Origin of the sequence: Cellulomonas sp. HD19AZ1 (genome assembly GCF_004535805.1) — a bacterium.
Classification (GTDB): domain Bacteria; phylum Actinomycetota; class Actinomycetes; order Actinomycetales; family Cellulomonadaceae; genus Cellulomonas; species Cellulomonas iranensis.
Window position 1 is genome coordinate 1 of sequence record NZ_SPHX01000004.1, and the last position, 115343, is coordinate 115343.

At 75.7% G+C, this 115343-nt stretch carries 100 protein-coding genes and 1 riboswitch; of the genes, 40 read left to right on the plus strand and 60 right to left on the minus strand.

Annotated features, from left to right (window positions below; genetic code table 11):
• Positions 1-636: 636 nt before the first annotated feature.
• Positions 637-1050: a hypothetical protein gene (locus tag E4A51_RS08715; protein WP_134851506.1), complete on the plus strand. Its 414-nt coding sequence runs from the start codon at positions 637-639 to the stop codon at positions 1048-1050.
• 293 nt (positions 1051-1343) lie between these two features.
• Positions 1344-1952, plus strand: a complete 609-nt coding sequence (locus E4A51_RS08720; RefSeq protein WP_167748875.1) for a thermonuclease family protein — start codon at positions 1344-1346, stop codon at positions 1950-1952.
• Here E4A51_RS08720 and E4A51_RS08725 read toward each other — a convergent pair.
• Both E4A51_RS08725 and E4A51_RS18320 read right to left on the minus strand, forming a co-directional pair.
• A complete protein-coding gene (locus E4A51_RS08725) occupies positions 1920-2771 on the minus strand; it encodes an EI24 domain-containing protein (RefSeq protein WP_082739665.1) in 852 nt (283 codons plus the stop codon). The two genes, E4A51_RS08720 and E4A51_RS08725, sit on opposite strands and share 33 nt — an antisense overlap.
• 335 nt (positions 2772-3106) lie before the next feature.
• The gene (locus tag E4A51_RS18320) at positions 3107-3283 is read right to left on the minus strand and encodes a hypothetical protein (RefSeq protein ID WP_163276522.1); all 177 of its coding nucleotides are present in this window, start codon (positions 3281-3283) and stop codon (positions 3107-3109) included.
• A gap of 295 nt (positions 3284-3578) precedes the next feature.
• On the opposite strand from E4A51_RS18320, the gene E4A51_RS08730 reads away from it, so the two are divergent.
• Positions 3579-6551, plus strand: coding sequence for a DUF4157 domain-containing protein (locus tag E4A51_RS08730; protein ID WP_255430552.1), 2973 nt, complete (start codon positions 3579-3581; stop codon positions 6549-6551).
• 45 nt (positions 6552-6596) lie between these two features.
• Here the strand turns inward: E4A51_RS08730 and E4A51_RS08735 are convergent, their stop codons facing one another.
• The 8 genes from E4A51_RS08735 to E4A51_RS08770 all read right to left on the minus strand — a co-directional run bounded on the left by E4A51_RS08735 (position 6597) and on the right by E4A51_RS08770 (position 15763).
• On the minus strand, positions 6597-8081 hold the full coding sequence (locus E4A51_RS08735; RefSeq protein WP_134851508.1) for an amino acid permease: 1485 nt from the start codon (positions 8079-8081) through the stop codon (positions 6597-6599).
• Between the two features lie 70 nt (positions 8082-8151).
• Entirely contained in the window at positions 8152-8811 is a 660-nt protein-coding gene (locus E4A51_RS08740) for a hypothetical protein (RefSeq protein ID WP_134851509.1), read from the minus strand.
• 289 nt (positions 8812-9100) lie between these two features.
• Positions 9101-9745, minus strand: coding sequence for a transaldolase family protein (locus E4A51_RS08745; protein WP_070318715.1), 645 nt, complete (start codon positions 9743-9745; stop codon positions 9101-9103).
• 1 nt (position 9746) lies between these two features.
• Complete coding sequence (xylB, locus tag E4A51_RS08750) at positions 9747-11237, minus strand: xylulokinase (RefSeq protein ID WP_134851511.1); 1491 nt, start codon at positions 11235-11237, stop codon at positions 9747-9749.
• Complete coding sequence (locus E4A51_RS08755; protein ID WP_062103239.1) at positions 11237-11872, minus strand: SIS domain-containing protein; 636 nt, start codon at positions 11870-11872, stop codon at positions 11237-11239. The genes xylB and E4A51_RS08755 overlap by 1 nt, the downstream gene beginning before the upstream one ends.
• Positions 11873-11964: 92 nt before the next feature.
• Entirely contained in the window at positions 11965-13569 is a 1605-nt protein-coding gene (locus E4A51_RS08760) for a sugar ABC transporter ATP-binding protein (protein WP_134851512.1), read from the minus strand.
• Position 13570: 1 nt separating this feature from the next.
• Complete coding sequence (locus E4A51_RS08765) at positions 13571-14596, minus strand: substrate-binding domain-containing protein (RefSeq protein WP_070318717.1); 1026 nt, start codon at positions 14594-14596, stop codon at positions 13571-13573.
• A 111-nt stretch (positions 14597-14707) separates the two neighbouring features.
• Positions 14708-15763: an ABC transporter permease gene (locus tag E4A51_RS08770; RefSeq protein WP_082739671.1), complete on the minus strand. Its 1056-nt coding sequence runs from the start codon at positions 15761-15763 to the stop codon at positions 14708-14710.
• A gap of 139 nt (positions 15764-15902) precedes the next feature.
• On the opposite strand from E4A51_RS08770, the gene E4A51_RS08775 reads away from it, so the two are divergent.
• The 9 genes from E4A51_RS08775 (at position 15903) to E4A51_RS08815 (ending at position 24549) form a co-directional block, all read left to right on the plus strand.
• On the plus strand, positions 15903-16883 hold the full coding sequence (locus E4A51_RS08775) for a sugar-binding transcriptional regulator (RefSeq protein ID WP_046529508.1): 981 nt from the start codon (positions 15903-15905) through the stop codon (positions 16881-16883).
• Positions 16880-17527, plus strand: a complete 648-nt coding sequence (locus tag E4A51_RS08780) for a ribulose-phosphate 3-epimerase (RefSeq protein ID WP_167748876.1) — start codon at positions 16880-16882, stop codon at positions 17525-17527. Before E4A51_RS08775 ends, E4A51_RS08780 begins: the two co-directional genes overlap by 4 nt.
• A gap of 138 nt (positions 17528-17665) precedes the next feature.
• Entirely contained in the window at positions 17666-17899 is a 234-nt protein-coding gene (locus tag E4A51_RS08785; protein WP_046529510.1) for a hypothetical protein, read from the plus strand.
• Positions 17896-18294 carry a type II toxin-antitoxin system VapC family toxin gene (locus E4A51_RS08790; protein WP_134851515.1) on the plus strand — a complete coding sequence of 133 codons (399 nt, stop codon included), beginning with the start codon at positions 17896-17898 and terminating at the stop codon, positions 18292-18294. Before E4A51_RS08785 ends, E4A51_RS08790 begins: the two co-directional genes overlap by 4 nt.
• A gap of 253 nt (positions 18295-18547) precedes the next feature.
• Positions 18548-20779 carry a glycoside hydrolase domain-containing protein gene (locus E4A51_RS08795; protein WP_134851516.1) on the plus strand — a complete coding sequence of 744 codons (2232 nt, stop codon included), beginning with the start codon at positions 18548-18550 and terminating at the stop codon, positions 20777-20779.
• Between the two features lie 203 nt (positions 20780-20982).
• Entirely contained in the window at positions 20983-22287 is a 1305-nt protein-coding gene (locus tag E4A51_RS08800) for a glycosyltransferase (RefSeq protein WP_134851517.1), read from the plus strand.
• Between the two features lie 119 nt (positions 22288-22406).
• On the plus strand, positions 22407-22937 hold the full coding sequence (locus E4A51_RS08805; RefSeq protein ID WP_070318722.1) for a DUF805 domain-containing protein: 531 nt from the start codon (positions 22407-22409) through the stop codon (positions 22935-22937).
• 300 nt (positions 22938-23237) lie between these two features.
• A complete protein-coding gene (locus tag E4A51_RS08810; RefSeq protein ID WP_134851518.1) occupies positions 23238-23705 on the plus strand; it encodes a hypothetical protein in 468 nt (155 codons plus the stop codon).
• 181 nt (positions 23706-23886) lie between these two features.
• Positions 23887-24549, plus strand: coding sequence for a hypothetical protein (locus tag E4A51_RS08815; protein WP_134851519.1), 663 nt, complete (start codon positions 23887-23889; stop codon positions 24547-24549).
• Between the two features lie 380 nt (positions 24550-24929).
• Here the strand turns inward: E4A51_RS08815 and E4A51_RS08820 are convergent, their stop codons facing one another.
• From E4A51_RS08820 to E4A51_RS08850, 7 genes are all read right to left on the minus strand, one after another.
• On the minus strand, positions 24930-25628 hold the full coding sequence (locus tag E4A51_RS08820) for a polysaccharide deacetylase family protein (RefSeq protein WP_240696432.1): 699 nt from the start codon (positions 25626-25628) through the stop codon (positions 24930-24932).
• A complete protein-coding gene (locus E4A51_RS08825; RefSeq protein ID WP_134851520.1) occupies positions 25625-26584 on the minus strand; it encodes an LLM class flavin-dependent oxidoreductase in 960 nt (319 codons plus the stop codon). The genes E4A51_RS08820 and E4A51_RS08825 overlap by 4 nt, the downstream gene beginning before the upstream one ends.
• Positions 26585-26925: 341 nt before the next feature.
• Positions 26926-28401: a sucrose phosphorylase gene (gtfA, locus tag E4A51_RS08830; RefSeq protein WP_070318742.1), complete on the minus strand. Its 1476-nt coding sequence runs from the start codon at positions 28399-28401 to the stop codon at positions 26926-26928.
• 86 nt (positions 28402-28487) lie between these two features.
• Positions 28488-29468 carry an alpha/beta hydrolase gene (locus E4A51_RS08835; protein WP_070318725.1) on the minus strand — a complete coding sequence of 327 codons (981 nt, stop codon included), beginning with the start codon at positions 29466-29468 and terminating at the stop codon, positions 28488-28490.
• Entirely contained in the window at positions 29465-30289 is an 825-nt protein-coding gene (locus E4A51_RS08840) for a carbohydrate ABC transporter permease (protein WP_046529516.1), read from the minus strand. The genes E4A51_RS08835 and E4A51_RS08840 overlap by 4 nt, the downstream gene beginning before the upstream one ends.
• Before the next feature lie 3 nt (positions 30290-30292).
• Positions 30293-31255 carry a carbohydrate ABC transporter permease gene (locus E4A51_RS08845; RefSeq protein ID WP_134851521.1) on the minus strand — a complete coding sequence of 321 codons (963 nt, stop codon included), beginning with the start codon at positions 31253-31255 and terminating at the stop codon, positions 30293-30295.
• Positions 31255-32625 carry an ABC transporter substrate-binding protein gene (locus E4A51_RS08850; protein WP_046529518.1) on the minus strand — a complete coding sequence of 457 codons (1371 nt, stop codon included), beginning with the start codon at positions 32623-32625 and terminating at the stop codon, positions 31255-31257. Before E4A51_RS08850 ends, E4A51_RS08845 begins: the two co-directional genes overlap by 1 nt.
• 248 nt (positions 32626-32873) lie before the next feature.
• On the opposite strand from E4A51_RS08850, the gene E4A51_RS08855 reads away from it, so the two are divergent.
• Positions 32874-33938, plus strand: a complete 1065-nt coding sequence (locus tag E4A51_RS08855; protein ID WP_233421038.1) for a LacI family DNA-binding transcriptional regulator — start codon at positions 32874-32876, stop codon at positions 33936-33938.
• A gap of 31 nt (positions 33939-33969) precedes the next feature.
• Here E4A51_RS08855 and E4A51_RS08860 read toward each other — a convergent pair whose 3' ends face one another.
• From E4A51_RS08860 to E4A51_RS08875, 4 genes are all read right to left on the minus strand, one after another.
• Positions 33970-36741, minus strand: a complete 2772-nt coding sequence (locus tag E4A51_RS08860; RefSeq protein ID WP_134851522.1) for a PHB depolymerase family esterase — start codon at positions 36739-36741, stop codon at positions 33970-33972.
• Positions 36742-36888: 147 nt separating this feature from the next.
• Positions 36889-37587, minus strand: coding sequence for a hypothetical protein (locus tag E4A51_RS08865; RefSeq protein ID WP_134851523.1), 699 nt, complete (start codon positions 37585-37587; stop codon positions 36889-36891).
• Positions 37588-37651: 64 nt separating this feature from the next.
• Complete coding sequence (locus tag E4A51_RS08870) at positions 37652-39817, minus strand: UvrD-helicase domain-containing protein (RefSeq protein ID WP_134851524.1); 2166 nt, start codon at positions 39815-39817, stop codon at positions 37652-37654.
• A gap of 83 nt (positions 39818-39900) precedes the next feature.
• Positions 39901-41199 carry an MFS transporter gene (locus E4A51_RS08875; protein ID WP_070318731.1) on the minus strand — a complete coding sequence of 433 codons (1299 nt, stop codon included), beginning with the start codon at positions 41197-41199 and terminating at the stop codon, positions 39901-39903.
• A gap of 190 nt (positions 41200-41389) precedes the next feature.
• Here E4A51_RS08875 and E4A51_RS08880 point away from each other — a divergent pair, with 190 nt between their 5' ends.
• Positions 41390-42232 carry an NERD domain-containing protein gene (locus E4A51_RS08880; RefSeq protein ID WP_167748877.1) on the plus strand — a complete coding sequence of 281 codons (843 nt, stop codon included), beginning with the start codon at positions 41390-41392 and terminating at the stop codon, positions 42230-42232.
• Positions 42233-42444: 212 nt separating this feature from the next.
• Here E4A51_RS08880 and E4A51_RS08885 read toward each other — a convergent pair whose 3' ends face one another.
• From E4A51_RS08885 to E4A51_RS08925, 9 genes are all read right to left on the minus strand, one after another.
• Entirely contained in the window at positions 42445-43938 is a 1494-nt protein-coding gene (locus E4A51_RS08885) for an MATE family efflux transporter (protein ID WP_134851527.1), read from the minus strand.
• 399 nt (positions 43939-44337) lie between these two features.
• Positions 44338-44619: an isoamylase early set domain-containing protein gene (locus E4A51_RS08890; protein WP_046530925.1), complete on the minus strand. Its 282-nt coding sequence runs from the start codon at positions 44617-44619 to the stop codon at positions 44338-44340.
• A 245-nt stretch (positions 44620-44864) separates the two neighbouring features.
• On the minus strand, positions 44865-46916 hold the full coding sequence (locus tag E4A51_RS08895) for a cytochrome c oxidase assembly protein (RefSeq protein WP_070318743.1): 2052 nt from the start codon (positions 46914-46916) through the stop codon (positions 44865-44867).
• A gap of 56 nt (positions 46917-46972) precedes the next feature.
• Positions 46973-47743 (minus strand): copper resistance CopC family protein, encoded by a 771-nt coding sequence (locus tag E4A51_RS08900; protein WP_082131518.1) that lies wholly within the window; start codon positions 47741-47743, stop codon positions 46973-46975.
• Positions 47740-48672: a hypothetical protein gene (locus E4A51_RS08905; protein WP_134851528.1), complete on the minus strand. Its 933-nt coding sequence runs from the start codon at positions 48670-48672 to the stop codon at positions 47740-47742. The genes E4A51_RS08900 and E4A51_RS08905 overlap by 4 nt, the downstream gene beginning before the upstream one ends.
• Positions 48673-48766: 94 nt before the next feature.
• On the minus strand, positions 48767-50308 hold the full coding sequence (locus E4A51_RS08910; protein WP_134851529.1) for a dihydrolipoamide acetyltransferase family protein: 1542 nt from the start codon (positions 50306-50308) through the stop codon (positions 48767-48769).
• A 17-nt stretch (positions 50309-50325) separates the two neighbouring features.
• Positions 50326-51390: an alpha-ketoacid dehydrogenase subunit beta gene (locus E4A51_RS08915; RefSeq protein ID WP_370297491.1), complete on the minus strand. Its 1065-nt coding sequence runs from the start codon at positions 51388-51390 to the stop codon at positions 50326-50328.
• The gene (pdhA, locus tag E4A51_RS08920) at positions 51387-52547 is read right to left on the minus strand and encodes a pyruvate dehydrogenase (acetyl-transferring) E1 component subunit alpha (RefSeq protein WP_046529527.1); all 1161 of its coding nucleotides are present in this window, start codon (positions 52545-52547) and stop codon (positions 51387-51389) included. Before pdhA ends, E4A51_RS08915 begins: the two co-directional genes overlap by 4 nt.
• A gap of 144 nt (positions 52548-52691) precedes the next feature.
• Positions 52692-52991: a hypothetical protein gene (locus E4A51_RS08925; RefSeq protein ID WP_206120013.1), complete on the minus strand. Its 300-nt coding sequence runs from the start codon at positions 52989-52991 to the stop codon at positions 52692-52694.
• 134 nt (positions 52992-53125) lie between these two features.
• Here E4A51_RS08925 and E4A51_RS08930 point away from each other — a divergent pair, with 134 nt between their 5' ends.
• Entirely contained in the window at positions 53126-53305 is a 180-nt protein-coding gene (locus E4A51_RS08930; protein ID WP_046529528.1) for a hypothetical protein, read from the plus strand.
• Positions 53306-53333: 28 nt separating this feature from the next.
• Here E4A51_RS08930 and hisC read toward each other — a convergent pair whose 3' ends face one another.
• A complete protein-coding gene (gene hisC / locus E4A51_RS08935; RefSeq protein WP_070319518.1) occupies positions 53334-54401 on the minus strand; it encodes a histidinol-phosphate transaminase in 1068 nt (355 codons plus the stop codon).
• A 105-nt stretch (positions 54402-54506) separates the two neighbouring features.
• Between hisC and E4A51_RS08940 the strand changes: the two genes are divergently transcribed.
• Positions 54507-54884 (plus strand): phage holin family protein, encoded by a 378-nt coding sequence (locus tag E4A51_RS08940; RefSeq protein WP_046529540.1) that lies wholly within the window; start codon positions 54507-54509, stop codon positions 54882-54884.
• Here E4A51_RS08940 and E4A51_RS18325 read toward each other — a convergent pair.
• From E4A51_RS18325 to E4A51_RS08975, 7 genes are all read right to left on the minus strand, one after another.
• Positions 54865-56511, minus strand: coding sequence for a hypothetical protein (locus E4A51_RS18325; RefSeq protein ID WP_167748878.1), 1647 nt, complete (start codon positions 56509-56511; stop codon positions 54865-54867). The genes E4A51_RS08940 and E4A51_RS18325 overlap by 20 nt on opposite strands.
• Positions 56508-56780, minus strand: coding sequence for a hypothetical protein (locus E4A51_RS08950; RefSeq protein ID WP_134851530.1), 273 nt, complete (start codon positions 56778-56780; stop codon positions 56508-56510). Before E4A51_RS08950 ends, E4A51_RS18325 begins: the two co-directional genes overlap by 4 nt.
• Before the next feature lie 194 nt (positions 56781-56974).
• A complete protein-coding gene (locus E4A51_RS08955; RefSeq protein ID WP_134851531.1) occupies positions 56975-57601 on the minus strand; it encodes a hypothetical protein in 627 nt (208 codons plus the stop codon).
• Entirely contained in the window at positions 57598-58971 is a 1374-nt protein-coding gene (locus E4A51_RS08960) for a DUF58 domain-containing protein (protein ID WP_134851532.1), read from the minus strand. The genes E4A51_RS08955 and E4A51_RS08960 overlap by 4 nt, the downstream gene beginning before the upstream one ends.
• On the minus strand, positions 58968-59960 hold the full coding sequence (locus tag E4A51_RS08965) for a MoxR family ATPase (RefSeq protein ID WP_134851533.1): 993 nt from the start codon (positions 59958-59960) through the stop codon (positions 58968-58970). Before E4A51_RS08965 ends, E4A51_RS08960 begins: the two co-directional genes overlap by 4 nt.
• Positions 59957-60535 carry a hypothetical protein gene (locus E4A51_RS08970; protein WP_134851534.1) on the minus strand — a complete coding sequence of 193 codons (579 nt, stop codon included), beginning with the start codon at positions 60533-60535 and terminating at the stop codon, positions 59957-59959. Before E4A51_RS08970 ends, E4A51_RS08965 begins: the two co-directional genes overlap by 4 nt.
• A complete protein-coding gene (locus E4A51_RS08975; RefSeq protein WP_167748879.1) occupies positions 60532-61344 on the minus strand; it encodes a DUF4129 domain-containing protein in 813 nt (270 codons plus the stop codon). The genes E4A51_RS08970 and E4A51_RS08975 overlap by 4 nt, the downstream gene beginning before the upstream one ends.
• A gap of 120 nt (positions 61345-61464) precedes the next feature.
• Between E4A51_RS08975 and E4A51_RS08980 the strand changes: the two genes are divergently transcribed.
• A complete protein-coding gene (locus tag E4A51_RS08980) occupies positions 61465-62592 on the plus strand; it encodes a class I SAM-dependent methyltransferase (RefSeq protein WP_134851536.1) in 1128 nt (375 codons plus the stop codon).
• A 143-nt stretch (positions 62593-62735) separates the two neighbouring features.
• On the opposite strand, the gene E4A51_RS08985 is transcribed toward E4A51_RS08980, so the two are convergent.
• Positions 62736-63236, minus strand: coding sequence for a hypothetical protein (locus E4A51_RS08985; protein ID WP_134851537.1), 501 nt, complete (start codon positions 63234-63236; stop codon positions 62736-62738).
• The gene (locus E4A51_RS08990) at positions 63233-70933 is read right to left on the minus strand and encodes a DNRLRE domain-containing protein (protein ID WP_134851538.1); all 7701 of its coding nucleotides are present in this window, start codon (positions 70931-70933) and stop codon (positions 63233-63235) included. Before E4A51_RS08990 ends, E4A51_RS08985 begins: the two co-directional genes overlap by 4 nt.
• 228 nt (positions 70934-71161) lie before the next feature.
• Here E4A51_RS08990 and purB point away from each other — a divergent pair, with 228 nt between their 5' ends.
• Both purB and E4A51_RS09000 read left to right on the plus strand, forming a co-directional pair.
• A complete protein-coding gene (gene purB / locus E4A51_RS08995) occupies positions 71162-72610 on the plus strand; it encodes an adenylosuccinate lyase (RefSeq protein ID WP_134851539.1) in 1449 nt (482 codons plus the stop codon).
• A 207-nt stretch (positions 72611-72817) separates the two neighbouring features.
• Positions 72818-73672, plus strand: a complete 855-nt coding sequence (locus E4A51_RS09000) for a hypothetical protein (protein ID WP_233421109.1) — start codon at positions 72818-72820, stop codon at positions 73670-73672.
• A 315-nt stretch (positions 73673-73987) separates the two neighbouring features.
• Here E4A51_RS09000 and E4A51_RS09005 read toward each other — a convergent pair whose 3' ends face one another.
• Entirely contained in the window at positions 73988-75331 is a 1344-nt protein-coding gene (locus tag E4A51_RS09005; protein WP_070319533.1) for a glutamyl-tRNA reductase, read from the minus strand.
• A gap of 47 nt (positions 75332-75378) precedes the next feature.
• Here E4A51_RS09005 and hemE point away from each other — a divergent pair, with 47 nt between their 5' ends.
• The 6 genes from hemE (at position 75379) to hemL (ending at position 82822) form a co-directional block, all read left to right on the plus strand.
• Positions 75379-76443: a uroporphyrinogen decarboxylase gene (gene hemE / locus E4A51_RS09010; RefSeq protein WP_134851540.1), complete on the plus strand. Its 1065-nt coding sequence runs from the start codon at positions 75379-75381 to the stop codon at positions 76441-76443.
• A complete protein-coding gene (locus tag E4A51_RS09015) occupies positions 76440-77960 on the plus strand; it encodes an NAD(P)/FAD-dependent oxidoreductase (protein WP_240696433.1) in 1521 nt (506 codons plus the stop codon). The genes hemE and E4A51_RS09015 overlap by 4 nt, the downstream gene beginning before the upstream one ends.
• A 203-nt stretch (positions 77961-78163) precedes the next feature.
• Positions 78164-79186 carry a hydroxymethylbilane synthase gene (gene hemC, locus E4A51_RS09020; protein ID WP_070319535.1) on the plus strand — a complete coding sequence of 341 codons (1023 nt, stop codon included), beginning with the start codon at positions 78164-78166 and terminating at the stop codon, positions 79184-79186.
• The gene (locus tag E4A51_RS09025) at positions 79183-80457 is read left to right on the plus strand and encodes a uroporphyrinogen-III synthase (protein WP_134851541.1); all 1275 of its coding nucleotides are present in this window, start codon (positions 79183-79185) and stop codon (positions 80455-80457) included. The genes hemC and E4A51_RS09025 overlap by 4 nt, the downstream gene beginning before the upstream one ends.
• Entirely contained in the window at positions 80454-81446 is a 993-nt protein-coding gene (hemB, locus tag E4A51_RS09030) for a porphobilinogen synthase (RefSeq protein ID WP_062103829.1), read from the plus strand. The genes E4A51_RS09025 and hemB overlap by 4 nt, the downstream gene beginning before the upstream one ends.
• Entirely contained in the window at positions 81446-82822 is a 1377-nt protein-coding gene (hemL, locus tag E4A51_RS09035; RefSeq protein WP_070319537.1) for a glutamate-1-semialdehyde 2,1-aminomutase, read from the plus strand. Before hemB ends, hemL begins: the two co-directional genes overlap by 1 nt.
• Before the next feature lie 109 nt (positions 82823-82931).
• Here the strand turns inward: hemL and E4A51_RS09040 are convergent, their stop codons facing one another.
• Positions 82932-83927 (minus strand): sulfite exporter TauE/SafE family protein, encoded by a 996-nt coding sequence (locus tag E4A51_RS09040; protein ID WP_082739959.1) that lies wholly within the window; start codon positions 83925-83927, stop codon positions 82932-82934.
• A gap of 182 nt (positions 83928-84109) precedes the next feature.
• Between E4A51_RS09040 and E4A51_RS09045 the strand changes: the two genes are divergently transcribed.
• A complete protein-coding gene (locus E4A51_RS09045) occupies positions 84110-84523 on the plus strand; it encodes an NUDIX domain-containing protein (RefSeq protein ID WP_046529561.1) in 414 nt (137 codons plus the stop codon).
• A 121-nt stretch (positions 84524-84644) separates the two neighbouring features.
• Here E4A51_RS09045 and E4A51_RS09050 read toward each other — a convergent pair whose 3' ends face one another.
• Positions 84645-85103 carry an Rrf2 family transcriptional regulator gene (locus E4A51_RS09050; protein WP_046530933.1) on the minus strand — a complete coding sequence of 153 codons (459 nt, stop codon included), beginning with the start codon at positions 85101-85103 and terminating at the stop codon, positions 84645-84647.
• 80 nt (positions 85104-85183) lie between these two features.
• On the opposite strand from E4A51_RS09050, the gene E4A51_RS09055 reads away from it, so the two are divergent.
• The 7 genes from E4A51_RS09055 to E4A51_RS09085 all read left to right on the plus strand — a co-directional run bounded on the left by E4A51_RS09055 (position 85184) and on the right by E4A51_RS09085 (position 91294).
• Positions 85184-85585, plus strand: coding sequence for a metal-sensitive transcriptional regulator (locus E4A51_RS09055; RefSeq protein ID WP_167748880.1), 402 nt, complete (start codon positions 85184-85186; stop codon positions 85583-85585).
• Between the two features lie 168 nt (positions 85586-85753).
• The gene (locus E4A51_RS09060; RefSeq protein WP_134851542.1) at positions 85754-85984 is read left to right on the plus strand and encodes a heavy-metal-associated domain-containing protein; all 231 of its coding nucleotides are present in this window, start codon (positions 85754-85756) and stop codon (positions 85982-85984) included.
• Between the two features lie 62 nt (positions 85985-86046).
• Positions 86047-88572, plus strand: a complete 2526-nt coding sequence (locus tag E4A51_RS09065) for a cation-translocating P-type ATPase (RefSeq protein WP_134851784.1) — start codon at positions 86047-86049, stop codon at positions 88570-88572.
• A gap of 103 nt (positions 88573-88675) precedes the next feature.
• Positions 88676-89041, plus strand: a complete 366-nt coding sequence (locus tag E4A51_RS09070) for a helix-turn-helix transcriptional regulator (RefSeq protein WP_134851543.1) — start codon at positions 88676-88678, stop codon at positions 89039-89041.
• Positions 89038-89955 carry a cation diffusion facilitator family transporter gene (locus tag E4A51_RS09075; protein WP_062101444.1) on the plus strand — a complete coding sequence of 306 codons (918 nt, stop codon included), beginning with the start codon at positions 89038-89040 and terminating at the stop codon, positions 89953-89955. The genes E4A51_RS09070 and E4A51_RS09075 overlap by 4 nt, the downstream gene beginning before the upstream one ends.
• Before the next feature lie 107 nt (positions 89956-90062).
• A complete protein-coding gene (locus E4A51_RS09080; protein ID WP_134851544.1) occupies positions 90063-91022 on the plus strand; it encodes an SPFH domain-containing protein in 960 nt (319 codons plus the stop codon).
• The gene (locus tag E4A51_RS09085; protein WP_134851545.1) at positions 91019-91294 is read left to right on the plus strand and encodes a hypothetical protein; all 276 of its coding nucleotides are present in this window, start codon (positions 91019-91021) and stop codon (positions 91292-91294) included. Before E4A51_RS09080 ends, E4A51_RS09085 begins: the two co-directional genes overlap by 4 nt.
• A gap of 119 nt (positions 91295-91413) precedes the next feature.
• Here E4A51_RS09085 and E4A51_RS09090 read toward each other — a convergent pair whose 3' ends face one another.
• The 4 genes from E4A51_RS09090 to E4A51_RS09105 are packed head-to-tail and all read right to left on the minus strand — an operon-like array spanning position 91414 to position 94152.
• A complete protein-coding gene (locus E4A51_RS09090; protein WP_062101443.1) occupies positions 91414-92217 on the minus strand; it encodes an ABC transporter permease in 804 nt (267 codons plus the stop codon).
• Positions 92214-93212 (minus strand): ABC transporter ATP-binding protein, encoded by a 999-nt coding sequence (locus tag E4A51_RS09095; RefSeq protein WP_134851546.1) that lies wholly within the window; start codon positions 93210-93212, stop codon positions 92214-92216. The genes E4A51_RS09090 and E4A51_RS09095 overlap by 4 nt, the downstream gene beginning before the upstream one ends.
• Positions 93212-93514 carry a transcriptional regulator gene (locus tag E4A51_RS09100; RefSeq protein WP_134851547.1) on the minus strand — a complete coding sequence of 101 codons (303 nt, stop codon included), beginning with the start codon at positions 93512-93514 and terminating at the stop codon, positions 93212-93214. The genes E4A51_RS09095 and E4A51_RS09100 overlap by 1 nt, the downstream gene beginning before the upstream one ends.
• Complete coding sequence (locus tag E4A51_RS09105) at positions 93511-94152, minus strand: hypothetical protein (protein WP_134851548.1); 642 nt, start codon at positions 94150-94152, stop codon at positions 93511-93513. The genes E4A51_RS09100 and E4A51_RS09105 overlap by 4 nt, the downstream gene beginning before the upstream one ends.
• Before the next feature lie 360 nt (positions 94153-94512).
• On the opposite strand from E4A51_RS09105, the gene E4A51_RS09110 reads away from it, so the two are divergent.
• The gene (locus E4A51_RS09110) at positions 94513-95253 is read left to right on the plus strand and encodes a CPBP family intramembrane glutamic endopeptidase (RefSeq protein WP_046530935.1); all 741 of its coding nucleotides are present in this window, start codon (positions 94513-94515) and stop codon (positions 95251-95253) included.
• 19 nt (positions 95254-95272) lie between these two features.
• On the opposite strand, the gene E4A51_RS09115 is transcribed toward E4A51_RS09110, so the two are convergent.
• Together E4A51_RS09115 and E4A51_RS09120 are read right to left on the minus strand one after the other, a co-directional pair.
• Positions 95273-95860 (minus strand): HdeD family acid-resistance protein, encoded by a 588-nt coding sequence (locus tag E4A51_RS09115; protein ID WP_046529572.1) that lies wholly within the window; start codon positions 95858-95860, stop codon positions 95273-95275.
• 126 nt (positions 95861-95986) lie between these two features.
• On the minus strand, positions 95987-96217 hold the full coding sequence (locus E4A51_RS09120; RefSeq protein ID WP_370297492.1) for a hypothetical protein: 231 nt from the start codon (positions 96215-96217) through the stop codon (positions 95987-95989).
• Between the two features lie 158 nt (positions 96218-96375).
• Here E4A51_RS09120 and E4A51_RS09125 point away from each other — a divergent pair, with 158 nt between their 5' ends.
• Entirely contained in the window at positions 96376-98958 is a 2583-nt protein-coding gene (locus tag E4A51_RS09125; RefSeq protein WP_070320183.1) for a lysylphosphatidylglycerol synthase transmembrane domain-containing protein, read from the plus strand.
• A gap of 139 nt (positions 98959-99097) precedes the next feature.
• Here E4A51_RS09125 and E4A51_RS18850 read toward each other — a convergent pair whose 3' ends face one another.
• From E4A51_RS18850 to E4A51_RS09150, 6 genes are all read right to left on the minus strand, one after another.
• Positions 99098-99232: a hypothetical protein gene (locus E4A51_RS18850; protein ID WP_255430559.1), complete on the minus strand. Its 135-nt coding sequence runs from the start codon at positions 99230-99232 to the stop codon at positions 99098-99100.
• Positions 99233-99247: 15 nt separating this feature from the next.
• Positions 99248-99322: riboswitch (cyclic di-GMP riboswitch) on the minus strand.
• Between the two features lie 307 nt (positions 99323-99629).
• A complete protein-coding gene (locus E4A51_RS09130) occupies positions 99630-99800 on the minus strand; it encodes a CsbD family protein (protein ID WP_046529574.1) in 171 nt (56 codons plus the stop codon).
• A 32-nt stretch (positions 99801-99832) separates the two neighbouring features.
• Entirely contained in the window at positions 99833-100495 is a 663-nt protein-coding gene (locus E4A51_RS09135; RefSeq protein ID WP_134851549.1) for a 1-acyl-sn-glycerol-3-phosphate acyltransferase, read from the minus strand.
• Positions 100492-102825: a SpoIIE family protein phosphatase gene (locus E4A51_RS09140; protein WP_134851550.1), complete on the minus strand. Its 2334-nt coding sequence runs from the start codon at positions 102823-102825 to the stop codon at positions 100492-100494. The genes E4A51_RS09135 and E4A51_RS09140 overlap by 4 nt, the downstream gene beginning before the upstream one ends.
• Before the next feature lie 168 nt (positions 102826-102993).
• On the minus strand, positions 102994-103971 hold the full coding sequence (locus E4A51_RS09145; protein ID WP_070320185.1) for an aldo/keto reductase: 978 nt from the start codon (positions 103969-103971) through the stop codon (positions 102994-102996).
• A 59-nt stretch (positions 103972-104030) separates the two neighbouring features.
• On the minus strand, positions 104031-105971 hold the full coding sequence (locus E4A51_RS09150; RefSeq protein WP_070320186.1) for a penicillin-binding transpeptidase domain-containing protein: 1941 nt from the start codon (positions 105969-105971) through the stop codon (positions 104031-104033).
• Positions 105972-106285: 314 nt separating this feature from the next.
• Between E4A51_RS09150 and E4A51_RS09155 the strand changes: the two genes are divergently transcribed.
• Entirely contained in the window at positions 106286-106948 is a 663-nt protein-coding gene (locus tag E4A51_RS09155) for a GNAT family N-acetyltransferase (RefSeq protein ID WP_046529578.1), read from the plus strand.
• An 86-nt stretch (positions 106949-107034) separates the two neighbouring features.
• Here the strand turns inward: E4A51_RS09155 and E4A51_RS09160 are convergent, their stop codons facing one another.
• Positions 107035-107883 carry an LLM class flavin-dependent oxidoreductase gene (locus tag E4A51_RS09160; protein ID WP_134851551.1) on the minus strand — a complete coding sequence of 283 codons (849 nt, stop codon included), beginning with the start codon at positions 107881-107883 and terminating at the stop codon, positions 107035-107037.
• 687 nt (positions 107884-108570) lie between these two features.
• Here E4A51_RS09160 and E4A51_RS09170 point away from each other — a divergent pair.
• The 3 genes from E4A51_RS09170 (at position 108571) to aroD (ending at position 111630) form a co-directional block, all read left to right on the plus strand.
• Positions 108571-110064 carry an NAD(P)/FAD-dependent oxidoreductase gene (locus E4A51_RS09170; RefSeq protein WP_070320188.1) on the plus strand — a complete coding sequence of 498 codons (1494 nt, stop codon included), beginning with the start codon at positions 108571-108573 and terminating at the stop codon, positions 110062-110064.
• A 181-nt stretch (positions 110065-110245) separates the two neighbouring features.
• Positions 110246-110809, plus strand: coding sequence for an ATP-binding protein (locus E4A51_RS09175; RefSeq protein ID WP_134851552.1), 564 nt, complete (start codon positions 110246-110248; stop codon positions 110807-110809).
• 50 nt (positions 110810-110859) lie between these two features.
• On the plus strand, positions 110860-111630 hold the full coding sequence (gene aroD, locus E4A51_RS09180) for a type I 3-dehydroquinate dehydratase (protein WP_070320189.1): 771 nt from the start codon (positions 110860-110862) through the stop codon (positions 111628-111630).
• A gap of 31 nt (positions 111631-111661) precedes the next feature.
• Here the strand turns inward: aroD and E4A51_RS09185 are convergent, their stop codons facing one another.
• From E4A51_RS09185 to E4A51_RS09190, 3 genes are all read right to left on the minus strand, one after another.
• On the minus strand, positions 111662-112279 hold the full coding sequence (locus E4A51_RS09185; RefSeq protein WP_070320190.1) for a transcriptional regulator: 618 nt from the start codon (positions 112277-112279) through the stop codon (positions 111662-111664).
• Between the two features lie 41 nt (positions 112280-112320).
• Positions 112321-112458: a hypothetical protein gene (locus tag E4A51_RS18330; protein ID WP_156442121.1), complete on the minus strand. Its 138-nt coding sequence runs from the start codon at positions 112456-112458 to the stop codon at positions 112321-112323.
• Positions 112459-112544: 86 nt separating this feature from the next.
• Positions 112545-113831, minus strand: a complete 1287-nt coding sequence (locus tag E4A51_RS09190) for an AI-2E family transporter (protein ID WP_082131526.1) — start codon at positions 113829-113831, stop codon at positions 112545-112547.
• Positions 113832-114052: 221 nt separating this feature from the next.
• Here E4A51_RS09190 and E4A51_RS09195 point away from each other — a divergent pair, with 221 nt between their 5' ends.
• A complete protein-coding gene (locus E4A51_RS09195) occupies positions 114053-114763 on the plus strand; it encodes a LysE family transporter (protein ID WP_070320191.1) in 711 nt (236 codons plus the stop codon).
• Positions 114764-114770: 7 nt separating this feature from the next.
• On the opposite strand, the gene E4A51_RS09200 is transcribed toward E4A51_RS09195, so the two are convergent.
• A complete protein-coding gene (locus E4A51_RS09200) occupies positions 114771-115301 on the minus strand; it encodes a hypothetical protein (protein WP_134851553.1) in 531 nt (176 codons plus the stop codon).
• Between the last annotated feature and the right edge of the window lie 42 nt (positions 115302-115343).

Below are 115343 nucleotides of genomic sequence, written 5' to 3' on the forward strand. Positions count from 1 at the left end.
GACCGGCCGCTACCTCATCGACGGCACCACCACCTGGCACACCATCAACGGCACCGCCACCACAACCACCACCAGCACCCCCCTCACCATCGAAGAACGCACCTCCCACCTCGTCGCCACCCACTGCCACACCCAGCCCAAGCTCGCCGACTGCTGAGCCCTGACGCCCCACGGACGCACGGCGGCGCTCGCCGTGCCCGTGTGCGCGGGCAGCGCCCACCTCTGTGACGCATCGCGTGCGGGTGCCCGTGCGGCTCCGGCGCGAACCGCGCGTGTCTCCGTGGCGCCAGGTGGCGGGATCGCACCCCTTCCGCCTCACAGGCACCGAGCCGTCCACACCGTCGACGCGCATCACCGTCGTCCACAGATGCCCCGCATCCCGTCCACGGCCCGGCCCGGCACCGCGAGGATCGGGACATGCCGAGACTTCCCCTCCGCGCCCGGCGGACCGCCGCCGCAGCCGCCCTGCTCACCGCGCTCATGACCACGTTGCTCGCCTGCACCGCCCCATCCCCGTCGCCCACCGGCAACTCACCTTCCCGGGCCAGGGCGGCCGAGTCGACGACACCGCCCACGACCGCCGCGCCGAGCGCCGCCGCGACCCCGACATCCATCGCGGTCAGCGAGGAGCCGGACGTGCAGGCAGCCGTCGCAGCCGGCGCCGAGTTCTTCGACGTGTTCGCGACGGCCCTCAACGACGGTGACAGCACCGCCCTGCGCCGTTGGGCGGGGCCGGGCTGCGGCTGGTGCGAGAGCATCGCGCAGCAGGTCGACGCCGAGCTGCAGACCGACGGCTCCACGGGGGCGGAGGCTGCGGCGATGGTCCGTCACAGGTTCGACGCCGTCACCACACGTGGCGGGCGCGAAGCGCCGGGTGAGTACGTCGTCGAGGTCGGCGCGGACCACGTCGTCACCACGACCTGGGAGGAGGCTCCGGAGATGTGGCAGATCCACATCGGGGAGCCCGAGCGCCTCGTCCTGGCGCTGGCGCTCACCCCGCGCGACGACGGCTGGCAGGTCGATGGCGTACGTGTCGTCGAGGGTGGTTGAGGCACGAGGCCGCGGCGTCGTCGCGTACCTGACCCACGGGCTGCTGAGCGGATCCCGCAGACCCGGCTCAACCGGACGCCCCGAGGCGCCGATGCAGCGGCATGCCTGCCGACCGCGCACCCTCGGACCGGCACCCCGCGTTCGCCGAACACGCACCTTCGGACCGGCGCCCCGCGTTCGGCGACCGCACCCCGCCGACGGCGCGGCACCCGCGGACGGCCCCGACACGGCGCCCACGCCCCCGACGACGACGCTCGGTCAACCCCACCCGCGGCCTCACCGCGCTGGCGACCGTGCTCGTCGTCGCGTGGATCGGCCTCGGACGCCCCAACACCGTGGACGCTCTGACGGCTGCGCTCCCCTGGCAGCAGGTCACCACCACGACCACGGCACCGCCAGCACAAGCACCGGCGTCGGCACCGGCGGCGGCACCCGTCGACACGACCGACCTGACCACCCCACCCGCGGACGTCGAGGGCCCGTTCCGCGTGGTCCGCGTCGTCGACGGCGACACGTTGATCGTCGCCAAGCCCGACCGCGAGACGCGGGTGCGGCTCATCGGCATCGACACCCCGGAGTCCGTCGCACCCGACCGGCCCGTCGAGTGCTTCGGGCCCGAGGCGTCGGCGCGCACCACCGAGCTGCTGGCCGGGCAGACCGTCACGCTGCGCGGCGACCCGACGCAGGACGGGGTCGACCAGTACGGGCGCGAGCTCGACTACGTGTGGCTGCCTGACGGCCGGCTGCTCAACCACGTGCTGGTCGCCGAGGGGTACGCGGTCGAGCACACCTACGCCGCGCCGTACGCGTACCAGCAGCACCTGCGCGCCGCGCAGCAGCAGGCGCAGGACGCCGGCGCGGGTCTGTGGTCAGCGACCACCTGCGGCGGCGTCACCGGCTGACGGCAGCGGCCCCGGCTCCGCGCCCGACCTACCCGCCGCACTCGGCCCACCCACCGCACCCACAGCACCCGCCCGACCCGTCACATCCGGCCCACCCGACCCCAGCAGACGGTGCGCGAGCATCGTCGACCCGGCGATCGCGGCGGGCATCGTCGCGACCGCACCGCCGGGTACGAGGAAGCACAGCTGCGTCGCCGCGCCGAACCCGAGAGCGACCGTGCGCTGCGCACGCAGCAGCCGGTTGCGCTCGGCACGCGACAGGCCGCGGGCGACGAGCGCGCGCGACGTGAGCTCGTGGGCCAGCACCCAACCCGTGAGCAGGACGCCGGCGACCCACCCGGTCACCGTGCCGATCACGGGGACCAGGCCGAGAGCGCCGGCCAGCACCGCAACCACGAGCCCCCGCGCCATGAGGGCGAACCCGTCGACGGCGCCCCGCCAGAAGCCCGTGTCACCGTCGGGCACGGCACCCGTCTCGTCCTGCTCGACGGCTCGCCAGATGCGGTCGTAGAACGGCTCACCGACCGTCAGCGTCAACGCCGTGAACGTCACGACCACCAGCACGACGGCGGCAGCGAGCACCACGGCCTGCGCGACAAGCTCCGCCACGCGCTCCCAGAACGGGGTCCAGTCGTCGGCGAACGGCGTCAACCAGTCGCCGACGCGCCCCAGGTTCAGCACGAGCACGCCGATCGCGACGACCATCACGACGCCGACCAGCGCCGCGGGCACGAGCCCGAGCGCCATCGTCGACGTCCGTCGCCGCCAGAACCCCCACCCGCGCAGCAGCAGCCGGGCACCGTCGAGGAAGTCACTCATGGTGGCGGCAGCGTACGACGCCCCGGACGACGCGGCCCGACAGGGACGGAACGCGCCGCCCGCGCCCCCACCGGCCCCACCCACACGGTGACCCCGCCATCGGTCGCACGACGACCGACGCGAGCACCACCGATGACGGGGTCGCCGGACGCGGCACCGCTCGACGCCCTCCCCGTCGCACGCGGGACCGCTCGTCACCGTCATCCGTCGCGAGCCGGACCGTCCGAGACCGTCATCCGTCGCGCGGGTGCACCGCGACGAGCGACCGATGACGGGGTCGGTGAGGTCGCTCGTGCGGAGGCCGCGCCGGTGGCTCGTCAGCGCGGCCAGCTCCGTCAGGGGGTCGGGTCGTCGCCCGTCGGGTCGGACGGGTAGACCCGCCGGGTGCCGGTGTCCTGCGTGTCTCCGGGCTCGGGGTCGCCGTCCGGGCCGTGCGCACCGGGCAGCGGCTGGTTCTCGGGGTCGTCCGTCTCGGGACGCTGGCTCGCCGGGTGGACGGTGTCCTCGCTCATGCCCCCACGCTCACGCCGCGGCCGGCGGCACGCCAGCCGACGGGACGAACCCGCCGGTGGCGAGCCAGCCCACCGGGTCCGCCCCCGCTGGACAGCCGACCGAGAATGCCCAGACGGACAATCGCCCAACAAAGCGTCGAACAATGAACGCCGCGAAACGCGGGTGAATTCGCACGGAAACGCCCGTCTGCCCTGGTGAGCGGAGCATCATGGCCCCACCGGTGCCGCGACGGCGCAGCACCGGGGACGCGGCGCAGCGCGTCGCGTCATCCGGCGATCCAGGGGGCGGATCCGCATGACCACATCGACGACCCGACTGCCAGACGACTTCGCACGACCTCGCGGCACGCGACGCGAGGGCGACACGTACCTCGGGGGCGACACCCGACCCGACGGGGACGCCCGACCCGACGGGGACGCCCGACCCGCCGGCGACACGTGCCCCCGGGGCGACACCCGACCCGACAGCGACACCCGACCCGACACCCGGCCCGGAGAGCGCACCCGTCCCGACGACGGCGCACCGCTCGACCCGGGCGTGCGGCGCTGGCTCGAGGACGCGTACCGCGCGGACCTGGGCGCCGTGCGCGTCCGCACGGGTGCCCGGGCGGCGCGCGCCGCGACCGCCGCCGGCGGGGCCGCGGCCTCGCGCGGCACCGACGTCTTCCTGCCCGACACGCTCCGGCCGTTCACGCGCGCGTGGGAGCACGTGCTCGCGCACGAGGTCGCGCACACGCTGCAGGACCCGCACCGGCGGCGGGCGAACGACGAGCACGAGGCCGAGACGTGGGCGCGGCTCGCGCTCGCGGGCGGCCGGCTGCCGCACGACGCGACGGTGCGCACGCCGACCGGCCCGGGCAGCTCTCCGCACCCCACCCGGCGCCCCGCCCTGCGGGCCTTCAACGCGTGGGAGCACCGCCTGCTGGGCGACCTGGGGACGGACGCCCTGGTGACGGTCGCGACGCGGGGTCCGGGGTGGCGCGAGGTGGTGGAGCGGCAGGTGCGGTACCTGCTGCTGTGGCAGGGCGGCGCGCACACGGCGACGGCGGCGCAGATCGCGGCGGTGGACCCGTCGTTGACGGTGGTGACGCTGCGCAGCGGCCTGCTGGCGACGCTCGGCGAGCTGAACGCGGTGGGCGGGGACTTCGCGGCGGACCCGACGGCGATCGACGGGCTGCCGGACGGCACGACCGGCGGGTTCCTGCAGCAGGTGCGGCAGGAGAGCGCGAACCGGCTGCTGCACCTGCTGGGCGACGGTCACGTGGTGCAGTTCCAGGGGGCGATCGCACCGTACGCGGGAGACTCGACGCTCGAGCTGCTGAAGGAGTCGCGCGCGATCGACGAGTTCACGGCGGGCCTGGGGGTGGACCACTACTTCGGGCTGCTGGCGCGCAACGCGTGCCACTTCGCACCGTTCTCGTGGCACCGGTGGCGGGCGTTCCACGCGCGGGCGCGCGACCTCGCGGAGCAGGCGTTCGCGGCGGGCGACCCGGCGCGCAAGCACGACCTGACCGACCGCGCGTGGGTGACCCAGGCGTACGCGGACCACTTCGTGGAGGACTCGTTCGCGGCCGGCCACCTGACCAACAAGACGTTGATCATGCAGTGGTTCTCGCGGTGGGCGGCGGACCAGATCGTGCTGCCGGTGCCGGACTGGGACATGGTGCGCCGCGTGACGGTGGACCTGCAGCCGGCGCTGCACGGTGCGGAGCTGTACGACGTGCTGGCGGACCTGACGTCGCACGACCCGCAGACCGTCGAGGAGCAGCCCGACTACCGGGCGCGGGTCGTCGCGAGCCGTGTCGCACCGGCGGGCGTGCCGGTGGAGGTCGCGTACCGGCAGTACCTGTCGTTCCTCGACGCGGCCGTGGTGCAGCTGTCGTCGAACGTCGTGCACAACCACTACAACGAGGCGTCGTTGACGGTCACGAGCCTGGACGGCGGCCGGTTCCGGGTCTTCGGCGACGAGAAGCTGCTGGACTTCGGCGACGCGGTCGCGCACCCCTCGGCCGCCGTGCACCTGTCGCAGAGCGCGATCCGGGACCTGCTGGAGCGCGGCACCACCACGACCACGCCCGACGACGTGCTGCGCCGCCTGCCCACCGGCGTCGCGACCCCCGCCGGGGACCGCACGCTCGAGGCGTGGCACGACGACGCGCTGCGGCGCACGGTCGAGCGCGACATGTTCGACTCGCTGTGGTCGCGGCTCAAGGAGTTCGTCACGATCGTCAGCCCGCGCATGGGCCTGATCTCGCGCGACCAGCGCACGTCGGGCCTCGTGACGGCGTGGCAGACGAGCCTGCCGGGCAGCGGGTACACCGACGTGCAGCCGCTGTTCGACGGGACGCGCGCGTTCGCGGCGTCGAACGGTCACGTGTACCGGCTGGACCCGGGCGACGGGCACGTGCTCGCGCACAACTCGCTGCCGGGCCGCGGCAACCACGAGACGCGGATCGCGTCCGACGGGGCACGCGTGTACGCGGGCATCGACGGGTACGTCGTCGGCATGGAGGCCGACGGGCTGGGCACGCGGTGGCAGACGTCGCTGCCGGGCTCGGGGTACGCGGTGACGAGCGTGATGGTCGCGCAGGACGGCGCGGTGTACGCGGCGTCGAACGGGCACGTGTACCGCCTCGAACCGGGCACCGGGCACGTGCTGGCCCACAACCCGCTGCCGGGCCGCGGGCGCGAGGAGGTGCGCCTGACGCTCACGCGCGGCACGCTCGTGGCCGGCACCAACGGGTACGTCGTGGGCCTGGCACCGGGCGACCTGGCGACGCGCTGGCAGACGAGCCTGCCCGGTGCGGGGTGGGACGTCGTCGACGTCGCGGGCGTGGAGGCGGGCGTGCTCGTCGGATCCAACGGGCACGTGTACGTGCTGGACCCCGGTGACGGGCGCGTGCTGGCCCACAACGGCCTGTCGGGGCTCGGGTACCACCGGGTCGACGTCGCGTCCGCGGGCGGGACGGCGTTCGTGGGGACGACGGGCCGTGTGCTCGGGCTCGCGCTCGACGGCCTGGCGCGGCGGTGGGACCGGGACCTGTCGATCGCGACGGGCAAGGTCGTGCGGGTGCTCGCGCAGAACGGCTGGGTGTTCGCGGCCGTCAACGGGTACCTGTACCAGCTCGACCCCGCGTCGGGGGCGGTGCTGTACACGAACGACCTGTCGGGCCGCGGGTTCCACGACGTGCAGCTCGCGTCCGACGGGGTCACCGTCTACTGCGGCATCGACGGGTACGTCGTCGGGGTGCGGCCCGACCCGCGCTGACGCGTCCGTCCCCGTCGTCGTGCGCGGCGGCGGGGACGGGCCCCGTCAGGCCGAGCCGACCCCGGCCCGTGCGCGGCGGCGCGCCGTCACGGCGTAGATCCCGACGACGACGGCCACGAGCCCGGCCGTCGCGGCGAGCTGCGCCCGCGCGGCGGCGTCGGTGAGCATGAGCACGACGACGCCCGCGAGCGCGGCGAGCGTCGCCCACGTGAGCCACGGGTACCCCCACATGCGCAGCGGCAGCCCCGCGGGGCCTGCGGCGGCGGCCAGGCGCGGGCGGAGCCGCAGCTGCGACACCACGACGAACACCCACACGACCAGCAGCGACGCGCCGACGGCGTTGAGCAGGATGCCGAGCAGCGCGTCGGGCAGCAGCCAGTTCAGCGCGACGGCGACGAGCCCGAGCGCGACCGACACGAGCACGGCGACCCACGGCACGTCGCGCCGCGACACGCGCCGCAGCACGGCCGGGCCGTCGCCGCGACCGGCGAGCGAGAACGCCATGCGCGACGTCGCGTAGATGTTCGCGTTGAACGCGGACAGCAGCGCGAGCACGACGACGACCTCCATGAGCCGCGCGGCGCCCGGCAGGCCCGCGAGGTCGAGGACGGCGACGAACGGCCCGTCGGCGAGCTGCGGCGAGTCCCACGGCAGCACGAGGACCATGACGGCGACGGAGCCGACGTAGAACGCGAGGATGCGCCACACGATGGAGCGCGTGGCGCGTGCGACGGCGCGCTGCGGGTCGGCGGCCTCGGCGGACGCGATGGTGACGATCTCGATGCCGCCGAACGCGAACAGCACGACGAGCAGCCCGGCCGCGACCCCCGCGACGCCCGTGGGCGCGAACCCGCCGTGGCCCAGCAGGTTCGACGTGCCGACGGGCGACGTGCCGGGCAGCGCGCCGAGCACGAGCAGCACGCCGACCACGAGGAACCCGACGATCGCGGCGACCTTGAGCGCGGCGAACCAGAACTCGAACTCGCCGAACTGCCGCACGCCCGCGAGGTTGACCACGGCGAACACGGCGACGACGACGAGCGCGACGCCCCACTGCGGGACGTCGGGGAACCAGCCGGTGACGATGCGCGCGACGCCCGTGATCTCGGCGCCCAGCACCATGACGATCGTGAACCAGTAGACCCACCCGAGCGTGAACCCGGCCCACCGGCCGAGCGCCTGCTCGGCGTACACGGAGAACGAGCCGGACGCGGGCGACGCGGCGGCCATCTCGGCGAGCATCCGCATGATCATGACGACGAGCACGCCCGCGACGGCGTACGACACGAGGACGGCGGGCCCGGCGGTCGCGATGCCGACGCCGCTGCCGAGGAACAGCCCGGCGCCGATGGCCGAGCCGAGGCCCATCATCGTGAGGTGCCGCGTGCGCAGCCCGTGCCCGAGCGCGCGGTCGGCGGCGGCACCGGGGGCATCCGACGCGACAGGGGCGTCGGCGGCGGGGCCTGCGGCTGACGGGGCAACGGGGTCGGTGCCGGGCACGCCGGCGCTGCCGGACGGGGTGGGGGTCATCGCGCGGGGCCTTCGGTGGTGCGGTCGGTGCGACCGGCCGGCCGCACCGGCGCCCACGGTAGCCCCGCGGTCAGCGCTCCGCGGCGCGCGCGACCGCCCGGGTCGCGGCGGCGAGCGTGCCCGCGAGCACCAGCAGCAGCGCGACGACCAGCAGCGGCCACCACACGGGGCGGGCCTGCGGCGTGAACCACTCGGCGGGCAGGCCGGAGTACCCCGCGTCGAGCGCGCGGTGGGCGGCCAGCAGCGGGGCGGCGGCGTGCACGGCCCACGCGACGAGCACGACCCCGGCAGACACGGCCGCCTGCCGCGCCGTCGTGAACGACAACCCGTGGCCCCGCAGGACCGCGCGCGCCACCGGCAGGGCGGTCAGCAGCAGCGCGGCGACGACGAGCCAGGACACCCACACGCCCACGCCGGCGAGCGCGGCCGTGAGGCCGTCGGGACGGTCGAGCCACAGGTCGACGGCATGGGGCCCGACCGGCTGCACGGGCGACGGGAACCCCTGCCGCGCCGGCGTGTCCCACGCGGAGGTCGGCATCGCGCCGGTGGGCCACACGGGCACGGCGACCATCCACCCCGCCGAGGACCGCACGAGCTCCCGGGCACGCATCGCCGCGACGACGACCGCCCCCAGCGCGCCGAACACCGTCCCGACCGCGACCACGGTCTCGACGACGAGGGCGGGCGGACGCCGGGCACCGGTCGGGGCGGGCAGGTCGAGGACGGCCACAGCAGCTCCTGACGTCAGAGGACGGTCCCGGCGTCATCGTCACCCGCCGCGTCAGTCATGACCGACGCACCGGCACCTCACCCGTCCGGGTCAGGCCTGACCGACACCCGTCACCCGTCCGCCGCCCCCTCCGCCGCCCCGCGTCGCCGACGGACAGGGGTACGGCACGACGGACACGCGCACGCGGCTGTCCGTCGTCCGTGGCACTGTCCGTCGGCGAGGGGCGAGCCGTCAGCGAGGGGTGCGGGCCTTCGGCGAGGGCGCTGTCCGTCGGCGGCCGGCCCGCGCGTCAGCGCAGCGCGGACGTCGCGGCGTCGAACTGCACCATCGCGGCGTCGGTGAGCGGCTCGGCGAACATCGCGTGGGCCACGTCGGTGCCGACGGTGACGGCCTCGAGGCCGTCGGCGGCGAGCTCGGGGACCACCGCGGCGTCGCGGACGCTCGCGACCAGCACGCCGGTGCCCGTGCCGGCGAGCGCGCGGGCCATGGTGCGCAGGTCGGCGCGGCCGTCGCGGCCGGCCTCGGTCATGCGGCCCAGGTACGGCGCGATGAGGCGCGCGCCGGCGGCGGCGGCCAGCACGGCCTGGTTGGGGTGGTAGACGACCGTGAGCAGCACGGGCACCCCGGCGGCCGACAGGCGCCGCGTCGCGACGAGCCCCGGCCCGGTGGCGGGCACCTTGACGACGAGCCGGTCGGACAGGTCGCGCAGCGCGTGGCCCTCGCGCTCGATCGCGTCGGCGTCGGCGGCCGTGGTCTGCACGAACACCTCGTCGGCCCCGGAGGCCAGCAGCCAGGACACGAGCGAGGGCACCTCGGACAGCCGCACGCCCGCGCGCTGCAGGATCAGCGGGTTGGTGGTGACGCCGCGGAACAGGCCCGTGGCCAGCAGGGGCGCCAGCGCGTCACGGTCGGCGCTGTCGAGGTACAGGTCCACGTCATTCCTCCACGCCCGCGGCACGGGCGGTCTCGTCGGGCTGGGGCAGGTCGGCGAGCGCGGCGTACCGCGCGCGGACCTGCGGGTCGAGGGGCGTGCCGGGCTCGACGACGTCGACGACGCGGGGCGTCCACGCGTCGCGGACGTCGCGCACGTCGGCGCCCGCGAGCACGGCGGCGGCCTGCGCGGCGGCGCCGCGCGCGGTGGCCTCGGGCGCGTCGCGGGTCTCGACGGGGGTGCCGAGCGCGTCGGCGAGCACCTGCCGGTACGCGCGCGAGCGCGCCCCGCCGCCGGTGACGACGACGGTCCCGTCGGCGGGTGCGCCCGCGGCGCGGATCGCGTCGTGGCCGCGCACGAGGCCCAGCACGACGCCCTCGTAGGCGGCGAGCGCGAGCTCCTCGCGCGTGGTGTCGGAGCGCAGGCCGCCGAGCAGGCCGCGCGCGTGCGGGCGGCTGGGGCTGCGCTCGCCGTCCAGGTACGCGGCGAGCACGGCGCGGTCGGCGCGGCGCGGGGCCGCGAGCGCGAGGCGCGTGAGCTCGTCGTGGTCGACGCCCAGCAGGCGCGCGACCGTGTCGGTGACCTTGGCGCTGTTGAGCGTGCACACCAGCGGCAACCAGCCGCCGGTCGCGTCGGCGACGCCGTCGACCCAGCCGCTCGCGTCGTGCACGGGCTGCGCGGACGTCGTCATGACGACGCCGGACGTGCCGAGGCTGTAGAGCACCTGCCCGGGCCCGAGCCCGATGCCCAGGGCACCCGCGTGCTGGTCCCCCGCGCCGGCGCCGACCACGACGTCGGGCCGCAGGCCCAGCTCGGCGGCCGCGGGCGTGACGGCCCACCCGGCGGTGTGCGACGGGCCCAGCACCTCGGGCAGCACGTCGGCCCACGGCACGCCGGGGCGCACCCACCGGTCGAGGTGGTCGACGAGGTACCGCCCGGTGTGCGCGGCGTAGTACCCGGTGCCGGACGCCTCCGACCGGTCCGTGACGGCGCGGCCGGTGAGCCGGTACGTCAGCCAGTCGTGCGGCAGCAGCACGTGCGCCGCACGGTCCAGCAGGTCGGGCTCGTGCGCGGCGACCCACGCGAGCTTGGTGACCGTGAACGCCGCGGTCGGCACCGAGCCGACGGCGTCCGCCCACGCGGCCAGGCCGAGGTCGGCGACCATCGCGTCGGCCTGCGGGCTCGACGTCGTGTCGTTCCACAGCTTCACGGGCCGCAGCACGCGGTCGTCGCGGTCGAGCAGCACGAGGCCGTGGCACTGCGCGGCGACGCTCACGGCGTCGACGTCGGACGCGCGCAGCCCGGCCGCGGCGAGCGCCGCCGCGAGGGCCCCGGCGAACGCGTGCCACCAGTCGTCGGGGTGCTGCTCGCTGACCGGCGGCGACGTCGGCGGGTGCGGCGCCCTCCCCGCGCCGAGCAGGCGGCCGTCGGCGGCGTCGCGCAGCTCGACCGTGCAGGACTGCGTCGAGGAGTCGACGCCCGCGACGACCCCCATCAGACCCCCTGGACGCCGGGCACGGCGGGTGCGTCGGGCACGTGCTCGATCTTGCCGACGGCGCCGGCCGGGTGCGTGAACAGCACCTCGTCCCAGCCGTACCCGCGGCGCTGCATGAGGACGGCCGCGAGCGCGTCGCCCCACGCCGCGACCGCGAGGGTCGAGCCCATGGCGATGACGCCGCCCGGGTCGACCTCGGGGCCCGCGTCGACGACGACCGTGAGGTCCGCGACCTGCGCGAGCGTGGACGTGGGCGTCGCGGTGAGCGCGACCACCGGCACGCCGCGCTGCTGGACGCGCCGGGACAGGTCGTTGAGCTCGTCCGACTCGCCGCCGCGGGAGATCGTGATGAGCAGGTCGCCGTGCACCACGGACCCCATCGTGCCGTGCAGCGCGTCCATGCCCGGCAGGAACACGGCGGGCGTGCCGCACACCGACAGCAGGTGCGCCATGCGCCGCGCGACCGCGCCGGACGTGCCCGACCCGGTGACGAACACCTTGCCGGTGCAGCCGCCGACGAGGTCGACCGCCGCGACGAACGTGTCGTCGAGCTGGTCGGCGACCTCGGTGACCCCGCGGCCCTCGCGGCGCACGAGCTCGCGCGCGGCCTCCAGGGTCGTGGCCCGTCCGTCCATGGTGGTGCTCGCTTCCTCGTGGTGCTGGGTGGGGGTCGGGGCCGCGTCGACGGACGCAGCGGCGGGATCGTCAGCGGCGCCGGCGGGCGCGCTCACGCGGCGGCCCACGCGGCCGTGCGCAGCGCGTGCGGCGTGCGGTGGTCGGGCGGCACCTGCTCGCCGGTGCTGCGGCCGTGCGACACGACGACGATGTCGTCGGCGACGTCGCAGATCTCCTCCTCCTCGGAGGACACGAGCACGACCGTGAGGCCGCCCTCGTGGGCCAGCGCCCGCACGATGCGGTGGATCTCGGCCTTGACGCCGAGGTCGACGCCCTTGGTGGGCTCGTCGAGCAGCAGGACCCGCGGGTGCTGCGCGATCGCGCGGGCCAGCAGCACCTTCTGCTGGTTGCCGCCCGAGAGGCTGACGACGGGCCCGTGCCGGTCGCCGCGCACGCGCAGCTCGCCGAGCAGCGCGTCGGCCTCGCGCAGCATGCGCGGCTTGTCGAGCAGGCCCGCGCGCCGGTACCGGCGCAGCACGGGCAGCGCGACGTTCATGGGCGAGTCCAGCGCGGGCACGATGCCGTCGGACTTGCGCTCCTCGGTGAGGTAGACGACGCCGGCGCGCTGGGCGCGGGCGGGCGTCGTCGGCCGGTAGGGCCGGCCGTCGAGCGTGACGGTGCCGGACGTGACGGGTGCGAGCCCGACGAGCGCGCGCAGCACCTCGGTGCGTCCGGCGCCGACCAGGCCGTAGAGGCCGAGCACGCGGCCCGGCTCGGCGGTGAGGCTCACGCCGTGCACGCCGGGTGCCACCAGGTCGCGGACCTCGAGCCGGGGCCCGGTCACGCCCTGCGGCACCCAGCGGTGCACGTCGGCCACGACGGGGGCGGCGGCGGCCGCCCCCGTCGTGCCTGCCTCGGCCGGCACGTCACCGTCAGGGGAGCGGCGACGTGCCTCGTCGGCCTCGGCAGCCTCGTCGCCCGCGATCGCGGCGACCACGTCGTGGCGGCTGACCTCGTCGACGCGCGCGTCGATGCGCACGCGTCCGTCGACCAGCGCGACCACGCGGTTGCACACGGCGTACAGCTCGTCGAGCTTGTGGTCGACGAACACGACGCCCATGCCGCCCGCCGCGAGCGAGCGCACCATCTCGAGCAGCCGCTCGACCTGACCGCCCTCGAGGGAGGTGGTCGGCTCGTCGAGCAGCAGGTAGCGGGCCTTGCGGTGGGTGGCGACGGCGATCTCGAGCATCTGCCGGGTCGCCACGGGGTAGTCCCCCAGGCGCCGGTCGACGTCGACGTCGATGCCGAACTGCTCGACGAGCCGCCGCGCGTCGTCCCGCATGGCCTCGCGGCGCAGCAGGCCGGCGCGCGAGCGCTCGGCGCCCAGGTGCACGTTCTGCGCCACCGTGAGGTTGGGCAGCAGCGCGAGCTCCTGGTAGACGGTCGCGATGCCGGCGCCGATCGCCGCGGCAGGCGAGTCGATCGCGCGGTCCGCGCCGTCGACGACGATCCGCCCGCCCTCGGGCGTGGTGGCGCCGGAGATCACGCGCAGCAGCGTGGACTTCCCGGCGCCGTTGTGACCCACGAGCCCGACGACGTCGCCGGGCCGCACGTCGACCGAGACGCCGTGCAGGACCGGCACTCCGGAGTACCGCTTGACGATGCCGCGGACGCCGAGCCCTGCCGTGCCGTGCGTCCCGGTCGACGTGGTGGTCATGTCAGCCGACCTCGCCCGGGCCGGGGGTCTCGCCGACCGTGAACATCTTCAGCGGCTTGAGGATCTCCTTCTCGGGGGTGCCGCCGTCGACCCACGCGCGGATCTGCTCGACGACGTCGGCGCCGTAGACCGCGGGCTCCTGCGCGACGCAGCCGGGGTACTGCTCGGTGAGCGTGGTCTCGGCGGCGCAGAACCCGTAGACCTTGACCTGGCTGTTGGCACCGAGCGCCTGCAGCGCGCCGTAGGACGCGGGGCCGGTCGACGCGAAGATCACGTTGATGTCGGGGTTGCCGGACAGCATCTCGGTGGTGGCGCGCAGCGAGTCGTCGGGCTTGACGTTGCCGTCGACCTTGGCGACGACCTCGGCGTTCGCGTTCGCCTTGATGGCGTCCTCGAAGCCCTGGTCGCGCATCTGCGTGGGCGTCTCGTCGGGCTCGGTGACGAACCCGATCTTCAGCGCCGCGTCGGCGCCGAGGTCCTTGAGCACCTGCTCGGCGGTCTGCCGGCCGCCCGCGACGTTGTCGGCGCCGAGGTACTGCACGATCGACGCGCCCTGCGACTGCAGCGCGTCGGGGTCGATGCCGACGTTGACGGTGAACACGGGCACGCCCGCGTCGTTCGCGGCCTTGACGATCGCGGCGCCCGGCTCGGACTTGACGGCGTTGAGGGCCAGCGCGCAGGGCTTCTTCTGCAGCATGGACTGCGCCTGCGCGAGCTGGTTCGCGTCGTCGTCGTCGGCGATCTGGACCTCGACCTTGAAGCCGTTCTCGGCGCCCGCGTCCTCGAAGCCCTTCTTCATGGCGACGTAGTACGGGTTGGTGAGGTTGGGCAGCGCGACCGCGACGTAGGGGGTGTCGTCGTCGCAGGACGCCGGGCGCGGGATGCCGCCGGCCTCGGCGGACGAGCCGCTCGTGGCGCCGCCGCCGGACGAGCCGCCGCCGGTGCCGGTGTCGACGGCGCCGCACGCGCCGAGCGCGAGGGTGAGGGCGCACAGGCCGGTGGCCAGCGCAGGGATCCGAAGCTTCATCGCTCTCTCTCCTGGGTGTGGTGGGACGGTCGTGCGGCGGGTCGCCGGGACGTCGCGTCGCACGGGACGTGGGTACGTGGGGGTGGGCCGTGGGTGCGGGTGTGGGGCGGCTCAGCCGGTGCGTGCGCCGTCGGCGGCGCGCGCGGGCTGCGGTGCGTCGCTCGTGGCGACGGGGTCCGCGGGCGGGGTGGGTCCGCCGCGGTGCAGGACGCGTCCGAGCAGGTCGCTCAGGGACGACTGCCGGCGGTAGGTGTCGATGATGACGCCGCCGAGGATGATGAGGCCGATGACCAGGGGCTGCCAGTAGCTCTGCACGCCGACGACGTTCATGCCGTTGGAGACCGTGCCGATGAGCACGGCGCCGAGCAGCGCGCCGGGCAGCGAGCCGATGCCGCCGAAGAGGCTGACGCCGCCGACGACGGCCGCGGCGATCGAGTAGAAGAGCTCGTTGCCGGAGCCGGCCGACGGGTAGCCGACCATGAGTCGCGAGGTGACGATGAGGCCGCCCATGCCGGCGCACAGGCCGGACAGCGCGTAGACGAGCATGGTGACGCGGCCGATCGGGATGCCGGACAGGCGCGAGGTCTCGCGGTTGCCGCCGACGGCGTAGATGTGGACGCCCGTGGGGGTGAGCCGCAGCAGGACCGTGAGGACGATCGCGAAGACGACGACGAGCACGACCGGCATGGGCACGCCGAACAGCGAGCCGCGGCCGATGATCGCGAACATCGGGTCGGCGACGTTGACGGAGCTGGCGCCGGTGAGGATGAGGGGGATGCTCGCGGCGACGCCGAAGGCGGCGAACGTGACGATGAACGGCGGCAGCCTGAGGTAGTGGATGAGCGCGCCGTTGACGGTGCCGACGAGCGCGCCGACGGCGAGCGCCGCGAGGGCCGCGACCCACCAGGGTGCGCCGCTGCGCATCGTGAGCGCCGCGATCATGCCGGTGAGCGCGACGTTCGACCCCGTGGACAGGTCGATGCCGCCCGTGAGGAGCACGAACGCCTGGCCCATCGCGAGGAACGCGATGACCGCTCCGTTGAGCAGCAGCAGGTTCGCGTTGTCGAACGTGCGGAACGTCGGGGACATCAGCCCGAAGATCGCCGCCACCAGCACGATGACGGCGAAGATGCCGAGCTCTTCGGGGATCCGGCGTCGTCTCGCCATCGGTCCTGCCTCCTTGCAGATCGCTCATCTGAGCACCGCTCTATGCTCATCTGCCACCGACAGTACGTCCGGCGCCCGGCCTTGTCCACCGGCCCGAAGGTCACGGTTCAGAAACGTTCGAGCGCGCTACAGTGCTCACATGAGCGACACAGACGTGCGCGGCGCCACCGTCGACGACCGCGCCCTGATGGTCCTGGCCGCCCGCCGCTACTACGTCGACGACGCCTCCAAGGTGCAGATCGCCGACGAGCTCGGCGTCTCCCGCTTCAAGGTCGCGCGCCTGCTCGAGCAGGCACGCGCGACCGGCGTCGTCACCATCACCATCCACGCCGACGGCCTGCAGCACCCCGCGCTCGCCGCACGCGTGCGCGACCACCTCGGCCTCACCGACGTCACGGTCGTCGAGGCCGGCGACGACCCCGACGCCGTGCGCCGGCACGTCGGCGAGGCCGCCGCCGAGATCCTCGGGTCCACGCTGCGCGCGGGCGAGGTGCTGGGCCTCGCGTGGGGCCGCACGCTCACCGCCATGAGCGCCGCCATGCCGCCCCTGCCGCGCGTCGACGTCGTGCAGCTCACCGGCGCCATCGGCACCGACCTCGACGAGTCCCCCGTCGAGGTCGTGCGGCGCGTCGCGCTGCGCTCGGGCGGCACCGCGCGCCCGCTGTTCGCGCCGCTCGTCGTCGACGACCCCCGCACCGCGCAGGCCCTGCGCCGCCAGCCCGACGTCGCCGCCGCCCTGCGCATGTACGACGACGTCACCACCGCCGTCGTGTCCGTCGGCTCGTGGGCCCCGCCGGACTCGCAGCTGCTGCGCACCATCGGCGACGACGAGCGCGACGCGCTGCTCGCCGCGGGCGTGCGCGCCGAGGTCGCGTCGCTGCTCGTCTCCGACGACGGCCACCTCGTCGCACCGCACTTCCAGGACCGCTGCCTGACCATCGGGTTCGAGCAGATGCGCGCGATCCCCCGCATCGTCGCCGCCGCGGGCGGCGCGCAGAAGGCCCTCGCGGTCGCCGCGATCGTCCGCGCCGGGCTGTGCACCGAGCTCGTCACCGACCGCGCGCTCGCCGAGGCGCTGCTCGAGCTGCCGTCCCCCGCGACCGACCGCCCGCGCGCGTGACCCCGGACGGGGCGGGTGCGGGAGCCTTCGACGTCGCCGCCTCGCTGTGGTCGACGCCGCCCGCCGACCTCGACGCCGAGGCCGCGCGCCTGACCGCGGCCGGGCTGCGCCGCTGGCACTGGGACGTCTCCGACGGCGCGTTCGCGGCCCCCGGCGGGTTCGACCCCGCGACCGTCGCGCGCCTGACCGCCGCGACCGGCCTGCCGGGCGAGGCGCACCTCATGGTCACCGACCCGCGCCCCGTGCTCGACGCGTGGGCCGACGTGTGCGGCACGGTGATCGTGCACGCCGAGGCCACCGGCTGGCGCGAGGCGGTCGAGCACGTCCGCGCACGGGGTGCGCGCGGGGGCGTCGCGCTCTCCCCCGGCACGCCGCTCGACGTGCTCGACGACCTGCCGCCCGACGTCGTCGTGCTGGTCATGGCGATCACGCCCGGGCAGGCGGGCAGCACGTTCCTGCCCGGCACGCCCGCGCGGCTCGACGCGCTCGCCGGCCGGCACCCGGGCCTCGGCGTCGACGGCGGCGTCACGCTCGACCACGCGCGCACGTGCGCGCGGCACGGCGCCACCTGGGTCGTCAGCGGCTCCGCGCTGTGCGCGGCCCCCGACCCCGCCGCGTGGCTCGCGCGCGCTCGCACGTCCTGACACGCCCACCCTCGACGGCACCACCGGAGAGCGGCGCCGGGCGCGCCGGGCTCCAGCGCGGTGCACGGGTCCGGCACGCGCCGCATGCATGACGTCATCTACGCATGCAGAATGCTGCGAGCCGGCCTACCTGAGGGCATGAGCGTCTCCCTGACGGTCCGCGACGTGCCCGACGACGTGCGGGACGAGCTCGCCGCGCGGGCGGCACGCAGCGGCCGCTCGCTGCAGGAGTACCTGCGAGCGACCCTCACGGAGCTCGCGTCGCGGCCGTCCGCGGCCGACGCCCTCGCGACCGCGCGAGGCCGCGCCCGCTCCTACCCCGACCTCACCGCGCAGGACGTGCTGGACGACCTCGACGCCGGCCGACGGTGACCGGCCCGCTCGTCGTCGACGCCTCCGCCGTGCTCGCCGTGCTGCTCGACCCGGGCAGGCGTGGCGAGCAGGCCGCCCGGCACGCGCGCGACGCGCGGCTCGTCGCCCCCGACCTCCTGGGGTACGAGCTGCTGAACGTGCTGCGCCGCCGCCGCGCCTCGGGCCGCCTCACCACCCGCCAGGCCGACCTCGCGGTCCGCACGTGGGACGAGCTGCCCGTCGAGCTGTGGGCCCTCGCCCCTCTCCAGGACCGCGTGTGGCGGCTCGCCCACAACCTGTCGGCGTACGACGCCGCGTACGTCGCGCTCGCCGAGCACCTCGACGCACCGCTGCTCACCGGCGACCACCGCCTGGCAGCCGCACCCGGCGTCGGCTGCACCGTCGTCACGGTCTGAGCGCGGCCGCGGCCCAGGCCTGCACGCCCGCACGCCCCGACCGTGACCTCCCGGCAACACGCGTGACACACCGTGCTCGTACCGTCGCGGGACCGGCCGGGCGGGAGCCCGGGACGGGCGCACGGCACGTGCGCGCTCGGCTCCGTCCGCACCCGTGGACACGGCGGTCCCGACGCGTCACGCTGGGCCCGGACCCGACCCCTCGGGCCGCACCCGCAGGTCGAGTCAGGGCGCACGTCGCGAGGAGGGCCGCATGTTCGAGCACGTCGACCCCTTCATCGGCACGGACGCGACCGACCTGCCCGCACCGTCGGGCCTCGCGGCGACGTGGTGGTGGCCCAAGCCGCAGGTCGGCAACACGCACCCGGGCGCGACGTACCCGTTCGGCATGGTCTCGGCGTGCGCGTACTCGGGCGCGTACCCCACGGGGTACGGGCGGTACGACCTGTCGACCGAGGGCCGCCCGCCCGTGCTGCACGACCGGCTCGTGGCCAGCGGGTTCACGCACTTCCAGCAGTCCGGCACGGGTGCGATCCGCAAGTACTACAACTACTTCCGCGTGACGCCCATGCTGTCGCCCCTGGACGACCTCGGGCAGGCGTGGGAGATCGTCGACGAGGTCGCGCAGCCCGGGTACTACGCGGCGACGCTCGCGTCGGGCATCCGCGCCGAGATCACGGTCGGCCCCAAGTCGGCCGTGCACCGGTACACGTTCCCCGCGCACCACGACGCGCGCCTCGTCATCGACTTCTCGCTCGGCGGGCTCGACATCCCGTACGGCCGGACCATCCCGCTGCGCGCGCACCTCGGGTCCGTCGCGCCGGGGTGCGCCGAGGGCGAGGTCGTCGTCGAGGGGGCGCCGCTCGCGGTGCGGGTCGAGTGCGACGCCCAGCACTGGCGGCAGATGCTCTGGTACGACCGGCGGCTCATGCCCGGCGGCACGCGCCTCGACTTCGACCGCATCCGCCCCACGACGCTGCGCCCGTTCGGGCTCATGTGGGCCGGGCCGACCGAGCCGGGGCAGGTCGTCGAGCTGCGGTTCGGGTTCTCGCTGCGGGGCGTCGAGCAGGCCGCGCGCACGCTCGAGCACGAGTGCGGGCCGGGGCCGTCGTCGTTCGACCGCCGACGCGCGACCACGCAGGCCGTGTGGCGCGAGCACCTCGGCAAGGTGCAGGTCGACACGCCGTCGTCGGACCGCGCGACCGTGCTCGGCACCGCGCTGTACCACTCGCTGATCAAGCCGTGCCTCGCGGTCGACGAGTCCCCGTTCTGGCCGACGCCCGGCCCGTTCGCGTTCGACCTGTCGACCATGTGGGACATCTACCGCACGCACCTGCCGCTCATGACGACGCTCGCGCCGGACCGCGCGGTCGAGCTCGCGAACGCGCTGCTGCACATCGCCGAGGAGGAGGGCAACCTGCCCATCGGCTACCGCATGGCGCGCGGTGCGGACCGGTTCAGCCGGCAGGGGTCGGCGCTCGCGCACACGTTCCTCGCCGACCTGTGCGCGCTGGGGCTGCCGGGCGTCGACTGGGACTGGGCCCTGGTGCACATGCACGACGACCTGCGCCGCACGTACGGCGAGGAGTTCCTGCTGCACGGGCGCACGCACCCCATCAGCCACACGCTCGACATCGCGTTCGGGTACTGGTGCTCGGCGATCGTCGCGGGGCGCGTCGGGGACCTCACGCTCGTCGAGCAGTTCGGGCCGCTCGCGGCGCGGTGGGCCAACGCGTTCGACCCGGCGACGGGGCTGCTGCACGACTCGACGTACTACGAGGGCGGCCGGTGGAACTACTCGTTCCGGCTGCTGCACGACATGGCCTCGCGCATCGACCTCGCGGGCGGCGACGACGCGTTCGTCGCGATGCTCGACCGGTTCTTCGGCTTCGGCGCCGACCCCGTCAAGCAGCCCGGTCTGCTGCCGGACGTCGACGAGATGGCCGCCGGGTACGCGCTCGACCGGTTCGAGGGCCTCAACAACGAGCCCGACATGGAGGCCCCCTGGGCGTACATGTACGCGGGGCGCCCCGACCGCACGGCGCAGGTCGTGCACGACGTCGTGCACCAGCAGTTCGGCACCGGCCGCGGCGGCCTGCCGGGCAACGACGACTCCGGCGGCCTGTCGTCCTGGTACGTGTGGGCGACGCTCGGGCTGTTCCCCGTCGCGGGGCAGAACCTGTTCCTGCTGAACGCGCCCGCGTGGCGCGAGGCCCGGCTCGACGTGGGCGGCCGCGCGCTGACGATCGAGACGACGGGGTTCGTCGAGCCCGAGCCGGGCGGCCCCGTGCAGCACGTGCAGTCGGTGCACCTCGACGGCGTGCCGCTCGACCGGCCGTTCCTCACCGGCGGCGAGCTGCACGCGGGCGGTCGGCTGCTGGTCGGCCTGGGCCCGGAGCCGTCGGGCTGGGGCACGCAGCACCGACCACCCAGCGCGCGGGCGCCGCACGTCGACGTCCCGCTCCCCCGCCTGACCCGCCCGTAGCCCGGCCCCGCTCCTCCCGACCGCCCCCCTGACCGCCCCTCCCCTGACCGCGAGAGCGCGATCCAGTCACCCGTCCCGCCCGTACCCGATCCCCTCGTCACCGCGAGAGGTCGATCCAGTCACCCGCCCCCGACCGCCCCTTCCACCGCGAGGGGTCGATCCGGTCACCACCACCCGCGACCCACCCCGAGAGGACGACGCCGATGACCCCCACCGCCGCCGCCCGGCCCGACCGCCGTCTCGTCATCGTCGTGCGCGCCGACCCGGTGATCTGCGGTCACTCGGGCGAGGCCCGCAACCTCGCGGAGGCCGCGCTGCACCGCGGGTTCGACGAGGTCCGCATCGTCACGTGGCCCGTCGACCGGCTGCAGGAGGCGGGTCTGCCGCTCAAGCCGCTCGACGGCGTGCTGCCGTACTCGCCGGGGATCGTCGTCGAACGCCCCGCACCGGTGGGCGACTACAAGGTCCCCGACGGCCGGTACCTCGCGGGCCTCACGGGGCGCCTGGTCGAGCTGTTCACCGACGGCGTGCCGACCGTCGCGATGTCCCTGTACCTGTCCCCGCACGCCACGGCCGTCGCCGACGCCGTCACGGTCGCGCGCCGCACGGGCCTGCCCGTCGACGTCGTCACCGTCGCCGAGGCCGTCGGGTCCGACGTGACGAACGTCGTGCGCGCGTGCGTGCAGGAGGACCGGTTCGGTGCCGCCGCGCACGTGCTCACGCAGTACCTGTCGCACGACGTCGTGCTCGCGGTGTCGCAGTACACCAAGGACCTCGTGGTCACCGAGGCCGCCGCGATCGACGCGCGCCACGGCACCCGGTTCGCCGACGAGTGCCGCGAGCGCGTCGCCGTGTCCTACCCCGCGATCGACGTCGGCACGTACCTCGCACGCGACGAGGACGCGACCGACCGCGCGCTCGCCGCCCGCGGTCTGACGCGCGACGGCTACGTGCTGTTCCTGTCCCGGCTCGCGCACGCCAAGGGCGTCGACGACCTCATCGACGGGTACGCCCGCTCGGGCGCACCGGCGTCGGGGCGTCGCCTGGTCGTCGCGGGCAACGGCCCGCAGGCCGACGAGCTGCGCGCGCACGCCGCCGCCACACCCGTCGCGGACCTCGTCACGTTCCTCGACGACGTGCCCGACGACGAGAAGGGCCACCTCATGGCCGGCTGCACCGCGTTCGTGCTGCCGTCCAAGCCGCGCCCCGAGTTCGTCGAGACGTTCGGCATCGCGCTGGTCGAGAAGATGCTGTCCGGCGGCGGACCCGTCATCACCACCGACACCGGAGGCATCGGCGAGGCCGTCGGCGACACCGCCACGATCGTGCCCGTCGACGACCCCGACGCGATCGCCCGCGCCCTCGACGGCGTCCTCGCGATGGACCGCGCCGACCGCGCCGCCGCCGCCGAGCGGGCGCGCGAGTACGCGCTGCAGTTCGACCGCGGGGTCGTGCTCGACAAGATCCTCGACCGGGTCGACGGCGTGCGGGTGGTCGCGGCGGTGTGAGGGGGGCGGGCGGCGGACGTCCGCGCCGGTCAGCGAGCAGAACGGGACGAATGCCCGCGAGCGTGCGCAGTGCGGGACGCGCGCCGGCGCCCGCCACGCCAGCCCCTACGCTCACGTCCGTGACGACGCTCCCCGCCGAGACCGATGCCGCTCGCACCGACCCGCTCGCCCACGACGCACCCCTGCCCGGTGCCACCGTCCGCCAGGCCGTGCAGCGTGTGACCCGCCGGGCGACGGTCTTCACCGGCCGCGCGAGCCGCAGCGAGCTGTGGTGGGTCGTGCTGCTCAACGCGCTGGTGTGGCTGGGTGCGGGTGCGCTGACCGTGGTCGCGGCACGCATCGGCGACGCGATCCGCCCGTCGCGGTCCAGCGATCTCGGCCTGTCCCCCGGGCCGGTGCTCGGCGTGCTGATCGTCCTCGCGCTGCTGACGCTCTACGTGCTCGTCACGCTCGTGCCGCTCTTCGCGGTCTCGGCCCGCCGCCTGCACGACGCGAACCTGCCCGCGTGGTGGCTGCTGCTCGCCGTGGTCCCCGGGCTGGGTGCGCTCGCGCTGCTGGTGCTGCTGGCGCTGCCGAGCAACCCGGCGGGGGCGCGGTTCGACCGGGCGTCGACCGAGCGGGCCCCGGTGGAAGGGCCCGCGAGCACCTGACCTGCCCTCCGACGGTCGACCACCGTGCCGTCAGCGACGTGTCGGCCGGGTGCACAGCAGAGCCGCTCGCGGGGTTGCCGGCCCCGCTGCCGGGCCCGCGTCAGGGCGGCGACCGGGCCCGTCCCTTCGTGCGGAGACGAGCACCGGAGCTGAACACTTGTCCATCACTCTCACGTGCGGACAGATTGCCCTACGACCATGCCCCCGAACGAGCGAAACTGCGACGGATGACGCACTAGTACTCACAATTCGAGGCCATTCCCCCACCAACGGCGGCTCTCCACCGCTACGGTGCTGCACGTGACAACCACTCGCGCCCAGGGCATGACCTGCGCGGTCGCTGCCATCGGACTGGTGCTCACAGGGTGCGCCACACAACCTGACCGAGACACGTCCCTTCCTGGCGCACAGGAAACCGGGACTGGCATGCCTGACTGTTCTCTCGAGCCGACCGACCACGTCACGGCCGAACTCGCGTCGCACTGCGTCTACAAGGGTTGGCTCGCAAACGACGAGCGCCTGATCGAGGCGTACGGCGCCCCGGACGTCACAAGCAACCTGCCTTTCGCTGGCGATGGAGCCAGTTTCGACTTCAAGGACTGCTCCCCGAGCGACGGACCGATCGACCCGGTCGTCTGCACTTGGACGACAGAAGCCGTCTCAGGCGATGGCACTGAGGGCATCTTTGTGATGCGAATGCACGTCGGCGTCGAGACTGAGGCAGATGGCTATCGCGTCAACAAGATCGAGCTCGAACCGCCCAGTTAATTTGTCGCCAGAACCCGTTCACTCTCAACGTCGGACATCGGTATGCCCATAATGTGTCTAGCTATGCGACGACACCACTAGCATCAGCTCGACGAATCGCTGCGACGACGGGGCGACATCCGGTACGGTTCCAGTACCGTGAACATCACAGCAAGGGGGCAGCGCGAATCGTAGGTGGACCGTGAGAATTGCTGGGCTCGTCGCCGCGGCGGCGATCCTCGCGGGAACTTCAACCGTGGCGAGCGGTGCACCGCTTGCTCCGACCGACCGCGACAGGGATGTCGTGATCGCCGCCAACGGAATCCGGCAAGGGGACGGTCGAGTGTTCTACCCAACCGGAGAGATCGATCCCGATACGCTCGTCATCATTCCGGACGAGGATGGTGTACTGCCCGGCGGCCTGAGTGTCGCTAAGGGCAGGCAGATCCTCGAAGCCGAGGGCGGAGACGGGTTGGCCGCAGCCATCGCAGAGGCGGACGTTGAGCGCGTGTCGCCCATGGCCGCCAGTAACACGTTCATCACAGGATTCCGCCCGGAGTGGAGCGAGTTTCGCCACTTCTCGGGACTCATCGGGACGAACGACAGCGTGGTCGCGAACTACCGCTTCGCTCCGCAGGTCGGAACGCAGCAGTGGGTGTGCGCCAAGGGCCTGGGCTACTACAAGGGATACAATGGCTCCGAGTTTGGGGTGTGGAGCAACTGGTATGACCTTGGCTGCAAGAAGGCGGGCGGGGTTCTCTGGAAGATCACTGCAGTTCCGTGGGGCAACGTCGCCGCCGTCCCGACTGCTCGATTCCAGTCCCAGCATTACCACATGATCGCGAACGGCGAGTGGGGGTTCTGAGCACCGGCTCCTGACGCAGACCCACCGGTAAGGGCGAGGTCCGTCCCACCGGCGACTGGGCACAGCGCCGATCCGGTGATACTCCAGCACCGCGAAGGCCCCGAGTCCCGTAAGGAGCTCGGGGCCTTTGCCGCCCTGGGAGGTCTCAGGCGGTCGCGGCCTGCTCGTCATGAGCGGTGACTGCGGCGGCTCATCCCCGCTCGCGCGGGGGTGAGCCCTCGCTGCTCCCGGTCGCTGAGGTCATGGGCGCGTCCCTTCCCCGCGTGCGGGGGTAACCACTCGTGATCGCGTGCCGGGCTGCAGCCGCCGGTCTCCTATCCGTGTACGGACGCCCTCAGCCCCGACGAGGTCGGCGTCAGGAAGGCGGGGCGACACGTGCGTCAGGCGGGCGGCGCCACGAACTGCCACCCGCGCTCGCGCATCAGCGGCACGAAGCGTGCGACGGCCGCGACGGTCTGGCTGCGGTCGCCGCCGCCGTCGTGCAGCAGGATGACGCCGCCGGGCGCGACGGCCTCCATGCGGCGCACGAGCTCGTCGACGCCGGGCGGCACCCAGTCCTCGACGGCGGTGTGCCAGCCCATCGAGCGCATGCCGAGGCCCGCGGCGACGTCGACGGTCGCGCCCCAGGACCCGAACGGCGCACGCCAGTACGGCACCGGCGCACCGGGCACGGCGGCACGGATCGCGTCGAGCGTGCGTGTCAGGTCGGCGTGCACGACGTCAGGTGACGCGTCGCCCAGGTCGTCGTGCTGCCACGAGTGGTTGCCGAACACGTGGCCGTCGGCGGCGATGCGTGCCACCAGGTCCGGGTGCTCGACGACGCGTTCGCCGACCAGGAAGAACACCGCCGGCACGTCCTCGCGGGCCAGCAGGTCCAGCAGGTCGGTGGTGTCGGGCGGGTTCGGGCCGTCGTCGAACGTCAGGACGATCGTGCGCTCGTCGCCGCCGACGACCTCGATGACGCCGTCGGACCGGACGCCGTCCGCCGGCTGATCCCCGGCGGGAGCCCCGTCGGCGGGCGGCCCGTCGAACCCCTCACCGTCGGCCGCCGCACCGGCGACGCGCCCGGCCCCGCTCACAGCACGCGCGCGAGCTGCTCGAGCGCCGCGAGCGGGTCAGGCCCGTTCGGGAACAGCACGCACGTGGTCGCACCGGCCGCGCCGCGCGCCGCGATGCGCTCGCGCACCTGCTCGACCGACCCCGCGAGGGCGAGCTCGCGCACCCACGCGTCGGGCATGCGAGACGCGAACTCCTCGGGCGAGGCGCTGTCGGCGCGCAGGGCCGCGAGCTCGGCGGCGAACGGCTGCTGCGCGAGGTGCGGCGCCCAGTCGGGCTCGCCGATCCACGCGAGCGCGTGCCGGGCGACGTCGAGCGCACGCGCCTCGTCGTCGTCGACGCACGCCGCGTCGTAGGTGACGACGCGCGGCGGCGTCGGGGCCGCGACGTGCTCGACGGCCGCGCGCACGTACGCGGGCGGGCACGGCTCGGCGAGCACGACGCCCTCGGCGACGCGCCCCGCGGCGGCGAGCGACTTGGGTCCCCGCACGCCGAGCAGGACGTCCGGCACGACCTCGGGCAGCGCCGACGGGTCGAGCGCGACGCCGTCGAGCACGACGGGCGCGTCCGGCGCGGTCGTCACGGTCTCGCCGCGCAGCAGCGCCCGCAGCGCGCGCGTGTACGCCTCGAGGAACGTCAGGGGACGCCCGGGCCACGCGCCGACCTGCCGCATCCAGTCGGGCATGCCGTGCCCGACGCCGATCGTCACGCGCCCGGGGAACAGGCGTGCGAGCGTCGCGGCGTCCATCGCGGCGAACCCGACGTTGCGCGCCGCGGCGGGCAGGATGCCGATGCCGACGTGGAGGCGCTCGGTCGCGGCGAGCACGGCCGCGGCCTGCGCGGCACCGCCGCGGAAGCCGAGGTCCTCGACGACCCACAGCTCGTCGAAGCCCAGGGCCTCGGCGCGGCGGGCGTGCTCCAGCACGAGGTGGGCGGGCAGGTCACGGGGCAGCAGCACCCCGATGTGCGGCGTCGTCATGGACCCATCCTGGCGCACCGCCGACGCCTCGCCGACCTCTCGCCAGCCGGCCGTCGCGCCCCGCGAGACCGGGCTCTCGTCGTTCACCGGTGACATGAGCGACACGCAACCCGGTCTCGCGGAGGGCAGTGTCCGGGGTATGAGAACCGACCGACGACCTCGGCCCGGCCGCTAGGACGGCCCGGACTCGCGGACTTCACCGTCGGCATCTCACCGACCGGACGTCGCATCCCGCGAGACCGGGCTCACGTCGCTCACGCGTGACATGAGCGACCCCAGCCCGGCCTGACGGACCGCGGGGTCCGGGTCGCGAGACCCGGAACCGACCAGCAGCCCCGACCTCAGCCCAGCGCGGCCGACGTCAGCACGACGCGCTCGGCGCCGTCCTGCGTCGCACGGACCTCGAACGACCCGTCGGCGGCGTCAAACGCGAGCGTCGCGCGCTCGTCGCCCGCGGTCCACGCGAACGTGCCGCGCGACCCGTCGACGTCCCACGCGAACTCGCCCGCGAACGCCGCGTGCGAGGAGCGCAGCCGCAGCCCGGTCAGCTGCGCGGCCACGGCGGGGTGCGTGAGCGCCGCCTCGACCTCGGCGGGCGTGTAGTGGTGGCGGTTGACGTCGCGGCCGACGCCCGTGCGGGCCAGCAGGTCCATGTCGTTGACGCCCGCGAGCAGGCCCACGTAGTAGACCTGCGGGATCCCGGGCACGAACAGCTGCAGCAGCCGTGCGAGCACGTAGCGGCGGTCGTCGCGGGCCAGCGCGTCGTAGAACGTGCAGTTGACCTGGTAGAGGTCGAGGTTCGACGCGGCCGCGCCCGTGGCCTGGCGCGACGTGCCGCCGCTGTTGTCGTGGATGCGCTCGACGAGCGCGTCGATCTTCTCGGGCGCCAGCAGGCCCGGCTCGCCGGGGCGCAGGTCGGACGTGCCGACGTCGACGATCCCGATGCCGTCGTGCGTGTCGAGGACCGTCACCGAGTTCGCGGGGCGGATGCGCAGCCAGCCCGCGAGCGGCTCGAGCTCGCCCGTGGTCAGCGCGTGCAGCACGAGCGGCGGCAGCGCGAAGTCGTAGACCAGGTCGACCTTGCGCGCGATGTCGATCTGCTGGGTGTGGTGCCCGTGCACCTCGACGAGCACCTGCGCGCCGCGCGCGTGCGCCTGCTCGACGATCCGCTCGGTGTACGCGTCGGTCGCGGGCGTCATGAAGCAGTCGGTGCCCGCCTCCTTGCCGGTGTACCCGACGGCGTCGAGCCGCAGCATCGAGACCCCGCCGGACGTCAGCGCGTCGACGACCGACGTCAGGTACTCCCAGGCCTGCGGCGTGCGCAGGTCGATGTCGACCTGGTCGGGTGTGAACGTGGTCCACACGAGGCGGCGGCGCCCGCCGAGGGTCATGACCGTGAACGGCAGGCCGGGTCGCGGGCGGTAGATGCGCGCGAGGTCCTCCTCGGTGGCGCCGAGCGGGAACACCGACCCCAGCGTGAGGAACATCGGCGCGTGCGGGGACTCCTCGCCGCGCTCGCGCACGTCGACGAACCGCTCGGAGTCGGCCGACACGTGGTTGACGATGACGTCGGCCATGACGGTGCGGCCGTCGGCGAGCGCGCGCACGTCGTCCCACGAGCCGAGCCGCGGGTCGACCTGCGTGTGGTCGCGCGGGTCGAACCCGGCGTCCGCACCGTCGTACGGCGGGTAGAACGGCAGCACGTGGACGCCGCCGAACGCGCCCGCGAGCGGGCCGTCGAGCAGCGCGCGCAGGCCGGGCAGGTCGCCGGCGAGCCGGTCGGCGTAGGTGATCAGCTGGGGGCCGTGGTGGGTCACGGTGCGGGCTCCGTCGTCGTCGGTGACCGGGGTCCGGTCGGGTGGGCCGTCGTGCCCGGCCGGGGGACGGCCGGGCACGACGGGGTTCAGGTCAGGTCGGGGGCGGTCACGCGCTCGCGCAGGCGGGCCAGCCACCGGGCGCGGGCCAGGCGCGCGTCGCGCGACACGGGCGCGTCGGGCACGAGCCCGTCGAACCCGTGGCAGCCGCCGGGCCACACGTGCAGCTCGGCGTCGCCGCCGTCGGCCCACAGCCGCGCGGCGTACGCGACGCACTCGTCGCGGAACGTCTCGGCGGAGCCGACGTCGACGAACGCGGGCGGCAGGCCGCGAAGGTCCGCCGCCCGCGCCGCCGCCGCGTACGGCGGGGTGCCCGTGCCACCGGCACGGTCCCCGAGGTACGCCGCCCACGCGGTCGCGTTGGCGGTCCGGTCCCAGGAGCCCACGCCGGCCATCTGGTGCCCGGAGGCGGTCTCGTTGCGGTCGTCGAGCATGGGGCAGACCAGCAGCTGCCCGGCGAGGGCCGGGCCGCCGCGGTCGCGGACGAGCAGCGCGAGCGCCGCGGCCAGGCCGCCGCCGGCGCTGATGCCCTCGACGACGACGCACGTCGGGTCGAGCCCGAGCACGTCGGCGTCGCCGACGAGCCAGGTGAGCGCCGCGTACGCGTCCTCGACGGCCGCGGGGTACGGGTGCTCGGGCGCGAGCCGGTACTCGACCGACGCGACGGCCCAGCCGGGTGCGACCTGCGCGGCCGCGGCCACGTCGTCCGACACCGTGCCCACCACCAGGCCACCGCCGTGCAGGTGCAGCAGCACGGGCACCGCGTGGTCGACGGGCGGGCGCAGCAGCGCGACGCGCACGGTGCCGCCGCCGGGGCCGGGCGCCTCGTGCCAGGTGAGCTCGAGGCCGGCCTCGGCGGCGACGTCGGCGAGCACGGGCGGCTGCGCGCGCTCGCGCAGCGCCGTGATCTCGTCGGGCCGCAGCGTCGTGACCACGTCGGCCGCGCGCGTCGTGAGCGCGTCGGCGATCGCGGGGTCGAACGGCGGCCGCGCGACGGCGACCTGCGTCATCCCTTCAGCGCTCCCTGCATGAGGGCGGACACGAACTGCCGCTGGAACGCGAGGAACACCAGGAGCGTGGGCGTGAGGATCAGCAGCGACCCCGCGCACAGCAGCGGGATGTCGGTGCCCCACTGGCCCTGGAACGCGCCGAGCGCACCGGCCATGGTCCGCTTGGTCGGGTCGTCGACCAGCACGACCGCGAGCAGGAACTGGTTCCACGTCCACAGGAACATGAGGATCCCGAGCGACGACAGCGCGGGCGTCGACAGCGGCAGGTGGATGCGCGCGAAGAGCTTCCACGTGTTGGCGCCGTCGATGCGGGCGGCCTCCGAGAGGTCCTCGGGCATGTTGACGAAGTGCGCGCGCATCCACATGACCGCGAACGGCATGTACAGGCCGATGAGCGGCAGGATGATCGCCCACCGGGTGTTCAGCAGGCCGACGTCGCGCATCTGGTAGTACAGCGGCACGATCACGGCCTGGAACGGCAGCGTCAGGCCGATGACGAACGTCAGGAAGATGACGCGGTGCCCCGGCGGCCGCAGGTGGCCGAGCGAGAACCCGGCGAGCGTCGCGATGAGCAGCGCGACCGGCACGACGCCGACCTCGATGAGCGCGCTCGACCACAGCAGCGCGCCCATGTTGGCGGCCGTGAACGCGTCGACGAAGTTCGACCAGTACGGGGTCTCGGGCAGGGCGAGCCCCGAGGGGTACGTGCCGGGCTTGTGCAGCGCGGTGATGAACAGGCTGACGAACGGCACGATCGTGACGAGCATCAGGATGATGAGCAGGACGCGGCCGAGCCACGTCTCGCGGCGGGAGACGATCACGGGTCAGTCCTCCCGCGTGAGTCGCTGGATGGGCAGGACCACGGCCAGCACGAGGGCCATGAAGACGACGGCGAGCGCCGAGGCCTGGCCGACCTCGCGGCTGAAGAAGCCGAGGTAGTAGATCTCGAGGCCGGGCACGAGCGTGGAGTTCGCCGGTCCGCCCTGGGTCGAGATGTAGACGATGTCGAACGCGGCGAGCGCGGCGATGATCGTGACGGTCACGCACACGCCGATCTCCTGGCGGACGCTCGGCAGCGTGATCGCGAAGAACTCGCGGACCGCGCCGGCGCCGTCGATGCGCGCGGCCTCGTACAGGGACGGGTCGATCTTGGTCATGCCCGCGAGCAGCAGGAGCATGCACAGGCCGAGCGCGACCCACGCGCCGATGACGCCGACGGCCGGCAGCGCGGTGTCGGTGTCACCGAGCCAGGCGCGCGTCACCGAGCCGAGCCCGATGCCGCGCAGCAGCTCGTTGACCAGGCCGTCGGACGCGAGCAGCCAGGTCCACATGATGCCGGCCGCGACGAGCGGGATGACCTGCGGCAGGAAGAGCACGGTGCGCGACGCGAGGGCGAGGCGGCTCGCCGCGAACTTGCGGATCGTGGCCGCGGTGAGCAGGCCGAGGATCACGGGCACGAAGCTGAAGTAGATGATCAGCTCGAGCGCGTTGAGGATCGAGCCCAGGGTCTCGGAGCTCTGCGTGAGACGGCGGTAGTTGTCGAACCCGACCCACGTCGAGGCCGTGACGCCGTTCCACTTGTAGAAGGAGTACTGCACCGTCAGCGCGAGGGGGCGCAGCACGAAGGCCGCGTAGAACACCGCGGCGGGGACCACGAGGCCGAGGGCGACCCAGCCCCGGCCCAGGCGCCGTGCCCGGAGGGCACGGCGCCTGGCCTCGTGGCTGGTCGACGCCGGGGCGGCGACCTCGCGGAGACCGGTGGTGTCGGTCGTCCGCATCTGCATCATCAGCCGCCGATCTCGCTCTCGTAGTCCTTCTGGACGGCCTCGAGCAGGCCCTTGGCGTCCTGCTCGCCCGCGACGAGCTTCTGCAGGTTCGGGGTCCAGCTCTTGGCGTAGATGGCGCCGGTGGCGTTCGCGATGAACTCCATCGAGCCGTTGTCCTTGGCGATCGTCGCGCCGGCGGCGAGCGTCTGGGCGGTCACGGAGTCACCGTCGACCTCGGGCATGAAGGCGTCCGACGGGCCCATGGGGTGCGAGCCGCCGACCTCGACAGCGATGGTGCGGGCCTCGTCGTTGGTCGCGATCCAGTCGAGGAAGAACGCGGCGCACTGCGGGTGCTCGGCCTTGGCCGAGATGCCGTAGGTGAGCGGCGCGGACATCGCGCCGACCTTGCCGCCGGCCTCGGCGGGCGGGACGAGGAAGAAGCCGACCTTGCCGGGCATCTGGGTGTCGAGGTTCCCGGACTCCCAGTCGCCGTTGAAGATGAACAGGCTCTTGCCGTCGATGAAGCGGCTCATCATCATCGAGTAGTCGAGCGAGTTGACGTCGTCGGCGAAGTAGCCGGCCTCGACCCACTTCTGCAGGTGCTCGGCGGCCTTGAGGTTCGACTCGGTGTCGATGCTCGCGCCGGGCTGCTGGAACGTCCAGGCGTTGATCATGCCCGGGTCGCCGTACGAGGCCATGAGGCCCTGCAGCGGGAACGCGAGACCGCCGGTGGCGCCGCCGTTGAACTGCGCCATGGGCGTGATGCCGGCGTCCTTGGCCTTCTGCATCCACTCGTCGAGCTCGGCGAGCGTCTCGGGCGGGGTCGTCATCCCGATCTGGGCGGCGAGCTCCTTGTTGTAGAAGACGCCGGTCATCGAGTAGTTGAGGCCCTGGGCGTACAGGGGGCCGTTGCCGCGGCGGCCGTCGGCGTCGACGCGCATCTGCTCGAGCTGCGAGGCGGGCCACTCGTCCCAGCCGAGCGCCGTGGCGGCGTCGTCGAGGTCGTAGAGCAGGCCGTCCTTGGCGAGCTCGGACACCTGCGGCAGGCGCATGAGGTCCGGCGGGTTGTCGGCGAGGACGCGGGGCGCGTTCTGGGTGAGGACGGCGAACTGGTCCTCGCGCACGTCGAACTTCACGTTCGGGTACTGCTTCGAGAACTCGTCGAAGAGCTTGCCCGCGAGGGGGAAGCCGGTCTCGACGTAGGCGCTGAGGGTGACGTCGTCGGTGCCGCACGTCCAGTCGGCCTTGTCGGTGGAGCCGCCCGCGGTGCTGGCGGGCTCGTCGGACGTGCCGCCGCCGGGTGCCGAGCACGCGGTGACGGTGAGGATGCCTGCGAGGCACAGGGACGCAGCGGCGACGGCGCGCCGCGGGTGAGCTGTCGTACGAGACACCGGTGTCTCCTCCTTGAGGGGCCGGGACCCGGGCGGGGGGTCCGTGCTAAATCGGCTTAGCACCACGATGTTCGCTACCGCTCGCCGCCGGTGTCAAGCCGGTGCGGGTCACGGATCGGTCACGCGCGGCCGCGCCGCAGGGGACGAGTCGGACAACTGCCCAGGAGACGCCGCCGGGACCGACGGCGGGCCGCGGCGTCGCGCGGCACCCCTAGGATCCTCGGCAGGACCAGGGCCTGGAGGACGACGTGAGCCGCCGACGCGTGACGCTCGCGGACGTCGCACGCACCGCGGGGGTGTCGTCGACGACCGCCTCCCTCGTGCTGTCCGGCCGCGGCTCCGAGCTGCGCATCTCCCCCGCCGTGCAGGACCGCGTGCGCACCGCGTCGAGCGAGCTCGGCTACCGCCCCAACATCGTCTCGATCGGCCTGCGCAAGGGCACGACGCGCACGCTCGGCCTCGTGTCCGACACGGTCGCGACCGGTCAGATGGCCGGCGACATGATCAAGGGCGCCATCGAGGCCGCGCGCGACCTCGGCTTCATGCTGTTCATCGGCGAGACCGAGGGCGACCCCGCGATCGAGAGCGCGCTCATCGACGCGATGCAGGACCGGCAGGTCGACGGCATCATGCTGACCTCGATGTTCACGCGCACGCGCGCCGTGCCCGAGGCGCTCGAGCGCGTGCCCACCGTGCTGCTCAACACGCTGCCCGCGGCCCCCACCCGGGCCCCCGCGGTCGTGCCCGACGAGGTCGCCGCGGGCCGCGCCGCGGCCCGCCTGCTGCTCGACGCCGGCCACCGCGAGATCCACCTCGTCGGCGCCGGACCGGGCCCCGACGATGTGCCGCCCGACACCGTCGCGGGCGTCGAGCGGCTCACCGGCATCCGCGAGGTGCTGTCGGCCGAGGGCCTGGCGCCCGCGTCGGGGCACCTGTGCGACGACTGGGCGCCGCCGCAGGGCTGGACCGCGACGCACGAGCTGCTGCGCCGCCACCCCCGGCCGCGCGCCGTCATCTGCTTCAACGACCGGCTCGCGTTCGGCACCTACCAGGCGCTGCAGGAGGCCGGCCTGCGGATCCCCGACGACGTGTCGGTCGTGTCGTTCGACAACTACCCCATGGCCGACTGGCTGCGCCCCGGCGTGTCGTCGTTCGCGATCCCGCACGAGCAGCTCGGGCGGCGCGCGGTCGAGCTGCTGATCGCGCGGATCACGGGCGGCGCCCAGGCGTCCGACGACGCCGTCGACGGCGAGGGCACCGTGCACCGGCTCGCGATGCCGCTGCGCGCGCGGGGCTCCGTGGCGCCGGTCTGACGCCACGGAGCCCCGCGGTCGCACCCGGGGCTCAGACCTCCCGCGACGCGCGCACGCGCCGCCGGACGAGGACCGTGCCGAGGCCCGTCGCGGCCAGCGCGAGCGCGAGCAGGGCCGCGAGCGGCGCCGGGCCGGTCACCGCCAGCGCGCCGGACGCGCCCGGCGCGCCCGTGCCGGCCGTGCCGGAGCCGGCCGTGCCGTCGGTACCGCCGGTGCCGCCGTCCGTGCCGCCGTCCGTGCCGCCCGGCGTGCCGGGCTCGGTCGGGACGTCCGGGTCGCGGTCCTGCGCGAGCAGCCACTGCAGCGTCGCCGGGTCCTCGAGGGTCGGCGCCGCCGCGAGGTGGAAGTCCGGCAGCCCGAACGCGTCGTCGCCGTACTCGGTCCACCGCACGAGCTCCGCGACCCGCGCGGCGTCGAGCCCGCGGTCCTCGTACGCCGCGACGAGCGCCTCGTAGGACGCACGGGCGCGCGCGACGGGCAGCAGGTGGTCGTTCGTGCCGTGCGTGATCCACATCGGCACCTCCCCCGCCGCGATGCGCGCGAACTCGTCCTCGTCGCCCGGGAACCCGCCGGTCAGCAGGCCGCCCGCGAACAGGTCGGGCCGCTCCGAGAACATCTCCCACATGAGCTGCGACCCGTACGACACGGACGTCGCGTAGACCCGGTCGCGGTCGACCGCGTGCTGCGCGAGGAACGCCTCGACGAGCTCGACGGTCTGCGCGCCCTCGATGGCCTTGCCGAGCCGCTCGTTCTGCGGCGCGAGCACGATCACGCCCTCGTCCGTCCCGGTCCAGGACTCCTGGTTCCAGGCGACCGCGAGCATGTCGGACGCGAGCTGCACGCCGACGTTCTGGCCGTCGTAGCCCATGCCGTGGCCCGGCAGCGCGACGACGAGCGGGTACGTGCGCGACGGGTCGTAGCCGTCGGGCAGGCGGTACGCGTACCGCACGTCGCCCGTGCTGGACGCGAACGTGTCGAGCACGAACCGGTCGACCTCGCGGTCGAGCGGGTCGCCCGTCAGCCGGTGCGCGCGGGTCGGGTCGGCCGCGGCGACGAGCGCACCGTCGGTGCCGGTCACGTCGCCGAGCTGCGTGACCTGCGTGAGCTGGTCGGGGTTGACGCGCACCGAGCACAGGAACGTCGGGCAGCGCGACACGATGACCGTCCAGCCGCCCACCGGGGAGTCCACGAGGTCGAGGACGACGAAGCGCCCCGGGGCCTCGGGCCGGTCGTCGGTCAGCAGCCGCGCGGGGTCGTCGGTCGTCCAGACCGACGCGACCGCGCGGTCCACGAGGTCCGGCAGCGTCTCGATGCCCGCGAACCGGAAGTTGTACCCCGAGTCCTCGACGCGGAAGTCCGCGGGCGTCAGGCCCGACGCGTCGACGTCGGCGCCGTACTCGAGCACGACCTGCGTCACCTGCTGGCCGAACGAGCCGACCTCGGTGACCGCGGTGACGCCCAGCACGGGGCTCGGCGCGGGTGCGCGACGCTGCGCCAGCACCCACTGCAGGATCGCCGGGTCGGCGTACGTCGGCATCGTGGCCGCGTGGTGGTCCGGGACGACGAACGCGTCGTCCGCGTACTCGACGTGCCGCACGGTGTCCGCGGCGGTCGCCTCGTCCATGCCGGCGGCCACGTACGCGGCGCGCAGCAGGTCCCGGCTCGTGGTCGAGAACGTCGGCGGCAGCACCGGGTCGCTCGTGCCGTGCGTGAGGTAGACGGGCACGGGCTGCGCGGCGATCGCCGCGGCCTGCTCCTCGCTCACCGCGAACCCGGACACGATGAGCGCGGCGTCGAACAGCGTCGGGTCCTGCGCCATGGCCGCCCACGCGAGGGTCGAGCCCCACGAGAACGTCGCGGCGTAGACGCGGTCGGCGTCGACCGCGTGGTCGGCGACGAAGGACCGGACGAGCGCCGTCATGGCGTCGGCCTCGAGCGGGTTGCCGACGCGCTCGTTCTGCGGTGCGAGCACGATGACGTCCTCGTCGACGCCGGTCCGCGCGGGCAGGCCCCACGCGGTGACCATGGCGTCCACGGCGAGGTTCACGCGCGGGTTCTCGCCGTCGTAGCCCGAGCCGTAGCCGTGCAGCGCGACGACCAGCGGGTACGTGCGCGCCGGGTCGTAGCCCGCCGGCAGGCGGTACGAGTACGGCAGCGCGTGGCCCTCGTGGTCGTAGACGTCGGACACGTAGCCGTCGACGACCGGGTCGACGGCCGGCGCGGTGACGCGCACGGGCGTCGGGTCGGCCGTGGTGAGCAGCGTGCCGTCGGCGGCGTGCAGGTCGGCGACCTGCGTGACCTGCGTGCGCAGGTCGGTGTTGATCTTCTCGAAGCACAGGCGCGGGCAGGTCGAGCGGATCACGGTGTTGCCGCCGGGGTCCGTCGGGTCGAGCTCGAGGACGACGTAGCGCCCGGGCGTCGACGTGCCCACGGGCAGCCGGCCGACGGCGTCGTTGGTGTAGGCGCGCGTGATCGTGCGCGGCGCGAGGTCGTCGAGCTCCTCGAGGCCCGCGCTGAAGCGGAAGTCGTACGTGCTGTCCTCGACCACGAACGCGGCGGGCGTGACGTCGGCCGGGTCGACGGCGGCCGCGTACTCGACGACGACCGCGGCGACCTTCTGGCCCGAGGCGTAGACCTCGGTGACGGGCGTGACGGACACGATGCCGTCGGGGGCGGGCTCGGGGGCGGCCGCGGCGGGTGCCGCGGTGGCGAGGGTCGCCGCCGCGAGCGCGGCGAGCGCCGCGAGCGCGGTGGTCCGCCGGCGGTGGTCAGGGGTGCGGCCCCGGCTGAGGGGTCTCCACATGCGATGTCTCCTTCGACACGGTGCGGCGCCCCCCGAGCAGCCCTCGTCGGCTGCTGCCTTCTCGGTCCACGTCGTTGCTAGACCGATTTAGCACCACGCTAGCCAGTGCGTCCGCTGAGGGTCAACTGTGAAGCCGGGGCCTCGACGTCAGGCAGCCGCGCGCCGCGCACGCACGCGCAGCACCCACCAGATCGCGCCGCCGAGCGTCATCCCGAACCCGGCCGCCGAGAGCCCGATCACCACGAACACGCCCAGCACGGTCCCCACGACCGACCCGAAGAACGGCCCGAACGGCTTGTCCGCGGCGATCGCGACCCACGCGTCCGACGCGTCCGCGGGCGGCACCGCGACCGTGTACCGCCCCGACTCGGGCGCCGTGAACGCCCCGACCGTCGCGGCCACGCGCCCACCCGCACCGGTCTGCATGCTCACGCCCGGCGACCCGTCGGCCTCGACCACCGCACCCGACGGCGCCATGAGCAGCACGTCCTCCGCGAGCTCGGGGCGCTCGTCGTCGCGCACCGCGTCATGCGGCACCACGAGGTACACCGCGTACCGCTCGCCCGCCGTGAGCACGACCTCCGTCGCACCGGGCGCGTCGGCCGACGCGAGCACCGCCGCCCCCGGCCGGCCGTCGTTCGTCAGCACGTCCGAGCGCACCGCGCCGACGAACCCGCCGATCGTCGCCACGAACGCGACCAGCGCGCCCAGCAGCAGCACGACGCCCACGGCCGTGAGCCACACCGGCCCCGTCACCGACGTGCGCCGCGGGCGCGGCGGCGGTCCGGGCCAGGGGCCCGACGCCGGCTGGTCGGGGGCGGGGTACGGTCCGGGCGCGCTGCTCACCCGCCCGACGCTACCGCCGGTGCCTGCACCGCGGCGCGGTCCGACGGTCCCGACGGCGCCGCCGTCAGATCGACGCCACCCACAGCCCGTCGCGTGCCCGCGTCATCGCGACGTACAGCTCGCGCAGCCGGAACTCCCGCCGCTCGCGGTCCACGTCGTCCAGGCCGTCGGGCTTGTCGGTGAACCACGACGCGTACGGGTCCACGACCAGCACCTGCTTGAACTCCAGGCCCTTCGCGCGCTTCACCGTGCCGACCTTGACGCGGTTCACGGGCACGCCGTCGTACTGCTCGAGGTTGACCACCGGGACGCCCGCGCGCCGCAGCGCCTCGGTCGCGTCGTCGACGCCGCGCCGCGACAGCGACAGCACGCCCACGTCGCCGAAGCTCGTGCCGACCTCCGCGACGACCTCCTGCACGCGCTGCACCATGCGGCGCTGCCGGTCCGCCTCCCCCGCGCACCGCACGTACAGCGGCTTGGGGCCCGTGCGCGGCACCTGCGCGGGCCGGTCGCCGCGCGCCGTCGCGCCCTCGATGTCCGCGAACTCGTCGTCGCGCACCAGCATCGACGCGAACTGCAGGATCTCCCGCGTGTTGCGGTAGTTGACGTCGAGCACCGTGCCGCGACCCGCGACCGAGATGCCCGCCTCGGCGAGCGTGAACCCGCCCGGGTAGATGGTCTGCTGACCGTCGCCCACGAGCGTCAGCCCGTCGGTCTCGTCCCCCACCAGGCCGTGCAGCATGCGCAGCATCACGCACGTGAGGTCCTGCGCCTCGTCGACGACGACGGCCGTGTACCGCTCGGCGGGCGGGCGACGCCGCAGCTCGGCCTCCGCGAGCGCGATCTGGTCCGCGAAGTCGTGCACGCCGCGGTCGCGCAGCTCGGCGTCGTACGCCTCGTACAGCTGCCAGACGACACGCCGCTGCTGCAGCCCGAGCCGGTGCCGGCGGCCCAGCCGCGGCAGGTCCGCGTACTGGTCCCAGCGGGTCAGCCCACGGCCCTTGATGACCGAGGCGACCTCCTCGTGCCAGTAGTCCTGCTCGTGGCGGTCGGTGTCGATGATCGACCCGCCCGCGACCTTGCCCCACGCCGCCGTCCACGCCGCCGCGATCTGCCTGCCGTCGATCCGCACGCGCACGCCCGCCTCGTCGAGGATGCGCTTGGCGGTCTCGTGCACGCCCGCGAACTCGACGCGGTCGACCACGTCGGGCGCCAGCCGCGTGAGCATCTGCCGCAGCACGTCGGGCAGCGTCCGGATGTACGTGGTCACCAGGACCTTGCCCTCGCGGGTGCGTGCCAGGTACGCGGCACGGTGCAGCCCGACGACCGTCTTGCCGGTGCCCGCGGCGCCGCGGATCCGCGCCGGCCCGTTGTACGAGCGGCGCACGACCTTCGCCTGCGCGGGGTGCAGGAACGTCATCCACTCCTCGACGGGCGCCGCGAGCAGCCCCTGCAGCAGGGTGCGGCGGACCTCCTCGTCGTCGTGCAGCGGCGCCACCCCCGCGGGGCCGCGCGGCGCGGGCACGTCGAAGGACTCGCCCGCCGCGTCGTCGGGCACGAGCGCCGGGACGACGACGGGCGCGGCGTCCGGCACGCGCGGCGCCGGGAGCACCGGCTCGGGCAGCGTCGTGCTGACGGGGGCGGGCGCACCGACCTGCCCGAACCAGTCGAGGCACCGCGCGAGCACGCGGTCGACCTGCGCGGGTGCGAGCCGCGCACCGCGGCGCGCGACGAGGCCGAGCACGTCGCGCTCGCCGACGACCCGCACGGGCCCGACGCGCTCGTCGACGCCCTGCCGCCCCGCCAGCACCGCGACGGCGTGCACCTCCCCCGGCGCCAGCCCGATCTCGGCCAGCTCGCCCTCGGTGCGGTACGCGAGGTCCGCGAGCGCCATGAGGTCCTCGGTGACGTCCTCCTGCCCGCGCAGGATCCGGTCGCGGTCGATCGTGACGTCCGCCCACGCCTTGGTGTCGACGACGAACACACCGCCGGGGCCGACGACGACCATGTCGACCTGCGCGCGGCGGCTGCCCGGCCAGCGCCGGTCGGCGAGCAGGTGGTGGCCCGCGGCCGCGAGCGGCGCCAGGGCACGCGCGGTGCGCTGCTCGGTCGCGGACGCGACGCCGTAGCGCGACGCGGTCGCGCGCGCCTCGACGGCGGCCTTCTCGTGGGCGGCGGCGAGGGCGAGCTGACGCTGCGCCTCGAGCGCCGCGGAGTCCCCTGCGGGCATGGGTCGGTGTCCTCCGGTGTCACCCGACCTATCGGCCGGCCGCGGGCCGACCATGAGCGCCCGACCGGGCGACGTGCACCACGTCAGCGGGGCGGGCGGCCGTCCGGCTCGGGCGGCTCGGGCGCCGTGGGCAGCGCGGTCCCGGGGGGTGCGACGACCTCGGGCACGCCCGGGCGGGGCCGGTCGCCGAGCTGCGGGACGACGCCCAGCGCGGGCACGAGCAGCAGCGCGGGGACGAAGAACGCGGGCCCGAGGCCGAGGAGCTCCGAGAGCAGGCCGATCACGACGGCACCCACGAGCGCGCCCGCGTAGTTGAACAGGTTGATGCGCGCGACGACCTCGTCGAGCCGGTCCGGCGCGAGCTCGCCGGCCGCGGAGAACGCGAGCGGCACGAGCGTGCCGGCGCCGACCCCCGCGAGCGCGAACCCCGCGACGGCGGCGACGGGGCTCGGCACGAGCGCCACCACGGCGAGCCCGACGGCGGCCACGACGACGGTCGGCATCGCGACCCGCTCGCGCCCGAACCTGCGGACCAGGGGGTCGCCCGCGAGCCGCGTCACGAGCACCGCGCCCTGGTAGGCGGCGTACCCGAGCGGTGCCACCGACGGCGGGGCGTCGAGCCAGTCGTGCAGGTACACGGTGCTCCAGCTCGAGACCGCCGAGTCGACCACGAACGCGACGGCGACCATCGCGCCGAACAGCCAGATGCCGGCGCGCGGCAGCGGCGCACGCGACGGTGCGCCGCTGCCGGACGCGCCTCGGTCCGACGCGCCGCGGTCGGGCGCGACGCGCCCGGCGGTGGTGCGGACCCCCGCGTCGGTGGTCAGCAGCGCGGGGCGCGCGACCAGCGCGACGGCAGCGGCGACGGCGGCGGCGACGAGCAGCGCGACGACCGCACCCGTCGTCGTGCCGAGGCGCGCGAACCCGGACTGCGCGAGCGCCGCCGCGATGGCAGCCGCGGTGAGGCACGCGAACAGGGTCGACATGAGCGGGCGCCCCACGCGCTGCTGGAGCGCGACGCCCTGCATGTTCCCGGACGCGTCGACCATGCCCAGGCCGAGCGCGAACACCACGAACGCGCCGACCAGCGGCGGCACGGACGTCGCGGTGGTGACGAGGGCGAGGCCCGCGGCCTGCGCGAGGAGCCCCACGACGACGGCCGCACGCGACGAGCGGCCGCGCGCGATGCGCTCGGCGGTCACCGACCCGGCCGCGGCGAGCAGCGCGCCGAGCAGCAGCACGATCGCGATGGCGCCGTCGTCGATGCCCGTGCGCGCCTTGAGCCCCGGCAGCGCGGTCACCACCGTCGCGTACCCGAAGCCCTGCGCGACGTACGTCGCCGCCACCGCCACGCGCGTACGCGTGCTCGTCCCGTGCGTCATGCGTGTGCCCCTCGTCGCGCGTGCTCGACGGCGTGCCCCCTACGGCGTGCCGAGGGCGACCCTACGTCCGCGAGGTGCCCCGCGGGCAGCCCTCGAGCCAACTCCGCCGACCCGCCCGACGGGCGGGACAGGGTCCCGCGTCACACCCGAACCGCTCAGGTCCGGCGGCGCGACGGCCGACGTAGAGGGCATGGGTTCGTCGAGGACCGGCGGCGAGCCGGCGCTGCGTGCCGCGCACGCGCAGGTGGCGCGGATCGTGGGCGCCGTGCCGTCGCGCGTCCGCGACGCCGCACCGGCGCCCACCGGCACCTCCCCGACGACCGGCGCGTTCCCCACGACCGCGACGCCCACGGCCGCGCTGCGCGCGCTCGAGCCGTACGGCTGGGCGGCGCTGCACGGCGTGCACCACCCGGGCCGCCCGCTGGGGTCGATCGAGCATGTGGTCGTCGGGCCCGGCGGTGTCGTGGTGGTGGACGTGCGGAGCTGGCCGGGCCGCCTGCACCTGCACGACGGCGCGCTGCGGCACGACGGCGAGCCGGTGGCCCTCGACCTCGAGCGCGCGCTCGCCGCGGCGGCCGCGGTGACGGCGCTGCTCGCACCCCAGCACCGCTCGGCGGTGCGTGCGGTGGTCTGCGCGCCCGACCGTCACGTGGGGCCGGTCGTCGACGCGTGCGGCGCGACCGTCGTCGGCGTCGACGACCTCGCGGCGCACCTGCGGGCGCTGCCGCCGCGCCTGACGCCCGCCGAGATGGCGGGGCTCCACCAGCTGCTGGACCTGCACCTCGGCGGTGAGCGCTGCCCCGACCAGCTGACGACGTCCGTGCTCGGCACCGACCGGCGGCGGCGTGCGGTGCGCGTGCGGACCGCCGACCACTCGGCGCAGTCGTCGGTGCTGCCGTCGGCTGCGGGGCGCGCCCCGCGGCGACGGACGAGGTCGGCTGCCACGACCCGCGCGGTCGCACGCGCGGCCGCGGTGTGGTGCCTGCCGCTGGCCGTGGCGGTCGCCGTCGCGGTGCGGGTGGGTGCGCTGTGACAGGCCGCCCGCCCCGCGGCGGAACCCCGACCCGCTGACCCGCCGCCCTGCCGCGCACGCGCCGGACCGCCCGACGCCCCGGCGCCCGCGTGCGCGGGTGCCGGGGTGCCCGGGTGCGTGGCGTTCCGGCCGCTCAGCAGCCGGAACGCCGCACGGGGTCGCCGGGACCGGGGCCGCCGGGGCGGGTGCGACGGGCGGAGCCGCGGGGCCCGTCAGGAACGGACGCGGTCACGCACCCGGCCGGACCGGTCGCCGCGGCGCCGCACGAAGCGGCGCGGGCGCGGCACGACCGTGTCGACGACGGCCGACCCCTCGTGCGGGCCCTCGAGCGCGATCGGCTCGGGGGTCGCCACGACGTCGGACATCGGCCCGATCGGTGCGAGCGCGAGCCGGCGGTGCCACCGCACGTACACGGGCACGAGCACGACCACGGCGCCGATCCACGCGAGCGGGTTGCCCCACACGACGCCGTCGAACCCGTACGCCGCACCGAGCACGACGGCTGCGCCGACGCGCATGACGAGCTCGATCACGCCGGTGACCGTGGGCACGAACGTGTGGCCAAGGCCCTGCAGGGCGCCGCGCAGCACGAACAGCACGCCGAGCACGGTGTAGAGCGCGCCCGTGACGTGCAGGAAGTGCGCCGCCATCGTCACGACGCGGTCGGCGCCGTCGCCCACGAACAGCTGGACGAGGTGGCTGCCGGCGGTGATGAGCACGGCACCGAGCACGACCGACGCGACGACCGACATCCACGTGGCCTGCACGACGCCGGTGCGGATGCGGTCGGGCCGCCCGCCGCCGAGGTTCTGCGCGACGAACATCGACACCGCGAGGCCGAGCGAGGACAGCAGCGCGACGGCGAGGCCGTCGACGCGCGCGGCCGTGGTGTACGCGGCGACCGCGTCCGGCCCGAGCTCGTTGAGCCGCACCTGCACGGCGAGCGTGCCGATCGCGATGATCGAGGCCTGGAAGCCCATGGGCAGGCCGAGGCGCAGGTGCTGCGCGAGGTCGTCGCGCGTGACGCGCCAGTCCTCGCGGCGCACGTGCAGCACGGGCACGCGGCGCCACACGTAGAGCAGGCACAGCGCGACGGACGTGCCCTGCGAGACCACCGTCGCGAGCGCCGCGCCGCCGACCCCCGTGCCGAGCCCGGCGACGAGACCGACGACCAGGCCGATGTTGAGCACGCAGCTGATCGTGAGGAAGACGAGCGGCGTGCGGGAGTCGCCGATGGCACGCACGATCGCCGACAGGAAGTTGAAGGACATCATCGTGCTGGCGCCCAGGAAGCTCACGACCGCGAACGTCGTGGCCTGCGGCAGCAGGCTCTCGGGGGTGCGCAGCAGGCGCAGCGCGGGCTCGGCCAGCAGCGGTGCGGCGACGGTCAGCACGAGCGACACGACGGCGGTGAGCACGGCGCCGGACGCGACCGAGCGGCGCACGGCGGCGTGGTCGCCGGCTCCGAACGCCTGCGCGGTGGGGATCGCGAAGCCCGAGGTCATGCCCCAGGCGAACCCGAGCAGCAGGAACAGCAGGCTGCCGGTCGCGCCGACGGCGGCGAGCGCGTCGACGCCGAGCGTGCGGCCGACGACGATCGCGTCGGCGACCTGGTACATCTGCTGGACGACGTTGCCCACGAGGAGCGGGACGGCGAAGAGGGCGATGACGCGCCAGGGGCTGCCGGCGGTCAGGACCTTGGACATGACGGGACTACTTCCGCGCTGGTGGGGACAGGGCCGGCCGCCACCGAGGGCGGCCGTGGAGGGGCGCGGTGGTCGGTCGTGCCGGTCGCGTCAGCACCTCATCGTATCGATACGATCCCGCGTGGCCAGGGGTTAGACGGGCGACGCGGCACCCGTCCGGGCGTCGTCCCCGGCGGCAGGGCAAGCCCGCGCCACGTGCGCACCAACCGCACCCCCGCCACGCGGCGTGCGCACGCCCGGAACGCCCCGAGGCAGCGCTCCCACGGGCCTCCCGACCGCTGACGACCCGGTCCCGGCCCGCCCTCGGCTTGACCGACGTGATCTGCGTCGCGATGCGCACCGCGCAACGCGACAGCCACCCGACGGGCGCGGTCGGGCGTGCACCGTCCGCGCTCGGCGTCAGGCGAGCACGACCCCGCCCTCGGGCGTGATCGCGTCGGCGTCGGCGTCGTCGAACCACCGCCCGCGCTCGCCCAGGTACCGGAACCTGACCGTCGTGCCGGTCGGCACCGTCACCGACACGCTGGCGGTGCCGTTGGACCGCCGCCGCAGCGGGTGCGCGCCGGGCGTCCAGTCGTTGAACGTCCCGACCACGCTCACGGGCCCGTCGAGCTCGGCGGCCGGGAGCGCGAACGTCAGCGTGGAGGTGGCGGTACGGGCGGAGCGGGACTTCTTCAGCACGGGCGGGACCACTTTCCCTCGGGCGGCTCGGGCGGCGACGCGGCGCTGCGCACGCGTGCAGCGTGCCGCACGCGTGTGACCGGCACCGCCCCCGCACGTGACCACCGTGTGACGCCCACCCGTCCGCGCCGACCCGACACCCCCGCCGACACCGACACCGCAGGCGCGGGCGGTGCCCGGGTGGGTGGGGCCAGCGGTGCGTGGGCAGGCGCGGACGGCTGGGACGACCCGTGCGGGGCGAGGGGTCAGCGACCGGCGTCGCGGTCGGCCATGCGGGCCAGCATCGCGTTGTACTCGTCGAGCTCGGCGTCCCCGTCGCGGTCGACCTTGCGGTCCCGGCGGCGGGCGGTGCGCTCGTCGTCGCGGGTCCACTGCACGGCGACGACGATCGCGAGCACGACGGTCGGGATCTCGCCGATCCCCCACGCGACCGACCCGCCGATCTGCTGGTCGGCGAGCGCGGACGGCCCCCAGGGGCGCCCCATGAGCCCGAACCAGTCGGCGACCAGCAGCGACTCGCCGCTCACGAGCGCGACGCCGAAGAACGCGTGGAACGCCATGGTCGCGAACAGCAGCAGCAGGCGCAGCGGGTACGGCGGGCGCGTCGGGCCGGGGTCGACGCCCGCGAGCGCGTTGACGAACAGGTACCCGGTGACCGAGAAGTGCACGATCATCGCGAGGTGGCCGACGTGGTCGCGCAGCGCCCACCCGAACAGCCCCGAGTAGTAGAAGAGCACCATCGAGCCGGCGAAGTTCACGGCTGCGACGAGCGGGTTCGCCAGGAACCGGCCCCAGCGGGAGTGCACGAGCGTGAGGATCCACTCGCGCGGGCCGCGCGAGTCGTCGCCGCGCAGCGTGGCCGCGCGCGACGGCAGGGCCCGCAGCGCGAGCGTCACGGGTGCCGACAGCGCGACGAACAGCGGGATCACCATGACGAGCACCATGTGCTGGATCATGTGCGCGCTGAACAGCACGTGGCCGTAGACGGCGGGCCCGCCCGACGTGGTCCACGCGAACAGCAGCATGCCGAGCACCCACGACGCGGTGCGCAGCCACGGCCACGCGTCGCCGCGGCGGCCCAGGCGCACGACCCAGCGCAGGTAGACGACGAGGCCCGCGACGGCGGCCGCGGCGGCGAGCACGTCCCACCGCCACAGCGTGAGCCAGTGCAGCCCGCTCGGCGCGGGCGGCAGCGGGTTGCCGGTGAGCTGGTAGGCGGGCGACGGGTCGGGGGGCGGCGCGTCGGGCACGGGCGGCGCGGTGGAGCCGAGCGCGACGGCGACGCCCGACACGGCGCCCATGACGGCGATCTCGACGAGCACGAGCCGCCAGAACAGCGCCGTGCCGGTGCGCCCGGGGGCCGGGTCCGCGCCGCCCGCGAGGCGCGGCACGGTGATCCTGCGGTGCAGCAGCCCGAGCAGCCCGAGCAGCGCGGTGAGCGCGACCTTGACGACGAGCAGCACGCCGTACGGGCTCGTGAGGTCGTCGAGGCCCTCGAGCCGCACGACGCTGTTGAGGACCCCGGACACCGCGACCGCGGCGAGGCACCAGCCGGCGATGACGGAGTACCGCCCGACGGCGGCCGACGTGTCGGCGCCGAGCCGCCGCACGAGGATCGCGAGCGCCACGAGCGCGCCGATCCACACGGCGGCGCCCACCAGGTGCAGCACCATCGCCGACACGGCGAGGTCGTGGCTGACGGCGCCGGCGGCGTGCCCGGTCTGCGCGAGCTGCCACAGCGCGACGAGCGACAGCGCGGCGGTCCACGCCGCCCCGGTCGGGGTCGCGACGACGAGCGCGAGCGCGGTCACGACGGCCGCGATGGTCGTGACGGACAGCAGCGTGCGGCCCAGGTCGAGCTGCGTGACGAACAGCGCGATCTCGTCGCCGAACGACGGCGCGGTCGGCTGCGTGCCCGCGACCTGCGCGTACGCGAGCACCACGTGCAGGATCGACAGCACGGTCCACACGCCGGCGGCGACGGCCGCGAGCACGAGGCTGCGCGGGTACGCGTCGCCGACCGCGACGGCGGCACCGCCGCGCGGTGCGCGGGCCGCGTCGGCGCGCCGCGGCAGCACGCACACCGCGAGCACGAGCGCACCGACCGTGACGGATGCCGCGAGCTCGCCGAGCGTCTCGACGACCGGCAGCCCCCACCGCACGAGCGGCCCGGGGTCGCGCAGGACGACCGCGGCCGCCGCACCCGTGAACGTGAGTCCCACGAGCACCGCGACGACCGCGGTCGCGGTCAGCGCGCCCAGCGCGCCGTACCTCACGACCGTCGGCTGCGCGTCCACCGGGTCAGCGTAGGCGCGTGCGGGCGCGGGGGCGGCGGCCACGGGGTCGTCCGTCGTCAGGCGCCGGCGCCGGGCCCGGTGCCGGTCGTGCCGTCCCGCTGCGTGCGGCCGCGCGCGACGAACGCGACGACCGCGCCACCGCCCACGACGACGACCGCGAGCAGCACCCAGACCCAGGCGGGGACGCCGCCGTCGTCGTCGACGGGCGCGGAGATCGGCGTCGCCTCGACCGTGGGCTCGGCGGTGTCCTGCGTCGTCATGGTCGGCTCGGGCGAGGCCTCGTCGGTGGCGTCGGGCGTCGGCTGGGCGTCGGGCGTGGGCTCGGCGGGCGCGGCGGGCGCACCGGCGGCGTCGGTCGCGGTGAAGGAGAAGGCGCCGATGATGGGGTGGCCGTCGGCGGAGGTCACGCGCCACATCACGGAGTACGCGCCGGCGGGCCGCTCGGCCGCGAGCGGCTGCACGACCGACGTGTCGACGAGCTGCGCGGGCCCCTCGGACACGATCGTGCCGTCGGCCGCGGTCACGACGATCTCGGTGCCCAGCTCGAGCGCCGCCTGGTCGAACGTCAGCGTGATCGCGTCGGGGGCCGTCGCGACGGTCGAGCCGTCGGCGGGGTCGGACGAGCGCAGCGCGTTGTGCGCGGCCGCCGGGCCGGCGGTGGCCAGCGCGAGCAGCCCGGTCACGACGAGCGCGAGGGCGACGCGTGCGCGGCGCAGGGGCGCGGCGGGGACGAGACGGACGGTGGACGGCGTGTGCGGACGCATGACCTTCCCGGGGTCGGTGGGGGTGGCGCGGACGTCCGCCGGTGCGGCGTCCGGGTCCATCATGACGTGACGACGCGGGCCCGGTCCCCGCCGCGGGGGTGTGACGCGCGTCCCGCGTGCAGCAGCAGCGCGCCCGCGAGCAGCGCGGTGGCCGTGCCCGCCGCGAGCCGCAGCGCGAGCGCACGGCCCGGCACGGGTTCGGCGCCGCCCGCCTCGGGACCGGCCGCGGCGCCGTCCGCGCGCCCGTCGGGGCCCGCTGCGGCGTCGGCCTCGCGCCCGTCGAGTACCGCGGTGCCCGCACGCTGCCCCTCGCGTGCCGAGGGCGCGCCGGCGACCTCCCCCGCGACGACGTCGTCGGGCGCGGCGGCGACGGCCTCGGCGACGTGGTGCGGCGCGTGCTCGTCGGCGGGGTCGGCACCCGCGGCGGCGAGCGTCGTGGCGTCCAGGCCCGCGGCGGCGAGCGCGGCCAGGTCGTACCCCGCGTCGCGGACGGCCGCGAGGTCGACGCCGGCCGCGGCGAGCGCCGTCAGGTCGACGGCCGCGACGGACTGCGCCCACGTGCGCGGCTCGTCCGGGACGGCGGGCGCGGCGGCGGGCGGCGGGACGGGCGCCGCGCCGTGGTGCGCGGCGTGACCGGCCGGGCGGGCGGGCGCGCCGGGCGGTGCGGTGAGCGCGACGAGCACGGGGTGCAGCCCCACGGCGAGCAACGCGCACCCCGCGACGACGACCACGCGCGCGGCCGCCCGGCGCGGCGACCGGGCGACGAGCACCGCCGGCACGAGCACGAGCGCGGCGACCGCGAGCAGGGCCGCGGCGTCGGGGACGCGGTGGCCGGTCGCGAGCAGGCCGCCGAGCGCACCCGCGAGGACCGCGCCGACCAGCCCGGCGCCGACCACGAGAGGGCGTGCGTCGGCCGGTCCGCGCACCCCGCGGTGCGCGGCGTCGGCCCCGCCGTCGGGGACGACGCCCGGCGGCACCGGGGACGTCGACATGTCGTCGACCGTCGCCCGCGCGTCGTCGTCGGGTCCAGGCCGCGAACCGTTTCAGCAGGTCGCGGGCCCGCCGGTCCCGTGCGCGGTCCGGGCGTCAGCCCCAGACGAGCGCCTGCGCGGGGTCGGCCAGCACGGCGGCGACGTCGGCGAGCACGCGGCTGCCGAGCTCGCCGTCGACGAGCCGGTGGTCGAAGCTCAGCGCGAGCTGCGTGACGTGCCGCGGCTTGACCTTGCCCTTGTGCACCCACGGCTGCTGCCGGATCGCGCCGAACGCGAGGATCGCGGCCTCGCCCGGGTTGAGGATCGGCGTGCCGGTGTCGATGCCGAACACCCCGACGTTGGTGATGGTGATGGTGCCGTCGGACATGTCGGTGGGCGACGTGCGGCCCGCCCGCGCGGTCGCGGTGAGCTCGCCGAGGCCGCGCGCGAGGCCGAGCAGGTCGAGGCGGTGCGCGTCCTTGATGTTGGGGACGACGAGCCCGCGGGGCGTGGCCGCGGCGATGCCGAGGTTCACGTAGTGCTTGAAGACGATCTCCTGCGCGGCCTCGTCCCACGACGCGTTGATCTCGGGGTGCCGGTCGACCGCGAGCAGCAGCGCCTTCGCGGCGATCAGCAGGGGCGTGACGCGCACGTCGGCGAACTCGCGGTCGCCGCGCAGCCGCTCGACGAGCTTCATGGTGCGCGTGACGTCGACCGTGTGGAACACCGTGACGTGCGGGGCCGTGAACGCGCTGGCGACCATGGCCTCGGCGGTGCGCTTGCGCACGGACTTCACGGGCACGCGGGTCTGGCGGCCGTCGGGCGTGACGGTGCCGGACGCGAGCCACGGGCGGTCGTCGCCGGGGTACGTCGCGAGGTCGCGGCCCTCGGCGCGCACCGAGTGGGCCAGCACGTCCTCGCGCGTGACGATCCCCCCGGGCCCGGTCGCGGCGACGGCGTCGAGGTCGACGCCCATGTCGCGCGCGAGCTTGCGCACGGGCGGCTTGGCGAGCGCCCGCCCGGTGCCGGTGCGCGCGGGCGCCGGGGCGGTGGCGGTGGCGGTGGGACGGCCTGGTGCGGCGGACGCGCGGGGTGCCGCGGGGGTCGCCGCACCCGGCCGGGCGCCCGTCGCCGGGGTCACCGGCGCGGGCGCGTTCGTGGGGGTGGTGCCGGCGGGGCCGGCCGGTGCCGCGGTGGTGCGGGGCCGGCGCGCGCTCGTGCCGTCGGCGACGCCGTACCCGACGAGCACGGCGCCGGGCTTCTCGCCCGCCTCGGGCTCGGCGCGGGACGCCTCGACCTCGTCGGCGCCGCCGGGCTCGGCGGACGACCGGTCGGGGTGCGGCTGGTGCGCGCGCACGCCGCCCTGCGTCTCGCCACCGTCGGCCGGGGCGCCGGGCGCGGGGGCGCCGTCGGGGTCGGTGTCGACCTCGATGATCGGCGTCCCGACCTCGACGGTCGTGCCCTCGGTGACGAGCAGCCGCGTGACGACACCCGTCCACGGGCACGGCAGGTCGACCAGCGACTTCGCGGTCTCGATCTCGACGATCGTCTGGTTGACCTCGACGCGGTCGCCGACGGCGACGTGCCACGCGACGATCTCGGCCTCGGTGAGGCCCTCGCCGGCGTCGGGCAGGGGGAACTGCTGGTACGTGGGCACGCGGGGGCTCCGGGTGGTCAGAAGGCGAGGGTGCGGTCGACGGCGTCGAGCAGCCGGTCGAGGCTCGGCAGGTAGTCGTGCTCGAGCTTGGCGACGGGGTACGGGGTGTGGAACCCGCCGACGCGCAGCACGGGGGCCTGCAGGTGGTAGAAGCACTCCTCGGTGATGCGGGCCGCGACCTCGGCGCCGGACCCGTAGAGCACGGGCGCCTCGTGCACGACGACGCAGCGGCCGGTGCGGCGCACGGACTCGGCGACGGTCGCGGTGTCGAGCGGCGAGATGGTGCGCAGGTCGACGACCTCGAGGCTCGTGCCCTCGGCCGCGGCGGCGTCGGCGGCCTTGAGGGCGGTCGCGACCGTGGGGCCGTAGGCGACGACCGTGACGTCGGTGCCGGGGCGCACGACGCGCGCGTGGTCGAGGTCGGACGTGCCGCCGTGCGGTGCGGGCAGCGGCGCGTCGAGGTCGACGTCGCCCTTCTCCCAGTACCGGCCCTTGGGCTCGAGGAAGATCACGGGGTCCGGCGAGGCGATGGCCTGCTGGATCATCGTGAACGCGTCGGCCGGGGTCGACGGGGACACGACGCGCAGGCCCGCGGTGTGCGCGAACAGCGCCTCGGGCGACTCGCTGTGGTGCTCGACCGCGCCGATGCCGCCGCCGAACGGGATGCGGATGACGACGGGCAGCGTGAGGCGGCCCTGCGAGCGGTAGTGCATCTTGGCGAGCTGCGTCGTGATCTGGTCGAACGCGGGGAACACGAAGCCGTCGAACTGGATCTCGCACACGGGACGGTAGCCGCGCAGCGCGAGGCCGATCGCGGTGCCGACAATGCCCGACTCGGCCAGGGGCGTGTCGACGACGCGGTCGTCGCCGAACTCGGCGAACAGGCCGTCGGTCACGCGGAACACGCCGCCGAGGCGGCCGATGTCCTCGCCCATGAGCAGCACGCGCGGGTCGTTCGCGAGCGCGCGCCGCATGCCGAGGTTGAGGGCCTTCGCCATCGGCAGCCGCTGCGTGCCCGTCGGGAACGGCGCGGGTGCCGGCGCCGGGGGCAGGTCGGTGGTGCGGTCGGACGTGACGGTCATCGGTGGCCTCCCGTCTGGTGACCCTCGTGGTCGACGAAGGACTGCTCGTACTGCTCGAACCACGCGCGCTCGGCGTCGACGACGGCGTGCGGCGTGGCGTAGACGTGCTCGAACATCGACGGCCCGGAGGGGCGGCCCATGCCGCGCACGGTCGTGCGCAGGTGCTCGCCGAACGCGTCGGCCTCGCTCGCGAGCTGCGCCTGGAACACCTCGGGGAGCTCGCCCGTGCGGTCGAGGTGCGCACGCAGCCGCTCGATCGGGTCGCGGCGGCGCCAGTGCTCCTCCTGCGCCGACGTGCGGTAGCGCGTCGGGTCGTCGGACGTGGTGTGCGCGCCCATGCGGTAGGTGAACGCCTCGACGAACGTGGGGCCGCCGCCGCTGCGCGCGCGCTCGAGCGCCTGCCGCGTCACGGCGTACGTCGCGAGGACGTCGTTGCCGTCGACGCGGACGGCGGGGACGCCGAAGCCCGGTGCGCGGTGCGCGATCGGGACGGTGGCCTGGCGCGTCGTCGGCTCGGAGATCGCGAACTGGTTGTTCTGGCAGAACAGCACGACGGGTGCGCGGTTGACCGACGCGAAGACGAGCGCCTCGCTGACGTCGCCCTGCGCGGTCGCGCCGTCGCCGAAGTACGTGACGACCGCGGCGTCGCGCTCGGCGTCGCCGGTGCCGACGAGCCCGTCGCGCTGCACGCCCATCGCGTAGCCGGTCGCGTGCAGCGTGTGCGAGCCGATGACGAGCGTGAAGAGGTGGAAGTTGCGCTCGGCAGGGTCCCAGCCGCCGTGGTCGACGCCGCGGAACAGGCGCAGCAGCTGCGTCATCTCCAGGCCGCGGGCCTGCGCGACGCCGTGCTCGCGGTACGACGGGAAGACGTGGTCCTGCGGGCGCAGCGCGTGCCCCGAGCCGACCTGCGCGGCCTCCTGGCCGAGGGACTGCGCGAACAGCGCGAGCTCCCCCTGACGCTGCAGCGCCGTGGCCTCGACGTCGAACCGGCGGGTCAGCACCATGTCGCGGTACATCGCGCGCAGCCGGTCGGCGTCCAGGTCGGCGGCCCACGCGTCGTACTCGGGGTGCTCGACGCGCTCGCCGGCCGGGGTCAGCAGCTGCACGAGCCCGTCGTCGGTGAGCGGGCCGTCGGCCGCGGGTCCGGTCGGGATCACGCGGGTCTCCTTCGCCTCGGGGTCGAACCTACGTCAGCGTAGGCTACGCCTCCGTAGGTTACGAGGGACCGGGACGGACAACGCTCGTCCGACACCTTTGTCGGAACCCCACACCGGCCCCCCGGCCCCGCCGCGCGGCGCCGCTCAGGAGCGCGGGACGCCCCGCTGCGAGCGCAGCAGGTCGTTCTCGCGCAGCACGGGCCAGCGGCTGTACGCGAACACCAGGAACATCACGAGGTTGAGCACGGGCACGAGCCCGACCAGCACCCACCAGCCCGAGTAGCCGGCCTTCTGGATGATGCGGATGTACGCGACGAGGATGACGAGGTAGCACGCCACGACGACCGCGAGTCCCACGCCCGTGGCGAGCCACGCGGTCCACTCGGCGTCCGCGCCCCAGCTGGTCCCCTCGACGGTGGGGACGGGTGTCGGGTCGGTGTCCATGGGCCCCATGGTGCCGCTGACCTCGCTGCGGCGCACCACCCCCGACGGGCGATCCCGCCGTGCCGCGCCTCCGGGGCGCACCATGGAGGGACGCACCACCGCACCTCCGCGGCGGGCGGGACGGAGGAGACGCCATGACGACCCCGGGCCTCACGACCTGGACCGACCCGCGCGACGAGACCGAGGTCGTCGTGCAGCTCGCCGACGGGCGCCTCGCGGGGCGGCGCTTCGCGTCGCGCGCCGAGGCCGAGGCGTGGGCGGGCCCGGGCGAGGAGGTCCTCGAGCTGAACCTCGTGTGCGCGTGCGACCGGTGACCCGCGCGGCAGCCGGAGCCGCCTGACGTCAGCGCGGGGCGTGCTCCGCGGCGACCTCGAGGAAGATGTCGGTCGCCTCCTTCTCGCCGACGCTCACGCGCACGCCGTCCCCCGCGAACGGGCGGACGAGCACACCGGCCTGCGCGCAGCGCTCCGCGAACGTCACGGACCGGTCGCCGAGGCCGAGCCACACGAAGTTCGCCTGGCTGTCGGGCACGTCCCAGCCCTGCGCGCGCAGCCCGTCGAGCAGGCGCTCGCGCTCGGCGACGACGGCCTCGACGCGCGTGAGCAGCTCGCCCTCGGCGCGCAGCGACGCGAGCGCCGCGAGCTGGGCGACGTGCGAGACCCCGAACGGCGTGGACGCGGTACGGATGCCGGCGGCGATGCGCGGGCGCGCGACGGCGTAGCCGACGCGCAGGCCCGCGAGCCCGTACGCCTTGGAGAACGTGCGCAGCACGACGACGTTGGGGTGCTCGGCGAGCAGCGCGACCGCGTCGGGCGCCTGCGCGTCGCGCACGAACTCGACGTACGCCTCGTCGAGGACCACGAGCACGTCACCCGGGACGGCGGCGAGGAAGTCGCGCAGCTCGGCGTCCCGCACGGCCGGGCCGGTGGGGTTGTTGGGGGTGCAGACGAGCACGACGCGCGTGCGGCGCGTGACGGCGGCGGCCATGGCGGGCAGGTCGAGCCGGCCGTCGGCGTGCACGGGCACCCGCACCTGCTGCGCGTGCGCGAGCGTCACGGCGATGGGGTACGCCTCGAACGACCGCCACGGCAGCACGACCTCGTCGCCCGCCTCGCACACGGCCGCGAGCACGTGCCCCAGCACCGCGACCGAGCCGGTGCCCGTGACGACCTGCTCGGGCGTCACGCCCAGGCGGTGCGCGACGGCCTCGGTGAGCTCGGTCGCGAACATGTCGGGGTAGCGGTTGACGTCGACCGCACCGTCCGCGATCGCGGCGACCACCGACGGCAGCGGCGGGTACGGGTTCTCGTTCGACGACAGCTTGAACGCGGCCGCACCGACGGCGGCGCGTGCGCCGGGGACGTAGGCGGGGACGTCGGCGATGGCACGGCGGAGGGGGACGCGGCTCACGGGGCCATGGTGCCACCGGTGGGCCGGGACCCCTGCGGACGTCCCAGCGGACGTCCCCGGTGCCGTGCACGGGTGCGGACGGGCCGGACCTGGCAGGATCGACGCATGGGATTCGTCGCGCGCGTGCTGGTGAACGGGGTCGCCATCTGGCTGGCGACCGTCCTGCTGTCGGGCCTGGAGATCGTGGGCGGGCAGACGACCGCGGAGAAGGTCGGCATCATCCTGCTGATCGCGCTCGTGTTCGGGCTGGTCAACGCGATCGTCAAGCCGATCGTCGCCGTCCTGTCCATCCCGCTGTACATCCTCACGCTGGGGCTCTTCACGCTGGTGGTGAACGCGCTCATGCTCATGCTGACCGCGTGGATCACGGAGCAGACGTCGTGGGGCCTGCGGATCGACAACTTCGGCACGGCCGTGATCGGGGCGCTCATCGTCTCGGTCGTGAGCTTCGTGCTCTCGGGCCTCACGGGTTCGAAGCGCTGACGTCGGCCGGCTCCGGCCGGCGGAGGAACCCCTCGGGCACCGGGACGATCGGCCGCGCCCCGAACCAGTCCTCGAAGCCCTCGGGCGGCGGCACGCGCCGGTCCGGCGTCGGTGCGGGGGTCCGCGCGGGACCGGGGGCCGGCTCGGCCCGGACGGGGGGCGGCTCGCACGCCTCCAGCGGGTCCGTCGTCACGGTGTACTGACGCGTCGTGGCGGCGGCGGGCGTGCCGTCGGCGCCGAGCACGTCGCGCAGCGCGGCGCGGACGGGGTCGTCGGTCGGCAGGTCGCCGATCTCCTCGTCGACCATCGCGGCCGTGCCGACGTAGCCGCTGACCGCGTGCGCCTCGCTGAACGACGGCGCGGGCGGGCCGCCCGTGGCGGCGAGGTCCCGCACGACCGACAGCGTGCCCGGGCCGCCGCGCTCGCCGACGATCCCGTCGAGCAGCGTGACCGCGTCCTCGCGGTGCCGGACCGCGACGACCGCGACGCCGGGCGGCGCGACGGCCGGCACGTCGGGCGAGCCCGCCGTCACGACGAGCCGGACCGCGTACCTGCTCGCGGCCGCGGCCGCGACGGTCGTCGCGACCATGCCGCCCTGGCTGTGCCCGACGAGCGCGACCGGTTCGTCGGCGCCGACCCCCGCCGCGGCCATCGCGTCGAGCACCGCGCCCGTCATGACGTCGGGGACGCCGCCCTCCAGCGCGAGGTTGGTGCCGTTGTCGGTGGGCACGTCGCTCGCGAGGCCCGCGGCGCGTGTGCCGGGGATCGCGACGACCCACGCGACGGACCCGTCGGCGCGCTCGAGCCGCTGCACCGTGACGGTCGCGAGGGGCGTGCCGGGTTCACCGGTCTCGGTGTCCTCGTCGTAGGTCCGTGCGACCAGGTCGACCATCCCCGCGAGACCGTCGGGCGCCGGGAGGTCCGGCGGGTCCGCGCGCGGCACGAGGCGCACGTCCCGCGAGGGCAGCAGACCGGCGACGTGCGCCGTGAAGCGCCGCACCGGGTCCAGGTGCCGCGGGCCGGCGCCCACGAGCGTGCCGAGCGCGCCGCCGAGCAGCTGCAGCACGAGGCCCGCGCGGCCGTCGGCCACGATCCGCTGCGGCGTCCCGGCGAGGCGGGCCGCGAAGTCCACGCGACCCCGCGGCGCGACGGTCCCCCACGGGTCGCGGAGCAGGTCCCGCGCCTCGGCCAGCAGCACGTCGCCGAGCGCGGTGGCGATCGCGACGCCGCCGAGCATGCCCGCGCCCGGCACTCCCGCGGCCGACCCGAACGCCCCGATGAACCCACGCCAGTGCGCCTGCGCGTCGGTCTCCGCGAGGCTGTACGCGTGCGCGGCGTCGACCGTGCGCGACGCGAGCTCCCGCACGTCGTGCGCGAGCGCCGCCGGCCCGTGCAGGGCGCGGCGCAGCGTCGCGAGCGCGTCGTGCAGCACCTGCACCTCGGGCACCGGGGACGCGAGCACCGGCGACCGGACGACCGTCGACCCGAGGCGCTGGTCGGCGGCGTCCAGCCCGTCGGCGGCGGCCCGCAGGTCACGCGCGGAGCCCAGGAGCTCGTCGGCGTCGACCAGAACGCGCCCGTCCCGGCCGATGGTCAACGACCTGCCCTCGCGCACGGCCCCGCTCACCGCCCGGCCAGCGCGCTCGCGAGGCCCACGGGCCGCCCCGGGACGCACTGCATCTCGGCGCGGCGCGCGACCTCCAGCACCCCGTCCGCGGCGTCGAGGGCCTCGTCGCAGCGTCGCAGCGCCGTGAGGAGGTCGCCGCGGCGGCGGTCCGCCGCGTCCGCGGCCGTGCCCGTCCACGTGACCGCGCGCGATCGCAGCACGGCTGCCCGCGCGGACGCGACCTGCGCCCTGACGTCCGCGAGCGCGGACCCGATGACCGACGACGACATGCGCAGGACGCTAGGGACACGGCTGCGCCGGCAGGCCTGTGCTCGCGCGATCTGGGGAGCACCGGCCCACGAGCCCGCCTGGGGTCACGTCGCCGCTCCCCGGGGGACGACGTCGTCCGGGCCGCGCCACGACGGCCCCGCACGGTGCCGGCGGCCGTGCGGCGCCCGCGCCTGCCCGGGCCCGGGCCCGCGCGCTACGGCTGCGCGCGCCACCACGGGCGCTCGGGCCGCGCGAGCGCGAGCGACGTCAGCACCAGCACCACCACGAGCCCCGCGACGCGCCACCCGCTGCCGCCGCCCGACCCGGCGACCGCGCCCGCGACCAGCGCGAGCGCCTGCGCACTCGCCTGCGCGGCGAGGGCCGCACGCAGGTCGGTGCGCAGCACCGCGACCTCGACGCGCGTGCGCCACCCCGTGAGCGCGACGACCGGCGCCAGGCGCAGCACCACGTGGACCAGCAGCACGAGCCCGGCCAGCACGAGCGGCGGCGCGGGGTCGTGCACCACGAGCCACGCCCCCAGCAGGAGCAGCAGCACGGCGGCCGACGGCAGCCGCGGCACCACGGCGGGCGCGACGCCCACCGCGAGCAGCACGACCAGCCCACCGGTACCGGGCGAAAGACCGGGCGCACCCTGCGCGACCAGCACCGCTCCCGCACCCGCGAGCGCGAGCACGACCCGCAGCACGGCGGCCGGCACGGTCGGCCGCGTGCGCACCTCGACCTCGGGCGGCCCGCCGCGGCCGCGCGGGGTGCGTGCGCCGGCGCCGAGCCGGTCCAGCACCCACGCGCCGACGCCCTCGGTGCGCAGCAGCCCGCTCACCCCGGAACCCCCGCCCCGGCGCGCCGCTGCCCGCGGCGCGCGAGCACGCGCAGCGCGACCGCCGCGTCGTCGCGCCACGTCACGAGCTCGACGCCCTGGTCCGCGAGCTCGGCCATCCGGTCGGTCCGCGTGAGGGTCGCGATGCGCAGCGCGAGCCGCTCGCGGTCGTACAGGCCGGACGTGCGCAGCCGCGGCAGCACGTCGACGCCGACGACGCGGTGCCCGGCGGCCCGCCAGCGGGCCGCGACGCGCGCCGACTCGTCGTCGAGGAACGTCGAGAACACGACGACGAGCGCACCCGACGGCAGGCGCGGCGGACGCAGCCGCTCGGCGGGCGCCCCCTCGGGCGCGGTGAGCGCGAGCGCGTGGCGGATCCTGTCGAGCTGCCGCCGCCCGCCGCCCGGCGCCACGGGCCTGCGGCGCACCCCCAGGTCGTCGAGCCCGACGCGGTCGCCGCGGTCGAGGTAGGCGCGCGCGACGGCTGCAGCGGCCTGCCGGGCGCGGTCGAGCGACGTCGCGTCCTGCGGGTGCGGCGCGAGCGAGCCGCGCCACGTGCGGGGGTCGGGCCCGACGTCGTCGCGCGAGTCGACGACGAGCACGACGACCGCCTCGGCGAGCGCGTGCTCGCGCCGCACGTACAGCTCGCGCAGGTCGGGCGAGCGCCGCGCCGTGACGCGCCAGTCGATGCGGCGCAGCCGGTCGCCGGGCGCCCACGGGTGCACGTCCCGCAGGTCGCCGCCCTCGCCGGGGCGGCGCGACGGGTGGGGGCCCGTGAGCCCGCGCAGGCGTGGCGGCAGCGGCACCTCCAGCAGGGGCGCGGTCGCGGGCAGCACAGTCGTGCGACGCGTGACCCGCGGGGTCGGCTCGGCGAGCGACGCGCCGTCGGGCCCGGCGCCCTGCACGTCGGCCGACGCGACCTCCTGCGGGCCCGTGCGGACCGTGCGGGCCACGACCGGCAGCCGCCGCGTGCCGTCGACGCGCACCAGCACGTCGACGCCGTCGCGGCCCTCGCGCCCCACCGCGACGGTCGCCCACGGGCCCGGGCCCTCGACGCGCAGCGTCGCGCGCAGCCGGCCCGCCGTGCCGTCGGCGTCGTCGTCGGTCACGCCCGGTCCCTCGAACGTGGCCGTCACGCCGCCCTGAGGGCGGGCCGCGAGCGCCCGCACCGCGAGCACGAGCGGCGCGACCGCGAGCACCGCGACGTCGGGCCGCGCGAGCAGCACGCCGAGCAGCAGCAGGAGCAGCGCGGCCGCCGACGCGCACGTCGTCGCGAGCGTGGGCGTCCACGGGCCCTGGGGCACGACGACGGGCGCGGCGTCGTCGTCGCGCCAGGTCGGCGGCCGCGCGGGCGGCCGCTCGGGCAGGCTCACGCGCGGCGCGCCGTCGTCGGCCCGGGGACCTGCGCGAGCACCTCCCGCACGACCGCCTCGGGTGCGAGCCCGGCCGCCCACGCCTGCGGCGACAGCGACAGACGGTGCGCGAGCGCGGGCACGGCGACGGCCTTGACGTCCTCGGGGGTCACGTAGTCGCGGCCGTCGAGCACCGCGAGCGCCCGCGCCACCAGCACGAGCGCCTGCGAGCCGCGCGGCGACGCCCCGACCTCGACGGCCGCGTGCGCGCGCGTGCCCGCGGCCAGGTCGACCGCGTAGGCGAGCACGTCGGGGTCGACCGTCACGGCCTCGACGCCCGCCTGCATGGCCAGCAGCGTCGCGACGTCGACCACCTGGCCGACGGGCGCGGCCTCGCGGCGCCGCTCGAGGCGCCGCGCGAGCACGTCGACCTCGGCGTCCCGCCCCGGGTACCCGACGGCCAGGCGCACCATGAACCGGTCGAGCTGCGCCTCTGGCAGGGGGTACGTGCCCTCGTACTCGACGGGGTTGGACGTCGCGACGACGTGGAACGGCGCGGGCAGCGCGTGCGTCGTGCCGTCGACGCTGACCTGCCGCTCGGCCATCGCCTCGAGCAGCGCCGACTGCGTCTTGGGGGCGGTGCGGTTGATCTCGTCGGCCAGCAGCAGGCCCGTGAACACCGGGCCGGGGCGGAACGTGAACTCCGACGTCGCCGGGTCGAACACGCTGGACCCGGTGACGTCGGACGGCAGCAGGTCGGGCGTGCACTGCACGCGGCGGAAGTCCAGGCCGAGCGCGGTCGCGAGGCTGCGCGCCGCGAGCGTCTTGCCGAGGCCCGGGACGTCCTCGAACAGCACGTGCCCGCCCGCGAGCAGCGCCGCGAGCGCGATGCGCAGCGGCTCGGCCATGCCGACGACGGCCGTGGCGACCTCGTCGAGGACGGCGCGGCCGGAGCGCGCCACGTCGGGCACGGGCAGCACGGCGGGGGTCACGGCGGGGGTCTCGGTCATCGTCGGCTCCTCGCGGCGGGCGGGTGGGGGTCGGTGCCGGGCGCGGACGCGCCCGGGGCGGGCGCGCGCTGCGCACCGAGGTCCTCGAGGACCTTCAGGGTGTGGGCCAGGTCGGCCACGGACGGCCGGGGGTGCTGCACCTGCGTGAGCGTGGTGCGGGCCCGCGCGCCGATCAGCGCGAGCACGGCGTCGGCGTCGGCCGGGTCGGACAGGTCCAGTCCGTGCCGCGCGAGCCGCCGCGCCCCGGCCTCGCGCAGGCGGCGCAGCGCGCGCTCCCCCGCGCGGCCGTCGCGGCTCTGCATGGTCCACGCGGTCTCGGCGATCTCGCCGCGCGCGCCGTCGCTGCGCTGCGCCGTGCCGCGCGCCGCGCGGGGCTCGACGCGGGCGTCGAGCCGCTGCAGCACCGCGACGGCCGCGGCCACCGCGAGCCCGACGACGCCCGCCGGGACCGGGTGCGAGCCGAGCGCCCACGTGAGCAGCGCGACCAGCACGCCGACGACCGCGGGGCGCAGGACCGCGCCGCGCGCGTCCGCGAGCGCGTCGCGCAGACGGTCCCGGGCGGGTGGGCGGCTCACGTCGGCGTCCCGTCGTCGGGCGCGCCGGGGCGCGCGTCACCCGGTGCACCGTCGGCCGACCCGTCGCCGCCGGACCCGCCCGCGCCGCCCGGCCGTCCGGCGCCGTCGCCCCGCAGGACGAGCCCCTGCGCGACCGTCTCGAGCAGGTCCCGCGCGCGCCGCACGTCGTCGGACGTCACGGGGTGCGAGCCGAAGCGCGCCGCGAGGTACAGGCCCAGCAGCGCGCGCGTCGCGGCCGGGTCGGCGCGCGTCGCGCCGAGCACCGCGACCGCGAACTCGCTCGCGGTCTGCGCGCGGTCCCGCTCGACGCCGGTGCGCGCGGCGGCCGTCTCGACCGCGACCCACGCCGCGACCACGGCGTCACCGGGCGGCACGTCCTCCTCGAGCGCGCGCGTCGCCGTCGCGACGCCCTCGCGGAGCGCCGCGACGCCCGACTCGGTGAGCTCCCCCGTCTCGCCGTCGCCGAGCGGCTCGTCGTCCTCGTCGTCGCGGCGGTCGAACCGCCAGCCGCGCGCGAGCTGCCGCCCCACCAGCACCAGCACCGTGACCACCGCGAGCAGCGCGACCGCCTGCACGGCGCGCAGCAGCCACGGCAGCCACGCGGGCGGCTCGGGCGTCTCCTGCGTGCCGTCCGCGAGCTCGGGCGCCTCCGTGACCTCGGGCGGCGGGGGCGGCGTGAACGTCGCGACCGGCACGTCCACGCGGCGCGCCTGCAGGTCGAGCGGGCCGGACAGCGCCGCACCGAGCACCCCGACGACCACGAGCAGCGCGGCCAGCGCCGTGACCACGCTCGCGCGGCGGGTGGGCACGGGCAGGACCTCCGGACGACGACGGCGGGGCGGACGTGCCGGTCAGGCTAGCGTCCTGCACCGACGCGGGGGTGGCGTCGCGTCCGGTTGCTAGCCTCGCCCGGTGATGCGGTGGGCCCGGTGAGCGACGTCCTGGACGCGCTGCGTCGTCACCCCGACGTCGAGGCGGAGAACCTGCACGCGGTCGACGCGACCGACCGGCTGCTGCTCGACGAGGCGGCGCCGCTGCTCGTGGGTGCACCCGCCGGGAGCGTCGTGGTGATCGGTGACCGGTACGGCGCGCTGACCCTGGGCGCGGTCGCCCGGCACGGGATCAGCGGCGTGCGCGTGCACCAGGACCGGCTGACGGGTGAGCGTGCGCTGCACGCCAACGCCGAGCGCCTGGGGCTGGGCGGCTTCACGTCGCACGGGCTGACGCCGGACCTCGTGGCGGGTGCGCGGGTCGTGCTGCTGCAGCTGCCACGCGCGCTCGACGCCCTGGACGAGGTCGCGGCGCTGGTCGCCGAGCACGCGCACCCCGGCGTCGTGGTCGTGGCGGGCGGGCGCGTCAAGCACATGACGACGGCCATGAACGACGTGCTCGCGCGGCACCTGGCCCGGGTCGAGGCGCGGCTCGCGCGGCAGAAGTCCCGCGCGATCGTCGCGTCGTCGCCGCGCCCCGCCGCCGAGCAGCCCGCGCGCCGCTGGCCCGAGCGCGCCGAGCACCCCGACCTCGGCCTGGTCGTCTGCGCGCACGGCGGCGCGTTCGCGGGTACCGGCGTCGACATCGGCACGCGCGCGCTGCTGCGGCACCTCGACGCGGTGCCGACGACCACCGGGACGGCCGTCGACCTCGGCTGCGGCACGGGGGTGCTGGCCGTCGCGCTCGCCCGCCTGCGCCCCGGCCTCGACGTCGTGGCGACCGACGAGTCCGCCGCCGCCGTCGCGTCCGCCCGCGCCACCGCCGACGCGAACGACGTCACCGACCGAGTGCGTGTCACGCGCGCCGCCGGCGCCGACGACCTGCCCGACGCGAGCGTCGACCTCGTCCTGCTCAACCCGCCGTTCCACGTCGGCGCGACCATCGCCCCCCAGGTCGCCCACGACCTGTTCGCCCAGGCCGCGCGCGTGCTGCGCCCCGGCGGCGAGCTGTGGGCCGTGTGGAACTCCCACCTGCGGTACCGGCCCGTGCTCGAACGAGTCGTCGGGCCGACGCGGCAGGTCGGGCGGGACCCGAAGTTCACCGTGACGGCGTCGGTGCGTCGCTGAGCTGGGCAACCTTCTCCACAGGCGGGCCATGAACCGCCTGACCACGGAAACGTACGCGGCACACGTAAACAGGAGTCCGCGCAAGGCACCACCATCACCTCGGCTGCCCCCTTGCAGATCGGCGCCGAAGTCACCGAAGCGACCTAGCCGCGGCTTGCTCGAGTGGCAGCTCTGTTGGCGGCAATGTTGCGAATTCTCTTGGTGCGACCGTCTTTCGCGAGCGCCATCAGGACGTCGCGCCGGGGAGAGTTTTCTGCCACCCTGATCTGCAACCAGTTGGACCCGTCAAGAACGGCTGCAACATAAGAGGTGCCTCCATCTTCAAAACCCGCCACCCCGCGTAACAGCAAGATCTCGCGCAACCTCTTCTTTAGGAAGTCCATGGCCGAGGGTGGCGCTACGTCAAGCCATCTCTCTCCTGCCTCAGGCGAAGCCTTGTATATCGCCTCCGCGAGGACATCGCTCACGACGAGGTCGTCCGGCTCGCCGCGCAGCAATGCGCGGAGCCTGTCGTCGTCCACTCCGTTCCGGAGTGCCGATCGATAGAGGTCGAGACGATCGTGCTCATCGCTCCAATCGCGAGCCGGCACTTGACCCACGAGACGAGCAAGAGCATCGAGATCCGCGAACTCCGTACCGCTCACCCCAGCCTCCTGTACGCTCTCATGTATCGCTTCACAGCTTTGCGAATAGCCTTTATGTTGTCCCCGACAACCTGACGTTGGTGGGCGCTCAGCTCTGGCGAGCGGGCGATGGGTTTTCCGTTTTGTCCAATCTTGGTTCTCGGACCACGTCCTTCGACATGCGCGTGTGCTGGCCCGTGGTCCCGGGTCCGGATCGTGACCCGCACACCGCGGTCATTGACGATTGTCCCTGACGATCCCACGGGACACGAGGCCGCGTTGTGGACCAGCTGGTCAGCCTGCGCAGGATCAGCCGTGACGTAGTAGGTGTGCTCACCCGCGACGTGCAGGTTGTGGACGGTCTGGTCCTGGAACCACCCCAGGTCCGTGGTCTGCACGAGCGTACGCACGGCGCCGTCCGACGCGAGCGTCGTGTCGCCGACGACCAGTTCCCCGGCTGCGACCCACCCGGCGTCACGCACCCAGTACGGGTGGTTGTCGGTCGCGACGACAGCCTCGACGTCGCCGTCGAACCGCAGCGCCACGAGGTGCTTGTCCCCCGTCGACGTCAACGGGGTGATGACCGCCTCGGCCGACGTCTGGCCCGTCTGAGGATCACCAGCCAGGACGAGGTCTCCGACCTGCAGGTCCTCGATGGTCGTCAACGACCCGTCGGCCATCCGTACCAACGTGCCCGGGACGAACGAGCACGCACGACCCGCGACCCGTTTGACCGTGTCGACGACGCGCTTCGCCCGCTGGCCCAGCTTGGCCGACACGGACGTCGCCTTGAAGGCCGCACGGACACCCAGGCCCGCGCCCACGAGCGAGGCCGCGGCCGTGACCCCCATCTCCAGGGCCTTGCCCTTGTTGCCGTTCGCCGCGTACGCGACCGCCGACACCGCGGCCGACGCCGCACCGATCGGCCCGGGGATCATCGAGGCGACCTCCCCGACGGCCGCCACGACACCCAGCACCTTGCCCCAGGCGATCGTCCCGCCCAGGTCCGTGCAGTTCACCGGGTCCGCGTTGCAGTAGTCGTACGCGCCGGCCGACCCACCCGGTACCGGGTCGACCTGCAGGAACCGCCCGATCGCCGGGTGGTACAGCCGCACCCCCATCAGCAGCACGCCCGCCGGCGTGTCCGCCGACCGCTGCGCCGCACCCAGCCACCCGTACCGCGCCGGCGGTGCGTTCGACGACGCCGCGCCGCTCATCGGCACCGGGTTCCCGAACTCGTCGAACGACGACAACCGCAGCGCCGACCACGACGCCGCCGACGCACCGTCGTCCACCGGCAGGGTCCCGACCACGTCGCCGTGCAGGTCCACGATCTGCAGCACCCGCCCGCCCGCGGCACCGGTCTGCACGGCGACCTGCCCGTCAGCGCCCTCGACCCACCGGGTCACCTCGTCGGGGCGGGTCGCGTCCTCCACGATCCACCCCGGCTCGTCGCCGTCGCCGTCGTAGTGCACGACCTGCTCGGTCGAGGCCGCCCACTGGTCGTTCACCCACGCCCACGTGCGCTGCGTCGAGAACCGCTGCAACGGGTCCAGCGTCCACGCGGCCTTCTCGGCGCCCGGCACCTCCTGCGTCGCCACCAGGTCGTTGACGAAGTACCCGGTCGTCGCCACACCGGCGCCGTCGGCCGTCGGCATCGCGGTGGTCCGGCCGAACGCGTCGTACGCCCACGCCTGGCCGTTGCCGCCCGACGTCGACACCAGCCGGTCCGCCGAGTCGTACGTCGACGTCGCGGTGGTCGCTCCGGTGGCCCCGGGGCAGGCCGCCCCCGCCGCCGCGGTGGCCGTCGAGAACGACGTGCGGTTCGAGTGCGCGTCGTAGCCGTACCGGCGCGACGTGCACGGTGCGCCCACCGCGCCGACGTCGTCCACCGAGGCCAGGCGGGCGTACCGGTCGTAGCCGTACGTCCGCTCACCCGTGGTCGACGTGTGGCGCACCCACTGGCCCCGGTGGTTCTCGACGACCGAGTCCTGCCAGATCACCGCGCCGTCGGAGTCACGCGTGTACGTCCGGGACACGGGCACCCGCGCCGCGTCGTACCCGAAGGTCATGGTCACGCCGCCCGGCAGCGTCTGGCGTTCCAGCTGGCCGTCCGGCCCCCACGTGGGTACCACGGCACCACCGACCGAGTCGGTGATCCGCGTGACGTACCCGCGCGGGTCGGCCGTCCGGTCGTACTCGTACCCGCGGGTCGTGCCGATCGAGTCGGTGACCTTCACGGGCTGGCCGTACCGGTCGTACTGCGTCGCGGTCCAGCCGCCCTGCGCGTCGGTGTACTTCACGAGCCGGCCGAGCGCGTCGTACTCCTTGGCGACCGCAGCCGTCGGCGTGCCCGCGGCGTCGACCGTCGCGTTGGCCACGACGTCGCCGGTCTGCGGGTCGTACGTCGTGGTCGTCCGGGCCACCGCCGTACCCGCGCCGGCGCCGCCCGAGATCTCGACCGCCGTGACCCGGTCGGCCGCGTCGACGACCGTCCGCGTCTGCCGCGTCTGGCCGTTGGCGGCCTCGGTCGTGAGGGTCGCGGTGCCGAAACGGTTGTACTCGGTGACCCGCTTCTCGGTGAGCTGGCCCGGCATGCGCGTCGCGTCGTGCCCCGTGACGGCGCCCGCGTAGCGCGTGACGCACGGCTGCCCGGCCCACTCCGGCCGGTTGCGGCACGCGGCGTCGGCCGCCGAGCCGTCGGCGGTGTAGAGCACGGAACGCACCGTGCCGGCGTCGGCTCCGGACGAGCCCGGCTTCGACGACGAGAGCACCCGCCCGCGCACGTCGTAGATCGTCGTCGCACGCAGCGGCGCCGGTCCGTCGGCGTCGACCGTGACGCTCGTCGGCTGCTTGTGCACCCAGCCCGACGTCGGCCCCGTGACCGCCGCGCCCGCCTCCAGCGGGTCGTACCCGTAGGTGGTCAGGGCGCCGTCGAGGAAGTCGACCGTGCGCACGTCGGCGCCCAGGGCGACCGTGCCCGACCGCTCACGCGTCGTGAGCTGCGACGCGACGACCGTCGCCGGGCGACCCTCGTCGTAGCCGTACCGCGTCGCCGCGTGCGCGGTGACCGTCGCATTGGGGTCGTTGCCGACCGCGAGCCGCTGGGCGGGACCACGGGTCGCGTGCACCGCCAGGTCGTCCGGCGTGTAGTACGTCCGGGTGTCCAGGACCTGCGCGATCGTCGCCGACGACCCTGTGATCCCCCACGAGCCGAGCTGCGACGACTCGGGGAGCTTCCCGAGCGCGACCAGCCGGTTGGTCGCGTCGAGGGTCCTGACCACGCGTCCCTTGCCGTCGTACTCGGTCGTGTCGACGAAGCCCTCGACCGGGGCTCCCGCACCGGCCGGCGAGGCCGTGTTGACCTCGTTGCCCGAGGCGTTGAGGTAGTGCACGGTCGCGGCACGGTAGCCGTCACGGCCCGGGACGGACGCCGTCGCGGTCGTCACCGTCGGCGGCTCCTGCGGCGGGAACACCGCCGTCGCGTCCGTGGGGCCGTCCTGCTGCGCCCACGTCGCCAGCGCGGCCGGCCCCAGGTCGTACGGCCCCCCGGCGCCGCGCGTCAGCGGCACGCCGTAGACCACGGTCGTCGTGTTGTCCGGACCGGCCTCGGTCCGCGACCCCGGCACGAGGCTCTCGCGCGTCGCCGTGAGCAGCCGGCCGCCGCCCGCGTCGACCCAGTCGCCGGCGCCCGTGCGCTGCGCACCGCCCGGGCCGTAGGTGTACCGGTAGGGCTTCTCGCCGGGCGCCCCCACCGAGGCGAGTCGTCCCGTCGCGTCGTACGTGTACGTCGTGACGAGCGCGGGAGCGATGCGCGGGTCGGACACCTGACGCAGCCGCCCCAGCGAGTCGTAGGCGTAGGCGGCGATCGCCGTGCGCGTGCTGGCCTTGCCCGGCTCCGCGGACCAGAGGTACGCCGCACGCACCTGGTTCGCGACGTCGCCGAACGTCGCGCCCACCGCGGTCGTCGCCGTCGCGTACTCCAGCTCCACGACCTTGCAGCCGGCGGCCGGCACGGCGGCCTCGCAGCCCGACACCCCGGGCTCGCGCGGCGCGATGATGCGCTCGAGCCGGCCCGGCCCCGTCGCCGACGTCGCGTAGACGTACCGCGCCTCGGTCTCCGCGACCGCGCTGGACGACTGCGCGATCGCGTAGTCGCCCGACGACCCCGGGCGCGTGAACAGGCTGAAGGTCCCGTCGAGCTCGGTGAGGCGCCAGCCGTTGCCCTCGGGGCGCAGCGTGAGCGTCTCGGCGCCCGGCTCGGGGAACCACTTCTGCCCGTCGCCGGACGTGAACCAGATCTCGCCACCACCGGTCAGGTGGACCGCCGCGACGTCGTCGTAGGGGCGCGACACGTGCGTGTACGCCGTGCCCGACCACTCGTCGGCGGTCCCGAGCGCCCACTCCTTGCCGAACGGCGACCACGTCTCCCGGATCGAGACGTCGTCGAAGTAGACCGGCTTGGCGGTCGACGTGAAGCCGTTGTAGAGCCGCGCGAACGCCTCCGTCGCCGTCGGCGGGATCGTGACGTCGACGCTGACCCGCTCCCACTGGTCCCGCTTGGTCGGCATCGGGGTGCGCGCGCCGACGAGCGGCGGGTTGCTGTACGTGCCGTCCGCGTTGCGCCAGAAGACGTTGATGCCCAGGCCACGGGGGTTGTCGGGCGTGAGCCCGGTGGCCGCGGGGACGTACACCCACGTCGAGACGCGGTACGTGCGTCCCGCCTGCAGTCCGAGCTTGTTCGAGGAGAACGGGCCGGTGTCCGCGTACAGGGAGGCGTACGAGTCGGCGTTGCCCTTCGAGGTGACCTTGAACGACGACGTGCCGGCGTGGAACCGCGTCGTGTCGACCGCGACCGCCGCGGTGTGCTGACCGATGTCGGTCACCGCCCGCGCCTCGCGCATCGTCTCCGGGAGCCGGTCGCCGTGCAGCTGCACACCCGCACGGGACTCGCGCGAGGACGCGGTGCGCACCACCGACAGCCCGAACTCGTCGACGTCGGTGACGGACAGCGTGTGGTCGCCCGTGAGCAGGTTGACGCTGCCCGGGCCGACGTCGGCCGACGCCGCACCGTCGGCGTCGGGGTCGACCGTGAGGGTCACCCACTGCGTCTCCTGCGGAGCGGTCCCGGCGGCTGACGCCGACACCAGCGCGCGGACCTGCACCGGCCCGCCCTCGTGCCCCAGCGTCGCGCCGACGTCCCACGTCGTGTACGCGTCACCGGTGGGGAGCGCCTGCCACGTCGTGGTCCACACCCGGCCGTCCGACGTGCTGAGGTCCCCGACGGGCACCGCGGCGCGCGTCGTCGAGTCCGGGCCCCGGCGCCACTCGTAGCTGACGTAGGCGTAGCCGTCCGCCGCCTGCACGCGGATCGGCACCCGCCGCACGACCCGCGCCCCCTCCTCGGGGGCCACCACCCCGGCCAGCCCGACGTTGAAGGCGTACTTGCGCACCGGGGACGCGTTCCCCGCCCGGTCGACCGCCCTGACCTGCAGGACGTGCCGCCCGGCGGTCGCGGGCGTGACGGTGAGCGACTGGGCGGTGCCCCCGACCGCGGCCACCTTCTGGTTCGGGTCGGGCGCCTTGTCGAGCGCCCACTGGTACTCGACGATCGAGGCGTCGGCCGCGGACGGTGCCAGACGGAACACGCCCGCGGTGCCCGGTGCGCGCCGCCACCTGTTGTCGTCGGGGTAGTCGGTGGAGGTCACGAGCGGCGCGGTGGGTGCCGTCGTGTCCACGCCGAACGTGAACCTGGCGGACGGCGCGCTCTCGTGCTTCCAGTCGCTGCCGCCGACCATGAAGAAGTACGTCTCCTGGTCGACGAGAGTCCCGGCGGGCACGTCCTTGTAGGCCTGCGCGCCCGAGGTCACGAAGCCCGAGTTGCGGCCGTTGCCCCACCCCCACACGTGCGTGCCGGCGCCGCGGAAGAGGTAGAAGTTCGCGTCGACGTTCTCGCCGTCGGGGTCGCTGACCGTCGCGGAGAGCCGCGGGGTGAGCGTGTTCGTCCAGTAGACGCCGTTGTACGCGGTCGCGTTGCGGGGCGACACGTTGAGCCCCGTCGGCACGTTCGGCGTCGAGTTGTACGTGACCCACACGGACGGGATGTACGCACCGTTGTTCGCCTGGTAGACGCGCTTCCAGCCGTAGTTGTCGCGCTCGTTCTCGGCCTTGATGCCGACGTACCCCTCCTGGCCGCCGCCCGCGGCCCAGTCGCGGGCCATCGACGTGATGTCGGCGTTGATCCAGCCGTCGTCGCACGACGCCGAGTAGCCCCGCGTCTCGGACGACGTGGAGTAGTGGCCGCCCCAGCCTGGCTGGTTGTTCCACGTCGACCCCGGGCCCGCCGCGTACGTGGACCACACCTGCCAGTTGCGGGGCTGGCAGGACCACGAGTGGAACGCGAACAGCTCGAGCCGCGCGGCCAGGACGTTCCGTCCCGCGATGTGGCCGGTCGGGAAGTGGATGAACGAGCGGGCGACGTGCGCGCCGCCGTCGTACGTCCCGATCGACATGTCGGCGTGGCCCGAGCGGTCGTTCGAGTAGCCGGACAGGACGTACGTGTCGAAGCCCCAGTTGAAGTTCACGTCCGGGTCCACGACGACGGGGAACTGCGTCGCGGGGTCCTGCAGGAAGGCGTCCTGCGGCGCGAGAGCGACCTCGAGCGCACCGTCCGCGGCCGGCTCGACCTCCCGCTCCACCTCGACCGTCCCCGCGGCGGGCGGCTCGACGCCGTCCCCGACGACCGGGACGGGCGGCACGTCCGCACCGGGGTCGAGGCGCGCGGTCGACGAACCGGCCGGCTCGTGGTCGCGCGTCATGACCCACGCCGGCATCGGCGACAGCACGGGCGCGTCCGCCTGCTCCGCCGGCCTGTCCTCCGTCACGGGGTAGGCGCGGTCCTGGTCGGCCTCGGCGTCCCACATCAGCGGCACGGCAGACGTCGCCAGGACGTCCTCGCCGCGGACCACCTGCAGGCCGCCGTCGTCCGCCGCCGTGACCCGCGCGTCCCCGCTCGCCGTGACCGTCAGCGGCAGGTCGGGACGCGTCCCCGGCTCCGGACGCTCGTCGATGACGAAGAACTGCTCGAAGCCCGTGCTGGTGGCCTCGAGGACGAGGTCCACGCCCGGGCGGACGTCGGCGTAGACGGCACGACGCCCCTGCAGCTCGGGCTCCGGGAGCGGACCCTCCCAGCGGACCGCCGTGCGGGTCCCCGTCGCGGGGTCCGTCATGGCGACGAGGTCCACGCCGTCGGTGGCGTCGGACGCTCCCGCGAAGGTCAGGTCGCCGCTCTGCGCGACCGGGGCCACGGCACCGTCCTCGCCGCGCTCGAGCGTGAGGTCGACCGCCGCCCAGTCCGCCTCCTGCGTCCCGTCGCCGCCGGTGCGGACCCACACCGGGCCGGAACCGTGACCCGCGGCTCGCGTGCCGTCCGGGAGCACGAAGACCGAGCCGTACTCGGTGCGCTCGGCGAGGACCTCCACCGGGGCGTCCTCGAGCCGCGCGACCGCCGCGGCCGTGGCGGCGTCCGGAGCGGTCAGCGGCCCCGACGTCTCCGACGTCGCCGCGGGCGCGGGACCGGGCGCCGCCGGCTCCGGCGGCTGCGCCGCGACAGGAGCCGCTCCGGAGACGACGAACACCGCGGCGACGGCGAACGCGGTCACCGGGACGTGGGCCGTCCAGGACTCGGGCACTCCGAACGAGGCCAGCAGACCGGCCATGCGCACATCTCTTCCACGCACACCGGTCGCCCTCGCCAGGCCCCGGCCCCCGTCGCGAACGCCTCGCGACCAGCCGCGACGTCGCGGCTAGCGGGAACGTAGCGGCACCCCGGGGGACCGCGGGCGGGAACGGGAGGACGACGTCGCGCGCGTCATCCGAACGGCCCAACGCAGCGCGCGGCGCGGGCGGTCGGCGCGGGGCACCGGCGCCTCTGGGACACTGGCGCCATGCCGCTCGACGACGCCCCCGCGCCCCGCGTCCCCCTCGCCGACGTCACGCCGGCCATCGCCCTCGGCCCGCTCGACGGCCGCTACCGGCCGACGGTCGCGCCGCTGGTCGACCACCTGTCGGAGGCCGCGCTGAACCGCGCGCGCGTCGAGGTCGAGGTCGAGTGGGTCATCCACCTGACGTCGCACGCCGTGGTCCCGGGCGCCCCCGAGCTCGCGCCCGACGAGCAGCGGTACCTGCGGGACGTCGTCGCGACGTTCGGCGCCGCGGAGGTCGCCGAGCTCGCGGAGATCGAGCGCACGACGGTCCACGACGTCAAGGCCGTCGAGTACTTCCTCAAGCGGCGCATCGCCGCGGCGCCGGACGCGCTGCGCGCGGACACCGTGCTGCCGCAGGTCAACGAGCTCGTGCACTTCGCCCTGACCAGCGAGGACGTCAACAACCTGTCGTACGCGCTCATGGTGCGCGGCGCGGTGCGCGAGGTCTGGTTCCCGGCCGCGGTCGCGCTGACGGACGAGGTCGCGGCGCTCGCCGTCGAGCACGCCGAGGTGCCGATGCTCGCGCTCACGCACGGCCAGCCGGCGACGCCGACGACGCTCGGCAAGGAGATCGCGGTGCTCGCGCACCGCCTGCGCCGCCAGCTGCGCCGCATCGAGGGCGACGAGTACCTGGGCAAGCTCAACGGCGCGACCGGCACGTACGGCGCGCACCTCGCGGCCGTGCCGGACGCGGACTGGCAGGTCGTCTCGCGCACGTTCGTCGAGCACCTGGGCCTGACGTGGAACCCGCTCACGACGCAGATCGAGTCGCACGACTGGCAGGCCGAGCTGTACTCCGACGTCGCACGCTTCAACCGGGTGCTGCACAACCTCGCGACCGACGTGTGGACGTACATCAGCCGCGGCGTGTTCACGCAGATCCCCGTCGCGGGGGCCACGGGCTCGTCGACGATGCCGCACAAGGTCAACCCGATCCGGTTCGAGAACGCCGAGGCGAACCTCGAGATCTCGTCGGCGCTGCTCGACACGCTGGCCTCGACGCTCGTCACGAGCCGCCTGCAGCGCGACCTCACGGACTCCACGACGCAGCGCAACATCGGCCCGGCGTTCGGGCACTCGCTGCTCGCGATCGACAACGTGCGCCGCGGCCTGCGGGCGCTCGCGGTGGACCGCGCGCTGCTCGAGCGCGAGCTCGACGCGAACTGGGAGGTGCTGGGCGAGGCCGTGCAGTCGGCCATGCGCGCGGCGTCGGTCGCGGGGGTCCCCGGCATGGAGAACCCGTACGAGCGCCTCAAGGAGCTGACGCGCGGTCACCGCCTCACGGCCGAGGACATGCGGGCCTTCGTGGACGGTCTCGGGCTGCCCGCTGACGTCACCGAGCGGCTGCGTGTCATGTCCCCGGCGGCGTACACCGGGATGGCGGCACGACTGGTCGCCCACCTGGGGTAGCCGGGCCGCCCGGTCTGTCCGGTTCGGGGTCGGATCGTCCCTCGTCTGCGTCACCCGTTCGGATCATTTCTCACCTGTCAGTGGGAGCGATCCCCGTCGAGGCGCTTCGACACCTGGACATCCGCCCGGGATGGGCGCCAGAATCGTCGCCGTCGTCGGAATCCTCCCCTTCATCCGATCCGGCAAGGAAGCCCTCCCGTGACTCTCATGCAGAAGGCGATCACCCCGTCGCTGACGCAGGCGCACCTCACGCAGGGCCACGACCGCATCGCCGGTTACGTGGTCCGCGCGGAGGACGTGGCGTTCGCGACGACCCCGGCCCAGCTCTTCGAGGTGCACGGTCTCGGCTACCCCGGGTCGCCGTTCAGCCCGTACGACCGGTCCATCGACATCCTGCGGTTCGAGTCGTCGCCCCAGCTGCAGTACCGCGACGTCCCGGGCTACATCGTCCCGCTGTGGTGGCTGCGCCACTCGCGCATCCCCCCGGGCGCGGAGCTGATCCGCGTGCACGACGACGGCACGTCGACGCTGCTCGCGCGGTACGGCGACGTCGGCACGGGCTGGACCGTCACGCAGCTCGGCGCACCCCGCCCCTCGCTCGCGTCGCTGTCGCGGTGCGTCGGCCCGGTCGCCAAGTGGCACGGCGCGTACCTCGAGGCCGACGTGGTCGACGGCGGGCACACGGTCGTGCTGGCGCTCGCCAACCCGCCGCTCGCCGAGACGGGGTTCCACCAGTCGCCGTCGGGCCGGTGGTACCGCCGGGTCGCGCGCGAGGACGTCACCGAGCTGTTCGAGCTCGACCTGACGGCCCGGTGGAACGGCCTGTCGGTCCGGGTGGTCGACCAGTGGCAGGACGCGCAGCGGTACGTCGTCGCGCGGATCTCGCACCTGGGCGACGACATCGAGCGCGCGGAGCGGCTGCACCTCGAGCGCGTCGAGGCGGGCGTGTACGAGGCGATCGTCTACGCGGCCGAGCTCACCGACATCCAGACCAACCAGGTCGTCCCGCACACGTGGGCACCCGGGCCGGCGGCGCAGCAGCGGCACTGGGCTCACTCGTGACCTCGGGAACGCGTGAGAACTGGTCCGCGAAACCCCGGACACGGGGCACTCCGCTCCACTAGCATCCATGACATACCAGCACGAACCCGTGCGGCGCTGTGCCCAGCGCCCCGGTCACGGTCAGCGCGACGCCGCCTGACCCCACAGACCGCACCGGGCCTGGTCCTCCCCCCCGACCAGGCCCGGTGCGCTTTCTGCACGCAGCCGGGCTGGCGTCCGCGGCGCCGCACGACGTCACGCAGCCGCACGACGCGGAACGCGGTGACGCGCGGCACGACCGCACGACGCGCGCGGCACGACGCTCGTGCGCGAGCGTCAGCCGCGGGTCGGCACGACCGCGGGAACCTCGATGGCGGCCAGCTCGGCCAGGGCACGCGCGTAACCCGCGGCGTCGCCCGCCCGCGCCGCGGCCCGCGCCGCGACCGTGGGCCCGTGCAGCTGCGCGCGGGCCCGGCGCCGCAGCGAGCGGGCGTGCGCGTCGTCCGGGCTCGCGTCCGGCAGCGCGTCGAGGGCCGCCTCGAGCCCGCCGAGCACGCGCGTGCGCTCCGCGACGACCGCCGGGTCCCACTCGCGGACGCGCCGGTCCGCCTCGAAGTCGTCGGCGGCCCGCTCGACGACGTCGCGCGCGTGCTGCAACGCCGCGTGCTCGGCCGGAGCGTGCTCCGCGACGGACTGCAACGACACCAGCGCGACGCCCGGCAGGGTCCGCACGTCGGGGTCGACGTCGTGCCGCAGCGCCAGGTCGACCACGGTCAGCGGCCGCTGCGCGGTGCGCCGCACCGCGGCGAGCGCCTCGACCCCCAGCACGGCACCCGCCGCGCCCGAGCACGCGACCACCAGGTCCGCCTGCGCGACCTCCGCCAGCAGGTCGGCACCCGCCGGCAGCGCCGTGACGCCGCGCTGCGCCGCGAACTGCCCGGCACGGCCGCTGGGCGAGAACACGCGCACGTCGCGCACGCCGCGCGCCTTGAGCGCCGCGAGGCTCGCACCCGCGTACGAGCCGGTGCCGATGAGCACGCACCGCACGGCCTGCCAGTCGGCCCCGTCCGGTGCCTCCGCCGCCGTCTCGGGCGCGCCCGGCCCGTCGACGGCCGGCACGGCGGCGCCCGTCGCCCCGCCGCGCGGCAGCGTGCGCGCCGCCAGGTCGAGCGCGACACCCACCACCGACCGTCCCGTCGACCCGAGCCCCGTCGCGGCCTCGACCGCGCGCGACGCACGGGACGCGGCCTGGAACAGGGCCTCGAGCGTCGACGTCGTCGTGCCGTCGCGGCGTGCGGTGGTGAGCGCGCGGCGCACCTGCCCGGCGATCTCCCGCTCCCCCACGACCATCGACTCGAGCCCCGACGCGACGGCGAACAGGTGCTCGCTCGCGTCGCCGCCCACCAGGGGACGCAGGTGCTCGACCACGGCGTCGGGCGCGTAGCCGGAGCGCGCGGCCACGGCCTTCGCGACGGCGCGGCGGGCGCGCGGCGTGTGCGCGGTGTCGTCGACGTCCAGGTACAGCTCGAACCGGTTGCACGTCGCGAGCACGACGGCACCGGTCACGGCGGGGGTCGCGGCGACCACCTCCCGGCCGACTGCCTGGACGTCGGACTGCAGACGCTCGAGGACGGCGAGGTCGAGGTCGTGGTGGCTCGCGACGAGGGACAGGAGCACCACGGGGCCCGATTCAATCATCCCGGGAAAAGTCCGGCACAATCGACGGCGTGAGTCTTGCCCCACACCATCCCCTCGTCGACGGCCGCACCACGGATTCCGCGCTCGTGCGCGCCTATTCCGGGACGCGTCCGGAACGGCTGCCGGTGTGGTTCATGCGCCAGGCCGGCCGGTCGCTGCCGGAGTACCGCGAGTCCCGCGCGGGCGTCGCGATGCTCGACGCGTGCCTCGACCCGGACCTGGCTGCCGAGATCACGCTGCAGCCCGTGCGTCGCCACGGCGTCGACGCCGCCGTGTTCTTCTCGGACATCGTCGTCCCGCTCAAGCTCGTGGGCGTCGACGTCGAGATCGTGCCCGGCACCGGCCCCGTCATGGGCTCGCCCGTGCGCACGCTCGACGACGTCGAGCGGCTGCGCGACCTGGGCCCGCTCGACGCCGCACGCCTCGCGCCCGTCGCCGAGGGCGTGGCCCGCACGGTCGCGGCGCTCGGCGGCACGCCGCTCGTCGGCTTCGCGGGCGCGCCGTTCACGCTCGCCGCGTACCTCGTCGAGGGTGGCCCGTCGCGCGACCACCTCGCCGCACGGCGCCTCATGCACGCCGACCCCGCGGCCTGGTCGGCGCTCATGGCGTGGGCCGCCGAGATGTCGGGCGCGTTCCTCGAGGCGCAGGTGCTCGCCGGCGCGAGCGCGGGGCAGCTCTTCGACTCGTGGGCCGGCGCGCTGTCGCTCGCGGACTACACCGCGCACTGCGCGCCCGCGTCGGCGCAGGTGCTGACGCGGGTCCGCGCCCTGGGCGTGCGCACGGTGCACTTCGGCGTCGCGACGGGCGAGCTGCTGGTCGCGATGCGCGACGCGGGTGCCGACGTCATGGGCGTCGACTACCGCGTGCCGCTCGACGAGGCGTCGCGCCGCCTGGGCGGCGGGACCCCGCTGCAGGGCAACGTCGACCCCGCGCTGCTCGCGGCGCCGTGGGACGTGCTCGAGGCGCACGTGCGCGACGTCGTGCGGCGCGGGCGGTCCGCCCCCGGGCACGTCGTGAACCTGGGGCACGGCGTGCCGCCCGAGACGGACCCGACGGTCCTGACGCGCCTGGTCGAGCTGGTCCACGCGCTGTGACCGACGCCGCCGCCCCCGCGCCCGGGTCCGACGCGACGCCGCCCGAGGCCGGGTCCGCGCCCGCCTGGGAGGCGGTCGTGGTCGGGGCCGGCGTCGCGGGCCTGGTGGCGGCGCGCGAGCTCGTGCACGCGGGCCTGCGCACGCTCGTGATCGACGAGCGGGACGCACCCGGCGGGGTCGTGCGGGCGCACGAGGTCGCGGGGCTGACGCTCGACGCGGGCGCCGAGTCGTACGCGACGCGGAACGGCTCGGTGGCGGCGCTGCTGGCCGGCCTGGGCCTCGCGGACGACGTCGTCGCACCGCAGCCGCGCGGCGCGTGGGTGCACCTGACCAGCGGCGACGGCCCGCTGCCGCGCACGGGGCTGCTCGGCGTCCCCGCGCACCCGTGGGCGCCCGACGTGCGGCGCACGCTCGGCACGCCGGGTGCGCTGCGGGCACTGCTCGACCTCGTGCTGCCGGCGCGCGTGGGCGCGCGCGAGACGACCCTCGGCGGGCTGGTGCGGGCGCGCATGGGTGCCGCGGTGGTCGACCGGCTCGTGCACCCGGTGGTGGGTGGCGTGCACGCGGCCGACCCCGACGACCTCGCGGTCGACACCGCCGCGCCCGGGCTGCGCGAGGCGGCCGCGGCGGAGCGCGGGTCGCTCGCGCGCGGCGTGCGACGGCTGCGCGCGGCCGCCCCGGCGGGCACCGCGGTCGAGGGCGTCGCGGGTGGTCTGCACCGGCTGGTGGACGCGCTCGTCGCGGACGTCACCGCGCACGGCGGCGTGGTCCTGACCCGCACGAGCGCGGCGTCGGTCGAGCGCGCGGAGGACGGCACGCTCGTCGTCGGCACGCAGGACCGGCACAAGCCGCCGCGCCCGGCGCGCGAGCTGCGCACGGCGCGGCTGGTGGTCGCCGCGCCGGGTGCGGCACGCCTGCTCGACGGGCTGGACGGCGCGTCCCTGGGCGACGTGCAGCTCGACGCCGGCGCGCCCGTGACGCTCGTGACGCTCGTGCTCGACGCGCCCGTGCTCGACGCGGCGCCGCGCGGCACGGGCGTGCTGGTGGGGCCTGGGGTCGACGACGTCCGCGCGAAGGCGCTCACGCACGCGACGGCCAAGTGGGGCTGGGCCGCGGAGTCGGCGGGCCCGGGTCGGCACGTCGTGCGGCTGTCGTACGGGCGCGCGGCCGGGACGGGCGCCGACCCCGGCGCCGACCACGACGCGGGCGCCCCCCCGGCGGACCTGCCGACGGGCGACGCGCTGGTCGACCTCGCGCTGCGGGACGCGTCGACGCTGCTGGGCGTGCGTCTCGACCGCGGCGCGCTCGCCGGGTCGGCGGTGGTGCGGTGGACGCAGTCGCTGCCGCGCCCGAGCACCGCGCACCGGGAGGCCGTGGCGGCGGTCCGGGCGGCGGTCGCGGGCCTGCCGGGGGTCGCGGTGTGCGGCGCCTGGGCGGCCGGCAACGGCTTGGCGTCGGTCGTGCCGGACGCGCGGGCGGCCGCGCGCTCGCTGGTGGCGGGCGACTCACCCGCCTGACGCCGGGCGGTCGCGGACGCATTTTCGCCAGGGATCTGACGACCTGTCAGAAATACTCACAGGAATGTCGTGCGTCACATTCTGCCGACGCCCGACGCACGGACCTGACGCATTGTCAGAACGATCCGGCAGACGCATTTCGCGGCCACCTGGACCTTCGCCCCTGTTTCGACATCCGCGCACCCGCGGACGACACTGGACACATGCCCCAGGACGTCCGGATAGGCACGCGCGCGAGCGCCCTGGCCCTCACGCAGACGGGCCACGTGGCCGACGCGCTCGCCGCGCTCGGCGACCTCGCGGTCGACACCGTGCGCGTGCGCACGGAGGGCGACCGCACCCGCGCGTCGCTCGCGAGCCTGGGCGGCACGGGCGTGTTCGTGACCGCGCTGCGCGACGCGCTGCTCGACGGCCGCTGCGACGTCGCGGTCCACTCGCTCAAGGACCTGCCCACGGGCCCGGCCGACGGCCTCGTGATCGCCGCGGTGCCCGAGCGCGCCGACGCACGCGACGCGCTGTGCGCGCGCGACGGGCTCACGCTCGCGACGCTGCCCGCCGGTGCCCGCGTCGGCACGGGCTCACCGCGGCGGGCCGCCCAGCTGCGCGCGCTGCGCCCCGACCTCGACGTCGTCGACATCCGCGGCAACGTCGGCACCCGCCTGGGCCGCGTGCGCGGGCTCGACCCGACCACCGTCGCCACCGGCGACCACGGCGCGGCACCGCACCCGGGCGTCGGCACCGACGCGCCGCGCGGCGACCTCGACGCGGTCGTGCTGGCCGCCGCGGGGCTCGGCCGCCTCGGGCGGCTCGACGCCGTGACCGAGTGGTTCGACCCCGCCGTGCTGGCCCCGGCCCCCGGGCAGGGTGCCCTCGCGGTCGAGGTGCGCACCACCGACGCCGAGGCGGCCACGCCGCTCGCGGACGCGCTGCGCGCGCTCGACCACGCCCCGACCCGCCGCGCGGTCGTCGCCGAGCGTGCCGTGCTCGCCCGCCTCGAGGCCGGGTGCGCCGCCCCGATCGGCGCGTGGGGGCGGCTCGACGACGCGACGGGCGAGCTCGTGCTCGACGCGGTCGTCGCGGCGGTCGACGGCGCACGCGTGCTGCGGCTGGGCGCCCGGGGTCCGGGCGACGACGACGCCGCTGCCGACCGCCTGGGCCGCCGGCTCGCCGAGGACCTGCTCGACGCGGGCGCGGCCGACCTCGCACCTCTCGGACCGGTGCGATGACGCCCGGCGCCGCCGGCGCGTTCGACGGGTCCACGTCCGACGCCGCACCGCGCCACGTCGCGACACCCGACGGGACCACGTCCGACGCCGCCGCGCCCGACAGCACCACGCCCGAGGCCGCGACCCCCGACGGCACGACGTCCGAGCGGCCCGCGAGCGCACGCCGCCCCTCGCCGGAGCTCGCGGGGTGGCGCGTGCTGGTGCCGCAGCCTCCGCTCGAGGCGGGCACGGGACCGGGCCGCACGAGCCCGGCGTCGGTCGCCCTGGCGACGGCCGGAGCCGAGCCGCTCGTCGTGCCGCTCGTCCGCACGCTGCCCGTCGACGACCTCACGCCGCTCGACGACGCGCTGCTCGCGCTCGGTGCGGGCTGGTACGGGTGGCTCGCCGTCACGAGCCAGGCGGCGGTCGCCGTGCTCGCCGAGCGTGCCGCGGCGCACGACGACGGTCTGGCGGCGGTCGTCGCACGCGCGGGCGTGCGCGTCGCGGCCGTCGGCCCGGGCACGGCGCGCGCGCTCGAGGCCCTGGGCGTGCCCGTCGACGTCGTCCCGCCCGTGCGCTCGACGGCCGTCGACCTCGTCGCGGCGCTCGTGGCGCTCCCGGACCCGGGCGCCTCCCACGCCGACCCCGCGACCGGTCGCTCGGCCGTCACCGTCGACGCGACCGATGACGGGTTCGCGGCGCTGGGCGACCGGCGGCGCGGGGGGACGGCGGACGCGGGCGACGAGGACCGGGGACCGGCCGGTGGGGCGGACGTGCGCGAGCTGCGCCCGGCCGCGCGGCGGACCGACGACGTCGTGGCCCGGCGCGTGCTGTTCCCCCGCGGGGACCTCGCCGCGCCGACGTTCGCCGACGGGCTCACCGAGGCCGGCTGGCACGTCGACGACCTCGTCGTCTACCGCACGGTCCCCGCCGGTCCGCCGGACCCCGACGTCGCGCGGGCGTGGCACGCCGGCGACGTGCACGCCGCGCTGCTCACGTCGGCCAGCACGGTGCGCGCGCTGCTCGACCACCTCGGGCCCCCGCCGCCCGCGACGCTCGTCGTCGTCATCGGCCCCAGCACCGAGGCCGAGGCCCGGCGCCTGGGGCTGCGCGTCGACGCGGTCGCGGAGCGGCAGACCCTCGCCGGGCTCGTCGCGGCGCTCACCGACGTCGTCACGCGCACCGGCGCTGCGCCCGGCGCACCCGCACCCGACGCCCCCGCCCCTGCCCCGTCGGTCACCCCTGCACCCGCCCCGTCCGCACCCCCCACCCCCGCGGAGGACCCCGCATGACCACCCCCTCACCCGGCCGGCTGCGCCCGCGCCGCCTGCGCCGCACGCCCGCCCTGCGCCGCCTCGCCGCCCAGACGCGCCTGCACCCGGCCGACCTCGTGCTGCCGGTGTTCGTGCGCGAGGGCCTCGACGCGCCCCGCCCGCTCGGCTCGATGCCGGGCGTGCTGCAGCACACGCGCGACTCGCTGCGGCAGGAGGCCGCGCGCGCGGTCGAGGCCGGGCTCGGCGGGATCATGCTGTTCGGCGTGCCGGCGCACCGCGACGCGACGGGCACGGGCGCGACCGACCCCGACGGGATCCTCAACGTCGCCGTGGCCGACGTGGTCGCGGAGGTCGGCGACGACCTCGTGGTGCAGGCCGACCTGTGCCTCGACGAGTTCACCGACCACGGCCACTGCGGCGTGCTCACCCCGAGCGGCGCGGTCGACAACGACGCGACGCTCGAGCGGTACGCGGCGATGGCCGTCGCGCAGGCCGAGGCGGGCGCCCACCTGGTCGGGCTCAGCGGCATGATGGACGGCCAGACGGGTGTCGTCCGGGACGCGCTCGACGCCGCGGGGCACACCGACGTCGCCGTGCTCGCGTACGCCGCGAAGTACGCGTCGGCGTTCTACGGGCCGTTCCGCGAGGCGGTCGAGTCGCAGCTCGACGGCGACCGCCGCAGCTACCAGATGGACCCGGCGAACCGCCGGGAGGCCGCGCGCGAGGTCGCGATCGACGTGGCCGAGGGCGCGGACGTCGTCATGGTGAAGCCCGCGATGTCGTACCTCGACGTGCTCGCCGACGTCGCCGCGACGTCACCGGTGCCCGTCTGGGCGTACCAGGTGTCGGGCGAGTACGCGATGATCGAGGCCGCGGCCGCGCAGGGGTGGATCACCCGCAGGGGTGCCATCACCGAGTCGGTGCTCAGCATCCGCCGCGCGGGCGCCGATGCGATCCTGACCTACTGGGCGACGGAGCTGGCCGGGTGGCTGGCGGAGGAGCGGTGATGACGCAGGTGGACGACGTCGCGGGTGCAGCCGGCCCCGTGGACGGCCCGGCGTGGACGGGCAGCAGCACCGCGGCGTTCGAGCACGCGACCGCCGTCATCCCGGGCGGCGTGAACTCCCCCGTGCGGGCGTACGGCTCGGTGGGCGGCACGCCCCGGTTCCTCGCGTCGGCGGCGGGCGCGCACGTGACCGACGTCGACGGGCGCACGTACGTCGACCTCGTCGGGTCGTGGGGCCCGGCGCTGCTGGGCCACGCGCACCCCGAGGTCGTCGACGCCGTGCAGCGCGCGGCCGCGCGGGGCCTGGGCTTCGGCGCGCCGACGACGACCGAGGTCGAGCTGGTCGACGAGGTGCGCGCACGCGTGCCCGCGGCCGAGCGGGTGCGTCTGGTGTCGACGGGCACCGAGGCGACCATGACCGCGCTGCGGCTGGCGCGCGCGTGGACGGGCCGCGACAAGGTCGTGAAGTTCGCGGGCTGCTACCACGGGCACGTCGACGCGCTGCTCGCGCAGGCGGGGTCGGGCGTCGCGACGCTCGCGCTGCCCGGGTCCGCGGGCGTCACGGCGGCCGTCGCGGCCGAGACGATCGTCGTGCCGTACAACGACCTGGACGCGCTGCGCACGGCGTTCGCCGAGCACGGCGGCTCGATCGCCGCGGTCATCACCGAGGCGGCGCCCGCCAACATGGGCGTCGTCCCGCCGCTGCCCGGGTTCAACCGCGAGCTGCGGCGCCTGACGTCGGAGCACGGCGCGCTGCTCGTGCAGGACGAGGTGCTCACGGGCTTCCGCGTGGGTCCGGCCGGGTGGTGGGGCCTCGAGGGCGCCGCCGAGCAGTGGGCGCCCGACCTGCTGACGTTCGGCAAGGTGATCGGCGGCGGGCTGCCCGTCGCCGCGGTCGGCGGGCGCGCCGACGTCATGGACCAGCTCGCGCCGCTCGGGCCCGTGTACCAGGCGGGCACGCTGTCGGGGAACCCGGTCGCGACGGCCGCGGGGCTGGCGACGCTCCGGCTCGCGGACGGCGACGTGTACGCGCGCGTCGACGCGGCGGCCGCGCGGCTGCGACGCGAGGTCTCGGGCGCGCTCGTGCAGGCCGGCGTGCCGCACGCGATCCAGTGGGCGGGCAGCCTGTTCAGCATCGTGTTCGGCGAGCGCGCCGCCGCCGAGGGCGCGCGCGACTACGCGGGCGTGCAGGCGTCCGAGCACTGGCGGTACGCGCCGTTCTTCCACGCGCTGCTCGACGCGGGCGTGCTCGCGCCGCCGTCGGCGTTCGAGGCGTGGTTCTTGTCCGCGGCGCACGACGACGAGGTGCTGGACCGCGTGGTCGAGGCGCTGCCGGGTGCGGCGCGCGCCGCCGCGGAGGCCACGCGTCCCGAGTGACGCGGACGCGGGCGGCCCGGGATCCGGGCCGCCCGCGCGCGGGTGGCAGGGCCGGCCCGGCTCCGGACAGGTGCGCCGGGCCGGCCCTCCACCGTTCGAGGGTGCCGCGTCAGGCGCGCGGCGCGACCGGAGAGGCCGACTCCGCGTCGACGGCCTGCGGGGCGTGCGACGACGTGCCGGGCGCGTCCGCGTCCTCCGCCGGCCCGTGGGCCGTCGTCGCGGCGCCGCGCCCGGCTGCGAGGTCGAGGCGGTAGGCGCGGACCGACCACGTCACGGCCGCGACCCACACGAGCGCGATGGCCGCGAGCACGAGCCCCTCGGTGGGGGTGTCACCGACGCCGACCCAGTCGGAGCGCAGCAGCGTGCGGGTGTTGGTGAGCACGATGACGCCGCCGACAGCCGAGCCGAGCACGCGGCCGGGGACCTTGCGCACGAGCCACGCGGCGAAGGGCGCCGCGATCAACCCGCCGATGAGCAGCGCGGCGACCCACGTGAAGTCGATGCCCTGCGAGCCGAGCGAGAACAGGAAGCCGAGGCTCGCGGCGAGCGCGACGAGGAACTCGGACGTGTCGATCGAGCCGACGACCTTGCGGGGCTCGAGCCGCCCGGACGCGAGCAGCGCGGGCGTGCCGACGGGGCCCCAGCCGCCACCGCCCGTGGCGTCGACGAACCCGGCGAACACGCCGAGCGGCGCGAGGAACCGCTTGCGCAGCGGCAGGTGCTGGCGGTCGGTGCGCAGGCCCTTGAGCGTGAAACGCACGAGCAGGTAGACGCCGAGCGCGAGCAGCAGCAGGGACATCACGGGCTTGGCGGCGTCGGTCGAGAGGTTCGACAGGAACGTCGCACCGGCGAACGCGCCGACGGCGCCGGGGACGCCGATGCGCAGGACGACCTTCCAGTCGACGTTGCCGAACCGCCAGTGCGAGACGCCGGACGCGAGCGTCGTGCCGATCTCGGCGAGGTGGACGGTGGCGGAGGCCGCGGCCGGGTTGGTGCCGATCGCGAGCAGGAGCGTCGTCGAGGTGACGCCGTAGGCCATGCCGAGGCTGCCGTCGACGAGCTGTGCGGCGAGGCCGACGAGGGCCAGGAGGATCAAGGAGGGCACGGGGACCACCTCGGGGCGGCCGGCGGGGAGGCCGGGAGCGGGTGACGCGCACGGGCGGTTGTCCGTACCTTGCTGATAATTCCGACCTGGTTAGCGGGATTTCAAGGATCGGTCGCATCCTGAGACGCCGTCTCGTGAGCGGACGGCGCGGCGGCACGGCACGGGGCGTAGGGTCGTCCGCCGTGACGACCGCGGGAGTGATCAGGGTCAGCGCCGTGGTGCTGCGGGACGCGACGGGCGCGGTGCTGACGGTGCGCAAGCGCGGCACGTCGCGGTTCATGCTCCCCGGGGGCAAGCCCGAGACCGGCGAGACACCCGCGCAGACCGCGGTGCGCGAGGTGCAGGAGGAGGTCGGCCTCACGCTGCGCGTCGAGACGCTGCGCCCCCTCGGCGTCCTGCGTGCCGCCGCGGCGAACGAGGACGGGTTCGAGGTCGAGGCCGACGTCTTCGAGCACGCGCTCGACGCGCCCGTCGCGGTCGGCGCCGAGATCGCCGAGCTGCGCTGGCTCGACCCCGACGCCCCGCTGCCGCCCGACCTCGCGCCGCTGCTGCGCGACCGCGTGCTGCCCCTGCTGCAGGCCTCGCCCCGACCCTGACGACGCCGGGCGCCCGGCCCGGGGTTGCCGCGCGACCGTCGGGGGTCGCCGCGCCACCGTCAGCGGTTGGCCGTGCGCCGTCTGAGGTCGCCGCGCCACCGTGACGGGGCGGGCGCGCCCGTCAGGGGTTGAGCCAGGCGTCCTCGCGCGCGGCCTGCCGGACCACGAGCTCGGGCAGCTCGCGCTGCACGACGTCGGCGAGCGTGACGCCCTCGAGCACGTCGCGCACGGACGCCCGCAGCGCGACCCAGACGTCGAGCAGCGCCGTGGCCGACCCCTCGTAGGTGAGCCCGGGCGGGCGCACGTCGCGCACGGTGACCAGCGGGCCGTCGACGGCCCGGATGACCTCGGCGAGCGTGATCTCGTCGGCGCCGCGCGCGAGCCGGTACCCACCCGCGCGGCCACGGACGCTCGTCACGACGCCGGCCCGGCGCAGGTCCCCGAGGATCCGCTCGAGGAAGCTCGTGGGGATGCCCTGCCCCTCGGCGAGCACCTCGCTCGAGACCGAGTCGTCCGCCGGCCTGCTGGCCAGCTCGGCGCACGCCCGCACCGCATAGTCCGCCTTCGCCGAGACACGCATGGGGTCGATCATCCCTGAGCGGGGCGTCCGCCGGGCGCGAACACCCTGGCGAAGATACCCCCCAGGGGTATGATTGACGCATGTCCACCGAGACGGCACCCGTCACGCACGACACCCCCGACGCCGACGCGCCCGCGCTCGCACCCCCCGCGGACGCCGCCGTGCACGACCACGTGCACGACCACGTGCACGACCACGCGACCTACGGGTACTCGCCCGCCAAGGCCGAGTACCTGCGCCGCCTGCGCCGCATCGAGGGCCAGGTCCGCGGCATCGCCCGGATGGTCGACGAGGACGTCTACTGCATCGACGTCCTCACGCAGGTCGCCGCCGTCACCAAGGCGCTGCAGGCCGTGAGCATCGGCCTCGTCGAGGACCACCTCGGCCACTGCGTCGTCGACGCGGCGCGGCAGTCCCCCGAGGCGGGCGCCGAGAAGGTCCGCGAGGCCTCCGCCGCGATCGCGCGCCTCGTGCGCAGCTGACCCACCCCACCTCGCGACGGCCCTCACGGGGCCCCCGCGACACGTCCCGCGGCACGGCTCCCCACCCGGGGCCGCGCCACCCACCCGCCGTCCGCGTCGCCCCGGCCGCCCCCGCCCGCTCGCGCAGGCCCCCGCCGCACCGGACACCCGCACCGAAGGAGCACCACCATGGCCACCACCACGTTCCGCGTCGACGGCATGACCTGCGGCAACTGCGTCAAGCACGTCACCGAGGAGCTCACCGCGCTGCCCGGCGTCACCGACGTCACCGTCGAGCTCGTGACCGGCGGGGCCTCCCCCGTCACCGTCACGTCCGACGCACCGCTCGACGACGCCACGGTCGCGGCCGCCGTCGAGGAGGCCGGGTACGCCGTCACGCCCGCGCGGTCGCTGCTGTGAACGCGCCGCGGACCGCCCCCGACGGGGTGGGGGCCGCGGGGATCGACCTCGCGGTCGAGGGCATGACCTGCGCGTCCTGCGTCGCGCGCGTCGAGAAGCGGCTCAACCGCGTGCCCGGCGCGACCGCGACGGTGAACCTCGCGCTCGAGACCGCGCACGTCGAGATCACCCCGACCGACGACGCCCCCGCGCCGACCGTCGACGACCTCGTGGCCGCCGTGCGCGCCGCGGGGTACGACGCGCACCCGGTCCCCGCGCCCGGCGCGGTGCACCACGGGCCCCCGGGCGCGGCGCACGACGGCGCCGGCGACCACGGCGCGCACGACGAGGTCGAGCACGCGCTGTCGGGCATGCAGCACGCCGGCATGGAGCACGACGCCGACGACGACACGTCCGCCCCCGTCGACGCGCGCGGCGCCGACCTGCGCCGCCGCCTGCGGGTCGCGGCCGTGCTCACCGTCCCCGTGGTCGTGCTGAGCATGGTCCCGGCGACGCAGTTCCGCGGCTGGCAGTGGCTCGTCGCGGCGCTCGCGCTGCCGGTCGCGACGTGGGCGGCGTGGCCGTTCCACCGCGCGGCCATCCGCGCGGCGCGGCACGGGTCGTCGACCATGGACACGCTCGTGTCGATCGGCGTGGTCGCCGCGACCGCGTGGTCGCTGTGGGCGCTGCTGCTGGGCGGTGCGGGCGAGCTCGGCATGCGCATGACGCCGACGCTCTTCCCGGCCGCGGGTGCGGGCCACGGCACCGCGATGCCCGAGCTGTACTTCGAGGTCGCGGCCGTGGTCGTGACGTTCCTGCTCACCGGCCGGTACGCCGAGCACCGTTCGCGCCGGCGCGCGGGCGACGCGCTGCGCGCGCTGCTGGACCTCGGCGCCAAGGACGTCGCGGTGCTGGTCGACGGGCCCACGGGCCGCGTCGAGCGACGCGTGCCCGTGGACCGGCTCGCGGTCGGCGACGAGTTCGCGGTGCGCCCGGGCGAGAAGGTCGCGACCGACGGCGTCGTGGTGACGGGGACGAGCGCGGTCGACACGTCGCTGCTCACGGGCGAGCCCGTGCCCGTCGACGTCGGCCCCGGCGACGAGGTCACGGGCGCGACCGTCAACACGTCCGGGCACCTCGTGGTCCGCGCGACGCGCGTCGGCTCCGAGACGCGCCTGGCGCAGATCGGCCGGCTCGTGGCGCGCGCGCAGACCGGCAAGGCGCCCGTGCAGCGGCTCGCCGACCGGATCTCGGCGGTGTTCGTGCCGGTCGTGCTCGTGATCGCGGTCGGCACGCTCGTGGTGTGGCTCGCGACCGGGGGCGGCGTGCAGGCCGCGTTCACGGCGGCCGTCGCGGTGCTGATCATCGCGTGCCCGTGCGCGCTGGGGCTCGCGACGCCCACGGCGCTGCTGGTCGGCACGGGGCGTGGTGCGCAGCTCGGGATCCTCATCAAGGGCCCCGAGATCCTCGAGGAGACGCGGCGCGTCGACACCGTCGTGCTGGACAAGACCGGCACGGTCACGGCCGGGCGCATGGCCCTGGTCGACGTCGTGCCGGCCGCGGGCGAGGACGCCGACGAGGTGCGGCGGCTGGCCGCGGCGGTCGAGCGGCTCGCCGAGCACCCGATCGCCCGCGCGATCGCGGAGGCCGCACCGGAACCGGATCGCCCTGTCACGAGAGCGCGATCCGACAACCCCACCGAGAGCACCGGGCTGGATCGCACTCTCGCGACAGAGCGATCCGACAACCCCACCGAGAGCACCGGGCTGGATCGCACTCTCGCGACAGGGGGATCGGGCGTCGGGGTCGGGGCCGACGGGGTCGCGGTCGGCGCCGACGAGGTGCGCGAGTTCCGCGCCGACGCGGGGCGCGGCGTGAGCGGCGTGGTCCGCACCGCGCACAGCGGCGTCGCACTCGCACGGCGCGTGCTCGTGGGCCGGCGCGGCTGGCTCGAGGAGCAGGGCGTCCGCACGGACGACGTCGCGGCGGCGGTCGACGCGGCCGAGGCCGACGGCGCGACCGCGGTGGTCGCGGCGTGGGACGGCCGGGCGCGCGGCGTGCTGGTGCTGCGCGACCCGGTGAAGCCGACGTCGACCGACGCGGTGCGCGAGCTGCGCGCGCTGGGCCTGCGCCCCGTGCTGCTCACGGGCGACAACCGGGGCGCCGCGCTCGCGACGGCCCGCGCCGTCGGGATCGCCGACGCGGACGTCGTCGCGCAGGTCATGCCGGACGAGAAGGTCGCGGCGGTCGAGCGACTGCAGGCCGGCGGTGCGCGCGTCGCGATGGTCGGCGACGGCGTGAACGACGCCGCGGCGCTCGCGACGGCGGACCTGGGCCTGGCGATGGGCACGGGCACCGACGTCGCGATCGAGGCGGCCGACCTCACGCTCGTGCGCGGCGACCTGGCGTCCGCACCGCAGGCGATCCGGCTGTCGCGGCGCACGCTGCGGGTGATCCGGCAGAACCTGTTCTGGGCGTTCGCGTACAACGTCGCGGCGATCCCGCTCGCGGCGCTGGGCCTGCTCAACCCGATGATCGCGGGTGCGGCGATGGCGTTCTCGTCGGTGCTGGTGGTGTCGAACTCGCTGCGGCTGCGTCGCTTCGCGTGACGTCCACGGCGAGACGTCCCGCGTGACTGACGCGGTGTGACGGATGCGGCCCCCGGCGGTGGTGACACCGTCGGGGGCCGCGGACTATCATCGCTCTATGACGATGACATCTGCTGAGGACGATGAGGGCGTCTGGAGCACCGACGCCGGTCTCACCGCCCCGACGGCCGCACTGTTCCGCGCGCTGGGCGAGCCCGCACGCCTCACCCTGCTGCGCCACCTGTTCACGGGTGAGCACCAGGTCCGCGAGCTCACCGACCACCTCGGGCTCGCGCAGAGCACCGTCAGCGCGCACCTCGCGTGCCTGCGCGACTGCGGGCTCGTCACCGTCCGGCAGCGCGGGCGCGCGTCGATCTACACGATCGCCGACCCCGCGCGCCTCGCCGGGCTCATCGCCGCCGCCGAGTCGCTGCTCGACGCAGGCCCGCACCCCGACGAGTGCGCGCACCTCGCGGGGGCCGACCGGTGAGCCACGGCCACGACCACGCGCACGGCGGCACCGACCACCGCGGGCGCCTCGCCGTCGCGTTCGGGCTCACCGCGACCGTGCTGGTCGCGCAGGCCGTCGGCGCGTACCTCACCGGCAGCCTCGCCCTGCTGGTCGACACCGCGCACATGCTCACCGACACCGCGGGCCTGCTCATGGCGCTCGTCGCGGCGCAGCTCACGCGACGCCCGGCGACCGCGCGGCGCACCTGGGGGTACCGCCGCGCCGAGGTGCTCGCGGCGCTCGCGCAGTCGGCCGTGCTGCTCGCGGTCGGCGTGTACGTGCTGGTCGAGGGCGTGCGTCGCCTCACGGCGCCGCCCGAGGTGCCGTCGACCGAGCTCGTGGTGTTCGGCGTGATCGGCCTCGTGGCCAACGTCGTGTCGCTCACCGTGCTCGCGGGCGGGCGCTCGTCGGGCTTCAACATGCGCGCGGCGTTCCTCGAGGTCCTCAACGACGCGCTGGGGTCGGTCGGCGTGATCGTCGCCGCGATCGTCATCGCGACGACCGGCTGGCAGCAGGCCGACGCGGTCGCGGGCCTGCTCATCGGCGTGCTGATCGTGCCGCGCGCCGCGCGGCTGCTGCGCGAGACGGCGTCGGTGCTGCTCGAGTCGACCCCGCCCGGGCTCGACCTGGACGACGTGCGCGCGCACCTGCTCGAGGTCGACCACGTGCTCGACGTGCACGACCTGCACGCGTCGCTCGTCGCGACGGGCCTGCCGGTGGTCACGGCGCACGTGGTGGTGGACGACTCGTGCTTCGGCGACGGGCACGGCCCGCGGATCCTCGACCAGCTGCAGGAGTGCCTGGCGACGCACTTCGAGGTGTCGGTCGCGCACTCGACGTTCCAGATCGAGCCCGCGTCGCACCGGACGCACGAGTTCCTCGGGCACGCCTGACGGCCGGACGGGTGACGGCCGGAGGTCCCGTGCCGGACGCCGCGGGGCGCTGCTAAAGTGATATCACTTTGATAGCGCGCCGCGGCGCCCGTCCCCCGGAGGTCCCCATGCCCGACACCGCCCCGCCGCAGGAGTCCGTCGGAGGCGACCCCAGCGGCCGTCCCGTCGGCCACGCCGGCGCCCGCGTCGACGTCGCCGAGCGGTCCGCGTGGTCCACCGGCGCCGGCGGGGCCGTCATCGCGCTGCTGTTCGTGCTCGTCGCCGTCGCCGGCGCGATCCTGCTGTTCATGGAGGCCGAGGCCAGCGGCGTCGACGCGCTCGGGTTCCTCGGCGCCCTGTGCGTCGGCGCCGCGGTGCTGCTGCTCAGCGGGCTCGCCGTCATCAGCCCCGGGCAGACCCGCGTCGTGCAGCTCTTCGGCCGCTACGTCGGCACCGTGCGCCGCACCGGACTGGTGCTCACCATCCCCCTGACGACGCGCAAGAACGTCTCGGTGCGCGTGCGCAACTTCGAGACCAACGAGCTCAAGGTCAACGACGCCGACGGCAACCCCATCAACATCGCCGCGATCGTCGTGTGGCAGGTCGCCGACACCGCCACCGCGACATTCGCGGTCGAGGACTACGCCGACTTCGTGCGCGTGCAGTCCGAGTCGGCCCTGCGCCACGTCGCGATGTCCCACCCGTACGACCACGCCGACGACGGCGAGACGTCGCTGCGCGGCGCGACCGACGTCATCTCCGCCGAGATCGCGGCCGAGGTCGCCGCGCGCGTCGTCATCGCGGGCATCGAGGTCATCGAGGCGCGCATCTCCAACCTCGCGTACGCCCCCGAGATCGCGCAGGCCATGCTGCAGCGTCAGCAGGCCGGCGCGATCATCGCGGCCCGCGAGCGCATCGTCGAGGGCGCGGTGTCGATGGTCGAGGGCGCGCTCGGCCGGCTCGAGGTCGACGGCATCGTGCAGCTCGACGACGAGCGGCGCGCCGCGATGGTGTCGAACCTGCTGGTCGTGCTGTGCGGCGAGTCCCGCGCGACACCCGTCGTGAACGCCGGGAGCCTGTACGCGTGACCGGCGACGAGCGCACGGGCGCGGCGGGCGGGGGCGCGGACGACGCGACCACGCCCGCCGCGCCCGCACGCGCCCGCCGCGAGCGCAAGCAGGTGCTGCTGCGCCTCGACCCCGCGGTGCACGACGCGGTCGCGCGGTGGGCCGCCGACGACCTGCGCAGCGTCAACGCGCAGATCGACCTGCTGCTGCGCCGTGCCCTCACCGACGCGGGGCGCATGCCCCACGCGGCGTCCGACCCCCCGCGCCGCGGCCGCCCGCCCCGCACGGGCTGACCGACACCGGCGGACCGACACCGCCGAGTGCGCCACATCGCGACCGAGTGCGGGTGTTGCTTCACCCGCACTCGACGGCGATCTGGCGCACTCGGCGGCGTGGGGCCACGCCGCGGGCGTCAGCGGAAGCGGCGGCCCTCGTCGCGGCGGACCGCGACGACCGCGAGCACCGCGAGCACCACGGTCCACCCGAGCAGCACGGGCACCGCGAGCGCGCTCGCGTCGACGCCGGACGTCACCTGCACGACGAGGTCGCGCGCGGCCCGCGACGGCAGCGCCTGCGACAGTGCGTCGAGCCAGCGCGGGAAGACCTCGGGCGGCATGAACAGGCCGCCGGCGAACGCGAGCGGGAACAGCGTGCACTGGACCACGGCGAGCGCGGCCTTGCTGGACAGCGCGTACCCGATCGCCATGCCGAGCAGCGTGAACGGCACCGCGACGGCCGCGACCATGACGACCGCGCCGAGCGCCTGCAGCGGCGTGAGCGTCGCGGCCGTGAACACGGCGCCGACGACGACGAGCGGCACGAGCGCGAGGTAGCACCACACGAGCCCGTTGAGCACGCGCCCGGCGAGCCGCGGCCCGGGCCGCGCGGGCAGCGCGCGCACGAACGTGTCGAAGGGCTGCGCACGGTCCTCGGCGACGCCCGTGCCGTGCGTGAACAGGCACGACGACATGACGGCGAACGTCGCGAGCTGTGCGACGGCGGCGGTCGAGATCGCCGGGTCGGACGTGATCGCGTCCTGCGGGATGACGAAGAACAGCAGCGCGAGCGTCGGGAACAGCAGGTTGCCGATGACGGCGATCGGCACGCGCACGGTCTCGAGGAACTGGTACCGCGCGTGCAGCCACGCGAGCGACGCCCAGGAGCGCAGCGCGGGCGGGGCGGTGCGAGACGCGACGGGTGCGGTGGTCGTGCTCATCGGGCCACCTCCGTGGCGGTCGGGTCGGTCGCGGCGGCGGACGCCGGGGCGGGGGTCGCGGCGGCGGACGACGCGCCGTGCTCCGCGGACGACGTGAGGGACAGGAACGCCTCCTCGAGGGACGCGCCGCGCACCTCGAGGTCCCGGAACGGCACGGCCCGCTCGACGAGGGTGCGCACGCACGCGTCGGCGTCGGCCGCGACGAGGGTGGCACGCACGCCGCCGCGCGGGTCGGGCGCCTCGGTGACGTCGTGCACGCCGGGCAGCCCGGTGAGCGTGGCTCCGGCCGGTCCGGGCAGCGTGAGGCTGACGCGGCGGACGGAGACGAGGTCGAGCACGCGCGCGAGCGTGTCGTCGGCGACGACCCGTCCTCCGCCGACCACGACGACGCGCTGCGCGAGCGCCTCGATCTCCTCGAGGTAGTGGCTCGTGACGATGACGGTCGCGCCGTCGGCGTGGTAGTCGCGCAGCGCCTGCCACAGCACGTGCCGCGCCTCGACGTCGAGGCCCGTGGTGGGCTCGTCGAGCAGCACGAGCCGCGGGCGGCCGACGAGCGAGAGCCCGACCGCGAGGCGGCGCTTCTGCCCGCCGGACAGCGCACCGGTCTGCCGGTCGGCGAGGTCCTCGAGCGCGAACCGCGCGAGCACCTCCGCGCGCGGCATGGGGTCGGTGAAGTGCCCGGCGACGAAGTCGACGACCTCGCGCACCTTGAGCGTGCCGGGCAGCCCGGTCTCCTGCGGCGTGGTGCCGAGCGACGTGCGGGACGCGGGGTCGCGGGGGTCGCCGCCGAAGAGGCGCACGGTGCCCGCGTCGGGGGTGCGCAGCCCCGCGAGCAGCGAGAGCAGCGTCGTCTTGCCGGCGCCGTTGGGGCCGAGCAGGCCGACGATCTCGCCGTGGTCGACGCGCAGGCTGACGTCGTCGAGCGCCGTCACGTCGCCGAAGCGGCGGGTCACGCGGTCGACGAGGACGGGCGGCGGGGCGGTGTCGGTGGTCATCACTGTGCTCCCTTGAGCAGCTCGGTGAGGGTCTGCGTGTAGCGCTCGAACGCGGTGCGCCCGGCGGGGGTGAGCTCGACGTAGGTGGCGGGCGTGCGCCCGACGTGCGTCTTGGTCTGGCTGACGTACCCGGCGTCCTCGAGGCGCCGCAGGTGCGTGGACAGGTTGCCGGCGGTCATGTCGAGGAGCTTCTGCAGGCGCGGGAAGGCGATGCGGTCGCCGCGGTCGAGCGCGGCGAGCGTGGCGACGACCCGCAGCCGGGACGCCGAGTGGATGACGGGGTCGAGGTCGGCGTCGGTCACGGGTGGCTCCGGCGACGGACCGCGACGACCGCCGCGCCCAGGAGCATGCCGCCGCCGCCGGCGCCGGCCATCACGAGGTACCCGGCGGGCATCCCGACGACGCTCGCGGCCGCGCCGGTGACGACGAGCCAGACGCCGAGCGCGTAGAACGGCCCGACGCGCCAGAGCGTGCCGCCGGCCATGTAGAGCAGGCCGACGACGAGGCACGCGACGCCGTTGGCGACGACCGCGACCACCCGGGGCGGTGCGCCGGCGTTGACGACGCCGGCGACGATCGCGCTCTGCGCGGCGAAGCCGAGGAACCAGGACCAGCCGTACATGGCGCCGACGGTGCGGCTGGTGCCGCGCACGCCGCGCGAGCGCCGCACGAGGTGGACGACGGTGACGACCATGGCGGTGGCCATGAGGAGGCCGAACACGCCGCCGGCGGGGCCGGACGTGGTGCCGGTGGGCGAGCCGCTCGCGGACCACCACTGGACGAGGTAGCCGACGACCCACGCGGCGCCCCAGACGCCGAAGAGCACGCGCTCGTCGACCTCGGAGTCGCGCACGCGGCGCTCCTGCGCGGCGACGATGTCGAGGCCCGCGCGGGGGTCGAGGGGGGCGTCGTCGTCCGCGGGGACGGGCGGGACGGTCACGGTGGGCTCCGATCAGTTTGCGTTGCAAAGCACTTTGCTCGCACGGGGCTGCTCGAGTCAAGTCGGGCGCGCACGGCGAGGCCGGGGCGCGCGCACCGACGGAGCTCGTCGCTCCCAGCCGACCTCCAGCGCACCCCCAGACCCGCCCCGTACGCTGCCGTCGTGCACAGCGACGACGAGCGGGCCCCCGACGCGACGCCGACGACACCCCCGGGCACCGCGACCGGCACGCCCACCGGCACCGCGGCGGGCACGACGACCAGCGAGGTCACCGCGCCCCGCACGCAGCCCGGCACGCACCCCCGCACGGACGTCCGGACCGGCGCGCCCGCACCCGGCGAGCGCGCCGTCCGCCGCCGCCTGACCGCCGAGATCTGGATCGTCCTGGGCCTGTCGCTGGGCAAGTCCGCCGTCTACGCGGTCGTGTCGCTCGTCGCCAAGCTGACCGCGGGCCCGCCGCTCGCGCAGCAGACCGCGACGCTCAACGCGAGCCAGTCGCCGCGGCCCTACCTCGACCTCACGTACCAGCTGCTGTCCATCGTGTTCGTGCTGGTCCCGGTCGCGCTCGCCCTCTACCTGCTGTCGGCGAACGGCCGGTCCGCGACCCGGCGCATCGGCCTCGACGGGCGTCGTCCGCTGCGCGACCTGGGCATCGGCATGGCGCTGGCCGCCGTCATCGGCATCCCCGGCCTGGGGCTCTACGCGGCCGGACGCGCGCTGGGGGTCACGGTCGACGTGCAGGCGGCGGCCCTGAACGCCGCGTGGTGGACCGTGCCGGTGCTGATCCTCGCCGCGCTCCAGAACGCGCTGCTCGAGGAGGTCATCGTCGTCGGCTACCTCGTGGAGCGGCTGCGCGAGCTGCGCTGGGGCACGCCGGCGATCATCGCGGCGAGCGCGCTGCTGCGCGGCTCGTACCACCTGTACCAGGGGTGGGGACCGTTCGTCGGCAACGTCGTCATGGGCGTCGTGTTCGCCGAGTACTACCGCCGACGGCGCCGCGTCATGCCGCTGGTCGTCGCGCACACCGCGCTCGACGTCGCCGCGTTCGTGGGCTACACGCTGCTGCCCGACTCGTGGCTCGCCGTCGTCGGCGTCGGCTGACGCCCCTCCACGGCGGCCGTCAGGCCGCGGCCGAGTCCCGCCCGAGCTCGCGCACGACCGACCGCACGGCGAACCCGCTGACGACGTTGAGCGCGCCGCCCGCGAACGCGAACAGCCCCAGCACGACGCCGAACAGCGCGAGGGACACCTGCGGCCGGGCGACGAGCAGGACCGCGAACAGCGTGCACACGAGCCCGAACGCGAGCGGCCAGTGCCACCCGGCGTCACGCGCCCGCGAGAGGGCGACGGCCGCGATGATCGAGATCACGCCGAGCACCAGCAGCCAGGCGGCGAGCAGGAAGAACAGCACGCGCGCGGTGGGCCCGGGCCACAGCACCACGACGACGCCGACGGCGAGCCCGGCGAGCCCTTCGACGACCCACCAGGTCCACCCCGGCACGCCGCGGTTCGCGACGCCCTGCACGACCGCGACGACGCCGTCGACGACCGCGAAGATGCCGAACAGCCAGACGATGGCCGCGACCGAGGCGGACGGCTGCGCGAGCAGCAGCAGGCCGAGCAGGAGCAGCAGCACGCCGCGCAGCACCGGCAGCCACCAGAGGGTGCGCAGCGTGCGGGTGACCTCGGCGGTGACGTCGTCGACCATGGTGTCCTCCTCGCGGGGCCCGGCCCCGGGGAGGTGGCGCGACCGGCTCGCGACGGCACCCCTGCGCCGACCGTAGCGCGGCGCGAGCGGAGCGGCGCGGGGAGCGCGGCGGGGCGGGCGGTGCGCTCAGGCCTCGCGACGGCGCCCGCCGTACTTGCGGTGCACGGCCTGCTTGCTGACGCCGAGCATCGCGGCGATCGCGACCCAGGACGCGCCGGCGGTGCGCGCACGGCGGACGGCGACGGCCTCGCGTCGTTCGACCTCGCGGCGCAGCCCGGCCAGCGCGCCGAGCGCGCGCAGCGGGTCGTCGTCGTCGGCGTGGCTCACCAGGGCGGACATGTCGACCTCCTCGGTCACGGGTCTCCTCCGGGCGGACGGGGCAGCGCTGTCAACACATGTTGACGACCATCCACCCGGATGTCAACACATGTTGACCCTCCGGGTGGACGTGACACCGCACGACACCGTCCGCAAGGTGGAGGCCCGGGCGAGGCCCGCTGCCTAGACTCGCCAGCATGCCGAGCACGCCGACGCCCGCACCTGACGGTGCCGTCGGCCCGACCACCCCGGACGCGGCCACCCCGCCGACCACGCCACCCGCGGACACCACGCCGACCGCGGCCGTCCGCGCCGTGCGCCCCACCGTCGACGTCCAGGACGTCCGGACGCCCCGCGTGCACCACCCGAGCTCGCTGCTCGGCGCCGCGCTCGCGACCGTCGGCGCCGCGCTCGTGGTCGTGCTCTCCACCTACGCCCAGAACACGACGACCGGCGTCGCCGAGGACGTGCGGGGCTTCGCCGACCTGCTGCGCAACGTGCTGTTCGTGCCCGTCAACGTGCTCGTCGGGTTCACGACCGTCGTCGTGCCGATCGCCGTGCTCACCGAGCTCGCGATCCGCCGGCTCGGGCGCCAGCTGCTGCAGTCCGTGCTCGCCGCGGTCGGCGCCATGCTGCTCGTGTCCGCGCTCTACTGGACGTTCCACACGTTCGGCTCGCAGACCCTCGTGCAGGGCCTGTCGGTGCGGCTGCGCGGCGAGTGGACCCTCACGATCCCCGAGTACTCGGCCATGCTCACGGCGCTGCTCACGGTCGCGGGCCCCCGCACGCGGCGCCGCACCGTGCGCTGGTCCTGGAACCTGCTGTGGGTCGCCACCGGCGTCGTGCTCATCACCGCGGGCGCGTCGCTGCCGGGCATCGCGGTCGCGCTGCTCGTGGGCCGCGTCGCCGGTCTCGGCGTGCAGTACCTCGGCGGGGTCGACCCCGAGCGCGCGTACGGCGCCGCCCTGCTGGCCGGCATCCGGCGCGCCGGCGTCGAGCCCGCGACCGTCGTGCGCGTGCCCGACCCCGCGCTCGAGGCCGACCGCGACGACGCCACCGTGGCCGCCGTGGCCGCGCTGCCCCCCGCCACGCCGGCGCGACGCGCGCTCGCCCGCGCGTCGGCGGACCGGCTCTACCACGTCACCACGACCGACGGGCGCGACCTCGACCTGCTCGTGTTCGACGGCGACCGCCAGGTCGTCGGCATGCTCACGCGGCTGTGGCGGAGCCTGCGCCTGCGCGGCATCGAGGGCCGGTCGGCGCTCTCCCTGCGGCAGGCCACCGAACGCGCCGCGCTGCTCTCCTACGCCGCGACCGCCGCCGGGGTGCGCACACCTCCGCTGCTCAGCGTGTCCGAGGCCGAGGACTCGATGTTCCTGCTGCAGACGGGCACCGACGACGCCGTCCCGCTGTCCGAGCTCGACGGCGACGACGTCGACGACGACGTGCTGCGCGAGATCTGGGCGCAGCTGCGGCTCGCCCACAAGGCCGGGATCGCGCACCGCGCGCTGACCTCCGAGATCATCCTGGTGCAGCGCACGTCCCACCGCCCGCGCGTGTGGATCACCGCGTGGGAGCAGGGCGACGTCGCCGCCAACGAGCTCGCCCGCCGCCTGGACACCACGCAGCTGGTCGCGCTGCTCGCGCTGCGCGTGGGCGCGACGCGCGCGCTCGAGTCCGCCGCCGCGGCCCTGCCCGCGGCCGAGACGGAGTCGATCGGCCCGCTGCTGCAGACCGTCACGCTGCCGCGCCACACGCGCGAGGAGATGCGCGCGCACAAGGAGGTGCTGGCCGAGCTGCGCTCGGCGCTCGTCGCACGCCTGCCCGAGGCCGACGTGCAGCCGCAGCAGCTCGTGCGGTTCGGTGCACGCACCATCCTCACGATCCTGCTCACGGTCGTGGCGGTCTTCGTCGTCCTCACGACGATCAACATCCGCGACATCGGGCCCGTCCTCGCCGAGAGCGACTGGCGGTTCTCGGTGCTCGCGTTCGCGCTCGGCCTGCTCACGCTCGTCGGTGCCGCCCTCGCGTTCGTCGCGTTCTCACCCGTGAAGCTGTCCGTCTGGCGCGCGACCCTCGTGCAGACGGCCGCGACGTTCGTCGCGCTCGCCGCACCCGCGGGCATCGGCCCCGCGGCGCTCAACCTGCGCATGCTCACGCGCCGCGGCGTCAGCGGGACGCTCGCAGGAGCGACCGTCGCGCTCGTGCAGGTCAGCCAGTTCATCACGACGCTGCTGCTGCTCCTCGTGCTGACCGTGACGTCGGGCCTGCACTCCCCCACGTCGTTCTCGGTGCCGCCCGCCGCGCTCGTCGCGCTCGGCGTCGTCGCCGCGGGCGTCGGCATCGCGCTGCTGTTCCCCGGCATCCGCACGTGGGTGCAGCGCACCGTCGGCCCGACCGTGCGCCAGACCCTCCCGCGGCTCATCGAGGTGCTCGGCCAGCCGTGGCGGCTCGTGCTCGCGGTCGGCGGCAACGTCCTCATGACGATGGGCTACGTGCTCGCGTTCGACGCGTGCCTCGCGGCGCTCGGCCAGCAGGCGTCGCTCGTGCAGGTCGCGCTCGTGTACCTCACGGGCAACACCGCGGGGTCGATCGTCCCCACGCCGGGCGGTGTCGGCGCGGTCGACTTCGCGCTGCTCACGGGCCTGTCGACCATCGCGAACATCAACCCCGGCGTCGCGACGACCATCGCGCTGCTGTTCCGCGTGCTCACCTACTGGCTGCGCATCCCGCTCGGATGGATCGCGATGCGGCACCTGCAGCGCACCGGCGAGCTCTGAGCCGCGCGGGCACCGGGCCGACGCCCGGCCCATCGTCTCGTGCCGGGCGGGGCGACGGGCACGGCACCCGCCACGGACGACGCGACCCCCGCACCGGCGGGGCCGGTACGGGGGTCGCGGTGAGTCGTGCGGCGGCCGGTCAGGCCGCGAGCTCGTCCCGCTGCAGCGGGATGGTCGACACCGTGGCCTGGAGGCGGGCCGCGATGGCGGCCCAGCGGGCGACGGGAAGGGTGCGAGCCTCGTGCGGCTCTGCGGCGGATCCGCGCTGGTCCATGGGAGGAACCTCTCGTTCGGTAGCCCGGCTGACCGCGTGGGTCCCGTGGCTTTGCGTCCCCTCCTCGCGGAGGGTTTGCCGTTTCGCTGACAAGTCCGACATTAGACCGCTCACACGCTCGAGCGGTAGTGATCCCAGTCACGCGTCCAGGAGAACGCCCGATTTCACCCGCGCGGCCGGTATCCCGCCGTGCCGAGGGCCCGGCGCGGGGCCCGGCAGGGGGACCTGGACGGCCGTCCGGGTGACGTCCCGACCGACAGCGTCGCCCGTCGCGCCGACACTCCCACGGCCGTCGCAGCCCTCGGTGCGACCGGACGCACGACGCCCCCGCGCACCGCAGCGGTGCACGGGGGCGTCCCGAACGGGAGCGGCGCGGGACGACCGCGCCGCGCGTGGGTCAGCGGAACGCGTCCTTGACGTCGTCGCCGGCCTGCTTGATGTTCGCCGAGGTCTGCTGACCCTTACCCTCGGCCTCGAGACGCTCGTCGTCCGTCAGCTTGCCCCAGGCCTCCTTGGCCTTGCCCGAGGCCTCCTCGGCAGCGTGCTTGATCTTGTCGTCGGCACCCATCGCGGTCTCCCTTCGTCGGTACGACGTCGACGCTAAGCGCCGTCGGGCGACCCCGCATCCGCAGCGTCGCCGGGCCCCGCATCCGCAGCGTCGCCGGGCCCCGCGTCCGGACCGGCGTCGGGCCCCGCGGCCTCGTCCCGCAGCCGCGGCTCGGTGCGCCGACCCGGCGCGAACCCGGCCTTGTCGGCGTAGAACGCGCGGATGACGTCCATGTCCGCGCGCACGTCGCCCGTGAGCTCCAGCGTCGGCCCCAGCCCCGTCGTCATGGTCGTGCGGTCGACGTATCCCAACGTCACCGGCAGGCCCGTCGCGCGCGCGATGCGGTAGAAGCCCGACTTCCAGCCAGACCCCGAGCGCGTGCCCTCGGGCGTCACGACCAGGTAGAACCGCTCACCCGCCCGGATGCGCGCCACGAGGTCGTCGACGAGGCCCGCCGGGTCGCGACGATCCACCGGGATGCCGCCGAGCGCGCGCATCGCGGGCCCCGCCAGACCCCGGAACAGCGTGTGCTTGCCGAGCCACCGGAACGGCAGGCGCGCCTCCCACGCGATCGCGAGCATCAGCACGAAGTCCCAGTTCGACGTGTGCGGCGCGCCAATGAGGATGCCCGACCCGTCGCGCGGCACCCGCTCGGTGCGCAACGTCCAGCGGCTCACCCGCCAGAACAGGCCCGCGGCGGCCGCGCGCACGCTCACGCGTCCGCACCCGACGGCAGGTCGAGGTCCCGGCACAGCAGCAGCAGGGTCATGTCGTCCTTCGAGTCCGGGTCCTGGCACTCCGCCATGACCTCGTCGATGTCCACCGGCACGGTCGGGTCCGGCCGGTCGAACGCCGCGACCAGCCGCTCGATCCCGTCGACCAGCGCGGTCGAGCGCGAGTCGACCAGCCCGTCGCTGTACAGCACCAGCCCCCCGCCGGGCTCGACGTGCAGGTGCGCGACCTGCGGGTCGCCCGAGCCGATGCCCACCGGGCGATCCACCGGCACGTCCTGCAGCACCGCGCCGCCGTCGGCGTCGAGCAGCAGCGGCCGCGGGTGCCCCGCGGCGCCCACGCACGCCTCGCCCGTCGCGGGGTCCACCGTCACGACGACCACGGTCGCCATGTCGTCCGGCATCGTGCGACGCGCGAGCGCGTCGACGTCCCGCAGCACGTCCTGCACCTCGGCACCGCGCAGCAGGTACGCGCGCAGCGCGTTGCGCAGCTGCCCCATGGCCGCGGCCGCCCCCAGGCCGTGCCCCACGACGTCACCCACGACCGCGGCGAGCCGACCGTCGGGCAGCTCGAGCGCGTCGTACCAGTCGCCGCCGACGCGCCCGCCCGCCGCCGGGGCGTACCGCGCGTGCATCTGCCAGCCCGGCACGCGCGGCATGTCCCGCGGCAGCAGCGACAGCTGCACGGCGTGCGCCGCGGCCATCTGCCAGCGGTTCCGCAGGATGATCACCTCGAGCAGCCGGCTGCGCAGGTCGGCCGCGGCGCGCACGTGCGCGGGGGCCCACGGCTCCGACCGGCCGCGCACGACCTCGCGCCAGCGGTCGAACGACTTGCGCGGGCTCAGCCGCACGTGGTCGCCCTCCCGGCGTGCGATCGCCTTGTTCTGCGGGTCGCCGCCCCAGTAGATGTCGCGCACGTGCTCGTGCCGCAGCCACACCACCACCTGCTCGTCCGGCAGGCGCAGCGCCAGCAGCCCCGCGACGTCGGGCAGCACCGCCGCGAGCTCGGGGTCCGAGTCCACCAGGGCCGTGCGCGTCGTCACCGCGTCCGGGCGCGCGAGCACCCAGGCGCGCAGCGCGTCGACGTCGAGGTCGCGCGCGACGTCGCCCGCCGTCGCCGACTGACCGTCCGCGACGACGACGAGGCCGTGCGCCGGCACGACCGACAGCAGCCCCGGGTCGTCGCCCGTGAGCGCCTGCGCGAGCGCCCGGTCGTGGTCCCGCGCGACCGGCAGCACCTGCGCGATCGCCGCCTGCGCCTCGAGCTCGCGCTCGAGCTCGCGGTCGTGCGCGCGCGCCACGAGACGCAGCGACAGCACCGACCCGAGGAACTCCGCCGCCGCGCGCGTGCCGAACGGCACCGGGTGCGGGCCCGCGTAGTGGTGGCACGCGACGAGGCCCCACAGCCGACCGTCGTGCAGCAGCGAGATCGACATCGACGCGTGCACGCCCATGTTGGTCAGGTACTCGAGGTGCACGGGCGACACGCTGCGCAGCACCGACAGCGTGAGGTCCAGCGGCTCGCCCGACGCCGCGTCGAAGGGCGGCACGATCGGCACGGGCGTGTACGCGACGTCGGGGATCGTGCGGATCCAGTTGGTCTCGTACAGCGCGCGGGCCTGCGGCGGGATGTCCGACGCCGGGTAGTGCAGCCCCAGGAACGCGTTGAGGTCGGCCCGCCGCGCCTCGGCGACGACCTCGCCGTTGTGGTCGGCGTCGAAGCGGTACACCATCACGCGGTCGAACCCCGTCAGGGCCCGGACCTCCTGCGCCGCGGCGTCGTACAGGTCCTCGAGCGTCGCGGCGTGGTTGAACCGCTCGAGCGCGCCGCGCACCGCCTGGTACGTGTTCGGGAACGAGAAGGGCCGGGGACCGTCCGCGACCTCGAGCTCCACCGCGAGGAGCGTGCCGCCCCCCAGGGTCAGGCGATGCAGCACCGCGTCCGCCGGGACGGGACCCGCCGGGCCCGCGACCCGCACGTGCACGGGGTTGCGCACCCGCAGGTCGTCCCCCGCGGCCAGGTGCGCCGCGAGCACGTCCGCGGCCTCCGCCCCGAGCACGTCGGCCAGCGGCCGGCCCAGCGCCTCCGTCGCCGCGACGCCCGTGAGGTCGACGACGTTCGCGGACACGTGCCGCACCCGCAGGTCCGGCTCCGACACCGCGAGCAGCACGCCGTGCGGCTGCACCGACCCCGGGATGCGGATCGGCTCGTCCGCGCACGTGTCGAGGTCGACGACGGGCAGACCGGTCACCGTGTCGCCGACGTCCCCGAGCGGACCGGGCCCGGTGGGCGGCGCGCCGGCGTGGTCGGTCATGCTCGCTCCGTCCCCACGGCCGCGCGGCGCGCCCGTCCCGTCGCAGAACGGTAATCCATGCCGACGCCCGCGACGCGACGACCCCAGGTGCCTCACGGTCACCAGCCGCACGACCGGCGCGACCGGTGCCACCCGCGCGCGGGGCGGCCCTGCACCGGGCCGGGACGGTCAGGCGTCGAACGGCGCGTCGAGCCAGCAGGCGGACGGCGGGACCAGCGTCTCGAGCTCCGCGAACAGGTCGTCGGGCAACGGGACGGCCGCCGTCGCGAGCGTCTGCGCGACCCGCTCGGGCCGCGACATCCCGACGATCGTCGCGGCGAACCGCTCGTCACGCAGCGAGAACTGCAGCGCGGCCGTACCGAGGTCCGTGCCGTGCGCGGCGCACACGTCGCGCATGCGCGCGACCGCCGCCAGCACCGCGCCGGGGGCCGGGCGGTACCCGTAGGTCGTCGGACCGCCGTGCTGGTGCGCCAGGATCCCTCCGCCGTACACGGCCGCGTTGAGCACGCCCATGCCGCGCGACCGCGCCTCCGCGACGAGCGCACCCGCGGACCGGTCCACGAGCGTCCAGCGGTTGTGCACCAGCAGCACGTCGAAGACCCCGAGCGCGAGGTAGCGCGCCATCTCCTGCACGCGCCCGCCCGCGAGCCCGATCGCCCCGACCACCCCCTGCTCGCGCAGCTCGACGAGCGCCTCGACGGCACCGCCCGGCCCCGTGAGGTCGTCGAACTCGTGGAACTCCGGGTCGTGCAGGTGCACGAGCGGCAGGTGGTCCATGCCGAGCCGGGCGCGCGACTCGTCGACCGACCGGCGCACGCGCTCGCCCGAGTAGTCCGCACCGTCGGGGTCGACCTTGGTCGCGACGACCACGCCGTCCGGCACGCCGCCCGCCGCCGTCAGCGCCGCACCCACGCGGCGCTCGCTCTCGCCGCCCGAGTAGCCGTTCGACGTGTCGACGAACCGCACGTCCGAGTGCAGCGCCGCCCGCACGGTGCTGATGCCCCGCTCGGGCGACACCTCCTGCCCGAACAGGTCCGGCATGCTGCCCAGTGGTCCCCCGCCCAGCGCCACCGCGCTGACGGTCAGGCCCGTGCCGGGCAGCGGGCGCATCCACCCCGGAGCACCCGGGACGTGGCGTGCGGTCATCGTGGTCCCTCCCCCGGGCGCCGCCGACCCCGACGGCGCGACGTGCGACAGCGGCCGGCTCAGCCCGCCAGGAACGCGCGCATCAGCGGGCCCGCCGTCGTCGAACCGTAGTCGCCCTCGCCGACGAACACCGCGACCGCGAGGTCACCCTGGACTGCGATCATCCACGCGTGGTTGCGCAGGTCGTCGTCCTGCCCGAACTGCGCCGTGCCCGTCTTGGCGATCACGGGCTCGCCCGGCACGTCCGCCAGGAGCCCCGCGCCGCCCTCCGTGACGACGGCCCGCATCATGTCGCGCAGCGCGGCCGCCTCGTCGGCCGTCAGCGGGGTCGCGGCCGGCAGCTCGGGCGCGTCGGCGGACGCCGTGGTCGCCTCGGGCGACGGCGTCGTCCCCTCCGCGGGCGTCACGAGCCGCGGGACGACCGTGCGTCCCGCACCCACGGACGCCGCGACCGTCGCCATGCCGAGCGGCGACGCGAGCACCTGGCCCTGGCCGATCACCGACGCCGCGTGCGCGGTGCCGTCCGCCTCGTCGGGGACCGTGCCGAGGAACGCCGGGAAGCCGAGCGTCGCGGCCGGCTCGAGACCGAGCGAGCGCGCGGCCGCCAGCAGCCCGGCCTGGTCCGCGAGGTCCCGCTGGCCGATGAACGCCGTGTTGCACGAGTTCGCGAACGCCGTGCGGAACGGCACGTCGCCCGTCGCGGCTGCCGGGTAGCCCGGGAAGTTCTGGAACGTGCGGCCGTCCACCGTGACGGTCGGGGGGCACGTCACCGTGGAGTCGGGCGTGAGACCCCCGCGCAGGTACGCCAGCGCGCTGACCACCTTGAACGTCGAGCCCGGCGCGTACTGGCCGACCGTCGCCGTCGACAGGCCCTCGCTGCCCGGACCGCTCGCGGCGGCCAGCACGTCGCCCGTCGACGGCCGCACCGCCACGATCGCCGACGCCGACGCGACGCCCGCGAGCACCGACTCCGCGCGCTGCTGCAGGTCCAGGTCCAGGCTCGTGCGCAGCGGCTCGCCCGCGACCGGGTCGACCTGCAGCAGCACGCGCTGCGCACCCGACTCCTGCGCGACGGCGGCGACCTGCACGCCCGGCGTGCCCCGCAGCTGCGCGTCGTACTGCCGCTGCAGACCCGACAGCCCGACGGTGTCACCCGCGACGACGGCACCGTCGGAGCTCTCGACGATCTCGGCCGTCGCGTCCCCGACCGTGCCGAGGATCGCGCGCGCGAACGTCCGCGTCGGGGCGAGCGGGACCTCGTCGGCGACGACGTTGACGCCCGGCAGCGCCGCGAGCGCCGCGACGTCGTACGACGGGTCGGTGTCCCGCACCACGATCGCCTCGACGAACGCCTTGGGGCCCGCCGACGCGACGCGGGACGCGTACGCGTCGGCATCGATGTCGAGCGCCGCCGCCAGACCGCGTGCGGCGGCGTCGAGCTCGCCCTCCGCGACCCGCGTCTTGTCGACGCCGACGCGGTGGACCGTGCGCGGCTCGACGATCATCGCGTCGCCCTGCCCCAGCACCGGGCCGCGCTCGGCGGCCGTGCGGCGCACGGTCAGGCGCTCGCCGTCGGTGAGGTCGGGTGCGAGGAGCGGCAGCGCCCAGCGCACGCGCCACGGCTGCGCGTCGTCGTCCTCGTCGCGCACGAGCTGCGCGGTCGCGGCGTACGTCCAGTCCTCGTCCGTCCACGGCACGTCCCACGCGACGTCGAGCCGCGCGGTCGCGCTCTGCTCGTCGTCTGCCAGCGTGACGTCGCCGACGTCCACGGTCGCGGTCGCGTCGCCGAGACCCTCGACGACCGCGGCGCGGGTCTCGGCCAGCGCCGCCGGCGCGGGCGCGTCCGCCGCGAGCGGCACGTCGCCGAAGTCGCCCGACGCGAGCGCGGCGGCGAGCGCCTCCGCGGCGGGTCGGGCGTCGGGCGTCCCGGGCGCGCACGCCGCCACCGTCGACGCGAGGAGCGCGACGACCGCCGCACCGCACCACCGCGCCGTCCGCACCCTCGCGGTCCTGGTCCCTGCTCGCACCGTCGTCCGACCTCCCGTCCGTGACCCGCACGCCCCGGCCCGGGGGTTCTCCCGCGCGCCGAGCACGACGCCGTGCCGCGTGCGCAGGGGTCGGACCGAGCCTGGCACCTCCGGGCGCCCGCGACGAGGACTTTCGGAGTGATCTTCACGCCACCTCCTCACGCGGGCGCTCCCGGCCCGACGCCGTGACCTCGCACGACGCGCACGGTCGTCCACCCTGTGACCCCGGGTGTCCACGGGCGGGCCTCCTGTTGCACCTGGACGCACGTCCGGTGAAGCATGCGTGCATGGACGCAGGGGGACGCCCGGAGGGCTCGCGCACGACCGATCCGCCCGACACGGTCGGGCCGCTCCAGGAGCGCCACCGGGAGCAGGCCGCGGCGGTGCTGGCCGCCGCGCTCGCCGACGACCCGGGCTTCACGCACCTGCTGCCGGTGCGCGCCCGCCGCGAGCGCGAGCTGCGCGAGGTGTACCGGCTCACGCTGGCGGACGGGCTGCGGCACGGGCGCGTCCTCACTACCACGCGCGGCGACGAGGTCACGGGCGTGCTCGCGCTCTACGCGCCGGGCGCGTACCCGATGACGGTCGGTCGCTGGGTGCGGCAGGCGGGCCGCGTGCTGCGGATCGCCGCCCACGCGCGCGAGCACTCCCTCGGGATCATCCGGTTCGGGGACCTCACCGCGAAGGGCGTGCGGACCGACGCCTGGTACGTCGAGGCGTTCGGCGTCCGGCCGGACCTGCAGCGCGCCGGCCGTGGGAGCGCGCTCATGCGGACGTTCCTCGCGGACCTCGACGCGGCGGGGCTGCCGTCGTACCTCGAGACGACCAAGGAGGAGAACGTCGGCTACTACGTCGCGCGCGGGTACGTCGACCAGCACGAGCCGGTGCCGCTGGCGCCCGGCGGCCCGTTCATCTACCCGATGAGCCGGCCGGCGCGCCCGACCGGCTGACGCCCGCCGCCCCGCGGCACGCGTGACGCTCCCTGCTCGCGCCGACCCGCGCGAGGTGCGCGGCGGCGTGCCACGTCCCGCGGCGGTCAGGGCACGGGCGGCCCCTGCCGGATCCGTGCGAGCAGCGCGTCGGGGGTCGCGGTCGCGGGGTCCCACAGCGCGTCGACGAACCACGTGGCGCCGGCCTCGGCGAGCGCGGCGACACGCTCGCGCGCGGCGCCGCGGTCGGTGGGCAGCTCGCCGTGCAGCACCACCTCGTACGGGCCCGCGTCGGCGGGGCGGTGCTCGCGCAGCCACGCGACGACGTCGGCGACGTCCTGCGGGTCGAGCTCGTCCATGGCGCGCTCGCCGCGGTGCTGCACGACGACGCCGTCGAACCGGGCGGCGCGCCGCATCGAGCGCTCGGCGGGGAACGCGCCGACGACCCACAGCGGGATGCGCGCGCGGCCGTCGGGGCGCGTGACGGGCGTCGGCACCAGGCGCATGCCCTGCACGGTCAGGTGGTGCCCGTCGACGTCGAACGGCTGCCCCGCGAACGACCGGTCGAGCACGTCGAGCGCGTCGTCGAACCGTTCGGCACGCTCGCGCAGCGTCGTCGCCTCGCCGCTCACGGCGGCCACCGCACCGTCGGTCGGCACGCCGAACCCGACGGGCAGCACGAGCCGCCCGCCCGACAGGTGGTCGACCGTGACGGCCTGCTTGGCGAAGACCCACGGCCGCCGGCGCGGCAGCGCGAACACCAGCGCGCCGAGCGTCACGCGGTGCGTGCGGACCGCGGCCGCGGCCAGCACCGCCCACGGGTCCCACACCTTCATGCCGTCGAGGTCGACGCCGTCCCACGTGAAGTACCCGTCCCACCCGGCGGCCTCGGCCTCGACCGCCATGTCGACCACCTGCTGCGCCGTGCCGAACGTGCCCACGCACCCGAGCCGCATCGTCCACCCCGTCCGTCCGCGACGGGCACCCGGCCGGCCCGTGCTCGCCTGCGCGACGCTAGCCCCCACCACCGACGCCCCGGACGGTCGCCGCCCCGCCGCCCCGCGACGAGACGCACCCCCGCCCGCCGGGCCCTGGTCACCGGCGACGCAACCGCGTTGACCACTGGTCACAACGGGCCACTGCCCGGCGACGCCCACCGCCCGAGTCGACCACTGGTCACAACGGCGATCGCCCGACCGACCACTGGTCACTACGGGCCACCGCCGACCACGCCCCACCACCCGAAACGACCACTGGTCACAACGGCAACCGCCCGACCGACCACTGGTCACAAGGGGCCACCGCCGACCACGCCCCACCACCCGAGACGACCACTGGTCAGATCGGCGACCGGCGTACCGGCCACTGGTCAGGGCAGCGGACCGACCTGCCGCGTGGCAGGGCCGAGGTGCCGGCGGTCGCGAGCCCGGCGAGGATGGGGCGATGGACCCGGCGACCGAGACCCGCACGGCACGCCCCCGCCCGCCCCGCCCCCGCACGGCCCAGCCCGGCACGCCCCGCGCCCGCACGGCCCGGCCCGGCACGCCCCGCCCCCGCACGCCCCGCCCCCGCACCGCCCGGCCCGGCCCGGCGTCGCACCCCGCGGAGTCGCCGTTCGCGCCCCGCCCCCGGAGGACCCGGGCGTGAGCGCACCGACGGACGTCCTGGTGGTCGGCTCGGGGCCCAACGGGCTCGCGGCGGCGGTGACGTGCGCCCGCGCGGGCCTGTCGGTGACCGTGCTGGAGGCGCAGCCGACGATCGGCGGCGGCGCCCGCACGCTCGACCTGGGCCTGGCCGACGGCGTGGTGCACGACCTGTGCTCGGCCGTGCACCCGATGGCCTGGGCGTCGCCGTTCCTGCGCGCGTTCGACCTGCCCGCGCGGGGCGTCGAGCTGCTCACGCCCGAGGTGTCGTACGCGCAGCCGCTGCCCGGCGGGCGCGCGGGTGTCGCGTTCCACGACCTCGACCGCACGGTCGACGGCCTCGGCGTGGACGGGCCCGCGTGGCGCTCGCTCGTGGGGCGGCTCGCGGAGCACGCGGACGTCGTGGTGTCGCTCGCGATGGGTGACCGGCGCAGCGTGCCGGCCGGGCTGCTGCCGCGCGGCGTGCCGACCGCGCTGCGGTACGCGCTGGGCATGGCCGAGCAGGGCACGCCCGCGTGGTCGGCGCGGTTCCGCGGGACCGTGGCGCCCGCGCTGCTCACGGGTGTCGCGGCGCACGCGATCACGCGGCTGCCGTCCGTGCCGGCCGCCGGTGCGGGGCTCATGCTCGCGGCGCTCGCGCACGCCGGCCGCGGGTGGCCCCTGCCGCGCGGCGGCTCGGGCGCGATCGTCGCGGCGCTCGTCGCGGACCTCGAGGCGCACGGCGGCACGGTGGTCACCGACCACCGCGTCAGCAGCCTCGACGACCTGCCGCCCGTGCGTGCCGTGCTGCTCGACACCGACGCGCGCCAGGCGCGGCGCATCGCGGGCGACCGGCTCGCACCGCGCACGCGCCGTGCGCTGGACCGCTTCCGCTTCGGCGCGGGCGTCGCCAAGGTCGACCTCGTGCTGTCGGGCCCGGTGCCGTGGGAGCACCCGGACGTGCGGCGCGCCGGCACGGTGCACGTCGGGGGCACGCGCGCGCAGGTGGCGGCCGCCGAGGCCGCGGTCGCCGCGGGCCGACACGCGGCGCACCCGACGGTGCTCGTGAGCGAGCCGTCGGTGGTCGACCCGGGCCGCACGGTCGGGGGTCTGCGGCCGCTGTGGGCGTACGCGCACGTCCCGGCGGGCTCGGACGTCGACGTCACGGACGCGGTGGTCGCGCAGGTCGAGCGGTACGCGCCCGGCTTCCGGGACGTCGTGGTGGCGGCGCGCTGCGTGCCGGCCGCCCGGCTGCCGCACCACGACGCGAACTACGTGGGCGGCGACATCTCGGCCGGTGCGATGGACCTGCGGCAGACCCTCGGGCGGCCGACGTTCGCGCTCGACCCGTACCGGCTGGCCGAGGGGGTGTACCTGTGCTCGGCCTCGGCGCCTCCGGGACCGGGGGTGCACGGCATGGGCGGCTGGTTCGCGGCGCGACGGGTGCTGCGGCAGGTCTTCGACGTGCGCGAGCTGCCGTCCCTCGCGCCCGGCCCGGGCGGGCGCCGACGCTGACCGGGCGGGCGCGGTCGCGCGCCACCCGACCGGGTCGACCTGGACGTGCGTCCGACTGGCTGCACGCCGCGCCGCCGCTTCAGTGGTGAGATCGCGCGCGGACGCCTACCGTGGCCGGGTGCCCCGGAGCCGGGGCCGTCGACGCGAACGCGGGAGAGGTCATGGGACGGGGGTGCGGGACATGAGCGACGCGCTCGAGCCGAGCCCGCCGACCCTCGCGCCGAGCCCCGTCGACGCCCCGTCGACCATGAGCCCCGTGCCCCCGGCAGCGCTCCCACCGGACGACCCGACGACGGCCGGCGAGCGCGGTCACACGCTGCCCGCGGCACGCCCGCACGACGCGTTCGTGCCCGTGCGGCGCTGGGTCGTCGACAGCCCCGCGGGTCTGCGGGCGCTGCGCGCCGAGCTGCGCGAGCAGCTGTCCGCGTCGACGTCGGGCCGCGCCGTCCGGCCGGCCCGCGTCGCGGAGACCGCGGTGCTCGTGACGTCGGAGCTCGCGACGAACGCGCTGACGCACGGCCGCCCGCCCGCGCACGTGCGCCTCGCGCTCGACGGGCACCTGGTGCTCGTCGTGGTCAGCGACGACGACGCCGCGCACGCACCGTTCCTCGCCGAGGGCCGCGCGCCCGGCGAGGGCGGGTTCGGCCTGCAGATCGCGCGGCGGCTCGCGCACGAGGTCGGCTGGTGGGTCGACGACGCGGGCAAGCACGTGTGGGCCACGTTCGACGTCGACGCGACGTCCTGACGTCCGGGACGCCCGCCCCGCCGCGTGCGTCGATGCCCGATGATCGGGGCATGACCACGAACGACGGCCGGCTCCGTCTGCGCGGCACGACCCTCGGGTCCGGCGTGCCGAAGGTCTGCGTGCCGGTCGTCGCGGCGACGCCCGACGCGGCGGTCGCGGACGTGCGCGCGCTGCCCGCGGGGGTGGCCGACGTCGTCGAGCTGCGCCTCGACCACCTCGTCGGCGCGGCCGGCGACCCGGCCGTGGCACGCCACGCCGTGCGGGCGGTGCGGGCGGCGCTGCCGCCGGACGTGCCGCTGCTCGCGACGTTCCGCTCGGCGCGCGAGGGCGGCGCGCAGCCGGCCGACGACGACGCGTACGCGGCCGTCGTGCGCGCGGCGCTCGCGGCCGACGGCGCGGACGCGGTGGACGTCGAGCTCGCGGCGCGCGACGCGGCCGCGCTGGTCGCCGACGCGCACGGCGCGGGTCTCGCGGTGGTGGTGTCGCAGCACGACTTCGCGGCGACGCCGCCCGCGGACGACCTCGTCGCGACGCTCCGCCGGCAGCGCGACCTGGGCGCGGACGTCTGCAAGGTCGCGGTGACGCCGCACGACGCCGACGACGTGCTGACGCTGCTCACGGCCACGCGCGCGTTCTCCCGGGACACGGACCGACCCGTCGTGACGATCGCGATGGGTGGGCTCGGGGTCGTGACGCGCGTTGCGGGCGAGGTGTTCGGGTCGGCCATGACGTTCGGCACGGTGGGCGCCGCGAGCGCGCCCGGGCAGGTGGACGCGGTCCGGCTGCGGGCCGCGATGGGTCTGCTGCACGACGCGCTCTGACGCGCGTGCGCCCCGCCGCGTCGGACGCGTCTCAGGCGGTGGGCGCCGGGCCGTCGTCGAGCTCGGGGTGCAGGATCCCGAAGAACCGCGCCAGGACGGCACCCTCGGGGCGCAGCGACGGGTCCTCGTCGCGGCCGCGGAGCTCGGCGGCGAGCTCGGTGAGCCGCTCGGCGATCGCCTCGAGCTCGTCGGTCGTCGCCCAGAACCGGCTCGTGGCGACCCGGGTCGCGCGCACGCGCTCGGGGGCGGTCGACCGCGGGTCGCCCAGGTACTCGACCGCGCGCGCGGCCTCGCGCTGCACGACGAGCGACGCGACGGTCGCGACGCCGCGCACGGACTCGGCGTCGTCCGGGTCGGGGCGCATGTGGCGCGTGCGGTGCGCGGGGCGCCAGGGCTTCTCGCGGCCGCGCGGCTCGGCGCGCTCGACGTAGCCCGCCTTCTCGAGGCTGCGCAGGTGGAACGAGCAGTTGGCGACGGTCTGGCCGGTGCGCTCGGCGATCTCGCTCGCGGTGGCCTCGCGCAGGTCGTCGAGCAGGTCGAGGATCTCGACGCGCAGCGGGTGCGCGAGCGCGCGCAGCACCGCGGGGTCGGACGTGCGCAGGCCGGCCGACGCCGTGGCGGGTGCGTCGTCGGGCGGGGTGGCGGTCACGGGTGCTCCCTCGGCTCGGTCGGGTGCGGTGGCGACGGGTGTCAGCAGGGGCGGGCGAGGAGCTGCGCCTCGACGAGGAGCCGGTCGCGCCGGTAGCTCTCGACGTCGGTGGTGCGGTCGGCGGGCCCGCGGCGGGGGTCACGCGCGGGACGGGCGGGGCTGCGGTCGGTGCGGTGCACGGGTCCTCCTGGTGTCGGTGGGCACCAGGCTACGTGCGCAACATCTGTTGCGCAACAGTTCTTTCGCAAGTGGTGTTGCGTGACTATCAGGCCTCCGTCGCCCGCCGTCGGTCGGCCACGCGCGCCGCGGCCCGCGCCTTCTCGACGTCGCCCCGCCCGGCCGGGTCGCCGCCGGGCCCCTCCCCCGGGTCGTGCAGCATGTGCGACTGCACGAGCTCGTGCCGCTGCACGTACGTGTTGGCGACCGCCTGGATCGTCGCCGCGATCGGCAGCCCCAGGAACGCGCCCAGCGGCCCGAACACCGCCCCGAAGGCCAGCACCACCACGAACGACACCGCCGGGTTCATCTCCAGCGCACGCGCCGACACCTTGGGCGCCAGCCACAGGTTCTCGACCTGCTGGTACCCGATGACGAACGCCAGCACCCCGAGCGCCTGCGGCACGCCCTGCGACGTCAGCGCGACCGCGACCGGCAGCGCACCGCCCAGGTACGTGCCGATCGTCGGCACGAACTGCGACACGATCCCGGTGAACAGCGCGAGCGGCAGCGAGTACGGCGTGCCCAGGACCACGAGGAAGACGAACGTGGCGGCCGTCGCGATCGCCGCGAGCACGATGCGCGTGTTGATGAAGTCCGAGACCTTGACCTGCGTGACCTCCCACAGCCGCAGCACGTCCTGCTGCCGGTTCGGCGTGAGCCAGCGGCAGATCGACGCCCGGAACCGCGGGCCGGCCGCCAGCAGGTAGTACGTCACGAGCAGGATCGTCAGCGACGCGAACACCCCGCCCAGCAGGGTCGAGCCCACCAGCAGCGCACCCGACGCGACCTCGCCGCCCCACTGCTCGGCCGCCTGCTCGACCAGCTGGTCGATGTCCGGCAGCTCCCGGCCGAACCGCTCCGACGCCATCGTCTGCGCCGACGCGTACAGGTCGGGGACGTTGCCGACCAGCTGCACGAGCTGCTGCACGAACAGGTTGCCGAACAGCGCGAACACCACGACGACCAGCACGAGGCCGCCCAGCAGCGCGACGGCAGCCGCGGCGCCCCGCTTCCACCGGTGCCGCACCAGCCACACGACGATCGGCTCGAGCGCGAGCGCGACGAAGAACGCGATGAGCAGGTTCACCAGCAGGCTCTGCAGCGAGCCGATCGCGCGCCACGCGAAGATCCCCACGAACACGGCCACGACGCCCATCGCGAGGGCCTGACCCCACCAGCGGGGCGGGCGGCGCGCGTCGTGCTGCAGCGGGCGCGTGCCCTCGTCGCCCGGCGCCGCGGGCGCGCCGAACACCGGCGCGGGGGCGGCGGCGGGAGCCGCGTCGGACGTCTCCGGCGCGGCGGCGTCCGGGGCGGGCGTGGGGTCGGTCGTCACGGTGCGTCCTTCGCGGTGCGGGGCGGCGGTGGGGCGATCGGACACACACTAGGGCGCGGTGCCCGCACGACCACCGCGAAAGGGCTGGTCACGGCGGCGCGCCGCCGCCATGATCGGCGCGTGACCCCCGCAGCGCGCGACCCACGCCCCGCCCACGGTCCCGACCGGCGCCCCGACCGGCGCAGCCAGGTGCGCACGGGACGACCCGCGAGGACCGCCGCGTGAGCGCCGACGTCGGCTCGGCGGTCGGCGCCGGGCTGCTCGCCGGCTGGGGCATCGCGCTGCCCGTCGGCGCCGTCGGCGTGCTGCTCGTCCTGCTGGGCGCGCGTCACGGGCGCCGTGTCGGCTGCGCGGGCGGACTCGGCGCCGCGGTCGTCGACGGCGTGTACGCGACCCTCGCGGTGCTGCTCGGGTCGGTGCTCGCGCCCGTCCTCGTCCGCGCGGCGGACCCGGTGCGGTGGGTGTCGGCGGCCGTCCTCGTCGTGGTCGCCGTGCTGCTGCTGCGCCCGGCCGCCCGCCCGGCGCCCGTGCCCGCCGTCGCGACGCCGGCCGGCGACGCGGCGCCGGTCGACGTCGCACCCGGGCCCGACGTGCCGCCCGCGTACGCCGCGGTCGGCGACGCACCGGGCGGCATGACGCCGCGGCGCGCGTTCCTGCTGGTCCTCGCCGCGACGGCCGTGAACCCGGCGACGGTCGTGTACTTCGTCGCCCTGACGTCGGGCTCGGCCGCGACGACGCTCACCTCCGCCGGCCCGCGCGTGGCGTTCGTGGTCGCCGCGTTCGCGGCCTCGGCGTCGTGGCAGCTGCTGCTCGGCAGCGCGGGTGCGTGGGCGGGCACGCGGCTCACCGGTCCGCGCGGCCGCCGCTGGACGGCGGTCGTCGGGGCGGTCGTCGTCCTCGCGCTGGCCGTCCGGACGGCGGTGGGCGCGTGACGCGACGTCAGTAGAGCGTGACGCGCACCGCCGTGACCAGCACGCTCGCGGTCACCTGGGTGTTCGGGCCGAGGACCCCGCCCCACGACGTCGTGACGCTCGTCTGCGGGTGGCGGTACCACGCCTGCGCGGTGCGGCTGCCGGTCCGCCACCTGACGCGGCTCGGCCACGAGCCCGTGACGGTGCCCGCCGGCCCGCGGAACCCGTAGTCGGTGAGCGGCGCGCTGCCCGACACGAGGCACGCGTCGCCCGCGCCGCACGCGCCGCTGACCGTGACGAACGGCGTGACCGTGGGCACGACCCGCTCGGTCACCGACACGACGCCACCCGTGTCGACGTCGACCTCGACGTCCTTGGGCGTGGCGCTCAGCAGGAAGGCCGCGAGGGCCTCGGCGGTCTCGATCGGCTCGGTGGTCGTGACGGTCACGCCGTCCACCTCGGTGGTCACGAGACCGTCGGCCGGCACGGCGCCGGCGGCCGGGACCGGCAGCGCGAGCGCCACCGCCACGACGACGGCACCCAGCACGAGACGACGCATGACGCACCCCTCCGAGGACCCCGACCCCCGGGGCGCCGGGGG

What these genes read in the sequence shown, in the direction of transcription:
- E4A51_RS08725 (WP_082739665.1), bottom strand. Translation starts at nt 2,771, where the DNA reads ATGAGTGACTTCCTCGACGGTGCCCGGCTGCTGCTGCGCGGGTGGGGG.
- E4A51_RS09055 (WP_167748880.1), top strand. Translation starts at nt 85,184, where the DNA reads ATGTCCACCGAGACGGCACCCGTCACGCACGACACCCCCGACGCCGAC.
- E4A51_RS08730 (WP_255430552.1), top strand. Translation starts at nt 3,579, where the DNA reads ATGACCACATCGACGACCCGACTGCCAGACGACTTCGCACGACCTCGC.
- E4A51_RS09095 (WP_134851546.1), bottom strand. Translation starts at nt 93,212, where the DNA reads ATGACCACCGACACCGCCCCGCCGCCCGTCCTCGTCGACCGCGTGACC.
- E4A51_RS09125 (WP_070320183.1), top strand. Translation starts at nt 96,376, where the DNA reads ATGCCGAGCACGCCGACGCCCGCACCTGACGGTGCCGTCGGCCCGACC.
- E4A51_RS09155 (WP_046529578.1), top strand. Translation starts at nt 106,286, where the DNA reads ATGGACGCAGGGGGACGCCCGGAGGGCTCGCGCACGACCGATCCGCCC.
- E4A51_RS09080 (WP_134851544.1), top strand. Translation starts at nt 90,063, where the DNA reads ATGCCCGACACCGCCCCGCCGCAGGAGTCCGTCGGAGGCGACCCCAGC.
- E4A51_RS18850 (WP_255430559.1), bottom strand. Translation starts at nt 99,232, where the DNA reads ATGGACCAGCGCGGATCCGCCGCAGAGCCGCACGAGGCTCGCACCCTT.
- E4A51_RS08825 (WP_134851520.1), bottom strand. Translation starts at nt 26,584, where the DNA reads ATGACGACGCCGCACATCGGGGTGCTGCTGCCCCGTGACCTGCCCGCC.
- E4A51_RS18320 (WP_163276522.1), bottom strand. Translation starts at nt 3,283, where the DNA reads ATGAGCGAGGACACCGTCCACCCGGCGAGCCAGCGTCCCGAGACGGAC.
- xylB (WP_134851511.1), bottom strand. Translation starts at nt 11,237, where the DNA reads ATGGGGGTCGTCGCGGGCGTCGACTCCTCGACGCAGTCCTGCACGGTC.
- E4A51_RS08905 (WP_134851528.1), bottom strand. Translation starts at nt 48,672, where the DNA reads ATGTCGACGTCCCCGGTGCCGCCGGGCGTCGTCCCCGACGGCGGGGCC.
- E4A51_RS08785 (WP_046529510.1), top strand. Translation starts at nt 17,666, where the DNA reads ATGAGCGTCTCCCTGACGGTCCGCGACGTGCCCGACGACGTGCGGGAC.
- E4A51_RS08795 (WP_134851516.1), top strand. Translation starts at nt 18,548, where the DNA reads ATGTTCGAGCACGTCGACCCCTTCATCGGCACGGACGCGACCGACCTG.
- E4A51_RS08990 (WP_134851538.1), bottom strand. Translation starts at nt 70,933, where the DNA reads ATGGCCGGTCTGCTGGCCTCGTTCGGAGTGCCCGAGTCCTGGACGGCC.
- E4A51_RS08845 (WP_134851521.1), bottom strand. Translation starts at nt 31,255, where the DNA reads ATGATGCAGATGCGGACGACCGACACCACCGGTCTCCGCGAGGTCGCC.
- E4A51_RS08860 (WP_134851522.1), bottom strand. Translation starts at nt 36,741, where the DNA reads ATGTGGAGACCCCTCAGCCGGGGCCGCACCCCTGACCACCGCCGGCGG.
- E4A51_RS08915 (WP_370297491.1), bottom strand. Translation starts at nt 51,390, where the DNA reads ATGACCGTCACGTCCGACCGCACCACCGACCTGCCCCCGGCGCCGGCA.
- E4A51_RS09060 (WP_134851542.1), top strand. Translation starts at nt 85,754, where the DNA reads ATGGCCACCACCACGTTCCGCGTCGACGGCATGACCTGCGGCAACTGC.
- E4A51_RS09130 (WP_046529574.1), bottom strand. Translation starts at nt 99,800, where the DNA reads ATGGGTGCCGACGACAAGATCAAGCACGCTGCCGAGGAGGCCTCGGGC.
- E4A51_RS08900 (WP_082131518.1), bottom strand. Translation starts at nt 47,743, where the DNA reads ATGATGGACCCGGACGCCGCACCGGCGGACGTCCGCGCCACCCCCACC.
- hemC (WP_070319535.1), top strand. Translation starts at nt 78,164, where the DNA reads ATGCCCCAGGACGTCCGGATAGGCACGCGCGCGAGCGCCCTGGCCCTC.
- E4A51_RS08880 (WP_167748877.1), top strand. Translation starts at nt 41,390, where the DNA reads ATGGGTTCGTCGAGGACCGGCGGCGAGCCGGCGCTGCGTGCCGCGCAC.
- E4A51_RS08800 (WP_134851517.1), top strand. Translation starts at nt 20,983, where the DNA reads ATGACCCCCACCGCCGCCGCCCGGCCCGACCGCCGTCTCGTCATCGTC.
- purB (WP_134851539.1), top strand. Translation starts at nt 71,162, where the DNA reads ATGCCGCTCGACGACGCCCCCGCGCCCCGCGTCCCCCTCGCCGACGTC.
- E4A51_RS09050 (WP_046530933.1), bottom strand. Translation starts at nt 85,103, where the DNA reads ATGCGTGTCTCGGCGAAGGCGGACTATGCGGTGCGGGCGTGCGCCGAG.
- E4A51_RS09065 (WP_134851784.1), top strand. Translation starts at nt 86,047, where the DNA reads ATGACCTGCGCGTCCTGCGTCGCGCGCGTCGAGAAGCGGCTCAACCGC.
- E4A51_RS09090 (WP_062101443.1), bottom strand. Translation starts at nt 92,217, where the DNA reads ATGAGCACGACCACCGCACCCGTCGCGTCTCGCACCGCCCCGCCCGCG.
- E4A51_RS08760 (WP_134851512.1), bottom strand. Translation starts at nt 13,569, where the DNA reads ATGACCACCACGTCGACCGGGACGCACGGCACGGCAGGGCTCGGCGTC.
- E4A51_RS09070 (WP_134851543.1), top strand. Translation starts at nt 88,676, where the DNA reads ATGACATCTGCTGAGGACGATGAGGGCGTCTGGAGCACCGACGCCGGT.
- E4A51_RS08930 (WP_046529528.1), top strand. Translation starts at nt 53,126, where the DNA reads ATGACGACCCCGGGCCTCACGACCTGGACCGACCCGCGCGACGAGACC.
- E4A51_RS08735 (WP_134851508.1), bottom strand. Translation starts at nt 8,081, where the DNA reads ATGACCCCCACCCCGTCCGGCAGCGCCGGCGTGCCCGGCACCGACCCC.
- E4A51_RS09140 (WP_134851550.1), bottom strand. Translation starts at nt 102,825, where the DNA reads ATGACCGACCACGCCGGCGCGCCGCCCACCGGGCCCGGTCCGCTCGGG.
- aroD (WP_070320189.1), top strand. Translation starts at nt 110,860, where the DNA reads ATGACCACGAACGACGGCCGGCTCCGTCTGCGCGGCACGACCCTCGGG.
- E4A51_RS08965 (WP_134851533.1), bottom strand. Translation starts at nt 59,960, where the DNA reads ATGACCGAGACCCCCGCCGTGACCCCCGCCGTGCTGCCCGTGCCCGAC.
- E4A51_RS08765 (WP_070318717.1), bottom strand. Translation starts at nt 14,596, where the DNA reads ATGAAGCTTCGGATCCCTGCGCTGGCCACCGGCCTGTGCGCCCTCACC.
- hemB (WP_062103829.1), top strand. Translation starts at nt 80,454, where the DNA reads ATGACCACCCCCTCACCCGGCCGGCTGCGCCCGCGCCGCCTGCGCCGC.
- E4A51_RS09160 (WP_134851551.1), bottom strand. Translation starts at nt 107,883, where the DNA reads ATGCGGCTCGGGTGCGTGGGCACGTTCGGCACGGCGCAGCAGGTGGTC.
- E4A51_RS09025 (WP_134851541.1), top strand. Translation starts at nt 79,183, where the DNA reads ATGACGCCCGGCGCCGCCGGCGCGTTCGACGGGTCCACGTCCGACGCC.
- E4A51_RS08925 (WP_206120013.1), bottom strand. Translation starts at nt 52,991, where the DNA reads ATGGACACCGACCCGACACCCGTCCCCACCGTCGAGGGGACCAGCTGG.
- E4A51_RS09115 (WP_046529572.1), bottom strand. Translation starts at nt 95,860, where the DNA reads ATGGTCGACGACGTCACCGCCGAGGTCACCCGCACGCTGCGCACCCTC.
- E4A51_RS09200 (WP_134851553.1), bottom strand. Translation starts at nt 115,301, where the DNA reads ATGCGTCGTCTCGTGCTGGGTGCCGTCGTCGTGGCGGTGGCGCTCGCG.
- E4A51_RS08875 (WP_070318731.1), bottom strand. Translation starts at nt 41,199, where the DNA reads ATGACGCACGGGACGAGCACGCGTACGCGCGTGGCGGTGGCGGCGACG.
- E4A51_RS09000 (WP_233421109.1), top strand. Translation starts at nt 72,818, where the DNA reads ATGCAGAAGGCGATCACCCCGTCGCTGACGCAGGCGCACCTCACGCAG.
- E4A51_RS09145 (WP_070320185.1), bottom strand. Translation starts at nt 103,971, where the DNA reads ATGACCGCACGCCACGTCCCGGGTGCTCCGGGGTGGATGCGCCCGCTG.
- E4A51_RS08950 (WP_134851530.1), bottom strand. Translation starts at nt 56,780, where the DNA reads ATGTCGTCGTCGGTCATCGGGTCCGCGCTCGCGGACGTCAGGGCGCAG.
- E4A51_RS09175 (WP_134851552.1), top strand. Translation starts at nt 110,246, where the DNA reads ATGAGCGACGCGCTCGAGCCGAGCCCGCCGACCCTCGCGCCGAGCCCC.
- E4A51_RS08770 (WP_082739671.1), bottom strand. Translation starts at nt 15,763, where the DNA reads ATGGCGAGACGACGCCGGATCCCCGAAGAGCTCGGCATCTTCGCCGTC.
- E4A51_RS08940 (WP_046529540.1), top strand. Translation starts at nt 54,507, where the DNA reads ATGGGATTCGTCGCGCGCGTGCTGGTGAACGGGGTCGCCATCTGGCTG.
- E4A51_RS08775 (WP_046529508.1), top strand. Translation starts at nt 15,903, where the DNA reads ATGAGCGACACAGACGTGCGCGGCGCCACCGTCGACGACCGCGCCCTG.
- E4A51_RS08885 (WP_134851527.1), bottom strand. Translation starts at nt 43,938, where the DNA reads ATGTCCAAGGTCCTGACCGCCGGCAGCCCCTGGCGCGTCATCGCCCTC.
- E4A51_RS08870 (WP_134851524.1), bottom strand. Translation starts at nt 39,817, where the DNA reads ATGCCCGCAGGGGACTCCGCGGCGCTCGAGGCGCAGCGTCAGCTCGCC.
- hemL (WP_070319537.1), top strand. Translation starts at nt 81,446, where the DNA reads ATGACGCAGGTGGACGACGTCGCGGGTGCAGCCGGCCCCGTGGACGGC.
- E4A51_RS08755 (WP_062103239.1), bottom strand. Translation starts at nt 11,872, where the DNA reads ATGGACGGACGGGCCACGACCCTGGAGGCCGCGCGCGAGCTCGTGCGC.
- E4A51_RS08835 (WP_070318725.1), bottom strand. Translation starts at nt 29,468, where the DNA reads ATGACGCAGGTCGCCGTCGCGCGGCCGCCGTTCGACCCCGCGATCGCC.